This is a genomic window from Streptomyces changchenzhani (assembly GCF_039766235.1).
Taxonomy (GTDB): Bacteria; Actinomycetota; Actinomycetes; order Streptomycetales; family Streptomycetaceae; genus Streptomyces.
This window is the reverse complement of the sequence record NZ_JBDHNH010000009.1, coordinates 229,320-341,298: the sequence shown is the minus strand read 5'-3', so window position 1 is coordinate 341,298 and position 111,979 is coordinate 229,320. Positions and strand designations below refer to the sequence as shown.

General features: G+C 70.3%; 101 protein-coding genes, 6 pseudogenes and 1 riboswitch (1 of these 108 running past the window's edge). Of the genes and pseudogenes, 55 read left to right on the top strand and 52 right to left on the bottom strand.

Annotated elements, in window-relative coordinates:
• Positions 1-251 precede the first annotated feature (251 nt).
• From tuf to ABCR94_RS27860, 3 genes are all read left to right on the top strand, one after another.
• On the top strand, positions 252-1,433 hold the full coding sequence (tuf, locus tag ABCR94_RS27870; protein ID WP_347122843.1) for an elongation factor Tu: 1,182 nt from the start codon (positions 252-254) through the stop codon (positions 1,431-1,433).
• A gap of 77 nt (positions 1,434-1,510) precedes the next feature.
• Complete coding sequence (locus tag ABCR94_RS27865; RefSeq protein WP_347122841.1) at positions 1,511-2,353, top strand: patatin-like phospholipase family protein; 843 nt, start codon at positions 1,511-1,513, stop codon at positions 2,351-2,353.
• Between the two features lie 22 nt (positions 2,354-2,375).
• Complete coding sequence (locus ABCR94_RS27860) at positions 2,376-3,221, top strand: spermidine synthase (protein ID WP_347122840.1); 846 nt, start codon at positions 2,376-2,378, stop codon at positions 3,219-3,221.
• 220 nt (positions 3,222-3,441) lie between these two features.
• Here the strand turns inward: ABCR94_RS27860 and ABCR94_RS27855 are convergent, their stop codons facing one another.
• Entirely contained in the window at positions 3,442-4,461 is a 1,020-nt protein-coding gene (locus ABCR94_RS27855; protein WP_347122836.1) for a DUF8017 domain-containing protein, read from the bottom strand.
• Positions 4,462-4,616: 155 nt separating this feature from the next.
• On the opposite strand from ABCR94_RS27855, the gene ABCR94_RS27850 reads away from it, so the two are divergent.
• Entirely contained in the window at positions 4,617-5,054 is a 438-nt protein-coding gene (locus tag ABCR94_RS27850; RefSeq protein WP_347123114.1) for a DUF4442 domain-containing protein, read from the top strand.
• Between the two features lie 108 nt (positions 5,055-5,162).
• On the top strand, positions 5,163-5,855 hold the full coding sequence (locus tag ABCR94_RS27845) for a DedA family protein (RefSeq protein WP_347122834.1): 693 nt from the start codon (positions 5,163-5,165) through the stop codon (positions 5,853-5,855).
• Between the two features lie 5 nt (positions 5,856-5,860).
• Here the strand turns inward: ABCR94_RS27845 and ABCR94_RS27840 are convergent, their stop codons facing one another.
• Entirely contained in the window at positions 5,861-6,391 is a 531-nt protein-coding gene (locus tag ABCR94_RS27840) for a gamma carbonic anhydrase family protein (protein ID WP_347122832.1), read from the bottom strand.
• Positions 6,392-6,525: 134 nt separating this feature from the next.
• Here ABCR94_RS27840 and ABCR94_RS27835 point away from each other — a divergent pair, with 134 nt between their 5' ends.
• Positions 6,526-7,272: an acyltransferase gene (locus tag ABCR94_RS27835; protein ID WP_347122830.1), complete on the top strand. Its 747-nt coding sequence runs from the start codon at positions 6,526-6,528 to the stop codon at positions 7,270-7,272.
• Between the two features lie 146 nt (positions 7,273-7,418).
• On the opposite strand, the pseudogene ABCR94_RS27830 reads toward ABCR94_RS27835, so the two are convergent.
• From ABCR94_RS27830 to ABCR94_RS27820, 3 genes and pseudogenes are all read right to left on the bottom strand, one after another.
• Positions 7,419-7,967: pseudogene (locus ABCR94_RS27830) on the bottom strand (EamA family transporter); the annotation flags it as partial.
• Between the two features lie 57 nt (positions 7,968-8,024).
• Positions 8,025-9,617: an IS1182 family transposase gene (locus ABCR94_RS27825; protein ID WP_347118091.1), complete on the bottom strand. Its 1,593-nt coding sequence runs from the start codon at positions 9,615-9,617 to the stop codon at positions 8,025-8,027.
• A gap of 66 nt (positions 9,618-9,683) precedes the next feature.
• Positions 9,684-10,007 (bottom strand): annotated as a pseudogene (locus ABCR94_RS27820) (EamA family transporter); the annotation flags it as partial.
• A 93-nt stretch (positions 10,008-10,100) separates the two neighbouring features.
• On the opposite strand from ABCR94_RS27820, the gene ABCR94_RS27815 reads away from it, so the two are divergent.
• Both ABCR94_RS27815 and ABCR94_RS27810 read left to right on the top strand, forming a co-directional pair.
• Positions 10,101-10,673 (top strand): helix-turn-helix domain-containing protein, encoded by a 573-nt coding sequence (locus ABCR94_RS27815; protein ID WP_347122828.1) that lies wholly within the window; start codon positions 10,101-10,103, stop codon positions 10,671-10,673.
• Positions 10,674-10,748: 75 nt separating this feature from the next.
• Positions 10,749-11,303 carry a YbaK/EbsC family protein gene (locus tag ABCR94_RS27810; RefSeq protein WP_347122826.1) on the top strand — a complete coding sequence of 185 codons (555 nt, stop codon included), beginning with the start codon at positions 10,749-10,751 and terminating at the stop codon, positions 11,301-11,303.
• Between the two features lie 27 nt (positions 11,304-11,330).
• Here the strand turns inward: ABCR94_RS27810 and ABCR94_RS27805 are convergent, their stop codons facing one another.
• From ABCR94_RS27805 to ABCR94_RS27780, 6 genes are all read right to left on the bottom strand, one after another.
• Positions 11,331-11,738: a CoA-binding protein gene (locus tag ABCR94_RS27805; RefSeq protein WP_347122824.1), complete on the bottom strand. Its 408-nt coding sequence runs from the start codon at positions 11,736-11,738 to the stop codon at positions 11,331-11,333.
• A gap of 87 nt (positions 11,739-11,825) precedes the next feature.
• Positions 11,826-12,215 (bottom strand): D-ribose pyranase, encoded by a 390-nt coding sequence (rbsD, locus tag ABCR94_RS27800; protein WP_347122823.1) that lies wholly within the window; start codon positions 12,213-12,215, stop codon positions 11,826-11,828.
• Positions 12,212-13,117 (bottom strand): ribokinase, encoded by a 906-nt coding sequence (locus ABCR94_RS27795; protein WP_347122822.1) that lies wholly within the window; start codon positions 13,115-13,117, stop codon positions 12,212-12,214. The genes rbsD and ABCR94_RS27795 overlap by 4 nt, the downstream gene beginning before the upstream one ends.
• Before the next feature lie 46 nt (positions 13,118-13,163).
• Positions 13,164-15,122: an ABC transporter permease/substrate-binding protein gene (locus ABCR94_RS27790; protein ID WP_347122820.1), complete on the bottom strand. Its 1,959-nt coding sequence runs from the start codon at positions 15,120-15,122 to the stop codon at positions 13,164-13,166.
• Entirely contained in the window at positions 15,112-16,650 is a 1,539-nt protein-coding gene (locus tag ABCR94_RS27785; RefSeq protein ID WP_347122818.1) for a sugar ABC transporter ATP-binding protein, read from the bottom strand. The genes ABCR94_RS27790 and ABCR94_RS27785 overlap by 11 nt, the downstream gene beginning before the upstream one ends.
• The gene (locus tag ABCR94_RS27780; protein WP_347122817.1) at positions 16,647-17,663 is read right to left on the bottom strand and encodes a LacI family DNA-binding transcriptional regulator; all 1,017 of its coding nucleotides are present in this window, start codon (positions 17,661-17,663) and stop codon (positions 16,647-16,649) included. Before ABCR94_RS27780 ends, ABCR94_RS27785 begins: the two co-directional genes overlap by 4 nt.
• A gap of 370 nt (positions 17,664-18,033) precedes the next feature.
• On the opposite strand from ABCR94_RS27780, the gene ABCR94_RS27775 reads away from it, so the two are divergent.
• The 4 genes from ABCR94_RS27775 (at position 18,034) to ABCR94_RS27760 (ending at position 23,683) form a co-directional block, all read left to right on the top strand.
• Positions 18,034-18,582, top strand: coding sequence for a DoxX family protein (locus ABCR94_RS27775; protein ID WP_347122815.1), 549 nt, complete (start codon positions 18,034-18,036; stop codon positions 18,580-18,582).
• Positions 18,583-18,661: 79 nt separating this feature from the next.
• Entirely contained in the window at positions 18,662-19,288 is a 627-nt protein-coding gene (locus ABCR94_RS27770) for a YigZ family protein (RefSeq protein ID WP_347122814.1), read from the top strand.
• 199 nt (positions 19,289-19,487) lie between these two features.
• Positions 19,488-20,669 (top strand): exonuclease SbcCD subunit D, encoded by a 1,182-nt coding sequence (locus ABCR94_RS27765; protein ID WP_347122813.1) that lies wholly within the window; start codon positions 19,488-19,490, stop codon positions 20,667-20,669.
• On the top strand, positions 20,666-23,683 hold the full coding sequence (locus ABCR94_RS27760; RefSeq protein WP_347122811.1) for an AAA family ATPase: 3,018 nt from the start codon (positions 20,666-20,668) through the stop codon (positions 23,681-23,683). The genes ABCR94_RS27765 and ABCR94_RS27760 overlap by 4 nt, the downstream gene beginning before the upstream one ends.
• Here ABCR94_RS27760 and ABCR94_RS27755 read toward each other — a convergent pair.
• Complete coding sequence (locus ABCR94_RS27755) at positions 23,673-24,119, bottom strand: Lrp/AsnC family transcriptional regulator (RefSeq protein ID WP_347122809.1); 447 nt, start codon at positions 24,117-24,119, stop codon at positions 23,673-23,675. The two genes, ABCR94_RS27760 and ABCR94_RS27755, sit on opposite strands and share 11 nt — an antisense overlap.
• 94 nt (positions 24,120-24,213) lie before the next feature.
• Between ABCR94_RS27755 and ABCR94_RS27750 the strand changes: the two genes are divergently transcribed.
• Entirely contained in the window at positions 24,214-24,717 is a 504-nt protein-coding gene (locus tag ABCR94_RS27750; protein ID WP_347122807.1) for a rhodanese-like domain-containing protein, read from the top strand.
• 124 nt (positions 24,718-24,841) lie between these two features.
• Here ABCR94_RS27750 and ABCR94_RS27740 read toward each other — a convergent pair.
• A pseudogene (locus ABCR94_RS27740) lies at positions 24,842-25,495 on the bottom strand (ATP-grasp domain-containing protein); the annotation flags it as partial.
• A gap of 121 nt (positions 25,496-25,616) precedes the next feature.
• Here ABCR94_RS27740 and ABCR94_RS27735 point away from each other — a divergent pair.
• Both ABCR94_RS27735 and ABCR94_RS27730 read left to right on the top strand, forming a co-directional pair.
• Positions 25,617-26,735, top strand: a complete 1,119-nt coding sequence (locus ABCR94_RS27735; protein WP_347116969.1) for an IS630 family transposase — start codon at positions 25,617-25,619, stop codon at positions 26,733-26,735.
• 78 nt (positions 26,736-26,813) lie between these two features.
• Positions 26,814-27,688 (top strand): IS5 family transposase gene (locus ABCR94_RS27730; protein WP_521977949.1). Its coding sequence is split into 2 segments (ribosomal slippage): positions 26,814-27,204 and positions 27,204-27,688, totalling 876 coding nucleotides; the frame shifts between segments, so codons are not numbered across the junction.
• 351 nt (positions 27,689-28,039) lie between these two features.
• Here ABCR94_RS27730 and ABCR94_RS27725 read toward each other — a convergent pair.
• Positions 28,040-29,722 carry a DUF885 domain-containing protein gene (locus tag ABCR94_RS27725; RefSeq protein WP_347122806.1) on the bottom strand — a complete coding sequence of 561 codons (1,683 nt, stop codon included), beginning with the start codon at positions 29,720-29,722 and terminating at the stop codon, positions 28,040-28,042.
• 91 nt (positions 29,723-29,813) lie between these two features.
• Positions 29,814-30,287 (bottom strand): Lrp/AsnC family transcriptional regulator, encoded by a 474-nt coding sequence (locus tag ABCR94_RS27720; RefSeq protein WP_347122804.1) that lies wholly within the window; start codon positions 30,285-30,287, stop codon positions 29,814-29,816.
• 59 nt (positions 30,288-30,346) lie between these two features.
• Between ABCR94_RS27720 and ABCR94_RS27715 the strand changes: the two genes are divergently transcribed.
• Positions 30,347-31,591 carry a trans-sulfuration enzyme family protein gene (locus ABCR94_RS27715; RefSeq protein ID WP_347122802.1) on the top strand — a complete coding sequence of 415 codons (1,245 nt, stop codon included), beginning with the start codon at positions 30,347-30,349 and terminating at the stop codon, positions 31,589-31,591.
• On the opposite strand, the gene ABCR94_RS27710 is transcribed toward ABCR94_RS27715, so the two are convergent.
• Positions 31,476-32,927: a GNAT family N-acetyltransferase gene (locus tag ABCR94_RS27710; protein WP_347123110.1), complete on the bottom strand. Its 1,452-nt coding sequence runs from the start codon at positions 32,925-32,927 to the stop codon at positions 31,476-31,478. The two genes, ABCR94_RS27715 and ABCR94_RS27710, sit on opposite strands and share 116 nt — an antisense overlap.
• A 150-nt stretch (positions 32,928-33,077) precedes the next feature.
• Here ABCR94_RS27710 and ABCR94_RS27705 point away from each other — a divergent pair.
• Positions 33,078-33,952 (top strand): IS5 family transposase gene (locus ABCR94_RS27705; protein ID WP_347119540.1). Its coding sequence is split into 2 segments (ribosomal slippage): positions 33,078-33,413 and positions 33,416-33,952, totalling 873 coding nucleotides; the frame shifts between segments, so codons are not numbered across the junction.
• A gap of 100 nt (positions 33,953-34,052) precedes the next feature.
• Here the strand turns inward: ABCR94_RS27705 and ABCR94_RS27700 are convergent.
• Both ABCR94_RS27700 and ABCR94_RS27695 read right to left on the bottom strand, forming a co-directional pair.
• A complete protein-coding gene (locus ABCR94_RS27700; RefSeq protein ID WP_347122801.1) occupies positions 34,053-35,636 on the bottom strand; it encodes an alkaline phosphatase D family protein in 1,584 nt (527 codons plus the stop codon).
• Between the two features lie 237 nt (positions 35,637-35,873).
• Positions 35,874-36,719: an alpha/beta fold hydrolase gene (locus ABCR94_RS27695; protein ID WP_347122799.1), complete on the bottom strand. Its 846-nt coding sequence runs from the start codon at positions 36,717-36,719 to the stop codon at positions 35,874-35,876.
• A gap of 237 nt (positions 36,720-36,956) precedes the next feature.
• Here ABCR94_RS27695 and sigJ point away from each other — a divergent pair, with 237 nt between their 5' ends.
• Both sigJ and ABCR94_RS27685 read left to right on the top strand, forming a co-directional pair.
• A complete protein-coding gene (sigJ, locus tag ABCR94_RS27690) occupies positions 36,957-37,829 on the top strand; it encodes an RNA polymerase sigma factor SigJ (RefSeq protein ID WP_347122797.1) in 873 nt (290 codons plus the stop codon).
• Between the two features lie 147 nt (positions 37,830-37,976).
• Positions 37,977-38,741, top strand: coding sequence for a GntR family transcriptional regulator (locus tag ABCR94_RS27685; RefSeq protein ID WP_347122795.1), 765 nt, complete (start codon positions 37,977-37,979; stop codon positions 38,739-38,741).
• Positions 38,742-38,781: 40 nt separating this feature from the next.
• Here the strand turns inward: ABCR94_RS27685 and ABCR94_RS27680 are convergent, their stop codons facing one another.
• Complete coding sequence (locus ABCR94_RS27680; protein WP_347122794.1) at positions 38,782-39,939, bottom strand: ROK family transcriptional regulator; 1,158 nt, start codon at positions 39,937-39,939, stop codon at positions 38,782-38,784.
• A gap of 271 nt (positions 39,940-40,210) precedes the next feature.
• Between ABCR94_RS27680 and ABCR94_RS27675 the strand changes: the two genes are divergently transcribed.
• Positions 40,211-40,534 (top strand): ANTAR domain-containing protein, encoded by a 324-nt coding sequence (locus ABCR94_RS27675; RefSeq protein ID WP_347122792.1) that lies wholly within the window; start codon positions 40,211-40,213, stop codon positions 40,532-40,534.
• Positions 40,535-40,603: 69 nt separating this feature from the next.
• Here ABCR94_RS27675 and ABCR94_RS27670 read toward each other — a convergent pair whose 3' ends face one another.
• The 3 genes and pseudogenes from ABCR94_RS27670 to ABCR94_RS27665 form a co-directional block, all read right to left on the bottom strand.
• A complete protein-coding gene (locus tag ABCR94_RS27670) occupies positions 40,604-40,885 on the bottom strand; it encodes an SGNH/GDSL hydrolase family protein (protein ID WP_347122791.1) in 282 nt (93 codons plus the stop codon).
• 19 nt (positions 40,886-40,904) lie between these two features.
• Positions 40,905-41,030 (bottom strand): annotated as a pseudogene (locus ABCR94_RS39215) (glycosyl hydrolase family 95 catalytic domain-containing protein); the annotation flags it as partial.
• A 50-nt stretch (positions 41,031-41,080) separates the two neighbouring features.
• Positions 41,081-42,256: an ROK family transcriptional regulator gene (locus tag ABCR94_RS27665; protein WP_347122790.1), complete on the bottom strand. Its 1,176-nt coding sequence runs from the start codon at positions 42,254-42,256 to the stop codon at positions 41,081-41,083.
• A 181-nt stretch (positions 42,257-42,437) separates the two neighbouring features.
• Here ABCR94_RS27665 and ABCR94_RS27660 point away from each other — a divergent pair, with 181 nt between their 5' ends.
• The gene (locus ABCR94_RS27660) at positions 42,438-44,564 is read left to right on the top strand and encodes an alpha-galactosidase (protein WP_347122789.1); all 2,127 of its coding nucleotides are present in this window, start codon (positions 42,438-42,440) and stop codon (positions 44,562-44,564) included.
• 88 nt (positions 44,565-44,652) lie between these two features.
• On the opposite strand, the gene ABCR94_RS27655 is transcribed toward ABCR94_RS27660, so the two are convergent.
• On the bottom strand, positions 44,653-46,725 hold the full coding sequence (locus ABCR94_RS27655) for a neutral/alkaline ceramidase (protein WP_347122787.1): 2,073 nt from the start codon (positions 46,723-46,725) through the stop codon (positions 44,653-44,655).
• Positions 46,726-47,139: 414 nt separating this feature from the next.
• Here ABCR94_RS27655 and ABCR94_RS27650 point away from each other — a divergent pair, with 414 nt between their 5' ends.
• Positions 47,140-48,024: an AraC family transcriptional regulator gene (locus tag ABCR94_RS27650; protein WP_347122785.1), complete on the top strand. Its 885-nt coding sequence runs from the start codon at positions 47,140-47,142 to the stop codon at positions 48,022-48,024.
• A gap of 8 nt (positions 48,025-48,032) precedes the next feature.
• On the opposite strand, the gene mug is transcribed toward ABCR94_RS27650, so the two are convergent.
• From mug to ABCR94_RS27635, 3 genes are all read right to left on the bottom strand, one after another.
• Positions 48,033-48,569, bottom strand: coding sequence for a G/U mismatch-specific DNA glycosylase (mug, locus tag ABCR94_RS27645; RefSeq protein ID WP_347122783.1), 537 nt, complete (start codon positions 48,567-48,569; stop codon positions 48,033-48,035).
• Positions 48,570-48,599: 30 nt separating this feature from the next.
• Entirely contained in the window at positions 48,600-50,042 is a 1,443-nt protein-coding gene (gene purB / locus ABCR94_RS27640) for an adenylosuccinate lyase (RefSeq protein WP_347122781.1), read from the bottom strand.
• Positions 50,043-50,121: 79 nt separating this feature from the next.
• On the bottom strand, positions 50,122-50,904 hold the full coding sequence (locus tag ABCR94_RS27635; protein WP_347122780.1) for an SGNH/GDSL hydrolase family protein: 783 nt from the start codon (positions 50,902-50,904) through the stop codon (positions 50,122-50,124).
• A 111-nt stretch (positions 50,905-51,015) separates the two neighbouring features.
• Between ABCR94_RS27635 and ABCR94_RS27630 the strand changes: the two genes are divergently transcribed.
• Positions 51,016-51,264, top strand: a complete 249-nt coding sequence (locus ABCR94_RS27630) for a holin (RefSeq protein WP_347122779.1) — start codon at positions 51,016-51,018, stop codon at positions 51,262-51,264.
• Here ABCR94_RS27630 and ABCR94_RS27625 read toward each other — a convergent pair.
• From ABCR94_RS27625 to ABCR94_RS27600, 6 genes and pseudogenes are all read right to left on the bottom strand, one after another.
• Positions 51,261-52,295, bottom strand: a complete 1,035-nt coding sequence (locus ABCR94_RS27625) for a hemolysin family protein (protein ID WP_347122778.1) — start codon at positions 52,293-52,295, stop codon at positions 51,261-51,263. The genes ABCR94_RS27630 and ABCR94_RS27625 overlap by 4 nt on opposite strands.
• Positions 52,292-53,632 (bottom strand): hemolysin family protein, encoded by a 1,341-nt coding sequence (locus tag ABCR94_RS27620; RefSeq protein WP_347122776.1) that lies wholly within the window; start codon positions 53,630-53,632, stop codon positions 52,292-52,294. The genes ABCR94_RS27625 and ABCR94_RS27620 overlap by 4 nt, the downstream gene beginning before the upstream one ends.
• 165 nt (positions 53,633-53,797) lie before the next feature.
• Positions 53,798-53,922, bottom strand: a pseudogene (locus ABCR94_RS27615) (GNAT family N-acetyltransferase); the annotation flags it as partial.
• A gap of 72 nt (positions 53,923-53,994) precedes the next feature.
• Positions 53,995-54,459 carry a Crp/Fnr family transcriptional regulator gene (locus ABCR94_RS27610; RefSeq protein ID WP_347122774.1) on the bottom strand — a complete coding sequence of 155 codons (465 nt, stop codon included), beginning with the start codon at positions 54,457-54,459 and terminating at the stop codon, positions 53,995-53,997.
• Between the two features lie 114 nt (positions 54,460-54,573).
• Positions 54,574-54,786, bottom strand: a complete 213-nt coding sequence (locus tag ABCR94_RS27605; RefSeq protein WP_347122772.1) for a hypothetical protein — start codon at positions 54,784-54,786, stop codon at positions 54,574-54,576.
• A gap of 27 nt (positions 54,787-54,813) precedes the next feature.
• Positions 54,814-55,734 carry a universal stress protein gene (locus tag ABCR94_RS27600; RefSeq protein ID WP_347122770.1) on the bottom strand — a complete coding sequence of 307 codons (921 nt, stop codon included), beginning with the start codon at positions 55,732-55,734 and terminating at the stop codon, positions 54,814-54,816.
• A 437-nt stretch (positions 55,735-56,171) separates the two neighbouring features.
• Here ABCR94_RS27600 and pflB point away from each other — a divergent pair, with 437 nt between their 5' ends.
• Together pflB and pflA are read left to right on the top strand one after the other, a co-directional pair.
• A complete protein-coding gene (pflB, locus tag ABCR94_RS27595; protein WP_347122768.1) occupies positions 56,172-58,433 on the top strand; it encodes a formate C-acetyltransferase in 2,262 nt (753 codons plus the stop codon).
• A gap of 77 nt (positions 58,434-58,510) precedes the next feature.
• Positions 58,511-59,266 (top strand): pyruvate formate-lyase-activating protein, encoded by a 756-nt coding sequence (gene pflA / locus ABCR94_RS27590; protein ID WP_347123107.1) that lies wholly within the window; start codon positions 58,511-58,513, stop codon positions 59,264-59,266.
• 267 nt (positions 59,267-59,533) lie between these two features.
• Here the strand turns inward: pflA and ABCR94_RS27585 are convergent, their stop codons facing one another.
• Together ABCR94_RS27585 and ppdK are read right to left on the bottom strand one after the other, a co-directional pair.
• Positions 59,534-60,214 carry a CBS domain-containing protein gene (locus ABCR94_RS27585; protein WP_347122766.1) on the bottom strand — a complete coding sequence of 227 codons (681 nt, stop codon included), beginning with the start codon at positions 60,212-60,214 and terminating at the stop codon, positions 59,534-59,536.
• 223 nt (positions 60,215-60,437) lie between these two features.
• Entirely contained in the window at positions 60,438-63,137 is a 2,700-nt protein-coding gene (ppdK, locus tag ABCR94_RS27580; protein WP_347122764.1) for a pyruvate, phosphate dikinase, read from the bottom strand.
• A 407-nt stretch (positions 63,138-63,544) separates the two neighbouring features.
• Here ppdK and gap point away from each other — a divergent pair, with 407 nt between their 5' ends.
• From gap to ABCR94_RS27560, 4 genes and pseudogenes are all read left to right on the top strand, one after another.
• The gene (gene gap, locus ABCR94_RS27575) at positions 63,545-64,573 is read left to right on the top strand and encodes a type I glyceraldehyde-3-phosphate dehydrogenase (protein WP_347122762.1); all 1,029 of its coding nucleotides are present in this window, start codon (positions 63,545-63,547) and stop codon (positions 64,571-64,573) included.
• Positions 64,574-64,941: 368 nt separating this feature from the next.
• Positions 64,942-67,593 (top strand): bifunctional acetaldehyde-CoA/alcohol dehydrogenase, encoded by a 2,652-nt coding sequence (gene adhE, locus ABCR94_RS27570; RefSeq protein WP_347122760.1) that lies wholly within the window; start codon positions 64,942-64,944, stop codon positions 67,591-67,593.
• A 196-nt stretch (positions 67,594-67,789) separates the two neighbouring features.
• Positions 67,790-69,485, top strand: a pseudogene (locus tag ABCR94_RS27565) (sensor histidine kinase).
• Between the two features lie 246 nt (positions 69,486-69,731).
• Positions 69,732-70,457 (top strand): response regulator, encoded by a 726-nt coding sequence (locus tag ABCR94_RS27560; RefSeq protein ID WP_347122759.1) that lies wholly within the window; start codon positions 69,732-69,734, stop codon positions 70,455-70,457.
• A gap of 90 nt (positions 70,458-70,547) precedes the next feature.
• Here ABCR94_RS27560 and ABCR94_RS27555 read toward each other — a convergent pair whose 3' ends face one another.
• The 4 genes from ABCR94_RS27555 to ABCR94_RS27540 form a co-directional block, all read right to left on the bottom strand.
• Entirely contained in the window at positions 70,548-71,546 is a 999-nt protein-coding gene (locus ABCR94_RS27555; RefSeq protein ID WP_347122757.1) for an Acg family FMN-binding oxidoreductase, read from the bottom strand.
• A 64-nt stretch (positions 71,547-71,610) separates the two neighbouring features.
• Positions 71,611-72,477: an IS3 family transposase gene (locus tag ABCR94_RS27550; protein ID WP_347118397.1), complete on the bottom strand. Its 867-nt coding sequence runs from the start codon at positions 72,475-72,477 to the stop codon at positions 71,611-71,613.
• Between the two features lie 50 nt (positions 72,478-72,527).
• Complete coding sequence (locus ABCR94_RS27545; protein WP_347116874.1) at positions 72,528-72,857, bottom strand: transposase; 330 nt, start codon at positions 72,855-72,857, stop codon at positions 72,528-72,530.
• A 236-nt stretch (positions 72,858-73,093) separates the two neighbouring features.
• Entirely contained in the window at positions 73,094-75,778 is a 2,685-nt protein-coding gene (locus ABCR94_RS27540) for a bifunctional acetate--CoA ligase family protein/GNAT family N-acetyltransferase (protein ID WP_347122756.1), read from the bottom strand.
• 292 nt (positions 75,779-76,070) lie between these two features.
• Between ABCR94_RS27540 and ABCR94_RS27535 the strand changes: the two genes are divergently transcribed.
• Complete coding sequence (locus ABCR94_RS27535; protein ID WP_347122755.1) at positions 76,071-76,946, top strand: universal stress protein; 876 nt, start codon at positions 76,071-76,073, stop codon at positions 76,944-76,946.
• A gap of 13 nt (positions 76,947-76,959) precedes the next feature.
• On the opposite strand, the gene ppk2 is transcribed toward ABCR94_RS27535, so the two are convergent.
• Positions 76,960-77,781, bottom strand: a complete 822-nt coding sequence (gene ppk2 / locus ABCR94_RS27530) for a polyphosphate kinase 2 (protein ID WP_347122754.1) — start codon at positions 77,779-77,781, stop codon at positions 76,960-76,962.
• A 23-nt stretch (positions 77,782-77,804) separates the two neighbouring features.
• Here ppk2 and ABCR94_RS27525 point away from each other — a divergent pair, with 23 nt between their 5' ends.
• The 4 genes from ABCR94_RS27525 to ABCR94_RS27510 all read left to right on the top strand — a co-directional run bounded on the left by ABCR94_RS27525 (position 77,805) and on the right by ABCR94_RS27510 (position 81,733).
• Positions 77,805-80,189: a phosphoketolase family protein gene (locus ABCR94_RS27525; protein ID WP_347122752.1), complete on the top strand. Its 2,385-nt coding sequence runs from the start codon at positions 77,805-77,807 to the stop codon at positions 80,187-80,189.
• Positions 80,190-80,212: 23 nt separating this feature from the next.
• Positions 80,213-81,067 (top strand): universal stress protein, encoded by an 855-nt coding sequence (locus ABCR94_RS27520; RefSeq protein ID WP_347122750.1) that lies wholly within the window; start codon positions 80,213-80,215, stop codon positions 81,065-81,067.
• Positions 81,068-81,137: 70 nt separating this feature from the next.
• Positions 81,138-81,365 (top strand): antitoxin, encoded by a 228-nt coding sequence (locus tag ABCR94_RS27515; protein ID WP_347122748.1) that lies wholly within the window; start codon positions 81,138-81,140, stop codon positions 81,363-81,365.
• Positions 81,362-81,733: a fic family toxin-antitoxin system, toxin component gene (locus tag ABCR94_RS27510; protein ID WP_347122746.1), complete on the top strand. Its 372-nt coding sequence runs from the start codon at positions 81,362-81,364 to the stop codon at positions 81,731-81,733. The genes ABCR94_RS27515 and ABCR94_RS27510 overlap by 4 nt, the downstream gene beginning before the upstream one ends.
• Here the strand turns inward: ABCR94_RS27510 and ABCR94_RS27505 are convergent.
• The 5 genes from ABCR94_RS27505 to bioB are packed head-to-tail and all read right to left on the bottom strand — an operon-like array spanning position 81,730 to position 85,983.
• Positions 81,730-82,404 carry a class I SAM-dependent methyltransferase gene (locus ABCR94_RS27505; protein WP_347122745.1) on the bottom strand — a complete coding sequence of 225 codons (675 nt, stop codon included), beginning with the start codon at positions 82,402-82,404 and terminating at the stop codon, positions 81,730-81,732. The genes ABCR94_RS27510 and ABCR94_RS27505 overlap by 4 nt on opposite strands.
• Before the next feature lie 58 nt (positions 82,405-82,462).
• Positions 82,463-82,807, bottom strand: a complete 345-nt coding sequence (locus ABCR94_RS27500) for a VOC family protein (protein WP_347122744.1) — start codon at positions 82,805-82,807, stop codon at positions 82,463-82,465.
• A 10-nt stretch (positions 82,808-82,817) separates the two neighbouring features.
• Positions 82,818-83,510, bottom strand: coding sequence for a dethiobiotin synthase (bioD, locus tag ABCR94_RS27495; RefSeq protein ID WP_347122743.1), 693 nt, complete (start codon positions 83,508-83,510; stop codon positions 82,818-82,820).
• Between the two features lie 39 nt (positions 83,511-83,549).
• The gene (locus ABCR94_RS27490) at positions 83,550-84,842 is read right to left on the bottom strand and encodes an adenosylmethionine--8-amino-7-oxononanoate transaminase (RefSeq protein ID WP_347122741.1); all 1,293 of its coding nucleotides are present in this window, start codon (positions 84,840-84,842) and stop codon (positions 83,550-83,552) included.
• Positions 84,835-85,983 carry a biotin synthase BioB gene (bioB, locus tag ABCR94_RS27485; protein WP_347122740.1) on the bottom strand — a complete coding sequence of 383 codons (1,149 nt, stop codon included), beginning with the start codon at positions 85,981-85,983 and terminating at the stop codon, positions 84,835-84,837. Before bioB ends, ABCR94_RS27490 begins: the two co-directional genes overlap by 8 nt.
• 143 nt (positions 85,984-86,126) lie before the next feature.
• On the opposite strand from bioB, the gene ABCR94_RS27480 reads away from it, so the two are divergent.
• Positions 86,127-87,278, top strand: coding sequence for an 8-amino-7-oxononanoate synthase (locus tag ABCR94_RS27480; RefSeq protein ID WP_347122738.1), 1,152 nt, complete (start codon positions 86,127-86,129; stop codon positions 87,276-87,278).
• 3 nt (positions 87,279-87,281) lie between these two features.
• On the opposite strand, the gene ABCR94_RS27475 is transcribed toward ABCR94_RS27480, so the two are convergent.
• Positions 87,282-87,518, bottom strand: a complete 237-nt coding sequence (locus ABCR94_RS27475; protein WP_347122737.1) for a DUF397 domain-containing protein — start codon at positions 87,516-87,518, stop codon at positions 87,282-87,284.
• A 9-nt stretch (positions 87,519-87,527) separates the two neighbouring features.
• Positions 87,528-88,385, bottom strand: coding sequence for a helix-turn-helix domain-containing protein (locus ABCR94_RS27470; protein ID WP_347122736.1), 858 nt, complete (start codon positions 88,383-88,385; stop codon positions 87,528-87,530).
• A 228-nt stretch (positions 88,386-88,613) separates the two neighbouring features.
• On the opposite strand from ABCR94_RS27470, the gene ABCR94_RS27465 reads away from it, so the two are divergent.
• Positions 88,614-89,069 (top strand): ATP-binding protein, encoded by a 456-nt coding sequence (locus tag ABCR94_RS27465; RefSeq protein ID WP_347122734.1) that lies wholly within the window; start codon positions 88,614-88,616, stop codon positions 89,067-89,069.
• Positions 89,070-89,183: 114 nt separating this feature from the next.
• Here ABCR94_RS27465 and ABCR94_RS27460 read toward each other — a convergent pair whose 3' ends face one another.
• Complete coding sequence (locus tag ABCR94_RS27460; protein ID WP_347122732.1) at positions 89,184-90,116, bottom strand: LysR family transcriptional regulator; 933 nt, start codon at positions 90,114-90,116, stop codon at positions 89,184-89,186.
• A gap of 102 nt (positions 90,117-90,218) precedes the next feature.
• On the opposite strand from ABCR94_RS27460, the gene ABCR94_RS27455 reads away from it, so the two are divergent.
• Positions 90,219-90,896 carry a LysE family translocator gene (locus ABCR94_RS27455; RefSeq protein WP_347122730.1) on the top strand — a complete coding sequence of 226 codons (678 nt, stop codon included), beginning with the start codon at positions 90,219-90,221 and terminating at the stop codon, positions 90,894-90,896.
• Between the two features lie 113 nt (positions 90,897-91,009).
• Here the strand turns inward: ABCR94_RS27455 and ABCR94_RS27450 are convergent, their stop codons facing one another.
• From ABCR94_RS27450 to ABCR94_RS27440, 3 genes are all read right to left on the bottom strand, one after another.
• Positions 91,010-91,486, bottom strand: coding sequence for a C40 family peptidase (locus ABCR94_RS27450; protein ID WP_347122729.1), 477 nt, complete (start codon positions 91,484-91,486; stop codon positions 91,010-91,012).
• Between the two features lie 3 nt (positions 91,487-91,489).
• A riboswitch (cyclic di-AMP (ydaO/yuaA leader) is annotated at positions 91,490-91,662 on the bottom strand.
• Positions 91,663-91,989: 327 nt separating this feature from the next.
• Positions 91,990-92,298: a hypothetical protein gene (locus tag ABCR94_RS27445; protein WP_347122727.1), complete on the bottom strand. Its 309-nt coding sequence runs from the start codon at positions 92,296-92,298 to the stop codon at positions 91,990-91,992.
• Positions 92,299-92,304: 6 nt separating this feature from the next.
• Positions 92,305-92,940, bottom strand: coding sequence for an ATP-dependent Clp protease proteolytic subunit (locus tag ABCR94_RS27440; RefSeq protein ID WP_347123106.1), 636 nt, complete (start codon positions 92,938-92,940; stop codon positions 92,305-92,307).
• Positions 92,941-93,034: 94 nt separating this feature from the next.
• Here ABCR94_RS27440 and ABCR94_RS27435 point away from each other — a divergent pair, with 94 nt between their 5' ends.
• From ABCR94_RS27435 to ABCR94_RS27395, 9 genes are all read left to right on the top strand, one after another.
• Entirely contained in the window at positions 93,035-93,364 is a 330-nt protein-coding gene (locus ABCR94_RS27435; RefSeq protein WP_347122725.1) for a type II toxin-antitoxin system Phd/YefM family antitoxin, read from the top strand.
• A gap of 33 nt (positions 93,365-93,397) precedes the next feature.
• Positions 93,398-93,898 carry a TetR family transcriptional regulator C-terminal domain-containing protein gene (locus tag ABCR94_RS27430; RefSeq protein WP_347122724.1) on the top strand — a complete coding sequence of 167 codons (501 nt, stop codon included), beginning with the start codon at positions 93,398-93,400 and terminating at the stop codon, positions 93,896-93,898.
• A 137-nt stretch (positions 93,899-94,035) separates the two neighbouring features.
• Positions 94,036-94,338, top strand: a complete 303-nt coding sequence (locus tag ABCR94_RS27425; RefSeq protein ID WP_347122722.1) for an urease subunit gamma — start codon at positions 94,036-94,038, stop codon at positions 94,336-94,338.
• 13 nt (positions 94,339-94,351) lie between these two features.
• A complete protein-coding gene (locus ABCR94_RS27420; protein ID WP_347122720.1) occupies positions 94,352-94,663 on the top strand; it encodes an urease subunit beta in 312 nt (103 codons plus the stop codon).
• Entirely contained in the window at positions 94,656-96,377 is a 1,722-nt protein-coding gene (locus ABCR94_RS27415; RefSeq protein ID WP_347122719.1) for an urease subunit alpha, read from the top strand. The genes ABCR94_RS27420 and ABCR94_RS27415 overlap by 8 nt, the downstream gene beginning before the upstream one ends.
• A gap of 38 nt (positions 96,378-96,415) precedes the next feature.
• Positions 96,416-97,090, top strand: coding sequence for an urease accessory protein UreF (locus tag ABCR94_RS27410; RefSeq protein ID WP_347122718.1), 675 nt, complete (start codon positions 96,416-96,418; stop codon positions 97,088-97,090).
• Between the two features lie 22 nt (positions 97,091-97,112).
• A complete protein-coding gene (ureG, locus tag ABCR94_RS27405) occupies positions 97,113-97,790 on the top strand; it encodes an urease accessory protein UreG (RefSeq protein WP_347122716.1) in 678 nt (225 codons plus the stop codon).
• A 5-nt stretch (positions 97,791-97,795) separates the two neighbouring features.
• Positions 97,796-98,638, top strand: coding sequence for an urease accessory protein UreD (locus tag ABCR94_RS27400; RefSeq protein ID WP_521978011.1), 843 nt, complete (start codon positions 97,796-97,798; stop codon positions 98,636-98,638).
• Between the two features lie 224 nt (positions 98,639-98,862).
• Positions 98,863-100,386 carry an alpha/beta hydrolase gene (locus ABCR94_RS27395; RefSeq protein ID WP_347122713.1) on the top strand — a complete coding sequence of 508 codons (1,524 nt, stop codon included), beginning with the start codon at positions 98,863-98,865 and terminating at the stop codon, positions 100,384-100,386.
• Between the two features lie 107 nt (positions 100,387-100,493).
• Here ABCR94_RS27395 and ABCR94_RS27390 read toward each other — a convergent pair whose 3' ends face one another.
• Positions 100,494-101,525, bottom strand: a complete 1,032-nt coding sequence (locus tag ABCR94_RS27390) for an NAD-dependent epimerase/dehydratase family protein (RefSeq protein ID WP_347122712.1) — start codon at positions 101,523-101,525, stop codon at positions 100,494-100,496.
• 64 nt (positions 101,526-101,589) lie between these two features.
• Positions 101,590-102,315, bottom strand: a complete 726-nt coding sequence (locus ABCR94_RS27385; protein ID WP_347122710.1) for a lysophospholipid acyltransferase family protein — start codon at positions 102,313-102,315, stop codon at positions 101,590-101,592.
• 510 nt (positions 102,316-102,825) lie between these two features.
• On the opposite strand from ABCR94_RS27385, the gene ABCR94_RS27380 reads away from it, so the two are divergent.
• The 9 genes from ABCR94_RS27380 to ABCR94_RS27340 all read left to right on the top strand — a co-directional run.
• Positions 102,826-104,013, top strand: a complete 1,188-nt coding sequence (locus ABCR94_RS27380; protein ID WP_347122708.1) for an ATP-binding protein — start codon at positions 102,826-102,828, stop codon at positions 104,011-104,013.
• Entirely contained in the window at positions 104,010-104,420 is a 411-nt protein-coding gene (locus ABCR94_RS27375; RefSeq protein ID WP_347122707.1) for a roadblock/LC7 domain-containing protein, read from the top strand. The genes ABCR94_RS27380 and ABCR94_RS27375 overlap by 4 nt, the downstream gene beginning before the upstream one ends.
• Positions 104,417-104,797: a DUF742 domain-containing protein gene (locus ABCR94_RS27370; protein ID WP_347122705.1), complete on the top strand. Its 381-nt coding sequence runs from the start codon at positions 104,417-104,419 to the stop codon at positions 104,795-104,797. Before ABCR94_RS27375 ends, ABCR94_RS27370 begins: the two co-directional genes overlap by 4 nt.
• Complete coding sequence (locus ABCR94_RS27365; RefSeq protein ID WP_347122703.1) at positions 104,772-105,362, top strand: GTP-binding protein; 591 nt, start codon at positions 104,772-104,774, stop codon at positions 105,360-105,362. Before ABCR94_RS27370 ends, ABCR94_RS27365 begins: the two co-directional genes overlap by 26 nt.
• A gap of 9 nt (positions 105,363-105,371) precedes the next feature.
• On the top strand, positions 105,372-106,748 hold the full coding sequence (locus ABCR94_RS27360) for a cytochrome P450 (protein ID WP_347122702.1): 1,377 nt from the start codon (positions 105,372-105,374) through the stop codon (positions 106,746-106,748).
• A gap of 462 nt (positions 106,749-107,210) precedes the next feature.
• On the top strand, positions 107,211-107,420 hold the full coding sequence (locus ABCR94_RS27355; protein WP_347122701.1) for a type A2 lantipeptide: 210 nt from the start codon (positions 107,211-107,213) through the stop codon (positions 107,418-107,420).
• A 197-nt stretch (positions 107,421-107,617) separates the two neighbouring features.
• Positions 107,618-108,424 carry an HlyD family efflux transporter periplasmic adaptor subunit gene (locus ABCR94_RS27350; protein ID WP_347122700.1) on the top strand — a complete coding sequence of 269 codons (807 nt, stop codon included), beginning with the start codon at positions 107,618-107,620 and terminating at the stop codon, positions 108,422-108,424.
• Entirely contained in the window at positions 108,421-110,706 is a 2,286-nt protein-coding gene (locus ABCR94_RS27345; RefSeq protein ID WP_347122699.1) for an NHLP family bacteriocin export ABC transporter peptidase/permease/ATPase subunit, read from the top strand. Before ABCR94_RS27350 ends, ABCR94_RS27345 begins: the two co-directional genes overlap by 4 nt.
• 1 nt (position 110,707) lies before the next feature.
• Positions 110,708-111,979 carry the 5' portion of an NHLP bacteriocin export ABC transporter permease/ATPase subunit gene (locus ABCR94_RS27340; RefSeq protein ID WP_347122698.1) on the top strand. Its footprint extends 1,635 nt past the window's final position, so only the first 1,272 of its 2,907 coding nucleotides appear in the window; the start codon lies at positions 110,708-110,710; its stop codon lies beyond the right edge, outside the window.

The following is a 111,979-nucleotide window of genomic DNA, read 5'->3' as shown; positions in this document are numbered from 1 at the left end:
TCGACGCGCCCCCTCCCGTACGCCATGATCGGCGCTATGAACAGGTACGCCTTCCTCGCAGCGAGGTCCGCAGTCGCGGACGCGCCGAAGGCTGCCGCATTCCCCGCAGCGGCCGCAGTCGCCGCTGCCGCAGCGCCGCTCGACGGCGCCCGAAGCTGACCCTTCCCGGATCGTCCGGCGGACCCCACAGGGGGAGGGTCGGCAAGGCCCAGGGGTCCCCATCACGCTTCGACCTTCCGAGGAAGATCACCATGCCCAAGACGGCATACGTGCGCACCAAGCCGCACCTGAACATCGGCACCATGGGCCACGTCGACCACGGCAAGACCACCCTGACCGCCGCCATCACCAAGGTCCTGAGCGAGCGCGGGGGCGGCACGTTCGTGCCCTTCGACCGTATCGACCGGGCCCCCGAGGAGGCGCTGCGCGGCATCACCATCAACATCGCGCACGTCGAGTACGAGACTGACACCCGCCACTACGCGCACGTCGACATGCCGGGGCACGCCGACTACGTCAAGAACATGGTCACCGGCGCCGCGCAGCTCGACGGGGCGATCCTCGTCGTGTCCGCGATCGACGGGATCATGCCGCAGACCGCCGAGCACGTCCTGCTCGCCCGGCAGGTCGGTGTGAACCACATCGTCGTCGCCCTCAACAAGGCCGACGCGGGTGACGACGAGCTGATCGACCTGATCGAGCTTGAGGTCCGCGAGCTGCTCTCGGCGCACGGCTACGGAGGCGACTCCGTGCCCGTCGTCAGGGTCTCCGGGCTCAGGGCGCTGGAGGGCGACCCGCGCTGGAGCGCCGCGATCGAGGCGTTGCTGGACGCGGTGGACACGTACGTACCGATGCCGGTGCGCTACGTCGACGCGCCGTTCCTCATGCCCGTCGAGAACGTTCTCACCATCACCGGGCGCGGCACCGTCGTCACCGGCGCCGTGGAGCGCGGCGCCGTACGCGTCGGCGACCGGGTGGAGGTGCTGGGCGCGGACACAGGTCCGCAGACCAGCACGGTGACCGGCCTGGAGACCTTCGGCAAGCCGATGGACTCCGCCGAGGCCGGTGACAACGTCGCCCTGCTGCTGCGCGGCATCCCGCGCGACGCGGTCCGCCGCGGGCAGGTGGTGGCCGAGCCGGGCAGCGTCACGCCCAGCCGGCGTTTCACCGCGCAGGTGTACGTCCTGTCGACGCGGGAGGGCGGTCGTACGACGCCCGTCGTGACCGGCTACCGGCCGCAGTTCTACATCCGCACCGCGGACGTCGTCGGGGACATCGACCTCGGTGACACGGCCGTCGCGCGACCCGGCGACACGGTCACCCTGACCGTCGAGCTGGGCCGCGACACGCCACTGGAGGCGGGGCTCGGCTTCGCGATCCGCGAAGGCGGACGCACGGTCGGGGCCGGCACGGTGACGGCGCTGCTCGACTGATCGCCGCGAGACCCGGCGTCCGCCTCCCCAACTACCCCTGGGGAGGCGGGCGCAGGGCCGTGCGCCAGACTGCTCGTATGACGGACACGGCACTGGTACTCGGCGGCGGCGGGCTCACCGGCATCGGCTGGGAGGCGGGCATCGTGCACGGTCTTGCCGAGGCGGGCGTGGACCTGTCCAACGCCGACGTGGTGGTGGGTTCGTCCGCCGGCTCGATCGTCGGCGCCCAGCTCACCTCGGGGCGGCTGACCCTCCCCGAGCTGTACGAGCGCCAGCTCGCCGACCCGACGGGTGAGACACCCGGACACATCGGGCCCGGTGTCTTCCTGCGTTTCGCGCGGGCGATGCTGTCTGCGCGCACCGCCGAGGCCTGCGGCGAGAAGCTGGGGCGGTTCGCGCTCGACGCCGACACCCCGGGCGAGGCGGAGCGCCGCGCGGTGATCGCCCGCAGGCTGGTCTCCCACGACTGGCCCGAGCGGTGCCTGCGCATCACCGCCGTGGACGCGCTCACCGGCGCGCTGCGGATCTTCGACAAGGACAGTGGTGTTCCGATCGTGGACGCGGTGGCCGCGAGCTGCGCGGTCCCCGGCGTCTGGCCGCCCGTCACCATCGGAGGGCGCAAGTGGATCGACGGCGCGGTGCACTCCCCGGCCAATGCCCACCTCGCCGCCGGATACGGGCGCGTAGTCGTCATCGCCCCGACCGCGTCGGGCGTCAGGGCCATCGCCTCCCCGCGCGCCCAGGCCGCGCTGCTCGCGGCGGACGGGGTGCGCGTCGAGGTCATATCGCCGGACGCCGCCGCGAGAAAGGCCTTCGGCCACAACGTGCTGGACCCCGCGCGCCGGGCGGCAGCCGCCCGCGCCGGCCTCGCCCAGGCCGCCGCGCACGCCGAAGCCGTGGCCGCGGTCTGGGGCGCGTGACCCGGCGGCGCACAATGGTCGGGTGGACGAGCCGATACCCGTGATCCGGGACGTGGACTGGGGCACCGCCAAGCTGATGCCGGACGTGGACCGGGCGAGGGCCTGGCTGCTCACCGTCGACGGGGCGCCGCAGTCGTACGTCGACCTGGACAAGCCGACCCATCTGGAGTTCGAGTACGCGCGCCGGCTCGCCCACGTCGTCGACTGTGCGGCGCCCGACGGCGAGCCCCTCGACGTGACTCATCTCGGCGGCGGCGGACTCTCGCTGCCCCGCTACACGGCCGTGACCAGGCCCGGATCCGGCCAGGACGTGGTGGAGGCCGACAGGGGGCTGCTCGCGCTCGTCGCCGAACACCTGCCGGTGCCGGACGGATCCGGGATCCGGGTGCACGGCGCCGACGCGCGCCAGTGGCTCGCCAGCGCCCCGGCCGACTCGGCGGACGTACTGATCGCGGACGTCTTCGGCGGCTCCAGGGTGCCCGCGCACCTCACCTCCGTCGAGTACGCGCGGCTGGCCGAGCGCGTCCTGCGCCCCGCCGGGATCTACGCCGCCAACCTGGCCGACGGTGCGCCCTTCGCCTTCCTCCGCTCCCAACTGGCCACCTTCGCGGCGGTGTTCGCGCAGAGCGCGCTGATCGCCGAGCCGGGCGTGCTGCGCGGCAGGCGCTTCGGCAATGTGGTGCTGCTCGCCTCGCACGAACCGCTCGACCTGGCGGGCCTGGCCCGCCGCACCGCCGCCGACGTCTTCCCCGCGCGAGTGGAGCACGGCCCCGCGCTGCGGCGTCTTGTCGGTGACGCGCGGGTGGTGCGGGACGAGGGCGCGGTGGAGTCACCCGAGCCGCCCGACGGCGCCTTCAGCATCGGCTGAGCCTGGCAGGTCAGCAGGCGGCCCGCCGGCCTTGGCCACCTCGTGGGTGCGGCGGGTCACACTCCGTACGTCACGACGGCGGAGGCGGTCGGCAGCGTGCAGTTGCGGCCTGCCCGGGCGGGGCGGCGAACGCGTCGGGGGCGGCGGCAGCGGATGTCACGTGCGGACTGTCGCTGCCGCCGCCCCCCCCGTTGCCGAACCGGTTGAGCGACCAGGTCGCTCAGGCGCCGGGCACCCGGACGGTCGCGAGGATCTTCTGGATCGTCGCGTCCGGCAGCTCGTCGGGTACGCCCTTGGCGGTGTACAGGTTCCACACGGTGAAGTCGCCTTCGGCGTTCTTGAAGGCGAAGGCGATCGACTTCCCGTCGCTGCTGCACTTGGTCTTCTTGGCGACACCCGTGACGGTGGCGGTGGAGTAGCTGCCCTTGAGCCCGGACGTGGTGGTGAAGGGCTTGGCCTTCTCGATCTTCACCTTGCCGGTCTTCTTCTGGTCGTAGGGGCTGAAAACCCACCAGCCGGCCACGTTCTGAGCCTCGACACCGGCGTTCGACGCGCCGTTCGCGCCCCGGGTGCCGGCCGCGGCGAGCCTGTTGTCCTCAGAGTCGCCGTCCTTGTCCGAATCCTCCGTGCACCACTTGCTCTTGTAGTACGCGGGCGCCGACATCGAGATCAGCGGCTTGTCCATCGGGTCCTTGTCGTCCGTGAAGCCGATGGTCATGCCGGGCTTGTCCACCTCCCAGTCCGGCGGTACGTCGAAGAGGGTTCCGTACTTGGGGTTGGTCACGGCCTTCCAACCGGGAATCGACGGCTTGGCCTCCTTGGCCGAACCGCCGCGCGGATTCTCCGCGGGGGTGGAGGGCGCGGCGGGCTGCTCGGACGGGTTGGTCGACGGGGACGCCTTCTTCTTGTCCTTGTCGTCCGACGCCTGAGTGCTCTTCTTGCCACCCTCGTCGTCCTTGCCCATCACCACGACGCCGGTGATCACGGCCGCGGCGACGACCGCGGTGGCCGCGACGATCGCGATGACCGTGGTCTTCTTCCGGTTGCCTTCGGGCGGCTGAGGGCCGCCGGGCGGCATGGGGCCGCCGTACTGGGCGGGCTGCTGCTGGTACGGATTGGGCTGCTGATAGCCCGGCTGCTGATAGGGATTCGGCTGCTGGTAACCCGGCTGCTGGTACGGGTTCTGGTTCTGGTCCTGCGGGTTCTGCTCGCCCCCGGGCGGCTGCTGTCCTGGCCACATGGCGAGTAACGATAGAGGGGTCGCGTAACAGTCGCCACGTGCGCCCCCTCATAGGGCCGTGCGCCGGGGCGGGCGCGGGGGGCGGCGGGGGCGGGCAGAGGGATGGCCAAGTTGCCTACTCGTGGGTAACATCGCGTTTCATGAGCGCAGATCAGATGTCCGTCGGCGAGATGCTCGTCGCGACCGTCCCCATGGCCCGCACCCTCAACCTCGACTTCCTGGAGACCACCCCGGAGCGCGCCGTCGTACGGCTGCCGGACCAGGCCGACTACCACAACCACGTCGGCGGCCCGCATGCCGGAGCGATGTTCACGCTGGCCGAGTCGGCGAGCGGCGCGATCGTCATCGCGGCCTTCGGGGACCAGCTGTCACGTGCCGTGCCGCTCGCCGTCACGGCGGAGATCGGCTACAAGAAGCTTGCCATGGGTGTGGTGACGGCCACCGCGACGCTGGGCCGCCCGGTGGCCGACGTGGTCGCGGAGCTCGACGCCGGACAACGTCCCGAGTTCCCCGTGCACATCTCCATCCAGCGCGAGGACGGCGCCGTGACGGGCGAGATGACCGTGGTCTGGACCCTGCGCCCCAACGCCTGACGTCGCGTCACGGCCCGGTCGTGCCCGGTCCGGGGGAGCGGGTAGGCTGCCCGCCGTGCGCCACGGGGGCGCACCGCGGGCAGTTCTACTCGACGTTAGGAACCGGCGTTGCACATCCAGGAGTGGCTAGAGACCGTTCCCGCGGTCAGCATTTACCTCCTGGTGGGGGTGGTGATCGGGCTGGAGAGTCTGGGCATTCCGCTGCCGGGTGAGATCGTCCTTGTCAGCTCGGCGCTGCTCGCCTCCCAGCACGGCGACATCGATCCGTACGTCCTCGGCGCGTGCGCGTCGGCGGGCGCCATCATCGGTGACTCGATCGGCTACGCGATCGGGCGCAGGGGCGGCCGACCTCTGCTCGCGTGGCTGGACCGGAAGTTCCCCAAGCATTTCGGCGAGCAGAACATCGCCATTGCGGAGCGGTCGTTCGAGAAGTGGGGCATGTGGGCGGTCTTCTTCGGCCGCTTCGTCGCGCTGCTGCGGATCTTCGCGGGTCCGCTGGCCGGCGTCCTGCACATGCCGTACTGGAAGTTCCTCATCGCCAATGTCTTCGGCGGCATCCTGTGGGCGGGCGGCACCACGGCCGTCATCTACTCGGTCGGCGTCGTCGCGGAGGCGTGGCTGAAGCGCTTCTCGTGGCTGGGGCTGCTGTTCGCGGTGCTGTTCGGTGTCGGGTCGATGCTCGTCCTCAAGAACCGCGCGAAGAAGGCCGCCGCGCAGGCGGAGGCGGAGCGGGCGGCCGCCGTACCGGACGGGGCGGATGCCTCGCCCGGTTCCGAGAAGGTCCCTGCGGCCGCCGAATAGGGGCCCTACCCGGCGTGCGCCTCGCGGTGGGCCTTGGCCAGGTCCAGGTACACCGCGGCGTTCAGCTTGATGCCCTCGCGCTCCTCCTCGGTCAGCTCCCGCCGCACCTTCGCGGGCACGCCGGCCACCAGGGAGCCCGGGGGCACTCGCATGCCCTGGGGCACGAGGGCCTGCGCCGCGACCAGTGATCCGGCTCCGATGTGTGCCCCGTTGAGCACCGTGGCGCCCATGCCGATCAGTACGTCGTTCTCGACGGTGCAGCCGTGCAGGACGGCGTTGTGCCCGACGGAGACCCGCTCGCCCACGGTGACCGGGAAGCCGGGGTCGACGTGCACGGTGCAGTTGTCCTGGATGTTGGTGTCGGCGCCGAGGACGATCGGCCCGCAGTCCGCGCGCAGCACGGTCTGGTACCAGATGCCGGCGCCGGCGCGGATCGTGACGTCGCCCATCACGACGGAGGTCGGCGCGACGAAGGCCGTGGGGTCGATCTCCGGCTCCTTGCCGCCCACGCCTGCGATGAGTGCCTGCTGTGTCATAACCGTCTCCCTGTTGCCTTGCCTGCGCGCTCAACGGCACCGTAAGGGGCGGTGCGCAGCCCGGCGCCCGGGTGGGGTGAAGATCACAGGTCGGCTCGCCCGCCCCGATCGGCCCGGCCGACTACCGTGTGCGCGTGCCGAAGAACAGAGACACATTCTCATCGCTGACTGCCTGGCGTCGCCGTCTGGTGACCCGCGCTGTGCACGGCGGGTGGCGGTGGGTGCGGGAGGCCGGAGCGGTCAGCGCGGAGCGCCCCGGCCCGCTGCGCTTCGGGGCGATCGGCTTCGGCACGAAGCTCGCGTTCCCGCAGGGCACGGTGTTCGGGGAGGAATGGATTCGGCTCGGCGACCACTGCATCATCGGTGAGCAGGTCACCCTGACGGCCGGGATGATGCCGGGTCTCGACCTCGGCCCCGACCCGATCCTGACCCTTGGCAACGGTGTGGTGCTCGGTCGCGGCAGCCACGTCATCGCCGATACGCGGGTCACGATCGGCGACGACGTGTACTTCGGCCCCCACACGTACGTCACCTCCACCAATCACAGTTACGACGACCCCGGCGTCCCCGTCGGCAAGCAGTGGCCGCGCATGGACCCGGTGGAGATCGGTCCCGGCTGCTGGATCGGCACGGGCGCGGTGATCCTGCCGGGCGCGCGGCTCGGCCGCAACGTGGTGGTCGCGGCGGGCGCGGTCGTCAGGGGCGAGGTGCCCGACCACTCGGTGGTGGCGGGGGCGCCCGCGCGGGTGGTGCGGAGCTGGGACGAGGAGAAGGGGTGGCAACCGCCGCTGCGGACGCCTGCGCCGGTGCCGATCCCGGAGGGCGTCACCCCGCAGCAGCTGCTGGCGCTGGGGGCGCTGGATGCGGAGACGGTGGAGTAGGCGGGGGGTGGGTGCGGGTGTGGGTTGCCTGCGGCGCTGTTCCCCTACCCGCCCCTACCCGCCCCTTCCCGTAGCTGGGGGCAAGCCCCCAGACCCCCGGACGCCCTTCGGGCGTGTCCTCAAACGCCGGACGGGCTGGGTGTGTCTCACCCCGCCGCCAGCAGCACCGAGCCCGCCAGGGCGATCCCGGCCCCCGCCGCCTGCACCCCGCGCAGCCGTTCCTTGAGGATCACGACCGCCGCCACCGCCGTGACCACCGGGTAGAGGTTGGCGAGGACCGCGGCCACGGTCACCGGCCCGATCTGCGCGGCGATGGAATACGTACCGTTCGCCGCCACATCGGCCAGGCCGATGAAGGCCAGCGCCGGCAGCGTGGACCAGAGCACCCTTATCCCGTGGCCCTCGGGCAGCGCCGGGTTGCCGCGCTTCACCGACACGTAGAGCGCCGCGCCGCCCACGGCCACATTGGTCACACGCTGCACGAACAGCGCGAGGAAGAGCCCGACGAGCGTCGTGGACGCCTCGGCGATCAGTGCCAGCACCGCACCGAAGCCGACCGCGGCGATCAGCGTCAGCACGATCGCCTGCCGCTGCACCGGCGCCCCGCGCAGCTGCGGCCCGCTCGCCAGCACCACGCCGGCCACCGCCACCGCGATCCCGGCGAACTGCAGCAGGCCGGGGCGCTCGCCTAGAAGGCTGCTGAAAATCTTGTTGAGGGGGCTGTCCGGCCGTGGGCCGGGTGGCCCTCTTTGTTATGGGGTGGCCGGGATGAGGGTCCAAGTGCCGTTGACTCGGGTGAGTCCGAGTTTGATCAGTCGGCGGAGGTTGAGTGCGGCGGCGCGGTGGTGGAGGGCGATGTTGTTGGCGATGACGCCTCGGTGGCGGACGCGGCGGTGGCCGTGGGCGACGAGCCAGGCGATGGCGCGTTCGACCGGGGGCCGCCAGCGGCGGTACTCCTCCTGCCAGGTGGTGTCGGTGGCGGCCTGGTGCCGGGCGGCGGCGAGGAGTGCGTGCTGGGCGTGGACGTTGAGGGCGCGTCCGGTCTTGGAGGTCGTGCAGCGTTCCCGCAGCGGGCAGCCGGCGCACTGGCGCTTGAACTGGGCCGTCCGGTTGCCGTCGGCTTTGACGCGGCCCAGGTTCGCGGTGTTGCCGGCCGGGCAGGTCACCGTGCCGGCCTCGGTGTCGACGTGGAAGTCGTCGATGGTGAAGCCGCCGGGGACGGTCTGCCGCAGCGGTGGCGGTTTGATCACCGCTGTGTGGCCGGCCTCGGTGAGTTGTTCGCGCAGGGCGCCGGTGCCGTAGGCGGCGTCCCCGAGCACGGTCAGTGTCTGGCCGTCGGCAGTGTCCTCGTCGGCCAGCAGGTCGAGCGCGACGGCGGCTTCGTGGTTGCCGGGGCCGTGGCCGCTGGTCAGGGCGACGGCGGTGAACAGTCCGGCCTCGGGCTCGAAGGAGACGTGTCCCCGGAAGCCCTCCTGGTGGCGGGTGCGGTTCTTGTGGATGTGCCGGGCGTCGGGGTCGACAGTGGACACGGTGCGGTCGGGCACGGTGCCCCGGGTGATGCGCCAGCGTCCGTCGGATCCGTCGGAGTCCTCGGCGGGCTCCACGTCCTGCCCGGCGACCAGGGCGAGCAGGCCCATCGCGTTCGCCGCTCTCTCGCCCAGCTCGCGTTCGGGCAGACGGCCCAGGAGGTTGAGGGCGTCGGTGACCAAGGCGTCCACCAGCGCGGCCCGGGCCGCCCCGTCGTTCCAGGCGATCTTCGGTTTGCCCGGGTCGGTGTAGTCGTGGGCGGTGCACCACTGTCCGGCGACCGTGACGGCGCCGGGGACCTCGCGGATCACCCGGCGGATCGCCGAGACGATCTGGGTGACGGTGTCCTGGGTGGCCACAGCGTCGTCCAGGACGGTGGAGTCCAGCGCCCGCCGCGTCCTGCCCTTCAGCACCCCGGTCGCGGCCACGACCTCTTTGACCTTGGTAAAGATCCGCGTCGGGTCGCCGGAGCGGGCAAGCCGACGCCGGAAGTAGGTCAGCAACGACGGATCGAAGGCCATGTCGTGCAGGCCCAGCCCGCAAGCCGCCTTCCACCGCAGATCACAGCGGAGTTCCTGGACCGACTCGAAGTCCGACAGCCCGGTCAGGGACTGCAGCACCACCGTCGAGGCCAGCACCTGCGGCGGCAGCGACGGCCGCCCGTTGGCCGACGGGTACATGTCCGCGAAGAACTCCGCAGGGAACAACGCCTCCCGGTACTCGGCCAGGAACGCGTACACGCTCCCTGCCGGGATCAACTCCCGGCAGGTCTCCCACACATCCGGCCCGACCGGCTCCCCGGCCCATTCCCCCTGCATGCCTACAAGGCTGGCCCCGGACCTGCCGGCCCGGGGCCAGAACGCAAAAGATTTTCAGCAGCCTTCTAGAACGAGCCCGACCGTCACCGGCACCGCGACACCCAGCGAGCCGATGGGGGAGACCACGCCCATCGGGCCCAGCGCGAGGGCCTTGTAGAAGCTGAGCATCGCGACCGGCCCGACCGCACCCGCCGCGACCGCGAACCACAGCTGCGGTCCCGCCTCGCTCCACGCCCCGGTGGCCACGACGGTCGCACCGAGCACCACCACGGCGATCGCCTGGGACACGACGACCACCGTCAGGGCGGGCATACGCCGGGTGAGCAGCCCGCCGCCGAAGTCGGCCAGCCCCCACAACAAGCTGGTGGCCAGGGCGAACAGTGCAGTCATCACAGGCCTCGCAGTACAGTGTGGTGAACGATCCAGTACACCGGACCATAGTTCACTGTGATGCACCCTGTCATCCAAAATATTGGACGGAATGTGTCGGACCTCGACCAGCTCACACAGTCGCTCGCCCGCAACCTCAAGCGCTGGCGCGGTGAGCGGGGTTTCACCCTCGACGCGCTGGCCGCCCGCGCGGGAGTCAGCCGCGGCATGATCATCCAGATCGAGCAAGCCCGTACGAACCCCAGCGTGGGCACCACGGTGAAGCTCGCCGACGCGCTGGGCATCAGCATCACCACGCTGCTCGACTTCGAGCAGGGGCCGCAGGTCAGGCTCGTACCTCAGGACCAGGCGGTACGCATGTGGTCCACGGAAGCGGGCAGTTACACCAAGCTGCTCGTCGGCACCGAGGCCCGCGGCCCGCTCGAACTGTGGTCCTGGCGGCTGATGCCCGGCGACGCCAGCGCCTCCGACCCGCACCCGGAAGGCACCATCGAACTGCTCCACGTCACCGCGGGCGACCTGACCCTCCTGGTGGACGGCGAGCCGCACATCGTCGCGGCCGGGGCGTCCGCGACTTTCGAGGCCAATGCCCCGCACGCCTACCGCAACGACGGCTCCGAGACGGTCGAGATGGTAATGGCCGTGTCCATTCCGCCCGCCCGCTGAGATCCGCCTGCTGAGATCCGCGCGCCCGCTGAGACGGCCAACACGGCCGACCGGGGCGGCTGTTAGCGTGCCCGTATGCGCGCTCCCATCGGTGACTTCGACGACGCCCGACCCGCCCCCGACTGCCTGGAGCTGCTCATCGCGCCCGTGGCCGACGCCGTGCGCGCCTGGAGCGGTGACGTACCGGCCGAGCAGCTCATCTACGTCGACACCGACCCGGAGATCGCCGACACCGCGGCTTTCGTCGAGCACTACGGCGCGGAGCTGCTCGACGCCTCGGCCAACTGTGTGGTCGTCGTCGGCAAGCGGGGCGGCGAGAGCACTCTGGCCGCCTGTGTGGTCCTCGCCGGTACCCGCGTCGACGTGAACGGTGTGGTCCGGGGGCAGTTGGGCGCGCGCAAGGCGTCGTTCGCCCCGATGGACACCGCTGTCGGCGAGTCGGGCATGGAGTACGGCGGCATCACCCCGATCGGCCTGCCCGCCGGCTGGCCGCTGCTCGTGGACGCCGCCGTCGTCGACGCCGACTGGGTCCTGATCGGCAGCGGCAGCCGCCGGGGCAAGCTCATCGTGCCCGGCAAGGCCTTCGCGGGCCTGCCGGGCGCCGTGGTGCTGGACGGCCTCGGGGTCTGACGCAGCCAGGACTGTCCGTCGACCGGATCAGCCGAGCCGCGGGATCTCGATCGCCGGGCAGCGGTCCATGACCATGTCGAGGCCTGCCGCACGGGTGCGTTCGTACGCCGCCCCGTCGATCACGCCGAGCTGGAACCAGACGGCCTTCGCGCCGATCGCCGCCGCCTCGTCGGCGACACCGCCCGCGAGCTCGCTGTTGACGAAGACGTCCACCACGTCGACGTCGAAGGGGATGTCCGCCAGCGAGGCGTAGCCCCGCTCCCCTTGGACCGTCTCGGCCTTGGGGTGCACGGGCACGACGCGCTTGCCGAAACGCTGCAGCACATCGGCGACGCCGTACGCCGCCCGTGACTGGTTGGCGGACAGGCCCACCACCGCCCAGGTGTCGCCGAGTTCCGTCAGGATCCTGCGGATCGTCGCCGGGTCGCCATACATGTGCTGCCTCCAGCAGGTCGGGGTGTTCGCGGAGTCCAACGTACGGCCGTCGTCGTCGATTCCCGCGCCTGTCGCCGTCGGTGCCCGCTAGAAGAACACCCCGCAGTGCAGCAGGACGTTCGCGTAGGGCCTGGCCTCGCCGGTCCGCACCACGAGCCTGGCACCGGCGGACAGCGCCTTGAGTTCTTCGTGCGGGACCAGCTCCAGGCCCGGGAGGCGTACGTCGAGCAGCCGCGCCGTCGTCGGATTCGCCCCCCGCACCTCGCGCGCGGCCGTCGCGCCTTCCACCACCAGCTCGGCCAGCAGCCCGTCGAGCACCTCGGCGAACGACGGGATTCCCGCCCGGAAGGCCAGATCGACGACCCGCGGCCCCACCGGGATGGGCATGCCCACGTCGCAGATCAGGACCCCGTCGCCATGGCCCAACTCGGCCAGTGCTCCGGCCAGATGCCGATTGAGAATGCCTGCCTTCTTCACGGGGCGCCGACCTCCTCGGCCGTCGGGAAGGACTGCTGCGCGCCTTCCCGGGTGACGGCGGCGGCGCCCACCCTGACCGCGAAAGCGGCAGCCTTCACCAGGTCGTCGCCGAGGCTGAGCCGCCAGCCCAGAGCGGCGGTGAAGGCGTCACCCGCTCCCGTGGTGTCCACGGCGTCGACCCGCGGGCTCGGGACTCGTTCACAGGTGTCCGTGCGGCCGTCGGCGACGAGCGCGCCCGCCGCGCCCAGCGTGATCACCACTGACCGTGGGCCGAGACGGAGCAGCCCGCGCGCCCAGTCCTCCGGATCCTGTCCCGCCGACTCGCCCAGGACGAACCGGGCCTCGTGCTCGTTGACGACGAGCGGATCGCAGGCGGCGAACACCTGCGGGGAGAGCGGCGCGGGCGGTGAGGGATTGAGCACGAGCCGGGTGCCCGACGGCAGCGTACGCACCACCTCGGCCACGGTCTCCAGCGGAATCTCCAACTGCACCGACACCACCCGGGCCGCGCCGAGCAGATCCTTCGCGGCCCGGATGTCCTCGGGGGTCAGCCTGGCGTTCGCGCCGGGGGAGACCACGATGCTGTTGTCGCCCGAGGGGTCCACCGTGATCAGCGCGACCCCGGTGGGCGCACCGCCGACGAGGACACCACCGGTGTCCACCCCGGCCGCGCGCTGGGACTCAAGGAGCAGCCGCCCGTGTGCGTCGTCGCCGACCCTGGCCAGCAGGGCCGTACGGGCGCCGAGGCGGGCGGCTGCGACCGCCTGGTTGGCTCCCTTGCCGCCCGGGTGGACGGCGAGGTCGGAGCCGAGCACGGTCTCACCGGGCGCGGGGCGGCGCTCGACGCCGATCACCAGGTCGGCGTTGGCCGACCCTACGACCAGCAGGTCGTAGTGCTGCATGAGCGGTCTTCTTTCACTGGGGGGTGGGGGGTGAGGGCTGTGCGGATCAGGAGAAATCGGCGACGTTCTTCTTGGTGACGATCTTGACCGGTACCTTCACCATGCTGTCGACCTTCTTGCCCTGCGCGGCCTTGACCGCGTTCTGGACGGCGATCCTGCCGAGTTCCTTCGGCTGCTGGGCCACGGACGCGTAGAGGGTGCCCGCTGCGACCGCCTTCAGACCGTCGGGAGTTCCATCGAAACCGACCACGGACACCGAGCCGCCCGCCTTCTTGCCCAGCGCCTTGACCGCGCCGAGTGCCATCTCGTCGTTCTCGGCGAAGACGCCGGTGATGTCGGGATTGGTCTGCAGCAGATTGGTCATGACGTCCAGGCCCTTGGTGCGGTCGAAGTCCGCGGGCTGGGTGGCGACGACCTTGATACCCGGGTACGCCTTCAGACCGTCGGCGAAGCCCTTGCCGCGCTCGCGGCTCGCGGAGGTGCCCGCGGTGCCCTGCAGGGTGACGATCTCGCCCTTGCCGCCGAGCTTCTCGGCCAGTGTCTTCGCGGCGAGCCTGCCGCCGGCGACATTGTCGGACGCGACGAGGGTCGCGGTGTCGGCCTTGTTGACGCCGCGGTCGGCGGCGATCACCGGGATGTTCGACTTGTTGGCGGCCCGTACCGAGGGCCCCACCGCGTCCGAGTCCACCGGGTTGACGATGATCGACTTCATTCCTTCGCCGGTGAAGTTCTGCAGCTGGTTGGCCTGCTGGGACGCGTCGTTCTGCGCGTCGGTGACGGTGAGGTCGACCCCCGCGGCATCCGCCTCGGCCTGTGCGCCCTCCTTCATCTGTACGAAGAAGGGGTTATTGAGCGTGGAGAGCGACATGCCCACCTTGGTGCTCGTACCGGAGGAGCCGGAGTTGAAGTAGGACACGCCTCCCACGACGACCGCCACACACACTGCGGCGATCGCGAGTTTCGCCGCGTTCCCGCGCCCGGATCCGGAGCCGGGTCCCGATCCGCCGGTGGCTGCGGGCGCCGCTCCGCCGCCCGCGCGGCGGCGCAGGGTGTCGAGCAGGACGGCGAGCGCGATGACCACACCGATGACGACCTGCTGCCAGAAGGCGGACACGGACAGCAGGTTGAGGCCGTTGCGCAGCACGGCGAGGATCAGCGCGCCGATGAGGGTGCCGGACGCCTTGCCGACGCCACCCGCCAGGCTGGCGCCGCCGATGACGACCGCCGCGATCGCGTCCAGCTCGTACCCCTGCGCGGCCTGCGGCTGCGCGGAGGTCAGACGCGACGCGAGCACGATGCCCGCGACGGCGGCGAAGAGGCCGGACAGTGCGTAGATGACGAGCTTCTGCCGCTTCACGCGCAGGCCGGAGAGCCTCGCCGCTTCCTCGTTGCCGCCGATCGCGTACATCGAACGGCCGATGTAGGTACGGGCCAGGATCAGGGCTGTGATCAGCCCCATCGCGATCATCACCAGGACGGGGACCGGCAGCCAGCCGCCGAGAGTGTCACCCAGCACGGAGACCGAGTCGGGGAAGGCGATCGGGCTGCCCTGCGAGATCACCAACGACAGGCCGCGGGCGATCGAGAGCATGGCGAGGGTGGCGATGAACGGCGGCAGCTTGCCGTAGCTGACGAGCGCGCCGTTGACGAAGCCGCAGGCGATGCCGGTGGCGACGGCGAGAATGACCGCCAGCCACACCGGCACCCCCTCGGACGTCGCCGACCAGGCCAGGACGGTCGCGGAAAGCGCGGCCACCGAGCCGACCGACAGGTCGATGCCCGCGGAGACGATGACGAAGGTGACGCCGAACGCGAGGATCGCGGTGACGGCCGCCTGCACGCCCACATTGAGCAGGTTCTGGGTGGTCAGGAAGTCGCCGGAGAGCAGCGACATCGCCACCACCAGGACCGCGAGTGCGCTCAGCGCACCGTTTTCGAGCAGGAAGCGGCGGACCGCCGAGGCGCCACCGGCGCCCGTGTTCTTCAGATGCGTGTCAGTGGCCACGGGGGCCCTCCACTTCGTTCACTGCGGGAGTTGTTACGGGGGCCGTGCCGACGGCGAGTGCCATCACCGCGTCCTGGGTCGCGCTCTCGGCGGGGAGTTCGCCCGCGATGCGGCCCTGCGCCATGACCAGCACGCGGTCGCTCATGCCCAGCACTTCGGGCAGATCGCTGGAGATCATCAGGACGGCGTGTCCGGAGGCCGTCAGCTCATTGATGAGCTGGTAGATCTCGACCTTGGCGCCGACATCGATGCCCCGGGTCGGCTCGTCGAGGATCAGCACCTTCGTGTCGGCAAGCAGCCACTTGCCGATGACGACCTTCTGCTGGTTGCCGCCGGACAGGGTGCGGACATGCTGGCTGAGGCCGGCCATCCGTACCCCCAGCTGCTCGGCGATCCGGGCGGTGGCGGTGCGTTGACCCTTGAGGTCCACGAGTCCGCCTCGGCTCGCCGAGCGCAGCGTGACCAGGCCGAGGTTCTCCTGCACGGAGGCGTCGAGCAGCAGGCCCTGGCCCTTGCGGTCCTCGGGCACCAGGCCGATTCCGGCGCCCATCGCCGCGTTCACGTCGTGTCCTGCGAGCGGCTCGCCCTGGACCTCGATGCTGCCGGTGTCGTAGCGGTCGGCGCCGAACACGGCGCGGGCCACCTCGGTGCGCCCGGCGCCGATGAGCCCGGCGAGGCCGACGACCTCCCCGGCGCGCAGCTCGAAGCTGACGTCGTGGAAGACGCCGCCCCTGGTCAGCCCGCGCACCGAGAGCAACGGCTGCCCTGCATCCGGGCGTTCGCGTGGATACTGCTGCTCGATGCTGCGCCCCACCATCAGCCGTACCAGCTCGTCCTCGGGTGTCGAGGCGGGGACCTGGCCGATGCTGCGCCCGTCGCGCAGCACGGTGACCCGGTCGCCGAGCGCGGCGATCTCTTCGAGGTGGTGGGTGATGAAGACAACGCCGACGCCGTCGTCGCGCAGCGTCCGTACGATCCCGAAGAGCTTGTCCACCTCCTCGGAGGTGAGGACGGCCGTCGGCTCGTCCATGATCAGGACCCGCGCGTCCAGGCTGAGCGCCTTGGCGATCTCCACCATCTGGAGCCGGGCGATGCCCAGTTCGCGCACCTTGGTCCGCGGCGAGACCCGCACGCCGACCCGGCGCAGCAGTTCCTCGGCGTCCGACTCCATCCGCCCGCGGTCGATCAGCCCGAAGCGGCGCGGCTGGCGGCCGAGGAAGATGTTCTCGGCGACCGTCAGGTCGGGCACCAGGTTGAACTCCTGGTAGATGGTGGCGATGCCCAGCCGCTCGGCGTCCTGGGCGCCGTGGATGCGTACCTCGCGACCCTCGGCGAGGATGCGGCCGCTGTCCGGGCGGTAGGCGCCGGAGAGCATTTTGATGAGGGTGCTCTTGCCCGCGCCGTTCTCGCCGAGGAGTACGTGCACCTCGCCGCGGCGCAGGTCGAAGTCGACGGAGTCGAGCGCGACGACGCCGGGGAAGGTTTTACGGATGCCTTCGATACGCAGCAACTCGTCCGGGCTGCTCACAGGGTGCTCCTCTGGTCCGAAGCGGGCTCGCCGCAGGAGCGGCGTACGACAAGGCGGGCGGGGAGGGTGACCGACTCCGGAGGGCGGCCCTCGATGAGGTCGATCAGCGCCTGTACGGCCGCCCGGCCCAGGTCGCCGGTCGGCTGGGCGATCGCGGTGATCGGCGGATCGGTGTGCACGAACCACGGAATGTCGTCGAAGGCGGCGAGCCCGATGTCGTGCGGGACGCGCAGGCCGTGTGCGCGGATCGCGTCCAGCGCGCCGAGCGCCATCAGGTTGTCCGCGGCGAAGATGACCTCGGGCGGCTCGTCGAGGGCGAGGAACCGCTCGGTGGCGCGACGGCCGCTGTCGGCCTGGAAGTCGCCCTGGCCGACGTAGGCGTCGGGCAGCGGCAGCCCGTGCGCGAGCAGCGCGTCGCGGAAGGCCTCGACGCGCTCGCTGCCGGTGGTGGTCGCTGCCGGGCCCGCGATGATGGCGAGCCGGCGGTGGCCAAGGCCGTACAGGTGGGCGACCAGGTCACGTACCGCGAGGCAGCCGTCGGCGCGAACGACGGGGACGTCGACGCCGGGGATCCAGCGGTCCACGAAGACCATCGGGGTGGCGCCGCGTGTGGCGTCCAGCATCAGCGGGGACGCCCCGTCGGTGGGGGAGACGAGCAGCCCGTCGATGCGGCGGTCGAGCAGCGTACGCACATGGTGGTCCTGCAGCTCGGGCCGCTCGTCGGCGTTGCCGATGATGACGCTGTAGCCGAGCGCGCGGGCCGCCTCCTCGACGGAGCGGGCCAGTTCGGTGAAGTACGGGTTGAGTACGTCGCTGATGACCAGGCCGAGAGTGCGCGTCCGGTCGGTGCGCAGCGACCGGGCGACCGCGTTGGGGCGGTAGCCGAGGACTTCGACCGCGGCGAGGACACGAGAGCGTGCCTCGGGGCTGACGGAGGGATGGCTGTTGAGGACGCGCGAAACCGTGGCGACGGATACTCCCGCCTCGGCCGCGACATCCTTGATGCTCGCCATCGCCGGACCACCTCCTTGTGGAATCCGTGCGGCTCGAAACCAGGGCCAATGAGGTCATGGAATCGATTACATCGATGATTGGAATCGATTACACGGATGCGGGCAAGCCCCTGACCGCAGAGCGAGACCGGATCGTGATCAAGTGGCGCTCAGGTGAGCGCGCCGGGGAGTGTGTCGGGGGAGAGTGCCAGGAGTGCGTCAGGGAGCGCATCGCGGGGCGCCGGAAATCCGGATGTAACGGGGATCTTGTTGTTCAAGGTTGTACCGCTGTGTATCGTCGTCGTGTGTGGCTTGAAGTTTCAAGTAACCGGTCACGAGCAACCCCGGGCGGCCCCGCGCCCGGGTCCCGACACAGGAGAGAGCCCCTCACATGACTCCCCCCACCACGATGCTCAGCCCGGTCACCACCGGCACGCCCCGTCAGGCCCCCTCACCGCACGCCTACGACGTCGGTCTGCTCGTGCTGCGCCTGGCCCTCGGCCTGACCATGGCCGCCCACGGTTCGCAGAAGCTCTTCGGCTGGTTCGGCGGCGGCGGACTCGACGGCACCGCCCAGTTCTTCACCGCGAGCGGCTACCCCGCGGGCAAGGCGATGGCCGTCGTGGCCGGTCTCACCGAGACGTTCGGCGGGCTCGGACTCGCCGTCGGCCTGCTCACCCCGCTGGCCGGCGCGGCCGTCGTCGGCACCATGCTCAACGCGCTCGCCGTGAAGTGGAGCGGTGCGTTCTTCGCCCCCGAGGGAGTGGAGTACGAGGTCGTGCTCATCGCGGCCGCTGCCGCACTCACCCTGACCGGCGCCGGCGGACTCGCCGTCGACCGCCTCGTGCCGGGTCTGCGCGCCCAGCGGTTCCCGTACGGCGTCGCGGCCCTGGTCATCGCGCTGGTGCTCGCGGGTGTGACCCTGCTGCTGCGGAAGTAGCAGGAGCCTGGCCCGGTGCGGCCCGGCGGGACATGCCCGGACCTGGGGCGTTTCCGCCGGGCCGCATAGGGTGGGCCGAATGCAGGAGCAGTACCGGACCGTCGCCCACCCAGGCATGCACGAAGCCGAGATCAACAGATCGCGCTTCCTATGCTCACTCGCCCCCGCCGCGACCGAGCGCGCGGCGCAGGACTTCGTCGCCCGCGTCCGCAAGCAACACCCGACGGCCTCGCACAACTGCTTCGCGTACGTCATCGGCGCGGACGCCTCCGTGCAGAAGGCTAGCGACGACGGCGAGCCGGGCGGCACCGCAGGCGTGCCGATGCTCCAGATGCTCATGCGCCGCGAGGTCCGCTACACCGTTGCCGTCGTCACCCGCTACTTCGGCGGCGTGAAACTCGGCGCGGGCGGGCTGATCAGGGCGTACGGCGGAGTGGTCGGCGAGGCCCTCGACACGCTCGGCACCATCACCAGGCAGCGTTTCCGGCTGGCCACCGTCACCGTCGACCACCAGCGCGCGGGCAGGCTGGAGAACGATCTGCGGACGACCGGGCGGGCGGTGCGCGATGTGCGCTACGGAGCCGCCGTCACGATCGAGGTCGGCCTGCCGGAAGCGGACGTGGCCCCCTTCCGGGCCTGGCTCGCCGACGCCACGGCGGGCACCGCTGTGTTCGAGCTGGGCGGCGAGGCGTACGGCGACGCGTGAGTCGCGTACGGCGCCCGGCGCGGTAGGGCGCGGTGCAGCCTCTCGTGCCCGGCACGCCTGCCCGGCGAAGATTGAGGTCTGTGGTGGATGAGGTGCCGAGCGGCGATAGCGTGGTCCGTGGTGACAGCCGGGACCCGCGCCGATGTGCTGCGGTCCCCAGGGGGTGGAGAAGGGGAAACATGCAGGTCGGAGCCGTATCTTGAGGATTTTGCACACATCCGACTGGCACCTGGGACGGTCCTTCCACCGGGTGGGTCTGCTGGAGGCCCAGTCCGCGTTCCTCGACCACCTGGTGACGACGGTGCGTGAGCAGGACGTGGACGCGGTGCTTGTGTCGGGGGACGTGTACGACCGGGCCGTGCCGCCGCTCTCCGCCGTGGCCCTCTTCGACCGGGCGCTGCACCGGCTCGCCGACGCGGGTGTACCGACCGTCATGATCTCCGGGAACCACGACTCGGCGCGCAGGCTCGGTGTCGGCGCCGGCCTCATCCAACGGGCCGGAATCCACCTCCGTACCGACCCGGCCAACTGCGCCACGCCCGTCATGCTCGCCGACGCGCACGGCGAGGTGGCGTTCTACGGGCTGCCCTACCTGGAACCGGCCCTGGTACGTGAGGAATTCAAGGCGGCCAGGGCGGGGCACGAAGCCGTGATCGGGGCGGCCATGGACCGGGTGCGGGCCGACCTCGCCGGGCGGCCCGAGGGCACCAGGTCCGTTGTCCTCGCCCATGCCTTCGTCGCCGGAGGCGAGCCGAGCGACAGCGAGCGCGACATCACCATCGGCGGCGTCGCGTCCGTCCCGGCCGGAGTGTTCGACGGCGTCGACTATGTCGCCCTCGGCCATCTGCACGGCGCACAGGCCGTCACCGACCGGGTGCGCTACTCGGGCTCACCGCTCGCCTACTCCTTCTCCGAAGCCACCCACCGCAAGACGATGTGGCTGATCGACCTCGGGCCCGCCGGGGAGATCGAGGCGGAGCGCCTCGACTGTCCGGTGCCCAGGGCTGTCGCCCGGATCCGCGGCCGTTTCGAGGAGTTGCTGGCCGACCCGGCGCTGGAGCGGCACGAGGACTCCTGGATCGAGGCGACCCTGACCGATCCCACCCGCCCCGCCGAGCCCATGGCCCGGCTCTGCGCCCGCTTCCCGCACACCATCAGCCTCGTCTTCGACCCCGAGCGGGCCGCCGACGACCCCTCCGCCTCGTACGCCCAGCGCCTCAAGGGGCGCAGCGACCAGCAGATCGCGGACGACTTCGTGGCCCATGTACGCGGTGGCGCCGGCCCCGACGAGCGGGAGCGCACCGTCCTGCACGATGCCTTCGACGATGTACGGGTGGACACCGCGCTCACTCAGGACCTGGCGCACGAGGTGGCCCGGTGAGACTGCACCAGCTGCGCATCACGGCCTTCGGGCCCTTCGGCGCCGCCCAGGAAATCGACTTCGACGCGCTCAGCGCCGCCGGCCTCTTCCTGCTGCACGGCCCGACCGGCGCCGGGAAGACCTCCGTCCTCGACGCGGTCTGCTACGCGCTGTACAACGCCGTCCCCGGTGCGCGCCAGAGCCCGGGGGCCTCGCTGCGCAGCGATCACGCCGCGCCGGGCTCGGTCACCGAGGTCTGCCTTGAACTGACGGTCGGCGGACGGCGGTTGGAGATCACCCGGCGTCCCGCCCAGGACCGTCCCAAGAAGGGCGGACGCGCGGGCACCACGACCGACAAGGCGCAGAGCTGGCTGCGCGAGTACGGCCCCGACCACGGCTGGCAGGCACTGAGCCGCTCCCACCAGGAGATCGGCGAGGAGATCGAGCAGCTCGTCGGCATGAGCAGGGAGCAGTTCTGCCAGGTCGTGCTGTTGCCCCAGGGGGACTTCGCCCGCTTCCTGCGGGCCGACGCGGAGGCCCGCGGCAAGCTCCTCGGCCGGCTCTTCGACACCCGCCGCTTCGCTGCCGTCGAGGACCGCCTGGCCGAACTGCGGCGCTCCGCCGAACAGCTGGTGCGCGCCGGCGACGAGCGGCTGCTCGCCCTCGCCCAGCGCATGGCGCAGGCCGCGGGCGACAGCGCCGACGCGCGCGACAAACCGCTGCCCGCGCCGCGGCCCGGCGCCCCCGGGCTCGCCGCAGCCGTGCGGGAATGGGCCGCCGTCGCACGCTGCGGTGCGCGCGAACGCCTCGACATCGCGGAATCTGCGGTGGCCGCCGCCGAGAGCCGCCGGGCCGCAGCGCGCCGGGCCCTGGAGGACGAGCGCGAACTGGCCGCCCTCCAGCAGCGGTACGCCGACGCGCACCGGCGCCACGACGCCCTCGAAGCCGGGCGCCCCGACCATGAGCGGCTGCGCGCCCGCCAGGACCGGGCGGGCAAGGCCGACAGGGTCGCCCCCGCCCTGGCGCTGCGTGACGACTCCGAGCGCGAGCATCACGCGGCGACCGCGACCCGCGAGCGCTCCCGCAACGGGCTGCCGCAGGACCTCGCCGACGCCGGGGCCGAGCAGCTCGCCGCACTTGAGCGCAAGCTGCGCCAGGACCTCGGCGGCCTCGAAGCCGCCCGCAGGGCCGAGCGGCGCAGCGAGGAGATCGGCCGGGAGCGCGCGGACCTGGAGCGGCACGCCCGCGCCGACGAGGACCTCCTCAGGGACGCCGCCGACTGGCTGGCGGGCTGGGCCGCGACCCGGCAGCGCGGCCAGGAGCGCATCGAGGCGGCCCAGGACGCCGTGACCCGCGCCGAGCATCTCGCGGGCCGCCTCGAACCGGCCCGCCACCGGCTCGACGCCGCCCGCAAGCGTGACGCCCTCGACGAGAAGGTGGCCACCGCCGAGGACCGGCTGCGCACGGCCCGCGAGCGGGCGGCCGGCGCGCGCGAGACCTGGCTCGACCTCAAGGAGCGCCGACTGCTCGGCATCGCCGCCGAGTTGGCGGCCGGGCTGCGCGACGGCGAACCCTGCGCGGTCTGCGGCGCGGCCGAACACCCCGCACCGGCCAGGGCCGGGGCCGGGCATGTGGACCGTACGGCGGAAGAAGCGGCGTACGCCGAGCACACCCGCTCCGAGGGCTCGCGGGCCGATGCGGAGCGCGCGCTCGCGGTGGTCCGGGAGGAGTGCGCGGCAGCCAGGGCCGAGGCCGGCGGCTCCAGTGTGGCCGAACTGCGCGCCCTGGCAGATGAGTTGACGCGGGAGCATGGTGCGGCCCACGCGCTGGCCGCGGACACGCACGCGGCGCGTGAGGCGCTGGTGCGCGCCGAGCGTGAGCACACGGGCCGGGTCGACGCCCAGCAGCAGGCCGAGCGGCGCTCCGCGGCCCGCACCTCGCAGCGCGAAGCGCTCGACCGCGAACAGGCAGCGCTGGAAGCCGAGTTGACTCGGGCCCGCGGCGGTGCGGGCAGCGTCGCCGAGCATGCCGGGCTACTGGAGCGCCGGGTCCGGCTGCTCGGCGAAGCGGCCGATGCCGTACGAGCGGTCGAAGCCACCGCGCGGCGCCTCAAGGAGGCCGACGACCGGCTCGCCGACGCGGCGTTCAAGGCCGGGTTCGACACCCCGCGCGCCGCCGCCGAGGCGCTGCTCGACGACGCCGCTCAGCGTGACCTCCAGCACCGGATCGATGCCTGGCGATACGAACAGGCAGCGGTGGCCGACCGGTTGGCCGAGCCGCGGACCGCCGCCGCGGCCGAGCGGCCCGATGCCGCGCCGCAGCAGGCCCAGGTGGTCTTCGACGCCGCCGAGCGCGGACTGCTCGACGCCACGTCGGCCCTCGACGCCGCCCGGGAGCGCAGCACGGCACTCACCTCGCTCTCCCGGCAGGCGGCCGACGAGAACCGCAGGATCGGCCCGCTGCGCGAGCGGTACGAGCGGGTTGCCCGCCTCGCCTCGCTCACCGCGGGCACCTCGACGGACAACGAACGCCGGATGCGACTGGAGTCGTACGTACTGGCGGCCCGTCTGGAGCAGGTCGCGGCAGCCGCCACCGAGCGTCTCCAGCGGATGTCATCGGGCCGCTACACCCTGGTCCACTCCGACGCCAGAGTGGGCGGGCGCGGCCGCTCCGGGCTCGGCCTGCATGTGGTCGACGCGTGGACGGGCAGCGAGCGCGACACCGCCACGCTCTCCGGCGGCGAGACCTTCTTCGCCTCCCTCGCCCTGGCGCTCGGCCTCGCCGACGTGGTCACCGACGAGGCCGGCGGCGTACGGCTGGACACGCTCTTCATCGACGAGGGCTTCGGCAGCCTCGACGAGCAGACCCTGGACGAGGTGCTCGATGTACTGGATTCACTGCGGGAGCGGGACCGCGCCGTCGGCATCGTCAGCCATGTCGCCGACCTGCGGCGCCGCGTCACCACGCAGCTGGAGGTCGTCAAGGACCGGCACGGATCCGTGGTGCTGCATCACACCGCGGGGGTCAGCGGCTGAGCGCGCGCCGTGGCAGCGGCGAAGAGTACACCACGCTCGTGGTGACCGAGCCGAGCGCGCCGAACCGGCCGGACACCTGCTCCAGGTGCTGCATCGAGCGGGTCGCGACCTTGACGACGAAGCAGTCGTCGCCCGTGACGTGATGCGCTTCGAGGACCTCGGGCGTCGACTCCAGGAGGTCGTGGAACGGCTTGTAATTGCCGTGCGGATAGCGCAGCCGTACGAACGCCAGGATGGGCAGCCCGATCCGGTCATGGTCGACAATGGCCGTATATCCCGATATCACCCCGACTTCCTCCAGTCGCCGCACGCGCTCGGTCACGGCGCTCGCGGACATGGAGACGGCGCGCGCCAGCTCGGCGAAGCTGGCCCTGCCTTCGCGTTGCAGGGCTTCCAGGATGCGCCAGTCGGTGGCGTCCGGTGAATATCCGGTCATGACTGAAGACAACAGGGATTTCAACGGCAGATCAAGAGAAGGTCCGGGAGATCTCACTTCACCGAGATGATCACCGGGACGTAGATTTTGAGCCATGACGACGACACAGCCGACCGACTCCGTGGCCCCGCCCGCCGCCAACGCCGCGCTCCGCGTACCGCCCGCCTCCCCGGCCGCGGCCGCCGCGTACTTCGGCGCCTGCCTCGCCTTCCACGCCGATGTGTCGGACGTCGCCGCGGTCCTCGCCGGCGGTGAGCCCCCCGGCTTCGTATTGATCGACTCCCGCTCCATCGAGTCCTGGGACCAGGGACACCTGCCCGGCGCCCTCCACCTGCCGACGGCGCTGATCCCCGAGCAGGCGGAGAAGCTCCTGGACAAGTCGGTCCCGGTCGTCACGTACTGCTGGGGCCCCGGCTGTAACGGCGGCACCCGCGCGGCGCTCGCCCTCGCCGAACTCGGCTATCAGGTCAAGGAGATGCTCGGCGGCATCGAATACTGGATCCGCGAGGGCTTCGAGGTCGAGACCCGGGAGGGCCACGAACGCCGCGCCGCCGATCCGCTGACGGCGCCCGTCGGCGCGGACAACTGCGGGTGCTGATGCGGTGGTTGGCGTACGAGGCCGGGTGTGGTCGGTCGTACGCCGCCGGGGCATGCCGGACGACCGGCCCGGTTCATCGCGTGGCCCGCGACGGACGAAGCCGAATCGTTCAGCGGGCAGGTGATCAACTCGGAAGGCGGCTTCCGGCGCGCGTGAGTGCGTCGAAGAGCGGGGTGGCGTCCGCGCCGGCGGGAAGGCCGCTGACCTGGCCGTCCCCGACCTCCACCACCCGCCACTTTCCGTCCTCGCGCAGCGCGAGGTCCGTCGTCACCCAGCGGCAGCCGAGCGCCCGCACGGCCGGGTGTACCGCCGTGAGGTCCGGGGTGGGCACCCGGCCGGGGGTGTCGGGGTGGGCAGTGGTCAGGACGGGATCGCCGTCGACCCACCAGACGCGGGCCTCGCCGCCCGGCACGAACGACTCGTACGCCCGGATCACCAGGCCGCCCGCGAGCGAGTCCTCCTGCAACTCGAAGAAGCGCCGGACCACTGCCCCGGTCCGGTCCGCGTCGCCGAGCGCGGGAACGAAGCACGCCTCGTCCCACTCGTGCTTACGGGACTTGACGAAGTCCTTGACCACGGCGGGACCCGCGCCCAGCGGGGCGGTGATCCGGGCGAGCTCCACGGCGGACGGCGGCGCGCCGGGCGGCAGTGCGCGCCAGACGCTGAGCGGGGTGAGCTCGGTGAAGGCCGGGTACCAGCCGGGGAGTTCATGGGCGCGGCCGAACAGCTCCGGTGTGGTGAACAGTTCGCAGCCGCGCTCACGCAGCCCGCGCGCTAGTGCGTTGGCCACGAACGTTCGCCGGGTCTGGCGACACGCTGATCGATGTTTAGGGTGCTGGGGTCGGTCGGCTTCACTCTGGATGCAACGTAGTTGTTGTTGAGGATGAGTGAGGTCGCAGATGGCAGAGCCGGTCAGGGCGCGACGGTTGACTGATCAAGAGGGGCAGAGGCTGCAGCAGATCGTTCGGCGGGGCCGCCACGAGTCCGTGCGGGTGCGTCGGGCACTGATCATCATGGCGTCGGCGTCGGGGACCACCGTGACGGCGATCGCGCAGTTGGTCGCCGCGCACGAGGACACAGTCCGGGACGTGATCCACGCGTTCAACGAGGAGGGCCTGGCCGCGCTGGACCCTCGGTGGGCGGGAGGCCGTCCCCGCCTGATCAGCGATGACGAACGCGAGTTCATCATCGCGACGGCCCGGACCCGCCCGGTCACGCTGGGACGTCCCTTCACGCACTGGAGCCTTCGCAAGCTCACCGACTACCTGGCCCGCAACCGGGTGAGGACGGTGAAGATCGGCCGGGAACGGCTGCGGCAGATCTTGCGCGAGAACGGGATCTCCTTCCAGCGGACCCGCACCTGGAAGGAGTCCAAGGATCCCGACAAGGACACCAAACTCGACCGCATCGAGCACGTGACCAGTCGTTTCCCGGACCGGTGTTTCGCCTTCGACCAGTTCGGCCCGCTGTCGATCCGCCCCTGCCACGGCTCCGGCTGGGCCCAGGAGAAGAAACCGGACCGGCTGCCGGCCACCTATCACCGCACCCACGGCATCCGGTACTTCCACGGCTGCTATTCCCTGGGCGACGACCAGCTGTGGGGAGTGACCCGCCGCCGCAAGGGCGGTGACCACAGCCTCTCGGCGCTGAAGTCGATCCGGGCCGCTCGCCCCGACGGCGCCCCTGTCTACGTGATCATGGACAACCTGTCGGCGAACAAGACCCCGACCATCCGGACCTGGGCGAAGAAGAACAAGGTCGAGTTGTGCCTGACGCCGACGAGCGCGTCGTGGGCCAACCCGATCGAGGCGCAGTTCGGGCCCCTGCGCAACTTCGTCATGGCCAACTCGAACCACCCCAACCACACCGTCCTCGCCCGCAAGCTCCAGGACTACCTGCGGTGGCGCAACGCCAACGCGCGGCACCCCGACGTCCTGGCCGCCCAGCGCCGCGAACGCGCCAAGGTCCGCAGCGAACGCCAGCAACGCTGGGGCCACCCACGCCCCAAGGCCGCATGACCAGACCCGGCACACGTTCGTGGCCAACGCACTAGGGCCTGTTGCGAAAGTGGATCTTGACTGTGAAACGATCACGGTGTGGCGCGTGGAGATCTGACAGACGAACAGTGGGTACGGCTGGGACCGCTCTTGCCGAAGGGCAGTAAGTCCGGCCGGCCGCCGATATGGCCCAGGCGGCAGCTGATCAACGGCATACGGTGGCGGACCCGGGCCGGCACGCCGTGGCGGGATGTGCCCGAGCGGTACGGGCCGTGGGACCGGGTCTACGATCTGTTCCGGCGCTGGCAGCGGGACGGCACCTGGAAGCGGATCTTCACCGAACTGCAGGCCCAGGCCGACGCGAAGGACCTGATCACCTGGGATGTGAGTGTCGACTCAACGGTGTGCCGAGCCCATCAGCACGCCGCCGGTGCGGTGAAAAGGGGGATCTCCAGAAGGAGCCGCCCGGAGGTGTCGAGACCGAGCCGGACGACCACGGGCTCGGGCGCTCACGCGGTGGGCTGACCACCAAGATTCACCTCGCGGTCGAGCAGGGGCAAAAACCCATGTCCATCGTGATCACGGCCGGGCAGCGCGGCGATTCCCCGCAGTTCGAACCGGTACTTGAGCGCATCCGGGTACCCCGCAAGGGGCTGGGGCGTCCCCGCAAACGGCCCGCCAAAGTCCGCGCCGACAAGGCGTACGGCTCCCGGAAGAATCGCGCCTACCTGCGCAGACGCGGGATCCGCTGCACGATCCCGGAGAAGAAGGACCAGATCCGCAACCGCAGGAAGCTTGGTTCCCGTGGCGGCCGACCGCCGAAGTTCGACAAGGCCGACTACCGCGAACGCCACGCAGTCGAGTGCGGGATCAACCGCCTCAAACGTCACCGGGCCGTCGCCACGAGATACGACAAACTCGCCGTCCGCTACGAAGCCACCATCCTCGTCGCAGCCATCAATGAGTGGCTGTGACCAGCACTTTCGCAACAGGCCCTAGGGCCTCGTACCCGTGTACCGGGACCATCCAGCCCCGGTACCAGTACGGGCCTGAGCCGCGTGGCACCCGGCCGTCATGGTCGATCAGCGCGACGTCCCCACCCGAATGTCTCGCGCCCGCCACCTCCTCGGCGAAAGCCGGGTCGGGCCGGCTCGCCCTGAGCGGATCGGAGCAGAAGAGATAGCCGGTAGCCATGCGTGGTGCCCCCGTAGAACCGCAGAACCGCAGAACCGCAGAAAAGGTCGTGGCCGTGCAGCGCGCGGTGGCCGGGCCAATACCGCGTGGGCCCCGTGGGCAGGGCCCGGCCACCACGCGCGCCGCGTGAATCAGAGCTTCGACAGCTCGTCCACCAGGTCGTCGAGGCCCAGTGAGCCCTGCGACAGTGCCGCCATGTGCCAGGCCTTCGCGTCGAAGGCGTCGCCGTGCGCCTTGCGGGCGTTCTCGCGGCCCAGGAGCCAGGCCCGTTCGCCGAGCTTGTAGCCGATGGCCTGGCCCGGCATCGACAGATAGCGGGTCAGCTCGCTCTCCACGAAGTCGGCGGGGCGACCGCTGTGCAGGCCGAAGAACTCCTGCGCCAGCTCCGGTGTCCAGCGCTCGCCCGGATGGAACGGCGAGTCCGCCGGGATCTCCAGCTCCAGATGCATGCCGATGTCGACGATGACGCGGGTGGAGCGCATCATCTGCGCGTCCAGGTAGCCGAGCCTGCGCTCCGCGTCGGGCAGGAAGCCCAGCTCGTCCATCAGCCGCTCCGCGTACAGCGCCCAGCCCTCGGCGTTGGCGCTGACTCCGCCGATGGTCGCCTGGTAGCGGGACAGCTGGTCCGCGACGTGCGTCCACTGCGCGAGCTGGAGGTGATGGCCGGGAACGCCCTCGTGGTACCAGGTCGACACCAGGTCGTACACCGGGAAGCGCGTCTCGCCCATGGTGGGCAGCCAGGTGATGCCGGGGCGCGAGAAGTCCTCGGAGGGCTGGCTGTAGTAGGGGGCCGCGGCGCCGCCGGGCGGGGCGATGCGGGACTCCACCTTGCGTACCCGCTCGGCGAGCTCGAAGTGGGTGCCGTCCAGTGCCTCGATCGCCTCGTCCATCAGGCTCTGCAGCCAGACCCGGACCTCCTCGACCCCCTCGATGTGGGTGCCGTGGATGTCGAGGTGTGCGAGGACCTCCCAGGGCCCGGCGTCCGGCAGGATCTTCGCCGCCTCGCTCCTCATCTCGCCCAGCAGCCGGTGGTATTCGGACCAGCCGTACGCGTACGCCTCGTCGAGGTCGAGATCGGCGCCGTTGAAGTGCTGCGACCACAGTGCGTACCGCTCGCGCCCCACGGTGTCGGGCGCGCCCTTCACCGAGGGTGCGTACACCTCGCGCATCCAGTCGCGCAGCACGGTCAGTGACTCGGTGGCGGCGCGCGCCGCCGCGTCCAGCTCGGTGCGCAGCGAGTCGGGGCCGTCCGCCGCGAACTCCTCGAACCAGCCGCGGTCGGTGCCGATCCAGTCCGTCAGCTGTTCGATGAACGTCGCCGTGGGGCGCGGGCCACCGAGGAGCCCCCGTTCGAGGCCCAGTTCGAGGGAGAGCCGGTAGCCCGCCAGGGCGGCGGGCACGGCGCGCAGCCGCTGCGCGACGGCGGTCCAGTCCTCGTCCGTCCCGGTCGGCGTCAGCGCGAATGCCTCGCGGACACTGTGCGCGGGGGAGTGGATATTGCTGACGGCGCGCAGGCCCTCACCTGCCTCGTGGACGGCGAGTTCGGCCAGGAGCCGCTCGCGCAGCAGCCGGCCGCAGCGCCGCTCGATGTCGCTGTCCGCGCCGGGCAGCCGCTCCGCCTCGTCGAGTCGGCCGAGCGTGCCGCGGATCAGCTCGGCGCGCGCCTCCTGACCTGCCGGGGAGAAGTCCGGCAGGCTGCCGGAACTCTCCTTGATTCCCAGGTAGGTGCCGGTGATCGGGTCGAGGGCGATGAGGTCGTCGACGTAGGTGTCGGCGACCTGGCGGGGGAGCTGGCTGTTAGCAGTGTCTGACATACGGACATCCTCATATGAAGACGGCACCTGCGTCATCACCATTGCGCCGCGGCGGCCTTACCCGGGCGCCCGCACTACCCAAGCGTCGGTCCTACTCGGGTGGCAGCAGTGGTCCGCAGTCCCAGGCCTGGAAGATCAACCGGGTTTCCACCCGGGCGATTTCGCGCTGCGAGGTGAACTCGTCCAGCACCAGTCGTTGCAGGTCCGCCGCATCCGTCACCGCGACATGGACCAGATAGTCGTCGGGCCCGGTGAGATGGAAGAGCGACCGGGACTCCGGCAGCGCCGTGATGCGCTCCACGAAGGGGCCGATCAGCTCGCGGCGGTGCGGTCGCACCTGGACCGACAGCAGCGCTTCGAGACCACGGCCCAGTTTGGCCGGATCGAGCCGGAGCTGATGCCCCAGGATCACACCGGTGCGGCGCAGTCGGGTCACCCGGTCCAGGCAGGTCGACGGCGCCACGCCGACCTCCGCCGCCAGGTCACGGTAAGTGGTCCGGGAATCGTTCTGCAGGAGACGCAAAATGTGCAGATCGACCGGGTCGAGTACGACAGATCCAGCCATTGGCCGAACGTAGCACGGGCCATGGCCACTACCGCCCGGTAGATGTTCAGAGTGCTGTCATGAACACCGACGCCTTGACCACACCCAGGGCCCTGGCCACCGAAGCAGTGCACGCCGGCCGCGACGACCTCGCGGGGCTGGGCCTGCACGCCGCGCCGATCGACCTGTCGACGACCTACCCCTCGTACGACAGCAGGGCGGAGGCCGACAGGATCGACGCATTCGCCACCACCGGCGCCCAGCTCCAGGGCCCGCCCGTCTACGGCCGGCTCGACAACCCGACCACCGCACGCTTCGAGACGGCCCTCGCCCGACTCGAAGGGACCGAGAGCGCGATCGCCTTCGCCAGTGGCATGGCGGCGCTCACCGCGGTCCTTCTCGTACGGTCGAGCATGGGCCTGCGCCATGTGGTGGCTGTGCGCCCGCTGTACGGATGCAGTGACCATCTGCTGAACGCCGGCCTGCTGGGCACCGAGGTGACCTGGGTCCAACCGGCGGACATCGCCGCGGCGATCCGGCCGGACACCGGCCTGGTGATGCTGGAGACCCCCGCCAATCCGACGCTCGCCGAGGCCGACATTCAGGCGATCGCGGACATCTGCGGGTCGGTTCCGCTGCTCGTCGACAACACTTTCGCCACACCGGTGCTCCAGCGGCCGGTGGAGCACGGGGCCCGGCTCGTGCTCCACAGCGCGACCAAGTATCTGGGCGGGCACGGCGATGTCATGGGCGGAGTGGTCGCGTGCGACGAGGAGTTCGCGCGGTCGCTGCGCCAGGTGCGGTTCGCCACCGGCGGCGTACTGCATCCGCTGGCCGGCTATCTGCTGCTGCGCGGGCTCGCCACGCTGCCCGTGCGGGTCAGGGCGGCGTCGGCGACCGCCGCCGAGCTGGTCAGGCGGCTGACCGCCGATCCGCGGGTGGCGCGGGTGCACTACCCGAAGCTGGGTGGCGCGATGGTGGCCTTCGAGGTGTACGGCGACCCGCACGAGGTGATCGCGGGCGTACGGCTCATCACGCCGGCCGTCAGCCTGGGCAGTGTGGACTCGCTCATCCAGCACCCCGCCTCCATCAGCCACCGCATTGTGGCGGAAGGAGACCGGCGGTCCTCGGGGGTGAGCGATCGGCTGTTGCGGATGTCCGTGGGCCTTGAGGACGTGGAGGATCTGTGGCGCGACCTGTGCGAGGCGCTCAGTGCCGGTCGGCCTGCCCGTACGGCTCGGTCCGCCGGCCGGGCAGTGCGGACGGTTCACCCAGGTCGAGCGGAGAGCGAGGCCGTTCGGACGGGGCATCGAGCCGCGCGGTGACGACCAGGGTGCCCTCCTCGATCTGGTAGTCGAGGGGCAGGCCGAGGCCGCGCATGGCCGCGACCATGCCGGTGTTGGACGACTGGGTGACGGCGTAGACGCTTTCGCACCGCGCCTCGACGGCCAGTGCCACCAGGCGGCCAAGCAGCTCGGAGCCGATGCCGCGGCGCTGCCAGGCATCCTCGACGAGCAGCGCGACCTCGGTCTCGTCGCCGTCCCACAGGAGATGGCCGAGTGCGACGAGGCGGCCGGACGCGGTCTGGACGGCGAGGGTGCGGCCGAAGCGGGGGCTCAGCAGGTGGCTGAGGTAGCGGCCCGCGTCGCCCACCGGGCCGTGATAGCGCAGGCTCAGGGTGCGGTCGGTGCAGCGCTCGTGCATGGCGCGGGCGGCTTCGAGGTCCGCGGGGCCGGCCCTGCGGACGGTGATCTCGTTGCCCTCGGGGAGGGTGAGGACGTCCTGGCTGCGGGGGATGCGGGGGCCGAGGCGGGCGTCCAGCTCGACGAGGGCGCGGGCTCGGGCAAACTCGGTCGGGGTGAAGGGGAGATAGGGGCGCTCGATGGTGATCGTCCCGCCGGACGGGTCGCGCAGCTTCATCATCGGTCCTTCGAGCACACCTTCCACCGGGGCGCTCTCGGCGGATGGCCGGCCGGTGAGGGTGGTCGCGGGCCGCGAGTGGATGGTGCAGCGGCCGAGCAACTGACGCAGGGCCAGCGGCAGTTCCGCGGCATCCAACGCGGTGCGGGTGGCCAGGCCGAGTACCCGGGTGGGGCCGTCCACCAGGTCGTGGGCGTCGGCGCGCTCCAGCCAGGTGTCGCGGCCGCCCGCGGCCGACACCTCCCGGGAGAGCTGCTTGGCCTGGAGCGCGGTGGGGGCGCGCAGCAGGAACTCGTCGACGGTGCCCTCGGGCAGTGGGTGGGTCTGCAGGGTGAGGATGTCCACCCGGTGCCGGGTCAGCGCGCCGCAGAGCGCCGCCAGGCTGCCGGGCCGGTCCTGGACGGTGGTGCGCATCCGCCACAGCGCCGTGTCCGAGCCGGGCGCGGTGACGTCGGTGCCGGTGTCCGAACCGACGCCGGTATCGGTGCTGCCGGGGGTCGGCGGCGGCGGTGCGTGGCTGTGGCGTCGTGCCCACCAGGTGTGGAACGCGACCGTGGCGCTCAGGGCCACCGCCGAGGCCACCAGCAGGTATCGCCCGTCGGGGCCGTGCGCGATGGTGTTCGCGATGGCGTCGGCGACGGCCACGGCGGTGAACAGGGCGGCCAGTTCGACGAGGTCCCGCCGCCAGTGGTGCGGGCGGCGGGCGCTCTTCGCGGATTTCGTATGAGTCACATCAGTCATGTCGGTCATGGCATCACTGTGACCCAGTGGTGTTGCGTGATCACGAACGTTCTGTGACTGACGGGTTAAGTGTGCTTACGGATGCTTAGCGACCGGTTTTCAACTAGGGCCTGTTGCGAAAGTGGATCTTGACTGTGAAACGATCACGGTGTGGCGCGTGGAGATCTGACAGACGAACAGTGGGTACGGCTGGGACCGCTCTTGCCGAAGGGCAGTAAGTCCGGCCGGCCGCCGATATGGCCCAGGCGGCAGCTGATCAACGGCATCCGGTGGCGGACCCGGGCCGGCACGCCGTGGCGGGATGTGCCCGAGCGGTACGGGCCGTGGGACCGGGTCTACGATCTGTTCCGGCGCTGGCAGCGGGACGGCACCTGGAAGCGGATCTTCACCGAACTGCAGGCCCAGGCCGACGCGAAGGACCTGATCACCTGGGATGTGAGTGTCGACTCAACGGTGTGCCGAGCCCATCAGCACGCCGCCGGTGCGGTGAAAAGGGGGATCTCCAGAAGGAGCCGCCCGGAGGTGTCGAGACCGAGCCGGACGACCACGGGCTCGGGCGCTCACGCGGTGGGCTGACCACCAAGATTCACCTCGCGGTCGAGCAGGGGCAAAAACCCATGTCCATCGTGATCACGGCCGGGCAGCGCGGCGATTCCCCGCAGTTCGAACCGGTACTTGAGCGCATCCGGGTACCCCGCAAGGGGCTGGGGCGTCCCCGCAAACGGCCCGCCAAAGTCCGCGCCGACAAGGCGTACGGCTCCCGGAAGAATCGCGCCTACCTGCGCAGACGCGGGATCCGCTGCACGATCCCGGAGAAGAAGGACCAGATCCGCAACCGCAGGAAGCTTGGTTCCCGTGGCGGCCGACCGCCGAAGTTCGACAAGGCCGACTACCGCGAACGCCACGCAGTCGAGTGCGGGATCAACCGCCTCAAACGTCACCGGGCCGTCGCCACGAGATACGACAAACTCGCCGTCCGCTACGAAGCCACCATCCTCGTCGCAGCCATCAATGAGTGGCTGTGACCAGCACTTTCGCAACAGGCCCTAGGGCCCTTGCGTCCGGGCCCCTGTTTTGGCCGGTATCGGGGACCACGATGGTGTGCGACGGGTCCCCGAGCTGCCGCTACTGTCCGACGCGCCCCGGCTGCAGCGCCTTGCTGAACAGCACCGCTCCGCCCTCGGCCCGCAGCCGCACTGTGAGTTCCCCGCTCGCGCCGTCGATCTCGACTTCGCCGAAGTGCTGGGGCGACTCCATCGGCGACACATTGGCCCGCGTCGGCGCCTTCAGGAAGACCTGGTCGGGGCCGAAGGTCGCGTCGAGCCCGGTCGCCGGGAAGCCTCCTGCGGCCAGCGGCCCCGAGACGAACTCCCAGAAGGGCGCGAAGTCCTTGAAGGCCGCGCGGGACGGGTCGTAGTGCTGGGCCGAGGTGTAGTGCACATCGGCGGTGAGCCACAGCGTGCCGGTGATCCGCGCGTGCTTGATGAACCGCAGCAGCTCGGCGATCTGGAGCTCCCGGCCCAGCGGTGCGCCCGGATCCCCCTGCGCGACCGCCTCGAAGTTGGTCGCGCCGTCCGGTACGACGATCCCCAGCGGCATGTCGGAGGCGATCACCTTCCACACCGCGCGTGAACGCGCCAATTCCCGCTTGAGCCAGGCGAGTTGCTCGGCGCCGAGGATGCCGGTCGCGTCGACGGGCTGCCGGCCGGGGGAGTTGGCGTTGCGGTACGTGCGCATGTCGAGGACGAAGACATCGAGCAGCGGACCCTGCCGGACCACCCGGTGGATACGGCCGTCGCCCTGCCCGCGCGGGGAGAGGGTCGGAATCGGGAAGTACTCACCGAACGCCCGCATCGAGCGTGCCGCCAGCACATCGACGTTCTTCTCGGTGTAGCGGACGTCGTCGAGGATCTGCCCCGGGTACCAGTTGTTGCGTACCTCGTGGTCGTCCCATTGGACGATGGACGGCACCTGCGCGTTGAACCTGCGCAGATTCGTATCGAGCAGGTTGTAGCGGAAGTTGCCCCGGAAATCCGCCAGCGTCTGGGCGACGTGCGACTTCTCGGGTGTGGTGACGTTCCGCCAGACCCGCCCGTCCGGCAGTGTCACGCTCGGGTTGATCACCCCGTCCGCGTAGATGGTGTCGCCGCTGCACAGGAAGAAGTCCGGGTCCAGGCGGCGCATCTCCTCGTACACGCGGTAGCCGCCGAGATCCGGGTTGATGCCCCAGCCCTGCCCCGCGATGTCCCCCGACCACAGGAAGCGCACGCCGTCGCGTCGTTTCGCGGAAGCCGTACGGAACGTGCCGTACACCGGCTCACCGGTACGGCGGGGGTCGTCGGGGTCGGAGAGGGTGACCCGGTAGTGCACCTGCTCGCCCGCGGGCAGGCCCCGCAGCGCGGTCGTCCCGGTGAAGTCCGTACCGGGGCCGAGCAGTGGCCCGTGCCATCTGCGGGAGCGGCGGAAGGACTCGGTCGCGGACGTCTCCACCGTCATCCGGGCCGGGCGGTCCGACCGTACCCACACCAGCCCCGACGACGCGGTGACATCGCCGGTCTGTACGCCCCAGGGCGCGCCCGGCCGTCCCGAGAGCGCCTGGGCGGGCGCGGCGGCGCCGACGACGGGCAGGGCCAGTGCGGCCGATGCGGCGAGAGAGCCGCGCAGGAGGGTACGGCGGTCGGGGGACGGGCCGTGCGTGCGGTGCGACATCGATGCGCCTCCAGGGGCGGGTCGGTCGGTCCGGGGTGCGGCAGGGCGCCGGGGCGTGAAGGCGCGCCTGATGCGCCCGTCGCGTCTGCTGCTGCTGAGTCTGCTGAATCTGCTTGCGACGCCATGCCTAGTGCCCGGCCACGGCGAGCACACGAACCCCAAGTGAACAGCCGACCCGGGTAGCGGGGAACCGGTCCGGAGCCGTCCGCATCCGGGCGCCGAACCGCCTGCCCGGCCTCAGCCCCCGACCGCCCTGCGACCCGTGTCGAGAATGACGCGGGCCACCAGTGCGGGGTCGTCGTTCATCGGGACATGTCCGCAGCCGGGCAGCCTGATCAGCCGGGCGCTGGGGATGGTGTGCTTGGCCCGGACGCCCTGGCGGCGCAGCAGCAGCCGGTCCCGGCTGCCCCAGGCGACGGTGACCGGGATGCCGGGCACGTCGTCCGTGAACCGGAGCCCGAGGCCGGCGGCGAGGGTCGGGGCGAAGCCGGGCGCGTCACGCAGCGCGAGGGTCTCCGCGACGACGGCCTCCGGTGAACGTCTGCCGGGCTTGGCGTAGATGCTGCTGGTGAGCGCCGCCCGCCCGGCCGCCGTGTGCGACATGCGCTCGATGACCGGCAGGGGCAGCGACTTCGCGCCCAGCCGCATCCCGCGCAGTGCCCCGAAGGCGTAGCGACGCTCACCCTGCGTCCAGAAGCCCGCGGGGGAGAGCGCCGTGACCGACCGTACGAGCCGCGTGCGTCCCAACTCCAGGGCGAGCAGGCCCCCGAGGGAGTTGCCCGCGACATGCGGGCGCTCGATGCCGAGGGCCTCGCACAGCGAGCCGAGCACCGGGGCCACCGTCGCCAGGTCGTACGGCGAACCTTCGGGCAGCGCGGGCGACTCGCCGAAGCCGGGCAGATCCACCGCGATCACATCGCGCTCGGCGGCCAGCGCCGATATCACCGGGTCCCAGGCCTGCCGGTGGTGGCCCACCCCGTGCAGCAGCAGGAGCGGTTCGCCGGCGCCCGTCCGCTCGTACGCGACGGAGACCGTGCGGTTCCCCCGGACGGACTCGATCGTGAAGGAGACCTTTTCGGCCATGCTGCTGCTCCCTGTGCTCGGGGGTGCTCGGGGGTTGTCGGGGGTTGTTGGGGGTTGTCGGAGGGGCTGGTCGAGGGAAGAGTGCTCAGACATGCTTAGACACCGCGTCAGTAACAATTACCGCTGAGTAGCTTCGAGTTCAAGAGGCTGTGCCGCAGCGGGTCCGCCCGGCGGATGTGCCGCGTGACGCACCGATGCCGCCTGGACAGGGCGGAGGTCGTCGGCTGGGATGGAGAGGTGACTGCCGACACCGTGACCGACGACTTCGAAGCCCACCGCCCCGTCCTGACCGGGGTGGCCTACCGGATGCTCGGCCGAGTGGCCGACGCGGAGGACGTCGTACAGGACGCGTGGCTGCGCTGGTCGGCCCAGGAGCGCGCTGACGTGCGCGAACCGCGCGCCTATCTGGTGCGCGTCACCACCCGGCTCGCCATCGACCGGCTGCGCCACGCGCAGTCGCGGCGGGAGTCGTACGTCGGTCCGTGGCTGCCCGAGCCGATCGTGACCGACTTCGGACCGGCGGTTCCCGACACCGCCGAACGCGCCGTACTCGCCGATTCCGTCTCGCTCGCGGTCCTCGTCGTCCTTGAATCGCTCTCTCCGCTGGAGCGTGCGGTGTTCGTGCTGCGGGAGGCCTTCGGGTTCCCGTTCGCGGAGATCGCCACCACCCTCGACCGCTCGGAATCAGCCGTGCGGCAGCTGGCGGGACGCGCCCGCCGGCACGTCGATGAGCGCAAGCCGCGCTACGACGTGGACCCGGCCGAGCAGCGTGACCTCGCCGAGCGCTTCCTCGCCGCTGCGTCGGGCGGCGACATCGACGCCCTGCTCGCGCCCGACGCCCGGCTCATCGGCGACAGCGGCGGCAAGGCCAAGGCGCCGCTGCGGGTCATGGAGAGCGCGGACAAGGTGGGCCGTTTCCTGTTCGCCGTGGCCAAGCAGCCCGTCCCCGACAGCGAGTTCCGCTTCGTGGAGGTCAATGGCGGCCCCGCCCTGCTCATCCTGTCCGGCGGGAAGCTCGACACCGTCGTTCAGGTGGATGTGGTGGACGGACTCATTCAATGCGTCTATGTCATGCGAAACCCCGACAAGCTGGCCGCACTCGCTCCGTGAACACCTCGTAACAGGAGTGTTCGTTCTCCGGGCATTGGTCTTGACCAAGGGGAGGGCCGGACTTACTCTCGCAGAGTTAGTGCAGGAACCTTTAATAAACAAGGGCGCAGAAATCCGCCGGACACACGGCGATTGCGGAGGATCAGGGTGGGGACCACGCAGCTCGACTCGGTGCCGGAGCCCAAGTACTGGCACCTCAAGACCGTGCTCAGCGAGGCACTCGACTCCGACTTCGTGGTCGGTGAGATCCTGCCCAACGAGCGGGACCTCGCCGCGCGCTTCGGTGTTGCCCGTGCCACGCTCCGCCAGGCACTCGAACAGCTTGAGCTGGAAGGCCGGCTGCAGCGCCGCCGCGGCGTGGGCACCACTGTCGCCCCGCCCCGCGTGGGTGTGGACGTCGGCGCGTCGCAGCACGGCTGGCCGGGCGCGGTCGGCGACGCCTGGCAGCCCGTCGACTGTGTGACGTCGGTTCCCCCGGCGTCCGCCGCCCGGTTGCTCGACGCGGAGACCGATGACGAGGTCCACACGGTGCGCCGGACCCGGATGTCGCACGGCCAGTCGGTCGCGGCCGAGCTGCTGTACGTACCGGTCGGGTCCGTGCCGGATCTCCCCGGCATCGAGGCTCCGTCCGGCCCGGCGCGCGCCCGTAGCGTGCTGCGCGAGCTGCAGCGCCTCGGCATGGACGGCCAGGACCGTGCGGTCGAGCTCGGTTCGGCCCGCGCCGACGACGCGAAGGAACTGGACCGGCTGCCCGGTGCGCCCGTCCTCGTCGTCACCACCCGCTACTTCGCCGCGGGCAGGACCGCCGCAGTGTCGGTGGCCACCTACCGGGCCGACACCTGCCGGCTCACCTTCGGCGACCAGGGCGACATGCGGATCAGCCACCACGCGCAGGAGCGCAAGGCGTCCTGACCTGTACCCCGTATTGCTTTCTCCGCGGCCCGTCACTCACTCAGTGGCGGGCCGTCACCGTTCCCTCGACGGCGAAGAGTTGCTCCTCGACATGGTCAAGGGCCAGGCGCAGCGCACCGGTTGCCACGGCCGCCTCGCCGAGCAGTGACAGCGCCACCCGGGGCGGACGCAGGCAGTAGCGTGCCAACTCGCCGCGCAGCGGTTCCAGTACGCCGTCGAGACCGGCGGCCCAGCCGCCGACGACCACCAGCTCGGGGTCGAGCGCCAGTACCAGCGCCGCGACGTCGTGCACCAGCCGCTGGATGAACCGCTCAACGGCCTCCCCGGCCCGTACGTCACCCTGCTTGGCCTGGCGGAACACCGCGGCCACCGCCTGCTCGTCGAGCGCGTGCAGCGGTTCGTCCGTCGTGGAGAGCAGGGTCTCCGGGGTGACCTCACGGCCCAGCAGGTGCAGTGCGCCGATCTCGCCGGCCGCCCCGCCGTAGCCCCGGTGCAGCCGCCCGCCGATCAGCGAGCCCGCACCCGGGCTCAGCCCGGCCATGACGAACACGATGTCGTCGGAGTCGGTGGCGGCGCCCTTCCAGTGCTCGGCGACCGCCGCGGCGTTGGCGTCGTTCTCCACCAGGACGGGACATCGGAAGGACCGGCGCAGCCGCTCGCCGAGCGCAAGACCGGTCCAGCCGGGCAGCGCGGTGCCCAGCCGCACGGTCCCGTCGGCCTCCACGATGCCGGGGCTGCCGACGCCGACGGCACGCAGGGAGCTGCGCGCGACCCCGGACCGGCGCAGCACGTCGGCGACCACGGTGCGTACCCGCTCCAGCCGCTCGTCCGCGCACGCGGTCTCGGACACCTCGCGCGATCCCGCGCCCATGACGCGGCCGTCGAGGCCGGAGAGCAGGGCGGCGATCCGGTGCGGGCCGATCTCGACCCCCAGGAGATGCCCGGCCTCCACCCGGAAGCGGAACCTGCGCGCGGGGCGGCCCTGGCGCCGCGTCTCGATGTCCTCGGGCGGGGCCTCGACGACGAGCCCGGTCTCCATGAGCCCTTCGATCACACCCTCGACCGTCGGCCGGGACAGCCCGGTGACGCGGGTCAGATCGGTCAGCGTGGGGGAGTCCGCCGCACGCAGCGCGTGCAGCACCACGGCGGAGTTGATCCGCCGCAACAGAGAGGGGTCTCCGCCGGTCAGCCTCCCCAACGTGTGTCCTCCCAGCTCGTACGCGTGTCTGGCCGGATCGTACTCGCTGGGCCGGGGCGCGGCGAGCGTGGCCCGTGCTGTGCGGCGACGGCCGGGTGCGGGTCGTGGCCCCGGGCAGCCCCGGCCGGGGCTCGGCTCGTAGCCCCGTGGCTCGGCGACCGTGAACCTTCACTCTGTGATCATCGGTAGAATGGCGTGTGAAAATCGCGGAGTTTTGGCATCGTAGATATGAACGAAAATTCGATTGAGCCGTGGCAGACCAGGGAGAGCGATGCCGACACGTGACCAGAGCGCCGCGACGACCGCCACCGCCGAGCTGCGCTCCCTTCGGGAGGAAGTGGCGCAGCTCAAGCAGGCCGTGGCCTCGCACGCCGACGTCGATCAGGCGATCGGCGTCATCTGCGCAGTCGGACAGCTGACCCCGGACCAGGCCTGGGAGGTCCTCGTCGAGGTCTCGCAGCACACGAACACCAAGGTCAGAAGCGTCGCCGACCGACTGGTCGAGTGGACCTGCGAGGGCAGCCTGCCTCCGGACATCGAGGTGGCCCTGAAGGCGAGCATGGCCCGGCAGTCCCCCTGCGGCGAACCGGGCTGAGCCCCACCACGGACCGCCTCCGGGTGGACGCGCCGCTCGCACAGCGGCATGTCCACCCGGCGCGGAGCCTCAGCGGATCGTGCGGTCGCAGTTCAGCGCCTTGAGATCGAGCGAGTCGGCCATGGCCTGCATGCCCTTGTCGTTGGGATGCAGATGGTCACCGCCGTCGAAGGTGGGCAGCATCCGCTGCGGGTCGTAGGGACTCCTGATGACCTTGTCGAAGTCCGCGACGGCGTCGACCGCCCCACCGGTGCGGATGAACGCGTTCACCTCCGTACGCACGGCCTCCTCCTCCGCCGTCCACTCGTACCAGCCCTTGTAGGGCAGCACCGTGGCGCTGACCACACACATGCCCGCCGCGTGCGCCCGGTCGATCCTGGGTGTATTCGTAGTGCTCCCACAGCGAGTTGCACAGCCAGGCGTTGCCGGTCGGGTGCCACCACCAGCCGAGTCCGCCGTGGATATTGGTGGAGTAGGTCACGGTCCACCCGGCGACCTAGGATCCGCCGGGCACGGATATGCGGCTCTGCTGCGTCATCGCTGCTCCTAAAAGGTGTCGGACCCGATGAAGGTCTGTATCGCGGTGGCCGCGGCCCCGCGCGCCCACTCCTCGAACGGCAGCGGACGCGTGATCAGGTCGCACTGCACGGCTGTGCTGAAGGCGGTCGAAGTGAACGCGTCCCGGATCTGTTCGGCGAACAGGTCGTACGCCGCAAGCCCTTCGCCGGAGATGATCACGCGCTCGGGGCCGAGCAGGTTGACCACGGCCCCGATGCCCCGGCCGATGGCCTCACCGGCCCGTGCGTAGGCCTCGCGGGCCTCGGGGTTCCCGCCCCGGGCGAGCTCCAGAGCCTGCGCAGGGCCGGCCACCGGCTGCCCGGTCGCCTCCCGGATCCGCCGGACGATCGCCGAGTCGGAGGCGATCGCCTCGACGCAGCCGCGGTTGCCGCAGTGGCACAGCGGCCCCTCGGGGTCGATGGACAGATGGCCGATCTCGCCGGCCACGCCGTGCGCCCCGGCCACCACGCGGCCGTGCACAACAAGACCGCAGCCGATGCCCGCGCCCACGGTGACCAGCGCGAAGTCCGAACGTCCGACGCCCGCGCCGAACCACTGCTCGGCCACCGTCAGCGCCCGGACGTCGTTGTCGACGGTGGTGGGCAGCCCGGTCGCGGCCGAGACCAGTTCCGCCAGCGCGATGTCGCGCCAGTTGAGGAACGGCGAGTACCGGACGACCCCGGCGGCCCGGTCCACGTCGCCGGACACGGCGACGGCCAGACCGTGCACCCGTACGCCGTACCCCTGCGCCTCCACGAGCAGTTCGTCGGCCAGCCCCGCGATGGTGGCGATCACCGCAGTGGGGTCGCGGACGGTCAGCGGCACATGGCGGGCCACCCGGATCTTGCAGCACAGGTCCGCCAGGACCGCGATCACCTCGTCCGCGGTCACCTTGATACCGATGAACAGGGCCCGACCGCCGTCGACCCGGACCGGGTTCGCCGGCCGGCCCACAGCGGGCGGTGCGCTGTCCTCGACGGCTTCGACGAAGTAGCCCGCGTCCATCAGGGGGCGTACCGCCTTGGTGACGGCGGCGGAGGAAAGACCGGTCCGGCGGGCCAGCTCGACCCGGGAGAGCGGGCCCTGGGAGAGGACGGTGGTGAACACCATGGAAGCGGCGGGCGTGGCTGCCGGGAGCACTTCCACCTGGTGGGTCGATGACATGGCCGGAAACGTAGGGGACTTAATTTCCTCTGTCAATAAAAAAAGCAGAACCCTTTGGAAAGCCTTGCTGATCTAGGTTGCAAGCCGGGAAACACTTTCACGGCAGGGGACTTGACAGCTGATCAAAGGCTGGGTTGGCTACCTGCCGTCACAGAGTTGTCAGCCGAACGTGAGGATCCCCATGCCCCAGATCTCCTACGATCCGGATGCGGGCCTGTGGCTGCTCGATACGCCACGCACGTCGTACGCGCTGCGCGTCGACGACAGTGGAGCGCCCTGCCATGTGGCCTGGGGTGGACGGCTGAGCCTCGCGGAGGCGCGGGAAGTCGCCGCACGGCCGCGCGACACGGAGGGCAGCAGCAGCTTCGAGGGGCGCCCGCCCGTCGGTGAGGAACTGCCCGTCGACGGCGGCGCCCGCTACGGCGTGCCGTCCCTCCAGGTCCGGTTCGCCGACGGCACCCGCGCACTCGAATGGGCCCCGGCCGGACACCACATCACCGAAACCCCGGACGGCGCGGCCCAGTTGGACCTGAGCTTCCACGACCGGCACTACCCGCTGGACATCACCCTGCACTACCGCGTGCACGCCGACACCGATGTGATCGAACGCTGGACGTCGCTGCGCAACACCGGCGCCGAGGCGATCACCCTGCTGCGCGGCGACTCCGCGGCCTGGACCGTGCCGCCCCGCGACGACTACCGGCTCAGCCATGTCACAGGACAGTGGTCCGCCGAGTCCCAACTGCGGCGCGAGACACTGCCGTTCGGCGAGACCGTACTCACCAGCAGGCGAGGTATCACCAGCCACCACGCCAACCCCTGGGTGATGCTGGACGACGGGAACGCCACCGAGGAACACGGCCAGGTGTGGAGCGCCGCACTGGCCTGGAGCGGCAGCTGGCGCATCACCGCGCAGCGCACCCCCGACGGCCGCGCGGGCTTCACCGGCGGCGCGGGCCACGACTCCACGACGCTGCTCCTGGCGCCCGGCGAGACCCACACCACCCCGTGCTTCGCGGGCCTCTGCTCCGAGGGCGGTTTCGCAGCCGCGAGCCGCGCCTGGCACGCGTACACCCTCGACCACGTCCTGCCGCACCCCCGGGAGATCCGCCCCGTCCTCTACAACTCCTGGGAAGCCACCGGCTTCGACGTCGACGAACAGGGGCAGATGGCGCTCGCCGCCAAGGCCGCCGCGCTCGGCACCGAGCTGTATGTGATGGACGACGGCTGGTTCGGCGCCCGCCGCGACGACCGGGCCGGCCTCGGTGACTGGACCCCGTCCCCCGAGCGCTTCCCCCAGGGCCTGTCACCGCTCATCGACGAGGTCCACCGGCTCGGCATGCGCTTCGGCCTGTGGGTCGAACCCGAGATGGTCAACGCCGACAGCGACCTCTACCGGGCACACCCCGACTGGGTGCTGCACTTCCCGCACCGCACCCGCACCGAGATGCGCAACCAGCTCGTGCTGAACTTCGCCCGCGGCGACGTCGCCGAGTGGGCGTACAAGTGGCTCAGCGCACTGGTCGCCGACCACGGGATCGACTTCCTGAAGTGGGACATGAACCGGCCCTTCAGCGAAGCGGGCCACCCCGCACACCCGGACGGCGACGACCGGCTGTGGACCACCTATGTGCACCATCTGTACGATGTCATCGACCGGCTCCGCGCCGACCACCCCCACCTGCGCATCGAGGCGTGCAGCGGCGGCGGCGGACGCGTCGACCTCGGTATCCTCGCGCGCACCGACCAGGTATGGACCTCCGACAACACGGACGCGGCGGACCGCATCGGCATCCAGCACGGCTACAGCCAGCTCTACCCGGCGCGCACCATGGCCGCCTGGGTCACCGACGTCCCCAACCAGCTCACCGCCCGCTCGGTCCCGCTGCGCTTCCGCTTCCATGTGGCCATGGCCGGCGTCCTGGCCATCGGCGGCGACCTCACCCGCTGGTCCGACGACGAACTCGCCGAGGCGGCCGGGTTCGTGGCGACGTACAAGCAGGTCCGCCACCTCGTCCAGCACGGTGTCCAGCACCGGCTCCGCGGTCCCGTCGACGACGGCCCCACCGTCGTGCAGTACACCGCCGAAGACCGCAGCGAGACCCTGGTGCTCGCCTGGCAGCGGGCCCCGCACGGCGGGCGGCCCCGGCTGCCGGTGCGCCTCGCCGGTCTTGAGCCGGGCGCCGTGTACCGCGACGCGGGAAGCGGCACGGTCCACCACGCGACGGTACTGACGGACCACGGGCTGCCGCTCGGACTGCCACCGGGCGACTGGGCGAGCACGGCGATCCACCTGGTACGACGCTGACGGGGGCTGGGCCGGCGTCGTACCAGGTGAAGTCCGAACGGGTCGTGCCGGGTTGGTCGCCCGGTTGGTCGCCCGGTCGGTCCCCGGGTCAGCTCACCGTGAAGGTCCTGCTGGTCCCGGTGAACGGACTGATCTTGCCGAGGAAGGTCTTGGAGTCCCCGTGATGGACGATCCGGTAGGTGCCCGCCGGGGTCCCCGCGGCGACCTTCCAGGTGATGACCGCCTTCGAGGTGCCCGTCACCCCGTTGATCCGGACCCACCGGTACTTGGTGTCCCAGTCACCGTCGTCCTGCTGGCGCACCCACTGGCCGTCCACCAGCCGCTGCACCTCAAGGAACGTGCCGCCCCGGCGCAGGTTGTTCTTCGGATGCCCCGTCACGAACTCCACCGTGGCGGTGGCATTCGGCGCGTAGGACGGCGCAGGCTCGGTCAGTACGTCGCCGAACGACTTGCCGGCCGGGGGATTGTCCATCACCACGCCGGTCTGCAAGGAGACCTGACGGCCCGACTGGTCGGGCGGCGTCGGGCCCCGGCCGATCGCCGTACCGGCCTTCAGGGAGGCGGCGAGCGCGCCGAACTCCTGCTGGTACGCGGGGAGGGTGTGCCTGCCGTAGAGCGTCGAGCCGCCCTCGTACTGCTGCTGGTCGTACTCCTCGGGCGTCGTCACATACTGGCTGTACGCGTTGGCGTAGCCCTGCATCAGGACGTTCCCGATCGGCACACCGAGCTCGGCGGCGACCGTACGGCGAATGCGCAGACCGGAGACGATGGTGAACTCGCCGGGCCCGGCCACCAGGTAGAACTGGCCGATCTTGACGATCTGCACGGGCAGGATCTTCGGGGTGGCGGGCACCGCCTCGGAGATCAGGCCGGTCGGCACCAGATTGGCCTTCGGGTACTGGCAGCCGACCAGCCACTCGGGCGGATCGATGTGGAACGGCTCCAGGAGCTTCGCCACGGGACTGTTCATACCCTCGGTGAACCCGGGGATGGCGGGCCCGTCCTCCACACTGCCGGCCAGCGTGGACGCACCGACCATTGCCGGGCAGGTGCGGTGCTCCTTGCCGTCGGGGGTGTACTTCCCCGCGACGGTGACCTCCTCCATATTCACGAACCGCATCCGGGAGTCCACGCTGCCGCTCACCGGGGTGCCCGGCGCGTTGTAGATCTCCTGGGCCTTCTTGAACTGGCGGTCGCCGATGATCCTGGTGTTCTCGAACTCGTCCTCGGTCGGCCCCGAGCCGGGCTTCAGATTGAGGTTCGGCGACATGTCACTGGCGTTGGTGTTGGGGAACGCCGCGACAAAGCCCTTCTTGCCGTCCAGATAGTGCACCCCTTTCGCGCCGTGCTCCCACTCGTACGACGCGTAGCCCTTGTTGTCCGGGCTGAGCAGCGTGTTCTTGTTCGTCAGCGAGGTGTTGTGGGTCGCGAACCAGTTGATCGCGCCGATCTCTTCGGAGCCCTGGCGGAACCGCAGCACGGTCATCGCCGGGTCGATGGCGCCGGGGAAGGCGGCCTTGTCGCTCGCCGGGTTCTTGTCGAACGCCACCTTGGACCGGTTGACGCTCGCATTGGTCAGCTCGCCGCTGCCGAGCGTGATGGTGCCCGGCTTGAGATCCTCGTGGGCCTCGACGACCGACTCGACGATGCCGTCGACGATCGCGTTGTACGTGGCCTTCTGGAAGCCGAGAGAGGCCAGGTTGTACGCGAGATGGTGGGAGTGGCCGCCCGAGCCCGCGTGCGTATGAGTGGCGGAAAGCAGCACGTTCTGCTCGCTGTAGAGCGCCCCGTACCGCTGCTTGAGCTTGCCGATCACGCCCTGCTGCACGGACTGGAAGATCATGCCGAGGTCGGCGTTGACGTACGCGACGCGGCTGCCGCTGTCCCGGTCGGCCACCACGAACGCACGGGAGCGCTGGCGCTGATGGATCCCGGTCGCCTTCTGGTCGAAGCTCGAATAGCCCATCATGCCGACTTCGGCGGCCTTCCCGGTGACGTCGGAGATGCCACGGCCGACCAGATACGTCGTGGCCTCGGCCGCCGACGCGGCGGCGGCGGTTGGTTCGGTGCCGGGCGCGGCCACGGCTGCGGTGGACAGCGCGGCGAGCACTCCGGCGAGCGACAGGGAGAGCGCTCTGCTCTTCGTACCGGCGAACCTCATGCCTTCTCCCTCGTGTTGATGAACTGCGTGGGGGTGACCTGCATGTTGAGCACCTGCGTGTTGATGACCTGCACCACACCTGGGGCGGGTGTGTCGACGGTACGGCGCCAGGGGCGCGGTGGAGAGGACCCAACCGGCCAGTAACGGGACTTCAGCGGCCACGCGCACTGTCCGGCCGCTGCCCGGGTACATAAAGTGGCGGCCCGGAGGTGACGTCCAAGGTGCCGCGCATTCCGTTGCGTCCACAGCCGTCAGTCGGTCAGCACGACGACCCGCGGTTCGGATCGGCGACGATCACACCGCACCTGCTGCGCTACCTCACGCTCGTAGCCGCCGAACGGGGTCACGACCTCGGCCCGGCCCCTCCAGCGGGCCGGACTCAGCGTCGCGGCCCTCAGCTCAGTGGAGCAGCGGGTGTCCTACCGGCAGGGCAGCCGGGTGATCGGCGAAGCCATGAGAGAACTGGGCGATCCCGCCCTGGGCCTGGCGGTGGGGCGCAGACAGCGCGTGACCGCCTGGGGTCTGGTGGGGCTCGGGCTGCTGGCCAGCCCCATGCTGTACGACGCCCTGCGCCTGGGCGTGCGCTACCACGGCATCACCGGGTCCATGCTCGACTACCGCATGGAGCCGGTGCCCGACGGAGCCGCGACCCTGGCAACGGCCCGCTACGCAGGATCCGAGCTCCAGACCTTCCTCCTCGAAGAGTCGTTCAGCAGCATCGTGGCCCTGATCAGGGACGCCCTGCACGACGGCTTCGCCCCGCACGCGGTGCTCCTGCGCCACGCGCGTCCGCCGTACGGCGACGAGTACGAGCGCTACTTCCGCTGCCCGGTGGTCTTCGGCGCCCCCGACGACCGGCTCGTCTTCAACGCATCGTGGCTGGAACACGCCCTGCCGGGCGCGGACGCGTACACCCTCACGCAGGTCGTGGAGCTGCTCAACTCGGCCCGCACAGTGGGCCGCGAGCGCCAGGACCTGGTGGAGGGCCTGGAGGTGTCCATCGCCCGCCGACTGCCCCAGGTGCCCCCGCTCACCCAGCAGGCACGCGCGCGGGGGATGAGCGAACGCACCCTGCGCAGACGCCTCGCCGAGTGCGGGACCACGTACGAGGCGCTCGTCGACTACGTACGCCTGGTCCGCGCCGAGGAGTTGCTGACCACCAGGGACCTGCCCCTGCACACCATCGCCGCGCTGCTCGGCTTCAGCGACGCCCGCACCCTGCGCCGCGCGGTGGCGCGCTGGTTCGGCAAGAACCCGTCGGAGATGCGTAGATCGGCGCCGCCGCCGCACACTTCGTAACGCGGGCGTCAGCCCTCTGCCGTGATCCGCAGCCGGGCGTACTCCTCGGCCATGGTCTGCGCGGTCCAATGGGCGTTGAGGCCACTGGGGTTGGGCAGTGCCCAGATCCGGGTCGCGCCGATCGTCCGCTCCTGCGGCCCGATCGCGGCCTTCTTCTCGCCGAAGGCCGTGCGGTACGCGGTGATCCCCACGACCGCGAGCCACCGGGGCCGCAGCAGCTCGACCCTGGCGGTCAGCAGCCGGCCGCCCTCGCGGAATTCCTCGTCGCCGATCTCGTCGGCCCGCGCGCTGGCCCGCGCCACCACATTGGTGATGCCGAGGCCGTATGACGTCAACTCGCCCTGCTCCGAGGGCTTCAGCTGCCGCGGGGTGAAGCCCGAGAGGTGCAGCACCGGCCAGAAGCGGTTGCCGGGGCGGGCGAAGTGGTGGCCCGTCGCGGCGGACATCAGCCCCGGGTTGATCCCGCAGAACAGCACCCGCAGCCCGTCCGCGACCACATCGGGAATGAGGCGGTCGCGGGCGGCCTGGAGTTCTTCCGGCGTCATACCGACATCAACCTGTCCGGTCCGTGCGCGTCAGAGGATCGAACCGGGGGTGTACCCGGCGGCCTCGGGATGCTGCTTGGTGATCTCCTCGATGCGCGAGATCACGGTGGCGACCTGCTGCTCCGCGGCGCCGGTGAACGACAGCTTGTCCGCCATCAGTTCGTCCAGCTGCGCGCGGTCCAGCGGGATCCGCCCGTCGGCCGCCAGCTTGTCGAGCAGCTCGTTGCGCTCGGTGGCCTGCTCGCGCATGGCCAGCGCCGATGCGACCGCGTTCTCCTTGATGGCCTCGTGCGCGACCTCGCGGCCGACTCCGGCCCGTACCGACGCCATCAGCACCTTGGTGGTGGCCAGGAACGGCAGGTAGCGGTCCAGCTCGCGGGCGACGACCGCGGGGAACGCACCGAACTCGTCGAGAACGGTCAGGAAGGTCTCCAGCAGACCGTCGAAGGCGAAGAACGCGTCCGGCAGCGCGACCCTGCGCACCACCGAGCAGGACACGTCGCCCTCGTTCCACTGGTCGCCCGCCAGCTCGCCCGTCATCGAGGCGTAGCCGCGCAGGATCACCATCAGGCCATTCACGCGCTCGCAGGAGCGGGTGTTCATCTTGTGCGGCATCGCGGACGAGCCGACCTGGCCGGGCTTGAAGCCCTCCGTCACCAGCTCGTGCCCGGCCATCAGCCGGATGGTCTTCGCCAGCGACGACGGTCCGCCCGCCAGCTGCACCAGCGCGGTGACGACCTCGTAGTCCAGCGAGCGCGGGTAGACCTGGCCCACCGAGGTGAAGGCCTGCGAGAAGCCGAGGTGTACGGCGATCCGCTGCTCCAGGTCGGCGAGCTTCCGAGCATCGCCGCCGAGCAGGTCCAGCATGTCCTGCGCGGTGCCGACCGGGCCCTTGATGCCGCGCAGCGGGTAGCGGGCGAGCAGCTCCTCCAGGCGTCCGTACGCCACAAGCAGCTCGTCGGCCACCGTCGCGAAACGCTTGCCGAGGGTCGTCGCCTGGGCCGCGACATTGTGCGAGCGGCCGGCCATGACCAGCTCTGCGTACTCACCGGAGAGCCTGCCGAGCCGCGCGAGCACGGCGACCGTGCGATCACGCATCAGCTCAAGCGACAGCCGGATCTGCAGCTGCTCGACGTTCTCGGTGAGGTCACGGGAGGTCATGCCCTTGTGGACCTGCTCATGGCCCGCGAGCGCGTTGAACTCCTCGATCCGCGCCTTCACGTCATGGCGCGTGACCTTCTCGCGCTCCGCGATCGACGCCAGGTCGACCTGGTCGAGCACCCGCTCGTAGTCGGCGATGGCGCCCTCGGGCACCTCGATGCCGAGGTCCTTCTGAGCCTGGAGCACGGCGAGCCACAGCCGGCGCTCCAGCTTCACCTTCTGCTCGGGGGACCACAGGACGGCAAGCTGCGCGGAGGCGTAGCGGCCGGCCAGGACATTGGGGATACGGGGCTTCGCAGGAGCAGCAGTCACGTGGAGAGATTCTACTGGCGCTTCACGCAGGCCGACGCCCCGGTCCCGTTTGTGGCTTGCTACGAGCGCCTGATGAGAGCTACGGAGTGTGCGGGTCCTCGTACGGCAGCAGCTCGGGCCGCTTGGCCGGCCGGCCGTCGCCCGACGAGCGCCCGGTGACCCGCCGCCCGATCCACGGCACCAGGTGCTCGCGCGCGAACCGCAGATCGCTGCCGCGCCGCGCCGCCCAGCCCGGCAGCGCGCCCGGGGCCAGCGGCGTCCGCCAGTCGTCCTCGGCCGCCCGGCCCAGCACCTGCCACACGGCCTCGGCGACCCGGCGGTGCCCCTCGTCGGTCAGGTGCAGCCGGTCGACGTGCCACATCCGGGGATCGCCGAGCGCGGGCGCCCCGTACAGATCGACGACCAGGGCACCGTGCTTCGCCGCCAGTGTGTCGATGAAGTCGAACAGCTCCTCCATGCGCGGCCGGAAGCGCTGCATCACCGGGCCGTCGCGCCCGGGGCTGTGCATCAGCACCAGTCGCTCGCAGGACGGCGCGAGCCGCTCCACGGCCTCTTCCAGGTGTCCGCGCACCCTGCCCATGTCGCACTTGGGCCGCAGGGTGTCGTTGAGGCCGCCGACCAGCGTCACGACGTCCGCCCGCATGGCGGTCGCCACGCCCACCTGTTCCTCGACGATCTGGCCGATGAGCTTTCCGCGTACGGCGAGATTCGCGTACCGAAAGCCCGGCGTACCCGCCGCGAGCCGTGCGGCGAGCAGATCGGCCCAGCCGCGGTACGTGCCGTCGGGCAGCGCGTCCGACATGCCCTCGGTGAACGAGTCGCCGACCGCGACAAGACTGGTGTAGTTGGCATTCATCTCCATGGCGGAGCGATCGTATCCCGGCCGCGCGAGACATGCGCCCGGGGTCTGTCCAGTTGCGCCCGATCGCGGTATCCCGAGTAGAGGAGTCCGCGAGGAGAGAGCGAGCGAGCCATGTTCACTGCCGCATTCTGGAAGGCCACCGGGGAGCGGGCGCTCCGCACCTTCGCGCAGGCGCTCGTCGCGGTCCTCACCGCCGGGGCGACGAACCTCATCGACGTCAACTGGCTCGCCGCCGTCTCGACCGCGGGCCTCGCGACGCTTCTCGCCGTCTTCACGGCGATCGGCGCGTCCGGGGTGGGCGGCGGGCACGGCCCGGGTCTCACAGAGACCACGGACCGTGCCCCCACACCCGCGGCCTAGGCCTCCTGCTGGTCCCGCTGCTGGTCCGGGCGGCCCACCAGCTCGCGCAGCACGTCCTCCATCGTGACGAGCCCCGCGGGGTCGCCGTCCTCGCCGAGCACCGCCGCCAGGTGGGTACGGCTGCGCCGCATCGCCGTCAGTACGTCGTCGAGCGGTGCGTCCGCCCGTACCCGGGCGATCGGCCGCAGCGCGGACACCGGGAACGGGACGTCGCGGGGAGTGGCGTCCAGGGCGTCCTTCACATGCAGGTAGCCCAGGATCCGCAGCCCCTCCAGGACGGGGAAGCGGGAGAAGCCCGACTCGGCCGCCAACTGCTCCAGCCCCTCGGGGGTGGTCCCGGCCTGGGCGAACACCACCCGTTCCACCGGCATCACCACGTCACGCACCGGGCGGCGGCCCAGCTCCAGGGCGTCGTGCAGCCGCTCGGCGGCCCGGCCGTCGAGCAGACCGGCGAGGCCCGCGTCCGTGACCAGCCGCGCCAGCTCGTCGTCCGAGAATGTCGCCGACACCTCGTCCTTGGTCTCCACCCGCATCAGCTTCAGCAGGGTGTTGGCGAAGGCGTTGATCGTGAAGATCACCGGGCGCAGGCCACGGGCCAGCGCCACCAGCGGCGGACCGAGCAGCAGCGCGGTTCGTACCGGCTCGGCCAGCGCGATGTTCTTCGGCACCATCTCGCCGAAGAGCATGTGCAGATACGTCGCCGCGGCGAGCGCGATGACGAAGGAGATCGGGTGGGTCAGCCCGTCCGGCACACCCACGGCGTGGAAGACCGGCTCCAGCAGATGCGCGATGGCGGGCTCGGCGACCACACCGAGCACCAGGGTGCACAGCGTGATGCCCAGCTGCGCGGCTGCCAGCAGCGCCGAGACGTGCTCAAGGCCCCACAGGACGCTGCGCGCCCGCCGGTTGCCCCCTTCGGCCTCCGGCTCGATCTGGCTGCGGCGCACCGAGATCAGGGCGAACTCCGCGCCGACGAAGAATGCGTTGACGACCAGCGTGAGCAGGCCGATGAGCAATTGGATCGCGGTCATCGCCGGGCCTCCTCGTCCTTGGTGGAGTCACCGGGCAGCGGTGCGTGCAGCAGCACGCGCGCGGCGCGGCGGCCTGTCGCGTCCACCACGTTCAGTTGCCAGCCGGCCAGCTCGATGTGGTCGCCCACCACCGGGATGCGTCCCAGCTCGTTGGCGAGCAGGCCGGCGAGCGTCTCGTAGGGGCCCTCGGGCACCCGCAGTCCGACCCGCTCCAGCTGGTCGGTCCTGGCCGCGCCGTCGGCGGACCACAGGGTGTGTCCGTCGGCGTCCTCGCCCGCGGGGGCGAGGTCCGGCGTCTCGTGCGGGTCGTGCTCGTCGCGAACTTCGCCGACGACCTCCTCGACGATGTCCTCCAGCGTCACGACGCCCGCCGTGCCGCCGTACTCGTCGATCACGACGGCCATGGTGTGCTTGCCCGACAGCCGGTCGAGCAGCCGGTCGACGGTGAGTGTCTCCGGGACCAGCAGCGGCTCGCGCAGCAGCCCCGAGACGGCGTACGTCGGCCTGCGGTCCGCCGGCACGGTCAGCACGTCCTTGATGTGCGCGATGCCCACGACCGAGTCGAGGTTGCCCCGGTAGACGGGGAAGCGGGACAGGCCGGTCGCGCGGGTGGCGTTCGCGACGTCCTCCGCGGTCGCCTGCAGATCGAGGGCGGTGACCTGGACACGCGGGGTCATCACGTTCTCCGCGGTCAGCTCCGCCAGATTGAGGGTACGTACGAACAGCTCGGCGGTGTCCGCCTCCAGCGCGCCCTCCTTCGCGGAGTGGCGCGCCAGGGCGACCAGCTCCTGGGGGCTGCGGGCGGAGGCCAGCTCCTCGGCGGGCTCCATGCCGAAGCGCCGCACGATGCGGTTGGCCGTGTTGTTGAGGTGGCTGATGAGCGGGCGGAAGGCCGCGCTGAACATCCGCTGCGGGGTGGCGACAACCTTCGCCACGGCCAGCGGCGATGAGATCGCCCAGTTCTTGGGGACCAGCTCACCGATCACCATCAGGACGATGGTGGACAGGCCCGTGCCGATGACCAGGGCCACCGTCGAGGCCGTCGCGGGGGACAGGCCGAGGCCCTCCATCGGTCCGCGGATCAGCTTGCCGATGGATGGCTCGGCGAGCATGCCGACGAGGAGGTTGGTGACGGTGATGCCGAGCTGGGCGCCCGAGAGCTGGAAAGTGAGGCTGCGTACGGCCTTGAGGGCGCTTGCCGCGCCCCGGTCGCCGCGCTCCACGGCCCGCTCCAGGTCGCCGCGCTCGATGGTCGTCAGCGAGAATTCCGCCGCGACGAAGGCTCCACAGGCGAGCGAGAGCAGCACGGCCACGGCGAGCAGAAGCACTTCGGTCATCGGTTCACCTCCGTCCCATGATCGGGCAGGGCGGGGAGGAACGCGCGATGTCGACTACTGGGAGGCTCGCCCATGGACGGACGCTCACACCTTTCGGAAGTGGGTGATCAATGTCCGCCCATGGTAAAGGATGGGCAAAGCGCGGTGGGAATCAGTAGGCCGGCGTCAGTGCGCCAGCGGCTTGACCCACCGGGACCACTGCGGCTCCGGAGCGTATCCCGCGGCGCGCCACGCTTGGCGCGCGCCTGTTGTAGTCCAAGGACCATGGCGTCGGTCCGTCGCCCGCCCAAGGTGCGTCGATGCCAGTTCTCAGGGACGAGGGCGTCGCGAACTCTTCGTTTGTTCCCGTCGCGTGGCACGGGTCATACGCCGCTGCCGCTGCCTCGGGCGGCGTACAGGTCGAGCAGCCGGATTCTGGCGGAGACGAGCCGGTGGGCGAGGACCTGCCCGACCCAGTGCCCCATGGCGGAGCCGAAGGCGGGATCGGCGTCCATCATGATCCGCACGGTCGCGGCGTCGAACTCATGGGTACGTACGGGAGTCATCGCCTCGGCACCGAAATGCCAGATATACGGCCGGAACAGCCAGGACCAGCCGACCAGTTCGCCGGAACCGAGCGTCTCGATCACCGCCGCCTGTCTGCCGGGCACGTGGAAATCCATCCCGACGCTGCCCGACCGCATGATCCAGAACCGGTCGGCGTGGCCGCCCTCGTTGAAGAGACGGGCTCCGGCGGGGAAGTTGACCTCACGGCCCAGGGCTGTCAGGCGGGCACGGTACTCCAAGGGCAGCGCGGCGCGGAACCGCGTCGGGGAAGGGGTACTCATGGGGGCCTCCGTTCGGGTTCGTTCCCAGTGTCCGACGTTGGTGGCGGTCCGGGGAGGGCCGATCGGTACCTCCCCCCGACCCGGACGGCCCCGGCGCCGCAGCTCCGCGCGTGGTCAGTACGGACGGCACCAGTCCGCGACCTTCGGCAGATCGGTGCCGTGGGCGGGGACCCAGTCGTGATGGCGGATCCGCCGTTCGGACGTGTCCTGGCGCAGCTCCGCAGCCCGGCAGGCCAGGGCGGTCCGCCTGGTCCTCTTCGAGGGGGACGGCACGACTGTTCCGTCGCTCCGCCCGGGCTGGTCGGGCGTCGCGACTTCCTGGGGCACGGGACGATCCTCCCTGCGCGGAACCGATCAGTCGTGGGCGACGACGGCGACCGGCGCGGTGGCGTGATGCAGCACCGCGTGGGCGATCGGGCCGATGTGGGCGCCGAAGGCCGAACTGCGGACACGGCGGCCGACGATGACGAGAGCGGCGTCGGCGGAGGCGTCCAGCAACTGAAGGGCGGCCTGACCGATGATCGCCTGCGGCTCGACGTTCACTGAAGGGAACTTGTCGCGCCACGGCCTGAGCATTTCCTCCAGCGCCAGGGCGACCTCCTGGGCCATCTCCTGCTGTACGCCGGGGACGAGCGTCGGCGCGTAGCTCAGGGCCGCAGGCGGAGTCCAGCTGTGCACCACGCGGAGTGCGCACCGGTGGTGGGATGCCTCCTCGAAGGCGAAGCCGAGGAGCTTGTCGCAGGGCCGGCGGATGTCCACACCGGCCACGATGGCGCCCCGGGTGCGGATGCCGTCGGCGGGAGCCACCGCGTTGCCGGAGGAGCGGACGAGCACCACCGGCCGTTCGGTGGCGGCGATGGTTGCCGAGGCGACGGAGCCTACGAGAAATCCGGCGATGCTGCCGAGTCCCCGCGAGCCGATGACGAGCATCGCCGAGGACTTCGCCGCGGCGGCGAGGGCATGGGCGGGCTGCCCGCCCACCCGTCGGGTGGTGATCTTCAGGAGCGGGTGCCGGCGCCGTAGCTCGGCGGACGTCTCGCGCAGGAGGTTCTCGGCCTGGCGCTGGAGTGTCTCGGCGCTCGCTACAGGATGTGGCGGGTGTTCCTGCCATTCCTCGGCGTGGACCAGCTCCAGGGCTGCGTCCCGAAGCTCGGCCTCGCGCGCCGCCCAGTGAGCGGCTGCGGTGCTCTCGCCGGAGCCGTCCAGGCCGACGGTCACGTGGTTCGCCATGATGGCCATCTCCTCGATGTGCTGGGCTGCGTTTTCCAGGGTCATGTGCGTGCCTCCGGTGGCAGAGGGGCCGAGAGGGTCCTTGTGGGACCGACCCGGCCCTGGTGGTGGGTGCGGAACCCCGACCAGTGGTCCGTGCGGACACACTTGCCCGGAGCGTTTGCATCACTCACGATGCGCGTTGTCCCACCCCGCGGTGGAGGGCCGAATGGGCCGGTGCCTGGACCGACCGGCCCCGCGGGCGGCACGCGGCAGAAGCAGAACTGCTGGTGCTCGCCCCTACCGCGTCGGCGTGGTGGTAACACCACAAACCAATGGCCCCGGCCGAGTCGGGACCATCGGCCCTGCGCAGCCGCCGGGGAGAGGCCGGACGGCGTGGCGCCGGGCCCCGATGGCCCTGTGCCACCCTGTGGCCGACGGCGAGTATCGAAGGCGAGGGCGGGCCCAACTGTGGGCGCCGCGCCGACGATACGGAGGCAGTGATGACCGTGGTGGCACAGACCGACATGGACCGGCCCACCGGGGCGTGGCACGGTTTCGCCGGGCAGCGATGGCGTGAGCGGATCGACGTACGCGACTTCATCCAGGCCAACTACACCCCGTACGAGGGCGGTTCGGATTTCCTCACCGGGCCGACCGAGCGCACCCTGGCAGTGTGGGGGAAGGTCACCGCCCTCTTTCCGGAGGAGCGCCGCAAGGGAATCCTCGATGTCGACACCGCCACCCCCTCCACCATCACTTCGCACGCCCCCGGCTTCATCGACCGTGACCGTGAACTGATCGTGGGTCTGCAGACCGAGGCCCCGCTCAAACGCGCGATCATGCCCAACGGCGGCCTGCGCATGGTGGAAAACGGTCTGCGTGCCTACGGATACGAGCCGGACCCGTTCGTCACCCGAGTCTTCGGCACCTACCGCAGGACCCACAACGAAGGCGTCTTCGACGCCTACACGCCGCAGATGCGTGCGGCCCGCAAGGCGGGTGTCATTACCGGCCTGCCTGATTCCTACGGCCGTGGTCGGATCATCGGCGACTACCGCAGGGTCGCGCTGTACGGGGTGGACCGCCTGATCGAGGTGAAGCGGACGGAGAAGGCCGGCCTGGACGCCCTTGCCTCCACCGAGCCGGTGATCCGTGACCGCGAGGAGATCGCCGAACAGATCCGGGCGCTGGACGAGCTCAAGAAGATGGCCGCCGGGTACGGCTGCGACGTCTCCCGGCCCGCCGCCACTGCCCACGAGGCCGTCCAGTGGCTCTACCTCGGTTACCTGGCCGCGGTGAAGGAGCAGAACGGCGCCGCCATGTCACTGGGCCGCACCTCGACATTCCTGGATGTCTACCTCGACCGTGACCAGGAACTGGGCCTCATCGACGAGATCCGCGCCCAGGAGCTGATCGACGACTTCGTCATCAAGCTGCGGATCGTGCGGTTCCTGCGCACCCCCGAGTACGACGAGCTGTTCTCCGGCGACCCGACCTGGGTGACCGAGTCCATCGGCGGCATCGGTGCCGACGGCAGGCCGCTGGTCACCCGCACGTCCTTCCGTTTTCTGCAGACCCTGTACAACCTCGGGCCCGCCCCCGAACCCAACCTGACGGTGCTGTGGTCGCCCCGGCTACCACAGGGCTTCAAGCGCTTCTGCGCCCATGTCTCCATCGACACCAGCTCCATCCAGTACGAGTCGGACGACCTGATGCGCCCGCGCACCGGCGACGACACCGCCATCGCCTGCTGCGTCTCGGCCATGGCGGTCGGCAAGCAGATGCAGTTCTTCGGTGCACGGGTCAATCTGGCCAAGGCGATGCTGTACGCCATCAACGGCGGTCGGGACGAGATGACCGGTGATCAGGTCGCCCCGGCGGCGACGCCGCTCACCGGCGAATATCTCGACCACAAGGAACTGGTCACCGCCTATGACCACATGCTGGACTGGCTGGCCGACACATACGTGAACGCCCTCAACGTCATCCATTTCATGCATGACAAGTATGCCTACGAGCGCCTGGAAATGGCTCTGCACGATCACCCTGTGGAGCGGACCATGGCCTGCGGAATCGCCGGCCTGTCGGTGGCGGCCGACAGCCTCTCGGCTGTCCTGCACGCCCGGGTGAAGGTAATCCGGGACACCACCGGCCTGGCCGTCGACTATGTGGTCGAGGGCGACTACCCGGCCTACGGCAACAACGACGACCGCGCCGATGACATCGCAGTCGGCCTGGTCCGCTCCTTCATGGCCAAGGTGCGGCGCCACCCCACCTACCGGGGTGCCGAGCACACCCAGTCGGTCCTGACCATCACCTCCAACGTGGTCTACGGCAAGCACACCGGCAACACCCCCGACGGCCGGCGCGCCGGGCAGCCCTTCGCTCCGGGCGCCAACCCGATGAACGGCCGGGACCGCCACGGCATGGCGGCGTCCGCTCTGTCGGTCGCGAAGATCCCCTACGACGAGGCCCGCGACGGCATCTCCCTGACGTCTACGGTCACCCCCGACGGCCTGGGCCGCAGCGCAGCGGAAAGGGCGGCCAACCTCGCCGGACTGCTGGACGCCTACATCGCCTCCGGCGGCTTCCACCTGAACGTCAATGTGTTGGACCGGGCCACCTTGGAGGACGCCATGGAACACCCGGACAGGTACCCGGACTTGACGATCCGCGTGTCCGGCTATGCCGTCAACTTCGTACGTCTCACCCGTGAACAACAGCGCGACGTCATCAGCCGCACCTTCCACGGTGCGATGTGAACGCCCTCCACGAGATTCCGGCGGATCGGGCGGACCGGGCGGACCGGGCGGACCGGGCGGACCGGGCGGACCGGGCAGTGTCCGGCCCGCCGGCCGACTCCGGCGGTTGCGCCGGCCGGATTCATTCCTGGGACCTGTCCACCGGCGTCGACGGTCCAGGCACCTGTTTTGTGCTCTTCACCAGCGGATGCCCGCTGCGCTGCCTGTACTGCCAGAATCCGGACACCTGGCACATGCGGGACGGCCGGCCGGCCTCCGTCGACGATGTGATGACGGAGATCGACAAATACCGTTCCTTCATCGAGGCCGCTGGTGGGGGAGTGACCCTCAGCGGCGGCGAACCGCTTCTCCAGCCGCGCTTCACCGCCGGGATATTCCGCCGTTGCAAGGAACTCGGACTGCACACCGCCCTGGACACTTCGGGCCTCCTCGGCGCCCACGCCGACGACGCCCTGCTCGCCGACACCGATCTGGTGCTGCTCGACATCAAGTCCTTCGATGTCGGCACTTACCGCAGGCTCACTGGCGGGAAGCTCGCGCCGACCCTTTCCTTCGCCACTCGTCTGAACCGGCTCGGTGTCCCCGTCTGGATCCGTTACGTCCTTGTCCCCGGCTGGACCGACGACGAAGAAGCCATTGACGGTCTGGCCGCTTTCCTCGCCGGGCTGGACAACGTCGAACGCGTGGACGTCCTGCCGTTCCACAAGCTGGGCGCCGCCAAGTACGACGCTCTGGGGATCCCCTTTCCCCTGCGTGACACCCCGGTGCCGGACGCCGCACTGGTGGCGCGGGTGCGAGGACAGTTCCGCGCCCGTGGTCTGCGCGCGGACTGACTCCGAGCGGGCCGGCTGCCGACTGGACTCGCTTGTATGACGCGGGAGTTGGGTGGGGACGCCAGGAGGGTGGTGGTCCACACCCCGGTGGTCGCACGCCCGAATCCTGCGCACACGGAGGGGCATCGCGAGCGGTGGAGCAACCGTAAGGCTGCTCCACCGCTCGGAGCGCCCTCACCCGCCGACGTCACCACCCGCCCACGTCACCACACGCTGGACGGGGCCCGCTCTCAGCCGGCACCGGTTCGCGAGGGCAGCCGCAGCCCGTCAGTTCCGTTGCGGGGCAGGGTTTTCCGCAGGATGAGAGCCGTCTTCCGCGGAGGAGATCAGACGATTCACCACTCCCACGACTCCGTCGACCCGCCAGGCCGACCTCACCGCCGACGGTATGTCGCTGCCGTGTCCCAGACGCCCCTCCAGTGTCACCAGCCCGTCCCGCACCGAGACGTTCACGCTGCCAGGCGTGAGAGTCACGGCTCGGGCCAGCGCCTCGTCGGCCACCTCCCTACGGATCTCCTCGTCCGTCCGCAGGAAGACCCGCAGCAGGTCCCGCCGAGTGGCGATGCCGATCAGGCGGTCCTCCTCGTCCACTACGGGAAGCCGGCCTATGCGGCGGCGCTCCATGACACGGGCGGCATCCGCGATGCGCTGCTCCGGGTGCACAGTGACCGCGGGCGTCGACATCAGCTCTTCTGCGGGCGGGCCGGCCATGCCCGGTGTTCCGGGTGCGCCGGGCGCCCAGCCCCCGGCGCGGGCGTCCTCAGCCGCCTGATACCTGGTCAGATCGGTCTGCGAGACCACTCCCACGACCTTGTCGTCGCCGTCCACCACCGGCAGTCCGCTGATCCGGTGCTCGTCCAGCAGCCGGGCCACTTCGACGAAGGAGATGGCCCGGTGCGCCTGGACGACCTCGGAGGTCATCACCTCACCCACTGTGCGGGTCTTCATGAGGGTCCCTCGTCTCCAGTCGTTGCCCGCGAGGGCCAAGCGGTCGGTCCGTGGTTCGCGGCCCTGTCCCTCCAGCTTCCCGACCGGGCAGTCCGGAAGACAGGGCCGACCTTCCTTCGGCCGAGGGCCAATGGCCCCGGACTTCTTTCTGTACGGCCCGTCCGCCTCGCACCGCCCGAAATCGGTGGAGCGGCCACCGAAGACGGCCGAAGGGGAGGCAGGGTCACTTGTCGTCGCTCGCTGCGGCTTCCAGCAGGGCTGCCCGGCCCGCTTCCAGGCGGGCGACCGGAACCCGGAAGGGGGAGCAGGAGACGTAGTCGAGACCGGCGTCGTGGAAGAAGTGCACCGAGTCGGGATCACCGCCGTGCTCGCCACAGACTCCGATCTTCAGGTCCGGGCGGGCGGCACGGCCTTCGGCGACAGCCATCTTCACCAGCCGGCCGACACCCTCGCGGTCGATCGTCTCGAAGGGGGAGACCTGGAAGATGCCCTTGTCGAGATAGGCGGAGAAGAACGCCGCTTCGACGTCGTCGCGGGAGAAGCCCCAGGTGGTCTGGGTCAGGTCATTGGTGCCGAAGGAGAAGAACTGCGCGTCCTGCGCGATCCGCCCGGCCGTCAGCGCCGCCCTCGGCAGTTCGATCATCGTGCCGATGGGGCATTCGACCGCGATGCCGGAGGCATCGGACACCTCGGCCAGCACCCGCTCGACCTCCGTCCTCACCAGGCGCAGCTCCTCCACCGCATCAACGAGGGGAACCATGATCTCCGCCCGCGGATCTCCGCCGATCCGCTTGCGTTCCACTACGGCCTCGGCGACGGCACGTACCTGCATGGCGACCAGTCCCGGTACGACCAGGCCCAGGCGGACACCGCGCAGGCCGAGCATCGGATTCTCCTCGTGCATGCGGTTGACCGCCGCCAGCAGGGTGACGTCGCGCGCCTCCGGCTGTTTACCGAGTGCCTCGTACTCCGCGACGCGTACGGCGAGTTCGGTGCGGTCGGGGAGGAACTCGTGCAGCGGTGGGTCGAGCAGCCGGATGGTTACCGGGAGACCGTCCATCGCCGCGAGGATGCCGATGAAGTCCTCGCGCTGAAGCGGCAGCAGGGCCGCCAGCGCCTTCTCGCGCTCGGCGTCGCTGCCAGCCAGGATCATTGCTTCGACGAGACCGCGGCGGTCGCCGAGGAACATGTGCTCGGTCCGGCACAGGCCGATGCCCTGCGCGCCGAACCGGCGGGCGCGAGCGGCGTCCTCGGGTGTGTCGGCGTTCGCCCGCACCTCCAGCCGTCGTCCCGTGTCTGCCTGCTCCAAGAGGCGGTGCACATCGCGTACGACCGGCTGCGCGCCCGGACCCGGCAGCCCGCCGCCGGTCTCGAAGTACCGCATGACCGCGGAGTCGACCAGCGGAGCCGCGCCGAGATGCACAGCTCCTAGCGAGCCGTCGACAGAGATGAGCGTGCCCTCGCGCACAATGACGCCCTGTGCGGTGAACTGCCGTTCGCGCACATCGACGGTGAGCCCATCGGCGCCGCACACACAGACCTTCCCCATGCCACGGGCGACCACGGCCGCGTGGCTGGTCTTCCCGCCTCGGCTGGTGAGGACCGCCTGCGCGGCCACCATGCCCGGCAGGTCGTCGGGGGTGGTCTCCTGACGTACCAGAATCACCTTTTCGCCGGTGGCGGCACGGCGTACCGCTTCGGCGGAGTCGAACACCACCGCGCCCACCGCGGCACCGGGGGACGCGGGGATTCCGTGGGCGATCGGCTCTCCGACGGCCGTGGTGTCGAACCGGGGGAACATCAGCCGGGCGAGCCCGTCTCCGGTCACTCGTCCCAGCGCCTCGGCCGGTGTGATGAGGGCTTCGTCGGCCAGCTGCGAGGCGATGCTGAAGGCGGCCTGGGCGGACCGCTTGCCCACCCGGGTCTGCAGCATCCACAGCTTGCCGCGTTCGATGGTGAACTCGATGTCGCACAGGTCGCGGTAGTGCGACTCCAGCTGCTGGAGATATCCGCGCAGCTTGTTGTACGACACCGGGTCCAGCTGCTCCAACTCCTGAAGAGGGACGGTGTTGCGGATGCCGGCGACGACGTCCTCGCCCTGGGCATTGGGCAGGTAGTCCCCGTAGACGCCGGGGGAGCCGGTGGCCGGGTCGCGGGTGAAGGCGACACCACTGCCCGAGTCGGAACCGTAGTTGCCGAAGACCATGGCCTGGATGTTGACCGCGGTGCCGAGGTCATCGGGGATGTGCTCCCGCCTGCGGTAGATCCTGGCCCGCTCCCCGTTCCAGGAGGAGGAGACGGCGAGGACGGCCCGCTCCAGTTGCTCGACCGGGTCCTGCGGGAACTCCTCCCCCGTGTGCTCAAGGACCAGGTCCTTGAAGACGTCGACCAGCCTGATGAGGTCACAGGTGTCCAGCCGAGTGTCGTCAGCAGCTCCGCGCTCACGCTTGAGCAGGGCGAGCGCGTCCTCGAAGAGTGCGCCGTCGACCCCCATCACCGTGCTGCCGAACATCTGCACCAGGCGGCGGTAGGAGTCCCAGGCGAACCGCTCCCGGCCGGGGGTCCGGGCGAGCCCGAGCACCGAAAGATCGTTGAGGCCGATGTCGAGAATCGTCTCCATCATGCCCGGCATGGAGAACCGTGCACCGGAGCGGACGGAGAGCAGCAGGGGATCGTCCACCTGCCCCAGCCGCCGGCCGGCCTCCCGCTCCAGAGCCGCGAGGTGTTCGGCCACCTGGTGAGCGAGATCCTCGGGGGGTTCGCCGGTGGCGAGATAGACCTGACAGGCCTGCGTGGTGACGGTGAAGCCAGGGGGCACCGGCAGGCCCATCCGGACCATCTCCGCCAGGTTGGCGCCCTTGCCGCCCAGCAGGTCGGTCATCTCGCGGCCGCCCTCCGTGAAGTCGTACACATATCGGACCATGACGGTTCTCTTCCTTCCGGAGGGCGGCTGCCCAGAGGCGCTGGGGGAGGGACGAACTCAGTCGAGCGTCCAGGTCTCGTAGATCACCCGGGAACGGCCGGCGGCGTGCGGCTGGAACACTCGGCCGGGTCCTGGGGGCTGCCGACGATCGAGCCGATGACGGACGTGCCGGACGCCCTGCTCACAGCCTCCTGCGGCTCCGGGCCGGACGGCAGGTCCAGTAGGGGCCATCCATGGGGACCTTCGGCCCACACCGATGCGGGCCGTTCAGTGGGTGGGGCCGCCGTGCCCGCTCCGTGCCCTGGGCCGAAGGTCCCCGGCAGTCGCCCCCACCCGGCCCCTGCCCCACCCGGTCCGCAGCGCGCAGGCTGACGTCACATCAGCCGACGGAGCAGAAGGACGACGAGATGAACGTACGGGTGGGCATCAACGGATTCGGACGCATCGGACGCAACTACTTGCGCTGCGTGCTGGAACGGGCGCAGACGGAACACGGCACACCCGTCGAGGTGGTGGCGGTCAACGACCTCACCTCCCCGGCAGTGCTGGCCCATCTGCTTGAGTACGACTCGACGTACGGAAGGCTGCGCCGCACGGTCGAGCACGACGCGGACTCGCTCACGGTGGACGGGCACCGCATCGCGGTGACCGCCGAGCGCGACCCCGCCGCGCTGACCTGGGGTGAACAGGGGGTCGACGTGGTCATTGAGGCCACCGGCCGCTTCCGTACGCGGGACGAGGCCGGCCTGCATCTGAAGGCCGGGGCACGCAAGGTGCTGCTGTCCGTGCCCGGCAAGGGTGTCGACGCCACCATCGTCATGGGCGTCAACGAGGGGACCTACGCACCGGACCGGGACCACGTCATCTCCAACGCCTCCTGCACCACCAACTGTGTGGCCCCGATGGTGAAGGTGCTGAACGAACGCTTCGGGATCGTCAAGGGTCTGATGACCACCATCCACGGCTACACCAACGACCAGGTCGTCCTCGACGGGCCGCACAAGGACCTGCGCCGCGGCCGTACCGCCGCCGTGAACATCATCCCGACCAGCACCGGAGCGGCCCGCGCCGTCGGCCTGGTGCTTCCGGAGCTCGCGGGCACGCTGGACGGCATCGCGGTGCGCGTCCCCGTCGAGGACGGCTCCCTCACCGACCTGACCCTGGTCCTGAACCGGCCGGTGGAGGCGGATGAGGTGAACGACGCCTTCAGGGAGGCCGCTGCCGGCTCACTGCGGGGCATCCTGCGGGTCAACGACGCCCCGATCGTCTCCCGTGACGTGGTCGGCGACCCTGCCTCCTGCGTCCTGGATGCCCCGCTGACACAGGCCCACGGAGACCTGGTCAAGGTCTTCGGGTGGTACGACAACGAGTGGGGCTACACCAACCGGCTTCTCGACCTCACCGAGTACGTCGCCGCCCGGCTCGACACCGACTGACACGGCCCGCAGGCGGCGTGAGGCCCACCCGCCCCCGTCACGTCACACCGTTTGACGATCCTGTGCCGGGCAAGCGGCGCAGGTGGGGCGCTTGGGCCGCTCGCGGAATCTGGCACAGCTCGGTGAATCCGGCACGGATCGGTCCGCAGCGGGAACGCGGGAGTGCGTGAGGTGGCGCCGGTACGTCAGGACCCACGCCGGAGCCGCGCAACGCGGACCATCGGGCCCTCTGCCGGGACCTTCGGTACCTGGGTGGGAGAGGGACGACGCGCAAGGCTGGGGGTGAGGGACGGCCCGCACCCAGGTACCGGACCCGCATGCTCACGCCGGGTGTCCGGCCGTGTTATTCGACGATGGAGGCACTCCTCATGACGCTGCTGGACGCCGGACCCCCGACCGAGACCGACGGGCCCTCCGACATCGAGATCTCGGTGAACCGACTGGTCGTCAACGGTACGAAGGCCCTGGCCGACTTCGAGTCCTTCACCCAGGAGCAGATCGACCACATCGTCGCCAAGGCGTCGGTCGCCGCCCTGGACCGGCATACCGACCTGGCTCTGCTGGCCGTCGAGGAGACCGGACGCGGCGTGTTCGAGGACAAGGCCGCCAAGAATATGTTCGCCTGCGAACATGTCACCCACAGCATGGCCCGGACGAAGACCGTCGGGATCATCGCCCGCGACGACATCGACGGCGTGATCCAGATCGCCGAACCCGTCGGCGTCGTGTGTGCGGTCACCCCGGTCACCAACCCCACGTCCACCACCATCTTCAAGGCGCTGCTGGCGCTGAAGACCCGTAACCCGGTCGTGTTCGCCTTCCACCCCTCGGCCCAGCGCTGCAGCGCCGAGGCCGCCCTGATCGTGCGGGACGCGGCAATCGCCGCGGGCGCGCCCGCCCACTGCGTCCAGTGGATAGAAGAGCCCTCGATCGAGGCCACCGGCCTTCTCATGCGCCACCCCGGTGTTGCCCTGATTCTCGCGACCGGGGGGAACGCCATGGTCAAGGCCGCCTACTCGGCCGGCAAGCCGGCTGTCGGCGTCGGCGCCGGCAACGTACCCGCCTATGTGCACCGCAGCGCGGACCTGCGCCGTGCGGTCAACGACCTGGTCCTGTCGAAGTCGTTCGACAACGGAATGATCTGTGCGTCCGAGCAGGCCGTCATCCTGGACACCGACATCTACGACGAGGCCCTGGCAGAGTTCCGCACCCTGCACGCGTACCTCGCGACGCCCCAGGAGAAGCGCCAACTGGAGGCGTACCTCTTCCCCGTCCCCGCGTCCGGCGGCGAGCCTAAGGTCAATGCCGCGGCCGTCGGGCAGAGCCCGGTGTGGATCGCCGGGCAGGCCGGCTTCACCGTACCCGCCGGCACCTCGCTCATCCTGGCCGAGGCGAGCCGGGTCGGGGCGGACGAGCCGCTGACCCGCGAGAAGCTCTGCCCCGTCCTGACGGTGCTGCGTGCCGCATCCACCCAGCAGGGTTTCGACCTGGCCGCCGACATGGTCGCCTTCCACGGGCAGGGGCACAGCGCCGTCATCCACACGGGCGATCCGGCGCTCGCCGAGGACTACGGCCGCCGGATGAAGACCGTGCGCATCATCGTCAACGCCCCGTCCTCGCAGGGCGCCATCGGGGGGATCTACAACAGCCTGCTGCCGTCCCTGACCCTGGGGTGCGGCTCATGGGGCAGCACCTCGGTCTCCGACAATGTCTCCGCCGCCCACCTGCTCAACATCAAGCGGGTCACCACCCGCCAGAACAATCTGCAGTGGTTCAAGGTTCCGCCGAAGATCTACTTCGAGCCGCAGGCCATCCGCTACCTGACCTCCATGCCCGACATACACCGCGTCACCGTGGTCACCGACGCGACCATGACCCGGCTGGGTTATGTGGACCGGGTCAACCGTGTACTGCGACGCCGGCGGGAGCCGGTGACCATACAGGTCATCGACAACGTCGAGCCCGAGCCGAGCATCGACTCCGTGCAGCGCGGCGCCGCCCTCATGCGCGACTTCCGCCCCGACACCATCATCGCGGTGGGTGGCGGATCGCCGATGGACGCGGCGAAGGTGATGTGGCTCCTGTACGAGCAGCCGGACATCGACTTCTCCGATATGCGGCAGAAGTTCTCCGACATCCGCAAGCGCGCCTTCCGCTTCCCGGTCCTGGGTGACCGGGCCCGCCTGGTCTGCATCCCGACCACATCGGGCACCGGCGCGGAGGTCACCCCCTTCGCGGTCATCTCCGACCCGGCCACCGGCAAGAAGTACCCGCTCGCCGACTATGCCCTCACCCCGAGTGTGGCCATCATCGACCCGCTGCTGACAGCCGACCTGCCCGCTGCCCTGGCCGCGGACAGCGGCTTCGACGCCCTCACGCACGCCACCGAGGCGTATGTGTCGGTCTACGCCAACGACTTCACCGACGGACTGGCCCTCCAGGCCATCAAAATGATCTTCGAAAACCTCGAAGCGGCCGTGAACGAACGCGCCACCCGTCCCGATGCCCGGGAAAAGATGCACAACGCCGGCACCATCGCGGGCATGGCCTTCGGCAACGCCTTCCTCGGCATCGTCCACGCCATGGCACACACCCTCGGCGCGACCTTCCACGTCGCCCACGGACGGACCAACGCGATACTGCTGCCGCACGTCATCCGGTACAACGGCACGGTCCCGTCCAAGCTGACCTGCTGGCCCAAGTACGAGAGTTACCGGGCCCCCGAACGCTTCCAGGACATCGCCCGCGCCCTGGGCCTGCCCGCGGCGACCCCCGCTGAAGGCGTGGAGTCCTACGCCGCCGCCGTGGGAAGCCTGCGCGACGCCGTCGGCATCGAACGCTCCTTCCAGGAAGCCGGGATTGACGAAGCGGTCTTCCTCGCGGCCCTTCCGCAGCAGGCCCTCGCCGCCTACGAGGACCAGTGCGCCCCCGCCAACCCCCGTATGCCGATGCTCGACGACATGGAGGAGATCATGCGCGCCGCCTACTACGCGGTGCCGATTCCCGCCACGTCCGCATAGCCGGACCCGCGCCGCCGGACGGTGGCGCCAGTCCGCCGCGCACGGTGTGGGCGAGGTGGCCCGCACCGTGCGCAGCTGTCCTTCTTCTGTCCGGCTCAGGGCCGTCGGTACGTTCGTGTGTACGGTTACGCTGTCGACACGGGCCGTAACCGACGAAGGAGGCCCCGGGGTGGGTTTAGGGGAGCCGCTGTCGCGGATGCCGCAGATGCGTCTGGACGAGCTGCTGGAGGAACTGCAGGCACGTATCAACGCGGCTCGCGGCACCCGGGACCGAGTGCACAACCTGCTGGAGGCCGTGGTCTCGGTGGGCCGGGAGCTTGACCTTTCGCAGGTGCTGCGGCGCATCGTGGAGGCTGCCGCGCTGCTCGTCGACGCGGAGTACGGGGCGCTGGGTGTGATCGGTCCCGACGGTCGCACTCTGTCGCAGTTCCTGACCGTCGGGGTGACGGACGAGCAGATCGCCCGGATCGGCCCCCTGCCGGCCGGACACGGTCTGCTGGGCGAGCTCATCCGCCACCCCGAGCCGCTGCGGCTCGGCGATCTCGGTGTCCATTCCTCCTCGTACGGTTTTCCCGCCCACCACCCGCCGATGCGGACGTTCCTCGGTGTGCCGATCCGGGTACGGGGCGAAGTCTTCGGCAATCTCTATCTGACCGACAAGCGGGGCGGACAGGACTTCGACGGCGAGGACGAGGCAGTGATCGCCACCTTGTCGGTGGCAGCGGGCGTGGCGATCGACAACGCGCGGCTCTACGAGGCATCACAGCGTCAGCGCCGGTGGCTGCAGACGAACACCGAGATCATCAGCAGCCTATTGTCCGGCAGTGCCCGCGTGGAGGTCCTGGAACTGATCGCCCGCCGGGCGCGGGAGATCACCGGTTCACAGCTTGCGGACATGTCCGTCCCCGTCCCCGATACCGACGATCTCGTCGTTGAGCTGGCGTTCGGAGGGGAGCGCGACGCCCGCCTGGGCATGGTCGTGCCGGTCGAGGGCACCCTCTCGGGAGCGGCCTACCGGGCAGGCACGCCGGTGTCGACGGCCGAGCTCGCGGACGATGCGCGGTTCGCCTTCGGACGGGCTCGGTTCCGACGGACTGGGGCCTGCGGTGGCGGTCCCGCTGGGAACCAATGCCAAGGCGGTCCGAGGTGTCCTGCTGCTGGCACGTGCCGAGGGAGAGCCCGTCTTCACCGAGGCCGAGCTCGACCCGTTGCTCGGCTTCGCCGGGCAGGCCGCTCTCGCCCTGGAGCTGGCCGAGCGTCGGCGCGACGCCGATCAGCTCGTGCTCCTGGAGGACCGTGACCGGATAGCCCGTGACCTACACGACTTGGCCATTCAGCGGCTGTTCGCCACCGGTATGACCCTGCAGAGCGCGACCCGTTTCATCGATCACGCAGGAGCCGCCGAACGCGTTGCCCGGGCGGTGGGTGACCTGGACGAGACGATCAAGATCATCCGGTCGACGATTTTCGGGCTGCGGACCAGGATCGACGATGAAACGGCGCCGAGCCTGCGAGCCCGCGTGGCCAGGAGTGTCGGGGAGGCCGCGACGACGCTGGGATACCCGCCCCGGCTGAGCATGGAGGGGCTGCTGGACACGGATGTGCCACCGCAGATCGCCGACCATGTCATGGCGGCGCTCGGCGAGACGCTGAGCAACGCGGCACGGCACGCGCAGGCGACCCGCGTGGAAGTCGGCGTTCAGGTCACCGGCAACGAGGTGGTACTCACCGTGACGGACAACGGTGTGGGCACACCGGCCGACGGCCGGCGCAGCGGCCTGAACAATCTCGCTGAACGCGCGCAGAGCGTGGGCGGCACGCTGGACATACTGGCACCGCCCGACGGCGGCAGCCGCCTCATCTGGCGAGCCCCGCTGACCGAACACCTGTGACCGGGGTGCCCCGAGGGATGGCCGGCCGGCCTGTTGGGTGAACACGATCCGTCCCGGCGCGACAGCGCCCAGTAGTCGCAGTGCCTCACTGCGGACCACAGCCGGGTCATCCTCCGGAGCGCCACGGGCTGCCCGGCGCAGAGAGGGACCATAGGGCCATCCGGCCCTGGCCGTTCGGCCTCCGAAGAGGCAGGATCATAATCTCCAGCCCAAGGTGGGCTGCCCCAAGAACTACGGAGTGCCGCGATGACGGACAGCCCTGTCGGCGACCACGTGAAGGAGCCGGTCACCGTCTTTCTCCTCGACGACCACGAAGTGGTGCGGCGAGGAGTGCGCGACCTGCTGGAGGCCGAACCCGATCTGACAGTGGTGGGGGAGGCGGGCACCGCCGAACAGGCACTGGCGCGCGTACCCGCCCTGCGCCCGCAGGTGGCGGTACTGGACGTTCGGCTCCCCGACGGCGACGGCGTGAGCGTGTGCCGAGAGCTGCGCTCGCGGATGCCGGATCTCGCCTGTCTGATGCTGACCTCCTTCGACGACGAGGAGGCGTTGCTGGACGCGATCATGGCGGGTGCTTCCGGTTACGTGCTCAAGCAGATCACCGGCACCGACCTGGTCACTGCTGTGCGCACGGTGGCTTCGGGGCAGTCCATGCTCGACCCCGGTGCGACCACCCGGCTGATGGCCCGGCTGCGCGCCGGGTCCGAGCCGGAGGAGAAGCAAGGATTGCCCGGGCTGACCGATCGGGAGCGGGGCATTCTCGCCCTGGTGGGGGAGGGCCTGACCAACCGGGAGATCGGCAAGCAGCTCTATCTCGCGGAGAAGACGGTCAAGAACAACATCTCCCGGCTGCTGGCGAAGCTGGGCGTGGAACGCAGGGTCCAGGCCGCGGTCATTGCCACCCAGGCGCTCGCCGCGCAGGAGCAGCAGGCCGACTCACGATCCACGCCGCGTGGGGGCTTCTCACACTGAGCCGTCCTGCGGGCGGGGCCTGATCCTGTAGCGGTCTTCGGCATCGCCCGCTCGCCGCGGGGCAGGCGCGCATCGCGTGAGTGGCACCGGTCAGTCCCGGGCGCTTCCGGCCGGGATATCGAGTACCTGCGAGGGCGGACGCCGGGATGTGGTGGGGCCCTGCGGACCGTAACCGAAACGGATCAGCATCTGGACGTGTGTGCCGTGCAGGACCGGCGTGCGGAGTGACCGTCGTAGATCGGGCCATTCCATGGCCTGGTGGAGCAGCGAGGCCTGCAGGCCGTGCGCCGTTGCGGCGAGCAGCACGTGCTCCAGTGCCTGCCCGGCGCGCAGCCAGTCCGTCCGCCCGTCGTGCTCGGTGGTGAGTACGGCGATTGCCGGGGAACGCTCGAAGTCCCGGGGCGGCGGCTGTTCGCGGTGTCGCCGCGCGGTGAATTCACGCATGGGGAGCCGGCCCCGGGAGTCCTGTGGACCGGGGGCCAGGGATGGCAGAGCCCCCATCGCACCTTCGACGTCACGCACCCAGCGGCGGCTTTCGGCACTGCGGTCGGGGTCGGCGGTATTTCGGCGTTCCGCGTCAAAGGTGAGGCGTAGAAGCCGTTCTGTTTCGCTTCGGGCGGGGAAGCTCAGGGCGGAGCCTTCTACGTGGGCGGCCTCGACAAGTTCGGTGCGTACGGCGGGTGGTGGGCGCCTGTCCGAGAACGGGAACCGGCTGCTGTGCCTGCGCCAGATCGCCTCGTGCAGGTCGGCTCGATGGCTCGTGCCGGACCGTACGGCGGCGGACATGCGCACCGTGGCCAGCAAGTCGGGCTCATCGGGGCGGGGCAGCAGGCGTACGGCGGGTTCCCAGCCGAAGTGGGCCACCGCGACCCGCAGGTTGAAAAGGGACGTACCGACTGAGATATGGAGTGCCCGGCCTGTGGGGTCCGCATGTCGCAGACCCCGTTCCGGTACGGCGCGAACCTCCAGGGTCACGGAGTCGGGATCCAGCCGATAGCGCCACGGCTGGGTGTTGTGCATCGACGGCGCGGCCGTCGCGGCGGAAATCAGCGTTTCGAGCGTCGATGCGTCAAGGGCCGTGGCGGGCATGTCGACCACCTCCATGGAGACACTCAGGCTGACTGAGGTTCCCCCGGTGTGCGGGAGGTGCTGATCAGCTGGTCAGGATGGGTTGACGTGGTTTCAGGTTCGCTTGTTCGGTCGTCGCCTGGTTGGCGTAGTGCTTCTCCTCGAACTCGATGGGACTGAGGTAGCCGAGGCGTTTCTGGATGCGTCGGCTGTTGTAGAAGCCGTCGATGTACTCGAACAGCGCGAGGTTGGCCTCGGCCCGGGTGACGAAGACGCGTCCGCGCACGCACTCGGTCTTGATCAGCATCCACAGATTCTCCGCGAGGGCGTTGTCGTAGCTGTCGCCCACGGACCCCATCGACCCCTCAATACCCGCACGTACCAGCCGTGTTGTGAGCTTGATGGACGTGTATTGACAGCCGTGGTCGGCGTGATGGATCAAGGTGCCGGGCACGGGCTCGCGGCTGGCCAGGGCGTACTCGAGGCAGGACAGGACCAGGTCGGCGTCCGCGCGGGCGGAGGTCTCCCAGGCCACCACCCGGCGGGAGAAGGCGTCGCGGATCGCGGAGAGCCACAGCGGTCCCTCACCCGTGGGGATCATGGTGAGGTCGGTGACCCACAGCCGGTTCGGCACGGGAGCGGTGAAGTCCCGCTGCACCAGGTCCGGGGCGAGCGTGGCCGTCGGGTCGCGGCGGGTGAAGCCCTTGCCCGTGCGGCGTGGGCTGAGGCCCGCCAGATCGGCCTCGCGCATCAATCGCTCGACCCGCTTGCGGCCGATGGCCACGCCCTCGCGCTTGAGCACGGCATGCACGCGGGGCGAGCCGTAGATCCCGCCGGAGTCGGCATGGATCTCCTCGATCTTGGTCGTCAACTCCGCGTCACGGCGGCGGCGTTCACACGGCTCCTTCTCCTGCCGGCGCCAGCGGTAGTAGGTGGACGAGGGGACGTGCAGTTCCCGGAGTACGGGCTCGACACCGAGGTCACTGCGTTCGCTGAGGAACGTCAGTACCTGCGCCGGGTCGTGTCGAGTTCCTGGGCGAAAAAAGCCGAGGCCGTGCGCAGGATCTCGTTCGCCCGGCGCAGTTCCTTCACCTCCCGCCGCAGCTGGCCCAGCTCGTCCTTCTCCTCGGTGGTCAGCCGGTCGTCGCGCTCGCCGCGGTCGGCCTCGGCCTGGCGGATCCAGCCGCGCAGTGCCTCCGGGTGGACCCCCAGCTCAATGGCCAGGCGCTTGATCTGGGGCTTCGGCTCGGCGGTGCGATACATCCGCACCGCACGCTCACGCAACTCCAGCGGATATTTCCTCGGAGCGGCCATGGTCAGAGTTCCTCTCATGAGAACCATCTGACCCGCTGTCATCGCCCTCCGCATCTCGGGGGAACCTCAGTCGCGTTTTCGCCGGGCGGAGCAGGCGCCACCCGGCCCTTGCCAGGGCCGACCGGGTACCGAGTCAGCCCGGTGGCCGTTCGAGCTGTGCGGCGATGACGGCGGCCCGGATGCGCTGCTGGACACCCACCTCGGCCGGCCGTCACGTTTCCGATCTTCGTGTGCTTCATGTCGCTCTTTCCTTCTCAGCGCAGCCGGCGCAGATACGGGTCGTGGGCGTGGCGTGGAAGCAGCCGGACGCGGGCGTCGAGAGCTGTGATGCCGCCGGGTCGGGCCAGCACGGGGTTGAGGTCGGCGTCGGCGAGCTGGGGCAGGTCGCAGGCCATCCTGGACAGCCGCAGCAGCAGTTGTTCCAGTCCCTCAAGGTCCACCGGGCCGTTGCCGCCCTGCCCGAAGAGCAGCGGGGCGCAGCGGGGTGCGGTGATGAGGTCGTGGACATCGAGGTCGGTGAGCGGGGCGAGCCGGGCGGCGTGGTCGGCCAGTACTTCGGTCGCCGTACCGCCGAGGCCGAACAGCACCAGCGGGCCGAAGACTTCGTCCTGGACGACGCCGGCGAAAAGCTCTGTGCCGCGTTCGGCGAGTGGCTGGACGACCACTCCGGTCAGGAGTCCGGCGAATCGGGTCTCGAAGTCCCGGTAGGCGGCGCGTACTTGCGCATCACCACGCAGATCGAAGTGGATGGCGTGCTGTTCGCTCTTGTGCAGCAGGCCGGGCCAGTGGGCCTTGAGGACGGTCAGGCCGAGCGGGCCCTTGAGCCGCTCGGCGGCGAGGACGGCGTCGTCCTCGGTCTCCGCCCAGGCCCAGGGCAGTTGGGGGATGCCGTAGCAGGCGAGGAGTTCGGCGCAGGTGCGCGGGTCCAGCCAGCCGCCGTCCGGATGCGCGGCGAGATAGGCCTCGGCAACAGCCTGTGCGCGGGGTGTGTCTACCTCCGTCAGGTCGGGAACGGTGCCGGACGGCCGGGCCAGCCACTGGGCCCGCCGGGCTGCGTGGGCCAGGGCGCGGGCGGCTGCCTGCGGGTCGGCGTAGGCCGGGACGGCACCGTTGTCCGCCGTGTGGAGCAGCTTGACGGGCAGATCCTGGTCGAGGCGGACCGCGGCGACGGGTCGGGTGCGATGCCCGGGGGCGCGGGTCAGGACCTTGGTGAGATCGTCGCCGGTCGCCGCGGCGACCGCGGTGGGGACCAGTACCACCAGGACGGCGTCGATACCGCCGTGCCGGGTGAGCCGGTCCACACACTCGCTGAGTTGCTCCTCGGTGACGGCAGCGGTGGTGTCGACCGGATTGCCTGCCGTCGCCCCGTCAGGCAGTACGGCGATGAGGTCATCGATGATCTCGGTACCGAGTTGCGGCAGGGTCAGCCCGGCCTCGGCGCAGGCATCTGCCGCCAGCACGCCCGCGCCGCCCGCGTTGGTCACGACGGCGACCCGGGTCCCGGCGGGCAAGGGCTGGGAGTGCAACAGAGCTGCGGTTTCCAGGAGTTCGCCGATGGTCCGGGTGGCAGTGATGCCAGCCTGGGTGAACAGGGCCTGACGGGTCATGGCCTGTGTGGCGGCCGCCGCGGTGTGCGACGCGGCGGCATGGCGGCCCGCGTCGGTGCGGCCCGCGTCAACGGTGAGTACCGGCATCCGGCGGGTCACGCGGCGCGCGGTGCGCGAGAACGCGCGCGGGTTGCCGAAGGACTCCAGGTGCAGCAGCGCCAGATCGGTCCGCCCGTCGCTCTCCCACCACTGGAGCATGTCGTTGCCGCTGACGTCGTACTTGTCGCCGAGCGAAACGAAGCTGGAGACACCGATGCCCAGCCGGGCCAGCCCGTCGAGCAGAGCGATGCCCACCCCGCCGGACTGCACGGCGACGCCCGCGGTGCCCGGCTGCGGGTGGCGGGCGGCGAAGGTCGCGTCCAGCGAGAGCGCGGTGTCGGTGTTGGAGATCCCGAGGCAGTTGGGGCCGACGAGCCGCATTCCGTACGTACGGCAGGCGGCGAGCAGCGCGCCCGCCTGGGCGGCATCCAGCCCGGCCGAGACGACCAGCAGGGCCCGTACCCCGGACTTGCCACACTCTTCGGCGGTGGCCGCCACAGCCGCAGCGGGCACGGCGAGGACCGCGAGGTCGGGAATCTTGGGCAGCGAGCCGACCGAGGGGTACGCGGGTACGCCCAGCAAGGAGTCGACGCTCGGATTGACGGCGTAGAGCCGCCGGGTGAAGCCGCCGGTGCGCAGATTGTGGAGGATGGCCCGGCCGACCGAGCCGGGCTTGCGTCCCGCGCCGACCACGGCGATCGAGTCCGGCCGCAGCAGCGGCTCCAGGCTGGCCACATCGGCCGTCCGGCCGCGTGCCTCGACCGCCGACAGATACGTCTCGTCCTGATCGAGCTGGACACTGCAGTGGAGTTCGGGGCCGTCGAAGTGGCGTGCGGTACGCAGTCCGAGGTCGGCGAAGACCTTCAGCATCTCGTGGTTCTCGGCAAGTGCGTCGGCGGCGAACGCGGTGATCCCCGCCTCCCGGGCAGCGGACACCAGATGCTCAAGGAGCAGCGTGCCGACGCCCTGGTGGTGGTGCCCGTCCGCGGTGGTCAGGGCGATCTCTGCGGTGCCCGGTGCCTCCGTGATCTCGTACTCGGCGATCCCCACGACCTGGCCCGCTGTTTCGGCGAGCAGGGCCCGGTGGCCGGGTCGGGCGGGACCGCAGCAGCGCTGCGCGGCCTGCTCCGCCGACCTGCGGCTCATCGAGAAGAACCGCAGCCGCAGATTCTCCGGTGACATGTCCTCGTACAGCCGCAGGACCTGGGCCCGGTCGTCCGGTCCGGCCGGTCGGATATGTACGGTCGTACCGTCCGTCAGCAGTGCGTGCACCTGCCGCTGGTTCTCCGTCATCTCGGTACCTTCCTCGGGGCAGATTGCCCACCAGCGTCCAGCGGTACGGGGCCCTGTCCCAGGGGCTGGCCGGGTCCGGGAGAGGGCCGATCGGCCCTAAAGCGCGGCGTCCGGGATGCTCGGCAGCGGTTCGCCGAGCATGCTGGTACCGCGTCGGACACCCGACAGGCGCACGGGAGGGGGCCAAAGGTCCCTGACCAGAGCCGAACCGCCCCTCCTCACGCCCTGGCTGAGGGTGCGACTGTGCTCACAGGAAGAGTTCACAGCAGTCGGACGAAAGGCGGTGGGGACCATGGAGCTGCCCCTGATCGTGGGTGTCGACGGATCGGAGTCCAGCCTCCGGGCGACCGACTGGGCGGTGGACGAGGCAGCACGCCGCGGCCTCCCGCTGCGGCTGGTGTACGCATCCCTGTGGGAGCGATACGAAGGTGTCGTGCCCGCGTACAGCCTCGGGCGCCCCTCCGAGCAGGTGCTCGCCGAGGTCATCGTCGCATCCGCGGTGGAGCGTGCCCAGCGGCGTAACCCGGACGTGAAGGTGTCCGCCGAGACAGTGCCCGAGGAAGCGGTGTCCGCGCTGCTGCGTGAAGGCCGCAACGCCTCGGTCCTGGTCACCGGCTCGCGGGGCCGCGGCGAACTGAAAGGTCTGCTCCTCGGATCGGTCAGCCTGGCCGTGGCGGCCCGCGCGCACTGCCCGGTGATCGTGGTGCGCGGCGACAAGGCCGGCCTGGAGGGCACGCACGAGCGGATCCTTCTCGGCGTCGGTGAAGGCGCTGCGGGATCGGCGGCGGTGGAGTTCGCTTTCCGCGAGGCCGAGGCCCGGAACTGCACGCTCGACGCCGTACGTGCCTGGCGCTGCCCCGCGCACGAGACGACCGATCATCCGTCGCTCGCCGCGGAACCGGCCCGCCACCACGAAGAGCAGGCATCGATCCAGCTCGACGAGGCACTGCAGGACGCTGTACGAGACCACCCGGGCGTCCGGGTGCGCCGCGCCACGGTCGAAGGCCCGGCCCGCACCGTACTGCTCCACCGCTCGGCCGCCGCGGATCTCCTGATCATCGGAGCCCAGCGGCGCCACGGCCACTTCGGCCTCCAGCTCGGCCGGGTGGGCCACGGGGCACTCCATCACGCCGGGTGCCCCGTCGCCGTCGTACCTCAACGGGCCTGATCGCGTGCCGACTTCACCCGCGGAGCCCCGCCGTGTGGTCGGGAACGTACGACTGCAGCGTCCGTGGTGGCCGCCGGTATCCGGTGGCCGGCGGTCGCGGTGGCAGTTCGAGCGCCGGACTCGGCCCCGCGTGGTAAGGCACGGTCGACAGCAGATGGGCGATCATGTTGAGCCGTGCCCGGCGCTTGTCGTCGCTCTCGACGACGTGCCAGGGTGCCTGCGCGATGTCCGTGTGCACGAACATCTCGTCCTTTGCCCGGGAGTACGCCTCCCAGCGGGTGATCGACTCCAGGTCCATGGGGGAGAGCTTCCAGCGCCGTGTCGGGTCTTCGAGGCGGCGCCTGAATCGCTGCTCCTGCACCGCGTCACTCACCGAGAACCAGTACTTCCGCAGCAGGATCCCGTCCTCCACCAGCATCCGCTCGAAGATCGGGCACTGATGGAGGAAACGTTGGTGTTCGCCTGGGGTGCAGAAGCCCATGACGTGCTCCACACCCGCTCGGTTGTACCAACTCCGGTCGAGCAGGACTATTTCCCCGGCGGCGGGAAGATGCTCGGTGTAGCGCTGGAAGTACCACTGGGTGCGCTCCCGTTCGGTGGGGGCGGGCAGCGCGACGATCCGCGCCACCCGGGGGTTGAGATGTTCCGCGACCCGCTTGATCGTGCTGCCCTTGCCGGCCGCGTCGCGCCCCTCGAAGACCACGACCAGGCGGGCGCCTTCAGCGCGCACCCATTCCTGGAGCTTCACCAGTTCCGTCTGCAGCCGGTACAGCTCGCGCTCATACAGCGGCCGCGGCAGTGTCGCCGCCGGTTTCGTGCCCTTCTTGTCTGCCATACACCGACGTTACGGAGGACCCCATGCGCAAGGTCAAGCGCCAGGACCACACGGATCTGCCTGATGAGGAGCTGAAGGCGCTCGATGCCCACTGGCGGGCCGCCAATTACCTGGCCGTCGGCCAGATCTACCTGATGAGCAACCCGCTTCTGACGGAACCCCTGCGACCCCACCACATCAAGCCGCGCCTGCTCGGCCACTGGGGCACCTCACCCGGCCTGAACTTCGTGCACACCCATCTCAACCGCGTGATCAAGGAACGCGGCATCGACGCGATCTGCATCTGGGGCCCCGGCCACGGTGGGCCGGCCGTCCTCGCCAACTCCTGGCTGGAGGGCACGTACAGCGAGACGTATCCGGACATCAGCCGCGACGCGGCGGGCATGGAGAAACTCTTCCGGCAGTTCTCCTTCCCCGGCGGCGTACCGAGCCATGTCGCCCCCGAGACGCCCGGCTCCATCCACGAGGGCGGCGAGCTCGGCTACTCTCTGGCACACGCCTACGGTGCCGCGCTCGACAACCCCGATCTGCTGGTCACGTGCGTGATCGGCGACGGAGAGGCGGAGACGGGCCCGCTCGCCGCCTCCTGGCACTCCAACAAGTTCCTCGACCCCGTCCACGACGGCGCGGTCCTGCCGGTCCTGCACCTCAACGGCTACAAGATCGCCAACCCGACGGTGCTTTCCCGGCTGCCCGAGGCCGAACTCGACTCCCTGCTGCGGGGGTACGGTCACGAGCCGTTGCACGTCACCGGCGACGACCCGCGCACGGTCCATCAGGCGATGGCACACGCCATGGACCTCGCCACCGAGCGCATCGCGGCCTTCCAGCACGCGGCCCGCGCCGAAGGCGTGACCGCCCGGCCGAACTGGCCGGTCATCGTGCTGCGTACGCCCAAGGGCTGGACCGGACCGGCAGTGGTGGACGGCGTGCCCGTCGAAGGCACCTGGCGTTCCCATCAGGTCCCGCTCGCCGGCGTACGCGAAAACCCGGAGCACCTGGCCCAGTTGGAAGCCTGGATGCGTTCCTACCGGCCCGAAGAGCTCTTCGACACCGAGGGCCGCCCCACGCCCCAGGTGCTCTCCAGCATTCCGGACGGCGAGCGCCGCCTCGGTGCGAACCCGCACGCCAATGGCGGCCTGCTCACCCGGGACCTGCCCATCCCGCCGCTGGAGCACTTCGCGGTCCCCGTCGACAAGCCCGGCTCCACCCTGCACGAGCCCACCCGGGTCCTGGGCGGTCTGCTCGCACAGATCATGGCCGACACCGCCGAACGGCGTGACTTCCGGGTCGTCGGCCCCGACGAGACCGCCTCCAACTGCCTCGACGCGCTATACGACGTCACCGGCAAGGCGTGGCAGGCCGGGACGCTGGACACCGACGAACACCTCGCCCGCGACGGCCGGGTCATGGAGATCCTGTCCGAGCACCTCTGTCAGGGCTGGCTGGAGGGATACAACCTGACCGGCCGGCACGGCCTGTTCTCCTGCTACGAAGCGTTCGTCCACATCGTCGACTCCATGGTCAACCAGCACATCAAGTGGCTCAAGACCGCCCGCGCCCTCCCTTGGCGCCGCCCCATCCCTTCCCTGAACTATCTGCTGACCTCGCACGTCTGGCGGCAGGACGGCAACGGCTTCTCCCACCAGGACCCCGGCTTCGTCGACCACGTACTCAACAAGAGCCCCGAAGTCGTCCGCGTCTACCTCCCGCCGGACGCCAACACCTTGCTCTCCGTCGCCGACCACGTCCTGCGCTCCCGCGACTACGTCAATGTCGTCGTCGCCGGCAAACAGCCCTGCTTCGACTGGCTCTCCCTCGACGACGCCCGTACCCACTGTGCGCGCGGCGCCGGCATCTGGCAATGGGCCGGGTCCGAGACCGGCGTCGGTGACCCCGATGTCGTCCTGGCCTGCGCGGGCGACGTCCCCACTCAGGAAACCCTCGCCGCGGCGGACCTGCTGCGCCGTCACCTACCCGATCTCACGGTCCGGGTCGTCAACGTCGTAGACATGACCCGGCTGCTGCCCGGCGAGGAACACCCGCACGGCATGTCCGACTCCGAGTACGACGCACTGTTCACCCCCGACAAGCCGGTGATCTTCGCCTACCACGGCTACCCCTGGCTGGTGCACCGCCTCGCCTACCGCCGCACCGGTCACCCGCACCTGCATGTGCGGGGCTACAAGGAGATGGGCACCACGACCACGCCCTTCGACATGGTCGTACGCAATGACCTGGACCGCTACCGCCTCGTCATGGACGTCATCGACCGTGTCCCCGGCCTGGCAGTCCGCGCGGCCGCCGTCCGCCAGACCATGGCGGACACCCGTACCCGCCACCACGCCTGGATCCGCGAACACGGCACCGACCTGCCCGAGGTCGCCGACTGGAGCTGGACCGGTTGAACGCGCCCGGAGGTGCACCGACCATGCGACACCACATCACCGCAGGTATCGACGGCTCACCCGAAAGCTTGTGCGCCGCCGACTGGGCCGCCCGCGAAGCCCTGCGCCGGGGACTGCCCCTGCACTTGGTACACGCCTTCGACGAACCGTCACCGCGCAGCCACCTGCCGGAGATCGAGGTGCCGCTCCACAGCGAACGTGGCGCGCTCGACCGGTTCGCTCTCCAGCTCTCCTACGCCCATCCCGTCCTCGAAGTCGTCAAGGAGCAGGCGGGGCAACCGCCGGTTGCGGCCCTCCTCGCGGCCGCCCGCACGGCGGACACGCTGGTGGTCGGCTCCCGCGGGTTCAGCGGATTGGCCGGAATCCTGGTCGGCTCGGTCGCGCTGGCCGTCGCCGCCCGCGCCGCGTGCCCGGTCGTTCTCGTACGGGCAGGGGAGCGGCCCGAGGACGAGCGCCCGCACCTGGCAGCCGAGCCGTCCCCGTACCGCCCCGTCGTCCTCGGTATCGACCTGGCCCGCCCGTGCGACGGACTGCTTGAGTACGCCTTCGGCGCGGCGGCGACCCGCCGCACAGCCCTCCATGTCCTGCACGCCTGGGCCGTACCTCTGGTCCCTTCGGCCAATGCCACTGACCCGGCGGAGGGAAAGGAACACCGGCTCGCAGCAGTGCTCGCCTCCTGGCAGCACAAGTTCCCGGACACCCAGGTCACGGGGGAACTCGTCCGCGGTCTGGCCGGCCGGCAGCTACTGAAGGCGGCCACCGGGGCGAGCCTGCTCGTCGTCGGCCGCCGGACCTCGGCCGGGCCGCATCTCGGGTCGACCGCCCACTCGGTGATCCACCACGTCACCTGCCCGGTCGCAGTGGTCCCGCACGACTGAGCCCGCAGGACGCCGAGTCGAGGTCCGGGCCCACTTGCCGGTGCTAGCACTGTCGCGCTAGCGTAGTGGGGTGACGAAGACACAGTTGAACGTTCGGGTGGACGAGACCACCGCCGAGGCCGCGCGACAGCGTGCCCTCCAGCGCGGGATGAGCGTGAACCGCTACATCGAGGAGCTCGTCAAGCAGGATGCCGGGGAGGTGGGGCGCACCTTCGTCGAGGCCGCGTCCGACTTCATGAAGCAGTACGAATCGGTGTTCGCCGAGGAGTTCGGCACGGAGCGCGAAGGCAAGCGTTGACTCTGAAGATCGATCTCGCCTGGCTCCTCATGATCGCCGAGCACAAGACACCCGGTGACCCGCAGGTCATCGACTGGGGTGCGCTGGTCGCCGCAGTCGCCCGGCACGACTCGGAGATATTCGGCATCCCGGTCTACAGCGACCCGCACGCGCGCGCCGCCGCGCTGCTCCAGCTGCTGCTCCACGTCCCGGCCCTGGAGCGCTCCAACGCGATGTTCGCTTCGGCCGTCGCCTACGGCTATCTCGTCGCCTGCGGCCTCAAGGTCGTCACCTCGCCCGAGCAGGTACGGGATCTGGCCAGGCTGGTCAAGGAGGGCAAGGCGGACGTGCACAGCATCGCCGAAGAGCTGCGTCAGTGGAGCCTTTAGGACGGGTGAGGCTTGCGGGCGATCCCCAGCACACACGGGGACGACGGCAGTTTGAGCCCCTTCTCCGGTACGTGCAGCCGCCGGTGCCGCTCGATCTCGAAGCCGGCCGCCGCGATCGCGGCCAGTGGGTCGCGCGCGGTGTGGCAGCCGCCGAAGAGCAACGGCCACACCGTGCGGTCCAGGGCGCGCTGGGTCCCCCTCAGGGACCGGCTCGCGCCGATGCCGTGCTCGAAGAAGCGCAGCTCCCCGCCGGGCCGCAGCACGCGCGCGATCTCGGCGAGGGCGCGCGGCAGGTTCCGTACGGAGCACAGCACCAGTGACACCACGGCCGCGTCGTACGCCTCGGCCTTGACCGGCAGGGCCTCCGCAACGCCCGGCACCACGTCCACCGGGACATCCGCGTCGAGGGCCGCCTGCGCGGCCAGCCGGCGCAGGCTGCGTTCCGGTTCGATCGCCACCACCTCGGAGACGGCCGACGGGTAGTGCGCGAAGTTCAGCCCGTTGCCCGCGCCGATCTCGATGACCCGCCCCGAGAGCCCGGCGAGCAGCTCCTCGCGGTGCGCGGCTACCCCGCCCCTGAGGTCGGCCGCCACGCTGAGCCGGGCGTAGACACGGGCGAAGAGCGGATGGTGGACGGCGTCCCGGGGAATCTTGCTGCGGCGCAGTGCCATCACGTACTCCTGAGGCGGTCGTGGTCGCGTAACGCGATTGTGCACCCGTACCGGCCGGTCAGCCGCTCACGAAGCAGAACTCATTTCCCTCGGGGTCCAGCAGTACCTGGAAGGACCCGTTCTCGTCGGTGACGACGGGGCCCGACAGGGTCGCGCCGAGCCGCACCGCCTCGGCGCCCGCCGCGTCGATGTCGCCCGCCTCCAGGTCAAGATGGAGCCGGTTCTTGACGGCCTTGCCCTCCGGGACGCGCTGGAAGGCGATCCGGGTGAACCCCGGAGGATCGATAGAGGACCAGTCCGCGCCGCGGTCCACCGGATCACCGCCCAGCAGGGCGGCCCAGAACCGCACCAGGGCGGCCGGCGCCGCGCAGTCGAAGACGACTTCGTCTACCCGAGCTCGCATGGGGACCACTTTACGGGTGCCAGGTGCCGCCGAGCGGGGGCGCGAGCCAATCCGTTGCACGCCCCTGGAACACATCGGGCGCCAGGGCCCCCGCACCCTGCGGAACCACGCCGAGCAGTGGGGCGCCCGCGGCCTCCGGCAGGTCCGTCAGATTGCAGCGCTCCGCCAGATCCGGCTGCCGGGGCCAGCTGCCGACCACCACGCCGAGCAGCTCCAACTTCCGTGCCCGTAGGGCCTCGGCGGTCAGGGCTGTCGCGTTCAGCGTGCCGAGGCCGGCGGGGACGACCACCAGGACGGGCGCGCCGAGCAGCCTCGCGACATCGGCGAGTGTGGCCCCCGCGTCGTCGAAGCGCACGAGCAGCCCGCCCGCTCCCTCGATCAGGACCAGGTCGTGTTCGGCAGCCAGCTTCCCGGCCGCCTCCGCCACGTCCTGCGGCAGCACCGGGCGCATGCCGGCGCGCCTGGCGGCGGTCGCGGGGGCCAACGGTTCTGGGTACCGGGCGAGCTCGACGCCCCGCACCCCCTCGCCCGCGAGCCGCACCGCGTCATCGGCGTCACCCGGCTCACCGGGCGCAAGACCGGTCTGCGCGGGCTTGAGCACGGCGACCGTGCGGCCCTGCGCGCGGGCGGCGGCGGCGAGGGCCGCGGTGACGACGGTCTTGCCGATGCCGGTCCCGGTGCCTGTGACGACGATGACGGCCATGCGTGCTCCTAGCGGGGGTATGGGCAGGTGAAGTACGGCTTACGCCGCCGACGCGGCCGCGCACACCGCCCGGGTGATGCGGGCCAGGTCCTCGTCGCCCGTCACATAGGGCGGCATCGTGTAGATGAGATCGCGGAACGGCCGCAGCCACACACCCTCGCGCACCGCGGCCCGCGTCGCCGCCGCCATGTCCACGTCGTGATCCAGCTGTACGACGCCGATCGCGCCCAGCACCCGTACGTCCCGCACTCCAGGCAGCTCCGCCGCCTCCGCCAGACCCTCGCGCAGCCCGGACTCCAGGCGCTTGACCTCCACCTGCCAGTCCTGGCCGAGCAGCAGGTCGATCGAGGCGCAGGCGACCGCGGCGGCCAGCGGATTGCCCATGAACGTCGGGCCGTGCGCCAGCACCGGGACCTCACCGCGCGAGATGCCCTCGGCGACCCGCGAGGTGCACAGCGTCGCCGCCATCGTGAGATAGCCGCCGGTCAGCGCCTTGCCGACACACAGCACATCGGGGGAGACACCCGCGTGCTCCGATGCGAAGAGCGTGCCCGTACGGCCGAAACCGGTCGCGATCTCGTCGAAGACCAGCAGCACGTCGTTCGCGTCGCACGCCTCGCGCAGCACCCGCAGGTACGCGGGGGAGTGGAAGCGCATCCCGCCCGCGCCCTGCACCACCGGCTCCACGATCACCGCGGCCAGCTCGTCCGCGTGGCGGGCGATCAGGTCACCGAGGTGCGCGGCGTACGTCTCGTCGTACTCGGCCGGCGGCGCGTCCGCGAAGACCTGACGCGGCAGCGCCCCCTGCCACAGCTCGTGCATCCCGCCCTCGGGATCGCACACCGACATGGGCTGCCAGGTGTCCCCGTGGTAACCGCCCCGCCAGGTCAGCAGCCGCTGCTTCGCGGGCCGGCCCACCGAGCGCCAGTGCTGGAGGCACATCTTGACGGCGACCTCGACGGAGACCGAACCGGAGTCGGCGAGGAAGACATGCCGCAGCGGCTCCGGAGTGATCTCCACCAGCTTGGCGGCGAGCCGCACGGCGGGCTCATGGGTGAGCCCGCCGAACATGACATGGCTCATCCTGCCGAGCTGGCCGCGCGCCGCCTCGTTGAGTACGGGGTGGTTGTAGCCGTGGATCGCCGACCACCAGGACGACATGCCGTCGATCAGTTCGTCCTGACCGTGTGCGGGCTCCGCGAGGCGCAGCCGAACCCCGGAGGCCGACTCCACGAGCAGCGGCTCCGTACGGCCCGGCATTGGACCGTACGGGTGCCACACGTGCTCGCGGTCAAGACGCAGCAGCTCGGCGGGGGTGAGCGGCTCAGGCATTGGGCGCGAGGTCCGTCCCGGCGCCCCGGCGGCGTACCGACACCAGGTCCGTACGGGCCGCGGGCACCTCGGGAACCGCCGCCGGGGTCTCCGCAGGGGCCTCTGCCGCGTCGCCACAAGCAGAGGCGCAGCCACCGCCGCGGTGCTGCGGCAGCGTCGTGGTGTCCGTGCCCTCCACCTCGAAGCCGGCGTCCGCGATCATCTCCAGGTCCGTCTGGCCGGCCTGGCCCTCACTGGTGAGGTAGTCGCCGAGGAAGATCGAGTTGACCAGGTGCAGCGCGAGCGGCTGCATCGTGCGCAGATGCACCTCGCGCCCGCCCGCGAGCCTGACCTCCACGTCCGGGCAGACGAACCGGACCATCGCCAGGATGCGCAGCGCCCGCTGGGGGGTGAGGTTCCACTCCTTGGCGAGCGGCGTCCCCTCGAAGGGGATCAGAAAGTTCACCGGCACCGAGTCCGGGTCCAGGTCGCGCAGCGCGAAGACCACGTCGATGAGGTCCTCGTCGCTCTCGCCCATGCCCGCGATCAGCCCGGAGCAGGCGGACAGACCCGCGGCCTGGGCCTGCTGGACGGTGTCCACCCGGTCGGCATAGGTATGGGTGCTGGTGATCTTCCCGTACGTCGCCTCGGACGTATTGAGGTTGTGGTTGTACGCGTCCGCGCCGGCTGCCCGGAGCTTCTCCGCCTGCCCGCCGGACAGCAGACCGAGGCAGGCACACACCTCGACGTCCTCGTGTCGGTCCTTGATCGCCTCAATGGTCTTGGAGACCCGGTCGACATCACGGTCCGTCGGCCCGCGCCCGCTCGCGACCAGACACACCCGCTTCGCGCCGCCCGCCACCCCGGCGGCAGCCGCCTTCGACGCCTCGTCGGGCTTCAGCCAGGTGTATTTGAGAATCTCGGCCTTGGAGCCGAGCCGCTGCGAGCAGTACGAGCAGTCCTCGGGGCACAGGCCGGACTTGAGGTTGACGAGGTAGTTGAGTTTCACCCGCCGCCCGAACCACTGGCGGCGTACTTTTCCGGCCGCGGCCACCACATCGAGCAGATCGTCGTCGGAGGTCGCCAGCACCGCGAGAGCTTCTTCGCGGGTCGGCAGCTCGCGCCGCAGTCCCTTGTCCACCAGCGTGTTCAGCAGATCCATGGCGTTGATCCTGGCGCACGGCACCGCCCCCGGCCAAGGTGGAATCACACAAGAGCATGGTCTTGAGGTGTGGGTATTGCCACACCCTGCCCGCACGTGCCCCCGGCTAGTGTCTGTGGGCTGCCTACAAAAGGGACTCACCGATGCCGCAGGGACCGTTCGCACCGTTCGGCTGGATCGACGAGCAGGCGCGGCTGCGCGCGGCGGCCGGACTCGTCAGGACCCTGCGCCCGAGGCCCGCCGAAAGCACGCTGCTCGACCTCGCGAGCAACGACTACCTCGGTCTCACCCACCGCCCCGAGGTCACCTCGGCCGCCGCCGGGGCCGCCCGCCGCTGGGGCGCGGGCGCCACCGGGTCACGGCTGGTCACCGGTAGCACTGAGCTGCATGCCGAGCTGGAGCGCGAACTCGCCGAATTCTGCGGCTTCGAGGCCGCCCTCGTCCTGTCCTCCGGTTACGCCGCCAACCTTGCCGCCCTCACCGCGCTCGGCGGCCACGGCTCGCTGATCGTTTCCGACGCCCTCAACCATGCCTCGATCGTGGACGGCTGCCGCCTCGCGCGCGCCGAGACCGCGGTCGTGCCGCACGCCGACCCCGACGCCGTACGCAAGACGCTCGACGCGCACGACGGCCGTGCGCTGGCCGTCACCGACTCGGTGTTCTCGGTGGACGGTGACGCGGCGCCACTGGCGGAGCTGGCGGAGGCCTGTCGGGCGTACGGCGCGGCGCTCCTCGTCGACGACGCGCACGGCCTCGGGGTGCTGGGCGACGGCGGCCGGGGCGCCCTGGACGAGGCGCGGATCGCGGGCGCGGACGGTGTCGTCGCGACCCTCACCCTGTCGAAGTCCCTGGGCAGCCAGGGCGGGGCGGTCCTCGGCCCGGCCAAGGTCATCGACCACCTGGTCAACACGGCCCGTACATTCATCTTCGACACGGGTCTCGCCCCGGCCGCCGCCGGTGCGGCCCTCGCGAGCCTGCGGCTGCTGCGCCGGGAACCGGAGCTGGCCGCGCGCGCCCGAGCCGTGGCGGTCGCCCTGCATCGCGGGCTGACCGGCGCGGGCCTGACCGCGGTGCGCCCCGACGCCGCCGTGGTGTCGGTCCTGGCACCCTCGCCGGAGGCGGCGGTGCGCTGGGCGGCCGACTGCCGCGCGGCCGGGCTCGTGGTGGGCTGTTTCCGGCCACCGTCGGTGCCCGACGGGATCTCCCGCCTCAGGCTCACGGCGCGGGCCGACCTGACCGATCAGCAGGTCGAAGAAGCGGTGGGCACAATCCGCGGGACCGCACCCACCGCGTGACTCTCAATACGCCTGGCCGAACTCCTGATGGCGTACGGCCGACAGAAAGCACTTCCACGCGTCCGTCGCGAAGAGCAGCGCGGGGCGTGTGACGTTCTTGGAATCGCGCACGGCCAGCAGATCACCGGCCAAACGGGCAGCCTCTACGCAGTTGTTCATACCGGTACTGCGACTGCTGCGACGCCACTGGACTCTGTACGGGAAAGTGCTGGAAGGAACGTTCGCAAGAGGTGCGGACATGGGGCCTCCCTATGCGTTGTTCCTGATCCCCCTGATGAGATGAAACGAGTCCTCAGGTGAAAGGGCCTGGGCCTGGAGTGTGTCGAATGCGGCGCTGTACGCCTTGAGGTCTTCTTTCCGTTCGAGGTAGAGGCTACTCGTCAAGTGGTCGATGACAACCACATCCAGATCAGCAATGTTCGGAAAGGAGAAGATAACGAAAGGACCGGTGAGACCGATGTGCCCACCGGCAGCGAAAGGCACGATCTGCACACGGACATGAGGCAACTGCGCCCTCTCCAGCAACTGCTGCAACTGACGTGTCATGGTCCTCCGGCCCCCCACCTGTCGCCGCAGTACCGCCTCGTCCAGGACCGCGCTCAACTCCAGCGGATCCTCGGCCCGCAGCACCTCCTGGCGGGCGATGCGCACCTCCACCAGCGAGTTCACCCTCTGCGCCGGCGGGGCGCCCAGCGCGGCCCGGGTCACCGCCCGTGCGTAGTCCGGTGTCTGCAGCAGCCCCGGGACCACGGTGTTCTCCAGCGTGCGCGCCGAACTCGCCTGGGACTCCAGGCTGATGAAGTCCCGGTACTGCGGCGGCAACAGCCCGCGATAGGCGTGCCACCAATGGATTCCCGCGTCGTTCGCGGAGCCGGCCAACGCCTCCAGCAACGCCCGAAGCTGCGGATCGCACACTTCGTACACATTCAGCAATAGGGCCACATCGGTCGCCTTCACGGCGCTGCGGCCCGTCTCGATCCTACTCACCTTCGACTGGTGCCACCCGACCAGACAGGCGGCTTCCGGGCTGGTCAGCCCGGCGCGGTCGCGCAGCTTGCGTAACTCTTCCCCCAGCTTGCGTCGCCGCACCGCGGGACCGTTCCGCATATTGACTCCCTCCACCCCGCGCCGATGCGCCATTCTGCCGCCCAAATACGCTCTCGCGTAGCAGAGTTCACCGCTTCGAGCGACAGATATATGCATATCTTGGAGGAACGCCAACTATCACGGCACCATGAGTGTCACTCTGGCGCAGAGCACAATCCGAGGCCGCCCTCGAAGTTGAATCCGCTACGAGTCGGAGTCCGGCCCCGGTGGGAAAGGGACAGCGTCGCCATGGCAGACCATCAGGAATCATCCGTCACTCTGCCGAGCGATCCAGCCTCGGTCTCCACGGCACGGAGATACGTCGCGGAAATTCTCGGGGGCTGGGGCATGCCACCGGATTCCGATGTAGCCGATATGGTCCGGCTGATCGTCTCGGAGCTCGCCACCAACGCGGTGCAGCACACACGCGGCCAGTCGCCCACCTTCACCGTGGACGTACAGCTGGAGCGGGACGAGCAGTTGCGTATCGGTGTCACCGACAGTCACCCTCGGTGGCCGAAGCGGCTGCCCGCCGCGGTCCAGCAGGACAACGGGCGCGGCATGGTGATCATCCGCTGTCTCACCGTGGAGTACGGCGGACGGCTGTCCGTCACACCCACGGCCGAGGGCGGCAAGACCGTCTGGATCGCACTGCCGTGGACTGCGCCCGTCCAACTCCCCGTCCAGACACCCGTCCAGGCGTAGTCCACGCTTAGTCCAGGCGGGTGTTGTGCCTGGTCGGGCAGAGTGTGCAGGGCGTGCCGCTCGACTGTGCGCGGCGGCCGGCGGGCGGCGAGGGGCAGTCCCCGGCGAGCGTGCTCAGCCGGCCCCGCTCCGGCCGGTACCTGCCGCCCGTCCGAACGCGCCGCGCAGCAAGGCCCGCAGGGTGTCCGCGGCCGGGCTCCGTTCGCCGGTCCTGTGCACGACCGAGATGGTGCGCCGCAGCCCGGCGTCCGCCAGCGCCCGCGATCCCACCGGGGTCGTCGCCATCGCGGCGACCATCTCGGGCACCACGGCCACCCCGAGCCCCGCACTGACCAGTGCGCACACCAGCGCGTACCCGGGCGACTCGCACACCACCGCGGGCGTCGCCCCCGCGGCGGCCAGCGCCGCCTCCACACCCTGGCGGGGCGGATGGGTCGGCGCGCTGCTGATCAGCGGCTGGCCGGCCAGGTCCGCCAGGCGCAGTCGGACCGAGCCGCCGGCCAGCGCGTGTCCTGGCGCCGTCACCAGCACCAGCTCCTCGACCAGCAGCCGCTCCGCCGCCACCCCGGCGGGCAGTGGCACGGTCGGCGCCGGTTCGTAACTGTGGGTCAGTGCCAGGTCCACCTCGCCGGCCGCCACCGCGGTGACACCGTCCGGCGGCTCGTAGTCGGCGACCGCCAGCTCCACATCGGGATGCGCACGGCGGAACGCGCTGAGCACCGGCGGCAGCAGATGGATGCCGGCCGTCGTGAACGTGCCGACCCGGAGCCGGCCGCCCGACAGGCCCGCCAGCTGCGCGAGTTCGTGCCGCGCCAGTTCCAGCTCGCCGAGCACCCGCCGAGCCCGCACCGCCAGCAGCTCACCCGCGGCCGTCAGCCTGGCCCCGCGGTGGTGGCGCACCAGCAAGGTGGCGCCCGTCTCGCGCTCCAGCTTGGCGAGCTGCTGCGACAGCGCGGGCGCAGTGTAGCCGAGGCGCGCGGCGGCCCGGGTGATGGAACCGGCCTCGGCGACCGCGACCAGCGCCGCCAGCCGTGTCGGGTCGTACATGGTGAGCTTCCCCGGGGGCGGCCGACCCCCAACAGTTCCTTTAGGCAGACCAAGAAGATTGCAAGTACATGCTAAAGCCCTGGCCGGTCCAGGATGGGGGCCATGGACGCACAACTGGTCGCCTTCACCGGCGTCGCCGCAGGCATGGTCGCCATGCCCGGCGCGGATTTCGCGGTCGTCGTACGCAACGCACTGGCGTCACGCCGTGCGGGGGTCGTGAGCGCGGTCGGCGTCGCGGGCGGACTGCTGGTGCACACCGCGCTGGCCGTCGCGGGGCTGGCTGCCGTGCTGGTCGCCGTACCGGCCCTGTTCCGCGCGATCCAGCTGCTTGGCGGCGCCTACATCCTCTACCTGGGCTGCCGTGCGCTGCTGTCGGTGCTGCGTTCCACACCTGGTTCCACACCTGGTTCCACGACTGCTTCCGCACCGGAGGGCCGGCCGGGCGCGGGGCGCGAGGAGAGGTCCGTGGGCGGTGTCGGCCGCAGCCTTCGGCAGGGCTTCCTCACCAACGCGCTCAACCCGAAGGCGCCGGTTCTCTTCCTCAGCCTGCTGCCCCAGTTCGTGCCCGCGGGTCGGCCGCCGCTCCCCAGGACGCTGTTGCTCGCCTTGATCGTTGTCGTACTGGCCCTGCTCTGGTTCCTCGTGGTCGCGCTCCTGGTGGACCGCCTTGGCCCCTGGCTGCGGCGTCCGCGCGCGGCCCGCGCCGTCGAGGCGGTCAGTGGCGGCGCGCTCGCGGTGCTGGGGCTGATCCTGCTGGCCGGGCCGCTGGGGGCGGTGTGACCACGCCGCCGGGGGATCGGGTCGCCGCGACGGGTGGGTGGTCACGGTGCCGGTGAACACCACCGTCACCGTGACCGTCCCGGCCCGTTACCGGGGTGGGGCCGGGGCCGGGGTCAGCGCACCCTGCCGTACCAGACGCTCTTGGACCAGATCTTCTCCAGTCGCACCACGGACCCGCTCTTGGGGGAGTGCCAGATCTTGCCACTGCCGGCGTAGATGCCCACGTGGTAGACGCTCCGCCCGGAGTGGAAGAAGACCAGGTCGCCGCGGACCCTGCTGGAGGAGGAGACGCGGCGGGTCTTGTTGTACTGGGACTGGGCGGTGCGCGGCAGTCTCTTGCCCGCCTTCTTGAACGAGTAGACCGTCAGTCCCGAGCAGTCGAACCGGTTGGGACCTGCTGCCCCGTACCCGTACGGGGACCCCTTCTTCGACGCGGCCACTTTCAGTGCCTTCGTCGAGTGCGCCGGGGCGGCCTGCGCCTCACTGGCGGCTCCTGGCGCCAGCATCGAGGCGCCCATTACGGCGATGGTGAGGGCCGAAGCTGCTCCGGTTCTTGTCATCAGCGACGGAACATTTATGTGCGCGGTCATGCGCAACCCTTCGTCAGCCGCCTGTGAAGGATGACCTGTCGGGTTCGGACAGGCGAAGATGTCCGGCCGCGTCAAGCGGCTTCACCCCAAGGGACGGCCATGTAGCCAGGCCATCCCGACGCGCTTGGGTCCTCCACTCCTGCCGTTGCACTCTGTCGACCAGGCATCCGGGAGGCGGCAGGACTAAGCGTCCACCCGGACCGCCCCGCCGTGTGGCAGGGGCTTGTCGTCCCAGGGATCTTGACCCATGCCCCGTCTGTTTTCCGAGCTGAAATGACGTTTTGTGAGGCTCCTCACCACTGAACCGTTCGGGTGGACAAGGGTGATTGCGTCCGCCGTCGTCGGTGCGTGGGGACCGCTGTACCAGCACCGGAGTGATTCATTCCGGATGGTGTGTAGGTGCGATGTGCAAGTCGAGCGGTACTCCTGTCCACCCCTCGACTACGCCATTCGAGGGAGCGCGTGTCGTACGACGAGCGGCTCGAAGGCCGAGCCGAGCGCCGTCAACTCGATGAAACCGGTGGCACGGTGACCCGTCCCGAGCGCCGCTCCCCGTCGAGAACGCGCAGTGCCCGCGTCAGAGTGGCGGCGTGCACCCTGGTTTCGCCCCGCTCGTGCATCAGAGTGAGGGCGTCCCGCAGCGCGGGAGCCTTCGAGGCGAGGGCCTGCGCGGCCCGCAGTGCCCCATAGGTGTCCGTTGCGCGCGCCGGGTTGATCCGTCCCAGCAGATCGACCACTTCGAGATAGCGGTCGACGAACTCACCCTCGGCGCGGGTGAGCGCGGGCAGCGGAGGCGGCTCGGGCGGCAGCATCGCGGCTCACCTCGGTGAGGGGGAGGCGTGGGTGTCCTTGCGGCTCTGCACGATGTGGTCCACCAGGCCGTACGCCTCGGCCGCCCCGGCATCGAAGATCTTGTCGCGCTCGATGTCCTCGCCGACGCGCTCCAGGCTCTGCCCGGTGTGGCGCGCCAGCAGCTCGGTGAGCATCTCGCGCATGCGCAGCAGCTCCCGCGCCTCGATCTCCAGATCCGACGGCTGGCCCCGCAGGGGCTGGTCGATGGAGGGCTGGCTGAGGACCACCCGCGCACCCGGCAGGGCGAGCCGCTTTCCGGGGGCGCCGGCCGCGAGGAGCACGGCGGCGGAGGAGGCGGCCTGGCCCAGGCAGATCGTCTCCACGTCGCAGGTGACGAACTGGATCGTGTCGTAGATCGCGGACATGGCGGTGAACGAACCGCCGGGGGAGTTGATGTAGAGCGAGATGTCCCGGTCGGGGGCGGCGTGTTCGAGGTACATGAACTGCGCCATCACGTCGTTGGCGGCCGTGTCGTCGACAGCCGTTCCCAGAAAGACGATGCGCTCCTCCAGCAGCCTGGAGTACGGATCCATGGTTCGGGTCCCGGTGCTGGTGCGCTCCGTGAACTCGGGAAGTACATGGCGCGCGGCGGGGGCAGAGATGCGGTGCATGGCAGTGGCTCTCCTCATGCTGCTCGGGCTCGTGCTCAGTTTCTGTAAAAAATGTACAGGACGTACAAGCCGTAATATGGGGAGCATGGCCTACGAGATTCCGGTGACGCAAGCCCGAGCAGAGCTCGCCGAGCTGATCAACCGTGTGGTGTACGGCGGGGAGCGGGTGGTCGTGACACGTCACGGGAAGCCGCTCGTGGCGCTGGTTTCCGCCGCTGACCTGCAGCGACTCGAAAGCGACGCGGAGGTGGCCGAGGAGCAGGTGATCAGCTCCGTCTCCACCATCGGCTCGCTCGCGTCCGCTCCGGGCGAACGGCGGCGCTTCGGCATCGCCGCCGAGCACCGCATCGAACGCGGTACCGAACACGGCGTGGAGCACCGAACCGAACACGGCGACGGCCACCGCGAGAGCTGAGCGTGCAGATAGGGCGTGTACGCGAAAGGGCGTGTGCCCCCGTCCGCTGCCGCGTGGGTCCCCGGCGGGGGCGGCGGCCACATCCGTGAACCGCACCTGTGTGCCGGGCGGGGCCTGAGCGGTCACTGCCTCGCGCAGCAGCTGGGCCACCACGGGGCTCGCGGCGGAGGCGGTCAGCAGCTCGGGCCCCTTCGGGGTGACGACCACCGCGCCGTATACGACCTGGTCCTCGATGGCGGTGCGGGCCGCCGCCGCGTCCAGGTGTGGACCGAGACCCTGCGCAACGAGCAGCTCGCCGCCACGCTGGACGAGGGGTACGGCGGACTGCGGCTGTCCTGGGCCAAGCTGGTGGAGGCCTACCGCGACAACGGCTTGATGGCCTCGGACGTCCCACCCGACCAGGTGGCCCGCACCCTCATCGCCATCGCCCAGGGCTTCATCGCCCAGCAGGCGCTCTTCGGCGACGTGGAGGTCGACGTGCTGGAGGACAGGCTGCGGGGGCTGATGTCCATGCAACAACCCAAGATCAGTTAACGCGCCGGAAAAACTTCACCCCTAACGTTCAACCTCAGGCCGTGAGGTCCTCAAGCGCAGGTCAACAGAGTGTTGAAGTGGGCTAGGGTCCCGCTGCGCCCCTACGGTTCTGGGCGGGACAACTGTGAGGTGGGCACGTGCAACTGACTCCGCACGAGCAGGAACGACTGCTCATCCATGTGGCCGCCGATGTGGCGGAGAAGCGCAGGGCGCGCGGGGTGAAGCTCAATCACCCCGAGACGGTCGCGCTCATCACCGCGCACATCCTCGAAGGGGCCAGGGACGGCCGCACCGTCGCTGAACTCATGTCGTCCGGCCGCAAGGTGCTCGGCCGCGACGACGTCATGGTGGGCATCCCCGAGATGATCCACGACGTACAGGTGGAGGCGACCTTCCCGGACGGCACCAAGCTCGTCACCGTCCATGAACCGATCGTCTGACGGGGCCTCGGCGATGATCCCTGGGGAAATTCTTTACGGCGACGGTCCTGTGCGCATCAACGAGGGCCGCGCCGTCACCCGCCTCACCGTCCTGAACGCCGCCGACCGGCCCGTCCAGGTCGGCTCCCACTACCACTTCGCCGAGGCCAACCCCGGCCTCGACTTCGACCGCACCGTCGCCCATGGCCTGCGGCTCAACATCGCCGCGGGCACCGCCGTGCGCTTCGAGCCCGGTATCCCCGTCGACGTCGAACTCGTCCCCATCGGCGGTCTGCGCATCGTCGCGGGTCTGCGTGGGGAGACCGGAGGGTCCCTCGATGCCTGAGCTCCATCGCGCGGTGTACGCCGACCTGTTCGGCCCCACCACCGGCGACCGCATCCGGCTCGCCGACACCGACCTGCTGATCGAGATCGAGGAGGACCACTCGGGCGGACCCGGCCGCGCGGGGGACGAGGCGGTGTTCGGCGGCGGCAAAGTGATCCGCGAGTCGATGGGCCAGGCCAGGACCACCCGCGCCGAAGGCGCCCCCGATACCGTCATCACCGGCGTGGTCGTCCTCGACCACTGGGGCATCGTCAAGGCCGACGTCGGCATCAGGGACGGCCGGATCACCGGCATCGGCAAGGCCGGCAACCCCGACACCATGGACGGCGTACACCCCGACCTGATCATCGGGCCCGAGACCGAGATCATCGCGGGCAACGGCAAGATCCTCACCGCCGGGACCATCGACGCCCACGTCCACTTCATCTCGCCCACCGTCGTCGACCAGGCACTCTCCTCGGGCACCACCACCCTCGTCGGCGGCGGCACAGGCCCCGCCGAGGGCACCAAGGCGACCACTGTCACGCCGGGGCCCTGGCACCTGGCCCGGATGTTCGAGGCGCTGGAGCACTACCCGGTCAACATCGGACTGCTCGGCAAGGGCAACACGATGTCCCGCGAGGCGATGTACTCCCAACTGCGGGGCGGGGCGGTCGGGTTCAAGATCCATGAGGACTGGGGAGCCACCCCCGCCGTCATCGACGCCTGCCTGAGCGTCTGCGACGAGACGGGCGCGCAGCTCGCCATCCACACCGACACCCTGAACGAGGCCGGGTTCGTCGGCGACACCCTCGCCGCCATCGCCGGGCGGTCCATCCACGCGTACCACACCGAGGGCGCGGGCGGCGGGCACGCGCCCGACATCATCACGGTCGTCTCCGAGTCCTATGTGCTGCCCAGCTCGACCAATCCGACCCGGCCGCACACCGTCAACACCATCGAGGAACACCTCGACATGCTGATGGTCTGTCACCACCTCAACCCGGCCGTGCCGGAGGACCTGGCCTTTGCCGAGTCCCGGATCAGGCCGAGCACCATCGCGGCCGAGGACATCCTGCACGACATCGGCGCCATCTCGATCATCTCCTCCGACTCCCAGGCGATGGGCCGTATCGGGGAGGTCGCGATGCGCACCTGGCAGACCGCGCACGTGATGAAGAAGCGCCGCGGCCCGCTGCCGGGAGACGGCCGGGCCGACAACCACCGCGCACGTCGCTATGTCGCCAAATACACCATCAACCCGGCGGTCGCCCAAGGCCTGGACCGCGAGATCGGCTCCGTCGAGACCGGCAAGCTCGCCGACCTGGTGCTGTGGGACCCGGTCTTCTTCGGCGTCAAGCCGCAGTTGGTCATCAAGGGCGGACAGATCGCGTACGCGCAGATGGGCGACGCCAACGCCTCCATCCCGACCCCGCAACCGGTGCTGCCCCGGCCGATGTTCGGCGCGCTCGGCAGGGCCCCGGCGGGCAACTCCGTCAACTTCGTCACCGGGGCGGCGATCGAGGACGGCCTGGGGGAGCGGCTCGGCCTCGGCAAGCAGTTCGTGCCGATCACCAGCACCCGTGGGCTCACCAAGGCCGACATGCGGGAGAACGACGCGCTCCCGCGTGTCGAGGTCGACCCCGACACCTTCACCGTGACCATCGACGGCGACCCGGTCGACCCTGCCCCCGCCGCCGAACTCCCGCTCGCCCAGCGTTACTTCCTCTTCTGATGAGCTATTGATGATGAGTTACTGATGGTGAGCCACTGATGAGCCGCGCCGCCCTGCTCGTCCTCGCCGACGGCCGCTTCCCCGCCGGCGGCCACGCCCACTCGGGCGGGGCGGAAGCGGCCGTCAAGGCGGGCCGCATCCGCAGCGCCCCCGACCTCGCGGCCTTCTGCCGGGGACGACTGCACACCACCGGGCTCACCGCGGCGGCGCTCGCCGCTGCCGCCGCAGCCGGAATCGACCCGCTCGACCTCGACGAGGCCGCCGACGCCCGCACGCCCTCACCCGCCCTGCGGGCCACGGCGCGCAAGCTCGGCCGGCAGTTGATGCGCGCCGCCCGCGCCACCTGGCCGTGCGCCGAGCTCGACGCGCTCGCCACGGCGCGCCCACGCGGCGCCCACCAGCCCGTCGTGCTCGGCCTGACCGCCCGCGCGGCGGGGCTCGGCCCCGAGGACGCCGCACACTGCGCCGCGTACGAAAGCGTCAGCGGCCCCACGACCGCGACCGTGCGCCTGCTCGGCCTGGACCCTTTCGAGGCCACCGCCGTCCTCGCCCGCCTCGCACCCGAACTCGACCAGGTCGCGCGGCGGGCCGCCGAAGCCGCCGGGCTCGCGCTCGCCGAAGGCACCGGCGCACTGCCCGCCGCGTCCGCGCCGCTGCTCGACATCACGGCCCAGGCGCACGCGGCCTGGCCCGTACGCCTCTTCGCCTCGTAACACTCCCTAGGAGAGCCGCCCCATGCACCTCGACCACTCGCACACCGGCCCCGCCGCGGTCAGCGCCGACGCCGTACGCCCCGACGGCCGGCGGCGCGCGCTGCGCATCGGGCTCGGCGGCCCGGTCGGCTCCGGGAAGACCGCGACCGTCGCCGCGCTCTGCCGGGCCCTGCGCACGGAGCTGTCCATCGCCGTCGTCACCAACGACATCTACACGCGCGAGGACGCCGAATTCCTGCTGCGCAACGCGGTGCTGCCGCCCGAGCGCATCCAGGCCGTCGAGACGGGGGCCTGTCCGCACACCGCCATCCGGGACGACATCTCGGCCAACCTCGAAGCGGTCGAGGATCTGGAGGACTCGGTGGGGCCGCTCGATCTGATCCTGGTGGAGTCCGGCGGCGACAATCTCACCGCGACCTTCTCCAAGGGGCTGGTCGACGCGCAGGTCTTCGTCATCGATGTGGCGGGCGGTGACGACATCCCGCGCAAGGGCGGGCCCGGCGTCACCACCGCCGACCTGCTGGTCGTCAACAAGACCGACCTCGCGCCCTACGTCGGCTCCGACCTCGGCCGGATGGCCCGCGACGCCAAGGAGCAGCGCGGCGAACTCCCCGTGGTCTTCACCTCGTTGACCTCGGGTGACGGCGTACGGCCGATCACCGACTGGGTCCGCGAGCAGCTTGCCGCCTGGTCCGCGTGACGCTCATGAACGCCGCACCGACGGTCGCGGCCACCCGAGCCGAGGCAACGCCCGCCGTCGAGTCGTCCCGCGTCGGCTCGTCGCCCGCCGCGGCGGGTGTCGCGGCGACAGCCCGTATCACCGCCACCCCCGACGGCCGGGGCGGTACGAGTCTGCCGGTGCTGGAGAGCGACGGGCCGCTCGCCCTGCGCCGTACCCGCACCACCGGACCGTACGCCCGGGTCACCGTCGTCGGTGCGATGAGCGCGCCACTGGGCGGCGACCGGCTGGCCGTCGAGGCGGAGGTGAGAGCCGGCGCCGCGCTGTGCGTGGACTCGGCCGCGGCGACGGTCGCCCTTCCCGGGCGGACCGCGGCCCACGCCTGTTACGACGTACGGCTGACGGTGGGCGACGACGCCCGGCTGGACTGGCTGCCGGAGCAGCTGATCTCCGCGTACGGCAGCGATCTGCGGATGACCACCCGGGTCGAACTCGCCGCCTCCGCGCGCCTGGTGCTGCGCGAGGAGCAGATCCTCGGCCGCCACGGCGAGGACCCCGGCACGCTCACCACCCGGCTGACCGTGCGCCGGGCGGGCCGGCCGCTCCTGGATCAGGAGCTCTCCTACGGTCCTGGGGCGCCCGGCGGCTGGGACGGGGGAGCGGTGCTCGGCGGCGCGCGCGCGACCGGCCAGCTGCTCGTGGTGGACCCGAGGTTCGCGTCCGAACGCCCCGAGGCGCGGCTGCTCGGGGACAGTGCGGTGCTCACTCCGCTCGCTGGACCCGCGGTGCTGGTCACGGCGGTGGCGTCCGACGCGCTGCTGCTGCGCCGGGTCCTGGACGAAGCGGCCCAAATGGTCGTTCCTCGGTAGCTTCCGCCTGCACCGCTCACCGGGACACGGCTCACCGGTTATGGGATTGGCAAAGAAACACCGGTCCGGCCTGTTGCCCGGGGCACTTGAGACGACAGGATTCAGCCGTACACCGACTGACTGACCACTTGCGTCACACATGACACAACTGAAACAGGGGGAGGCACCACTTGAGGCGTACGGCAGTGCTCGGCTCGGCCGGCACTCTGATTGCGGGAACACTGATGGCCGGCGCGATAATCGCGCCGTCGGCCAGCGCCGACGGCCAGCGCCACAGCACGTCGGAGGCACGGGGGACGCAGATCGCCGCGGACCGCGCGGCGAAGGCGGGCATCGACTGGACCGACTGTCCGGCCGACTGGGGATTCGCGAAGCCCATCCAGTGCGGCTACGTCAGCGTCCCGGTCGACTACGCGAAACCGAACGGCCGCAAGATCAAGATCGCGGTCGACCGTATCGGCAACACCGGCTCCAAGAAGGACCGCCAGGGCGCCCTGCTCTACAACCCCGGCGGCCCCGGCGGCTCGGGCCTGCGGTTCCCGACCCGGGTCACCACCAAGAACCCGATCTACACGAAGGCCGCCAAGGCGTACGACTTCGTGGGCTTCGACCCGCGCGGCGTCGGCCACTCCTCGCCGATCTCCTGCATCGACCCGCAGGAGTTCGTCAAGGCGCCGAAGCTCGACCCGGTGCCCGACAGCGAGGCCGACAAGCGCGCCCAGCGCAAGCTCGCCGCCGAGTACGCGGACGGCTGCCAGGAGCGCAGCGGCTGGCTGCTGCCGCACATGACCACGCCGAACACCGCACGCGACCTGGACGTCGTCCGCGCCGCGCTCGGTGAGAAGAAGCTGAACTTCCTCGGCGTCTCTTACGGCACCTACCTCGGCGCGGTCTACGGGACCCTGTTCCCGAACCACGTCCGCCGCATGATCGTCGACAGCGTGGTCAACCCGTCGAAGGAGAAGATCTGGTACCAGGCCAACCTGGACCAGGACGTCGCCTTCCAGATGCGCTGGAACGACTGGAAGAAGTGGGTCGCCGCCAACGACGCCACCTTCCACATCGGCAACACCCCCGAGAAGGTCGAGCAGCAGTGGGTCAAGCTGCGCGCCACCGCCAAGAAGGCGCCGCTCGGCGGCATCGTCGGCCCCGCCGAACTGGTCGGGTTCTTCCAGAGCGCGCCGTACTACGACTCGGCCTGGGTGCCCACTGCTCAGACGTGGAGCAAGTACGTCGCCGGTGACACCCAGGCGCTCATCGACGCCATCGCCCCCGACCTGTCGGACACCAAAGGCAACGCGTCCGCGGAGAACGGCAACGCCGTCTACACGGCCGTCGAGTGCACGGACGCCAAGTGGCCGACCAGCTGGAAGAAGTGGGACCGGGACAACACCCGGCTGCACAAGGACCACCCGTTCATGACGTGGGCCAACGCGTGGATGAACCTGCCCTGCGCCACTTGGTCCAGCAAGCAGCAGACCCCGCTGAACGTGAAGTCCGGCAAGGGACTGCCGCCGGTGCTGATCGTCCAGGCCGAGCGTGACGCCGCCACTCCGTACGAGGGCGCCGTCGAGCTGCACAAGCGGTTCAAGGGCTCGCGCCTGATCACCGAGAAGGGCGCCGGCTCGCACGGCGTCACCGGGATCGCCAACCCGTGCGTCAACGACCGGGTCGACACCTACCTGCTCACTGGGAAGACCGACCGCCGCGACGTGACGTGCGCACCGCACGCCACGCCGAAGCCGTAACGGTTCACGGCAGGCAAGTAGGCAGGCAAGTAGGCAAGTAAGTAGGCAAGAAGGGGCGGCCGGACTTCCGGCCGCCCCTTCTTCATCTCCTTCACACCGCCGTATCGCTACTTTCGCTGTGCCAGCCAGGCGTCCTCCTCGGCGTACTTGAAGAGATCACCGTCGCGCTGCGCCATCTTGGCGAAGGCCTCCGTCCACTCCCTGCCGTCCAGCTCCCGCACCAGCCATGCGACCGTCGCCGGCAGCGACTCCGCGTAGGTGGTGACGGCCCGGTAGCCCAACTCGCGTTCGGCGGCGGTCATGTCGAACACGAGGGGATGCTCGATACCCCATGGGCTCAGCCCGACATCCCCGACCGGCGCCGGGCCGTCCACCAGGACGGTCTCGGTCTCCAGGCCCATGACCCGGTCGATCGCCGTAGCGATCTCGGCGACGGTCGGAGCCGTGGGGTCCCCCGAGTTGAGCGCCCGCGAGCCGGGCCTGCGCGCGGCCAGCCGGATCATCTCGGCGACGTTGGAGACATGCACCGGGTGGAACCGGCTCTTCCCGCCGAACGCCAGCACCCGCACCTTGCGACCGTCCAACCCGCGCTTCACGAAGAACAGTTCGCGCGGAGTCCGGCAGTACGGCCCATGCACCGCGCCCGCCCGCAGCAGCGTCGTCGGCAGCGTGCTCGCCAGCAACTCCTCTTCCAGGGCTGCCTTGCAGGTGCTGTACGTCGTGTCTCCCGGCGCCACCGTCGGTAGGCTCTCCAGGATCGGCACCGGGTAGCGGGGGAAGCCGCCCGGCTCATTCTGGGTGTCGAAGCTGCGGCCCCGGTCGTCCGCGTAGACCGCGCCGCTGGAGATGACCACCGCGGACCCGACCCGGTCCGCGAGGGCGATCAGCTGCCGGGCGTGGTCACGGCCAAAGGCGACCATGTCGACCAGCACGTCGCAGCCGTCGCCGAGCGCGGCGGCCAGCGCCCCCTCCTCGTCCCGGTCGACCCGGACGGTCCTTACATCCTGGGGCCAGGAGTCGTCCCGGCGGCCGCTGCGCGAGGCGGCCCGCACGTCCCAGCCGTCCGCGGCGAGAGCCCGCACGGCGGGCCGCCCGAGCTGTCCTGTCGCCCCGAGTACACACGCGATTCCTCTGCTCATGCCCGGGATGCTACGGGGGGCACGGCCACCGGATCGGGCCCGTTCGCTGTGCGCCGATTCGCGGTCAGCGATGCAGCCTGGGGAACTTCTTCGTCTGCTCGGCCTTCACCTCGGCCTTGACTTCGGCCTTCACTTCGGCCGCGTACCGGTCCACGTACTCCTGCCCGGACAGGTTGAGAATCGCGTACATGATTTCGTCGGTGACCGCACGCAGCGCCGCCTTCTGGTTCTCCATGCCCGCGTAGCGCGTGAAGTCCATCGGCTCACCGAAGCGGACGGTGACGCGCTTGATGCGGGGCACCGTCTGACCGGGCGGCTGGATCTCGAACGTGCCGACCATCGCGCACGGCACCACCGGCACCTGCGCCTTGATCGCCATGGCGGCCACCCCGACCTTGCCTTTGTAGAGGCGGCCGTCGTGCGAGCGCGTGCCCTCCGGGTAGATCCCGAGCAACTCGCCCTTGTGCAGGACACCGAGCCCCTCACGAATGGCGTTCTTCCCTGCCTCCTTGCCCGATCTGTCGACCGGGATCTGCCCGGCGCTGCGGAAGAACGCGGCGGTCAGACGGCCCTTGAGACCGGGGCCGGTGAAGTACTCGGCCTTGGCGAGGAAGGTGATGCGCCGCTTGATGATCGCGGGCATCAGGAAGTGGTCGGAGAACGACAGGTGGTTGCCGGCGACGATCGCGGCGCCGTCCTCGGGGATGTGATCGAGTCCTTCGATGCTGGGCCGGAAGAGCAGCCTCAGCAACGGGCCGAGAAGCACGTACTTGAGCAGGTTGTAGAACATCGGGCTGCTCCTCGTTGTGCCAGGTCAATGGGCATCTCGGGGGAGTCAGTGTAGGCGCAGGGGCCGCCGCGCGTAACTGGGCCCGGCCGGATACCGCTGCACCCCGCGCGGCCTCCTTCGACTCCGGGCCTGACAGGCCACCACGAGAGGTGGCCACATTACTGACATGGCATCAAATGCCGTCAAGTCCCCATACAGCAACCTCTGCTGAATTTCCGTCAGATACCCAGAAGAGAGAGGAAACTACTTGATCACCACCCCATCGAGTGATGGTAAGGTCATCAACGCTTGCCAGGCGGCGGGGGAGCCGCTATGGCGCGAAAACGTACCGCGTCAGCCCAGGATTCGGCCACCCCCGGGGAGAGCTATGCCATCAGCCGGGCCTTTTGAGGCAGTCGGGCAGGAGAGGACGCGCGGCGCCCGATCCGGTGGCCCCGAGAGCATGAGCGCACCCGGACGCATTCCCCGGATATTCTGCGGACGGCGGCCCAGCCACTCAAAGAGAGCCTTATGAATCAATACTTCCAGGACCCAGCGCTGTGGGCATTGATTGCTGGAACTCCTGTTGCCGCGACCGCGTTGGTCCGTGGCAGGAAAACCACCAACGGACTGCGCAAGGAAAAGCTGGAACTCGCCTCACATTACGCCACTCTTGAAGAGCATTACGCGGAGTCGGTGCAAGAGGCGAAGGAGCGCGCCGAGGACGACACCAAGACCGCGCTGAAGTCGGCGATGCGTACGCTTCAGGGACTCGCCAGCGAACAGCAGCTCGCCATCAGCAAGTTGCAGGGCAAGTACGGCGACCAGCAGATTCTCCAGGACCTGCTGGACATCGACCATATGAACTCGCAATTCGCGCGGCGCGCCCAGTCCATCGCCGTGCTGTGCGACGGCTGGCTCGGCCGACAGCGGACGGCCGCGTCGCTGTACGATGTCGTGCGCAGCGCGAAGGGCCGCATCCGGCACTTCGCCCGGGTCGAGATCCGCACGCAGAGCAATTTCGCCATCGTCAGCAAGGCCGTGGAACCGGTCGCGCTCACCCTCGCGGAACTGCTCGACAATGCCACGAGTTACTCGTCGCCAGAAACAATGATCGAGATCAACATCCGCCCGGTGCCGAAGGGCGTCTGCATCATTGTCGACGACGCCGGTGTGGGAATGAACGAGGAGGAGAAGAGCCGGGCGGCGAAGCTCCTTTCGAGTGAGCGCTCGCCAGGAGTCTCGGGGCTCGGGAATCCGCCGCAGTTCGGATTCACCGTGATCGGTGTACTGGCCGCACGGTACGGATTCAGTGTCTCCGTCGACTCGACCTCTCCCTATGGAGGGGTACGCGCCGTGGTGCTGCTGCCCGACGAACTCCTCACCGCCATGCCGGAACCCGAGCACAGGCCCGAGGCGCCCGTACGCAAGCGCGAGGTGCGCGAGGTCAAGGAAAATCCCCCGATGGGCGAATTTTCCGCGCCCGCGGTCGAATCCGAAGAGATTCCGGTGGCTGCGGCGACCACCTTCGGAGGCTTGCCCAAACGTCGGCGCAGGGGCGCGATTTCGATCGTGCCCACGGCCGACACGGCCGACACGGACGCCGCACCGGCACGATCGACAGAACAGATCGCCTCTGTCATGGGGGCATTTCAACGGGGGACGCACTCAGGACGACGTTCAACCAGCGCAAGTAGCGAAGGGCATGAGGCTCAGTGAATTACGACCTGTCGTGGATGCTTGACAGTGCTCTGGAAGTGCCCGAGGCACGCCACGCGATTCTCGTTTCCGCGGACGGCCTGCTCATGGCCCGCTCGAAGGAAGTCGGCAGGGACCACGCCGACACCCTGGCCGCGGCGATGAGCGGCATGCAGTCTCTCTCCCGCACGGTGGCCGACTTCTGTGGCAGACCACCGAGCGACCGCCCGACCTGGCGCCAGACCCTCGTCGAATTCGAGCACGGCTGGGTCTTTCTCATATCCGCGGGCGAAGGTGCCTATCTCGCCGTATCCGCCTCCCCCGAGGTCGACATGGCCGAGATCACCTTCCGTATGCAGCAGCTCGTCGGTCAACTCGGCAAGGCCCTGACCAGCCCCCCTCGCGAGATTGCTGATACCAAGGCATGACGACACCGGACGATCCCGAGCAGGGACCGGAAGCACCCCAATTAGTGCGGCCGTATGTGATCACCAATGGCCGCAGTCTGCTGGACTACGATGAGCTGTCGCTGATCACTTTGATCACTGTGGCCGACGAGGCCCCCAGAACGGATCTCCTCGATCCGGAGAAGCGCCGTCTGGTCGAGCTCTGCTCGGGCGGCTACCTCGCGGTCGCGGAGATCGCCGGACACACACAGTTGCCCGTCGGCATCGTCAGGCTCCTGCTGTCCGACCTCAAGGGCGCGGGATACCTCTTCACGCGCACACCCATCCCACGCGCCGAGCCCGTCGAGCGGCGGATTCTTGAGGAGGTGCTCAATGGCCTCCAAGCCCGCTTTGGATGACCGCACTTACCTGAGTGATTCGGTGCAGACCGCGGCGAAGATCCTCGTGGTCGGGCACTTCGCGGTCGGCAAGACCACTCTGATCGGGACGCTCTCCGAGATCCCGCCGCTGCGCACCGAAGAGGTCATGACGCGGGCCGGCGAGAAGGTCGACGATCTCAAGGGCACCCCCGGCAAGACCACCACCACGGTGGCCATGGACTTCGGACGGCTGACGCTCAGCGAGCACCTCGTCCTCTATCTCTTCGGGACACCCGGACAGCAGCGCTTCGTCCAGGTCTGGGAAGACATGTCCCGAGGCGCCCTCGGGGCGCTGGTCCTCGTCGACCCCGAGCGGCTCGAAGAGTCCTTCCCCGTGATGGATCTGGTCGAGCAGTACGGGATTCCGTACACCATCGCCGTCAACCGGTTCGGCGACACCCCGAGCCACGTGGACGACGAGATACGGGAGGCTCTCGATCTCCTTCCCGAGACGCCACTCGTCAATTGCGACGCGCGCGACGAACGTTCATCGGCGAACGCGCTCATCGCTCTCGTCCGTTACCTCCAGTCGCGCCTTTCCTAGGAGTTCGGCATGCAATACCCCCCGGAGGCCCAGGCCCCGCCGCCCGGCTGCCCGGCCCACAACAGTGGTGCGAGTGTCCCCCTGCACGGGCCCGAATTCGCCGCCGACCCGCAGGGCTTCTACCAGCACCTGCGCGGGTACGGACCGGCCGGTCCCGTCGAGCTCGCCCCCGGAGTGGAGGCCATGCTGGTCACCGACTACACGGCGGCGTTGCATGTGCTGCAGAACCCCGACGTCTTCGCCCGGCACTCGCGCCATTGGCGCGCCCTGAGCGAGGGGCGGGTGCAGCTGGACAGCCCCGTTCTCCCCATGATGGCGTACCGCCCGAACTGTCTGTTCACCGACGGCGCCCAGCACTTGAGGCTGCGTCAGGCGGTGACCGACTCGCTGGCCCGGATCGACACACACCGGATGAGCCGGCATGTCGACCGCGTCGCCGCCTACCTCATCGACCAGTTCGACGGCCATGGTGAGGCCGACCTGATCGCGGACTACGCGCAGCTGCTGCCGCTGCTGGTCTTCAACGATCTCTTCGGGTGTCCCGCCGAGATCGGCGACCGGCTGCTCCACGGTTTCTCCGGCATCTTCGACGGCGTGGACGTGGAGCGGGCCAACGAGATGCTCACCACGTCCCTCTTCGAGCTGGTGACGCTCAAGCGGACACAGCCCGGCGAGGACATCACCTCGTGGCTGATGCAGCACGAGGCGGGGCTCAGCGACGAGGAGATGATCCATCAGCTCGTGATGCTCATCGGGGCGGGCACCGAACCCACCCAGAACCTCATCGCCAACGCGCTGCGGCTGCTGCTCTCCGACGACAAGTACTCCGGTGGCCAGCACACGGCCGGTCTGCTGGTCGAGGACGCGATCAACGACGTGCTGTGGAACAGCCCGCCGATCGCCAACTACGCCTCGCACTACCCGGTGTACGACGTCGACCTCGGTGGAGTCGAGGTGGCCGCGGGTACTCCCGTGGTCATCAGCTTCGCCGCGGCCAATTCCGACCCCGCACTGTCCTCGAATTCCGCGAGCGGCCAGATGCTCAGCAAGCGGGCCCACCTCGCCTGGGGCGCGGGAACGCACGCCTGCCCGGCGAAGGACCCGGCCCTGCTGATCGCCGTACTGGCGATCGAGAAGCTTCTCAACAGCCTGCCGGACATCGACCTGGCCGTCCCCGTGGACACGCTCGCGTGGCGGCCGGGGCCCTTCCACCGCGCGCTGAAGTCTCTTCCCGCCCGCTTCACCCCGGAACGCAAGGAGCGAAAGGCGCCCGCGCCCTACGGGGCCGGCGGCCCCAGGCCCGGAAACAACAATGCGCAGGCCACGCAGGGCGCTCCGCAGCGGGGCAAGTGGTGGAGCGGATTCCTGACCTGGTGGAAAGTGTGAGCTCCGCGACCTGAAGTTCCACTCTTTGGCGCCCGTTCGGTCCTGCGTTGAGCAGGTACCCGAGCGGGCGCTTCTGTGAGCGGCTGCCTCCTGTGATCGGCCGCCTTCAGCGAATCTGCACACTGAATACGCAGGCAGCGCACTCCCTGGTACGGACCTGGCGCGCGTCCTCCCCGACCCCGCCGGGCCCGAAGATCTTTGGTGCGGGAATGTCCAGTTCGGCGTCGATAACGCACCGGACGTGCGGAAGCCACACCTCCGGTTGTGTGAAGGAGCTGGCACCAATTCATGGACGCATGTGCACGTCAGGTAATTCGATGAAGGCATTCGAAGCATCCGGGCAGTTGTCCGATTGGCCGCGCAACATGCCTACGTGCTTTGATCGTTCACATCGCAACCGGTGCTCTTGACGGGGCCGGTCGCGATTATTTCGAGATATCCATGTGTGAAGGGAAGCTCATCATGAACTCCACTCCCCAGGTTGCGACCCAGGAAATCTCCGACGCCGACCTGGACAACGTGTCCGGCGGCCTGCTCGGCGGTGTGGTCGGCACTGCCACCAACACCGTCGACACCACCGTCGGCACGGTCACCGGCCTCGCCGACTCGGCCACCGGCCTCAACACCACTGGTGTCACGGGCCTGGCCACAGGCCTGGCCGCCGGTATCTGAGCCGCTCATGTGCCGCTGAGCGGCACATGAACGAACGGTGACACCGGCCGGTCGGCGCCCCCCTCTTGCCGACCGGCCGCGTGTGCCCCGGATCCTCCCCCCGGTTCCGGGGCACACGGCCGTCCCATTGCCCTTGATATCCCTGCCCCCTGACACTTTCGCCTCCGGCAGACCATTGCGGTTGAGGGAAGAATGCCGTGCAATTCCGTCAACAGGCCCTTTCCAAGCTGCAATCGCCCGAAGAAATTGATTTGCCGGTGCGTTTTGCCCGGCCCCAGGGCCTCCTTGTCCTGACAGTCACCGTATTCGTCATGATTGCCGCCGCTGTATGGGCGGTGACCGGTGTGGTGTCCTCCACAATCGCGGCGCCTGGAATTCTCACCCACGCCCAGGGCAGTTATGTCCTGCAGAGCCCCGTCGCGGGACAGGTCACCGGCGTACTCGCCAAGGAAGGCGACCGGGTCGCCGCCAACGCCCCTCTGGTGAAGGTCCGTACCGCACAGGGCACCACCCTTGTCCGGACGATCGCCGCGGGCCGGCTGACCGCCCTGGTCGCCACGATCGGCTCCGTGGTCACCACCGGAGCGGATGTGGCGGCCGTCGAGCAGGTGAAGAGTGCCTCCGACCCGCTGATGGCGATGGTGTACGTACCCGCGGCCGATGGAGCGACGGTGCCCGTGGGCGCGCCCGTGGACCTCACCGTCCAGTCCGTGCCGACCCAGCAGTACGGCGTCCTGCGCGGTCGGGTGAAGGCGGTCGGCCGGACCGCGCAGACCCGGCAGCGGATCACCGCGTTCCTCGGCAGCAGCCAGCTCGGCGAACAGTTCTCCAAGCAGGGGCAGCCCGTGGCGGTCCTGGTGCGACTCGACCGGTCCTCGCACACCCCCTCCGGCTACGCCTGGTCCTCCTCGGACGGGCCGCCGTTCGCGGTCGACTCCCTGACCCTGGCCACCGGCTCCATCCAGCTGGCCGAGCAGCATCCGATCGATTGGCTGCTTCCATGACCGCACAGCAGCAGCTGCCGTCGGCGGGCCGCGGCCGGCATCGCCCCGGCAACTCCCCGGCCCCGGCTCCGGCCCCGCGCCGCGGCACGCGCCGCGCCCCGGCGGGCAAGGCGCCCGGGGTCAAGAAGCGCAGGGCCGTCCGCACCCCGACCGTCCTCCAGATGGAGGCCCTGGAGTGCGGCGCCGCCTCGCTGGCCATGGTGCTCGCCCACTACGGGCGCCATGTGCCGCTGGAGGAGCTGCGGATCGCGTGCGGCGTCTCCCGCGACGGCTCGCGGGCCAGCAACCTGCTGAAGGCGGCGCGGAGTTACGGGCTGCAGGCCAAGGGCATGCAGATGGAGGCGGCGGCACTCGCCGAGGTGCGGGCGCCGGCCATCCTGTTCTGGGAGTTCAACCACTACGTCGTCTACGACGGCACCGGACGCCGGCTCGGCCGCCGCGGCGTGCACATCAACGACCCCGACAAGGGCCGCCGCTTCGTCACGACCGAGGACTTCGACACCAGCTTCACCGGAGTCGCCCTGGTCTTCGAGCCCACCGACTCCTTTCGCCGGGGCGGCCGCAAACCGGGGATCATGGGCGCCGTGCCCGCCCGGCTGCGGGGTACGACGGGCACCCTGCTGGCGGCCCTGCTCGCCAGCCTCCTGCTGGTCGCGGTCGGCGCGACCGGGCCCGCGCTGAGCCGTACGTACATCGACATGTTCCTGATCGGCAATCAGACCTCCCTGCTCGGCCCGCTCTTCGCCTCCATGGCCGTGCTGGTGGTGCTCACCGCCGCACTGACCGCACTGCAGCAGGCGAACCTGCTGCGCGGGCGCATCATCTCCTCCACCCTCAGCAGTGCCCGTTTCCTGCGGCACCTGCTGCGGCTGCCGGTCACCTTCTACGCCCAGCGCAGCCCCGCCGACCTGGTGCAGCGCCTGCAGTCCAACGACGCGGTGGCCGAAACCCTGGCACGGGACCTCGCCGCCGCGGGCGTCGACGGCATCGTGGTGATCCTCTACGCCCTGCTGCTGTGGACGTACGACCCTCAGCTCACCGTCATCGGAGTGCTGATCGCCCTGCTCAACGTGGTGGCGATGCGGATCGTGATCCGGCTGCGCGCCACCCACACGCAGAAGCTGCGGGCGGACAGTGCCCGGCTGACCAACACCTCGTACACCGGTCTCCAGCTGATCGAGACCATGAAGGCCACCGGCGGCGAGAACGGGTACTTCCGCCGCTGGGCCGGCCAGCATGCGACCACCCTGGAGGACCAGCAGCGACTCGGTGTGCCGAGCGCCGCACTGGCCGTCGTCGCGCCCACCCTCGCGACGCTCAACAGTGCGCTGATCCTGTGGATCGGCGGCCTGCGGGCCGTGGAGGGCGCCATCTCCATCGGGCTGCTCGTCGCCTTCCAGGCACTGGTGGTGCGCTTCACCGCGCCCATCACCCGGCTCATCGGTGTCGCGGGCCGGATCCAGGACTTCGCCGCGGACATGGCCCGGCTCAAGGATGTGGAGAGCTTCCCCGTCGACACGCTGTACTCGCGCCGGGAGCCGGCCGCGAGCACCCGCAGGCTCAAGGGCCAAGTGACGCTGGAGAACGTCACGTTTGGTTACAGCCCGCTCGACAAGCCGCTGCTCACCGGCTTCTCGCTGGAGGTCGGCCCCGGCCGGCAGGTCGCGCTCGTCGGGGGCTCAGGCAGTGGCAAGTCCACGGTCTCCCGGCTGATCTCCGGCCTCTACAGCCCATGGGAGGGGACGATCCGGATCGACGGACAGCGCCTGGAGGACATCTCGCGCAGCGCACTGGCCGCGTCGGTGTCCTTCGTGGACCAGGACGTCTTCCTCTTCGAAGGCACGGTCCGGGACAACGTGGCGCTGTGGGACCCGTCCATCACGGACGAGGCCGTCGTCACCGCCCTGCGGGACGCCGCGATCTACGACGACGTGATCGTGCGGCGGCCCGGCGGGATCCACGGCCGGGTCGAGCAGGACGGCCGCAACTTTTCCGGCGGGCAGCGGCAGCGTCTGGAGATCGCCCGTGCGCTGGTCCGGCGGCCGAGCGTGCTGGTACTCGACGAGGTGACGAGCGCACTGGACGCCCAGACCGAGCAGATCATCATCGAGAATCTTCGACGGCGCGGCTGCGCGTGCGTCGTGATCGCCCACCGGCTGAGCACCGTGCGCGACAGCGACGAGATCGTGGTCCTCGACCATGGCACGGTCGTCGAACGCGGTCGGCACGAGGACCTGGTCATCGCCGGGGGCCCGTACGCCGAGCTGGTCAAGGAGCACTGACATGACCACGGCCCCGACCACCGCCGGCGACCACGACGCGGTGACGCACGCGCTCGGCGGCCTGGGCACGCCCGTCGACTGCACCGGCCTGCGCAGCCTGCCGCTTGAGGGGCCGCACGTGCTGTGGCTCGTGGTGGGCGGCGCCCTTGACCTGTTCGCGGTCGACGCCGCGCAGCAGGGCCACTGGCACTTCCTCGGCCGCATCGAGACGGGAACACTGCTCCTCGGACCGGTCGAAGGCCCGCTCCACACCCTGCTCGGCAGACCTTCCCAGGGCTGTCTGCTGCGCCGGATACCGCTGCGGGAACTGCACCGGCCGGAGTACGGCGAGCAGGGGGCGTACGACGCCCATCCCAACCCCAGCGACCCGCATCCGCACCACGCGCCCCCGCCGTACCACGCGCCCCCGTACGAGACCGGCGCAGCCGCCCCGACACCGCTGGAGCACGCCTTCGCGCTCGGAGTCGGCCGCAGCCTGGGTGTCCTGTTCGAGGCCCCGCTGGACGGCCGTCCCTCCATCGACGAGGCCGTGGCCGACGACGACATCCTGTGGATGCCGGTCGCCCCGGGAAGCGTGCAGTACGGCGCCGAGTACAGCGCCGAGGCGGCCGACGCGCTGCTGATCGAGGGCGCCATGTGGCAGCAGATGATCAACCAGCAGTACCGGCTGCTGTCCGCGGTGGACCGCAGGATCGAACGGCTGGAGCGCGCGCACGAGGACCGGGCTGCGGCCGGTATCAAGGCGGGGGAGGCCGTCCGCGCCCGCGCCGACCAGGCGCTGCTGGCCTCCATGGGACGGCCGGAGCGGTCCGGACGGGCAGGCGGTGCGGTCGGCCGGGCGGGCAACGACGACGCCACGTTCGCCGTCTGCCGCCGGGTCGCGGAGGCGGCGGGGATCACCCTCACCGAGCCGTCCAAGGCCCGCTCGGCCGGCGACAGCGACCGCGTCACCCCGGTCGAGCGCATAGCGATCGGCTCACAGATCCGCACCCGCCCGGTCAGGCTCGACGGACGCTGGTGGCGTACCAACTCCGGGCCCCTGGTGGGGCATTGGGCCAAGTCCGGAGCTCCGGTCGCCCTGCTGTGGCGCCGCGGCCGCTACGAGGCGGTGAACCCGGCATCGGGACTGCGCAGACGCCTCGGCGCGGACAGCGCACCGGAACTCGAAGCGCGCGCCGTGATGTTCTACCGCCCGTTGCCCGAGCGCCCCATGACCACCTGGCGGCTGCTGTGCTTCGGCCTGCGCGGCGCGGGCATGGATCTGCGCACTCTG

Bases quoted from the DNA above. Each gene is read 5' to 3' on its own strand.
- tuf (WP_347122843.1), top strand. From the start codon at position 252: ATGCCCAAGACGGCATACGTGCGCACCAAGCCGCACCTGAACATCGGC.
- ABCR94_RS27865 (WP_347122841.1), top strand. From the start codon at position 1,511: ATGACGGACACGGCACTGGTACTCGGCGGCGGCGGGCTCACCGGCATC.
- ABCR94_RS27855 (WP_347122836.1), bottom strand. From the start codon at position 4,461: ATGTGGCCAGGACAGCAGCCGCCCGGGGGCGAGCAGAACCCGCAGGAC.
- ABCR94_RS27850 (WP_347123114.1), top strand. From the start codon at position 4,617: ATGTCCGTCGGCGAGATGCTCGTCGCGACCGTCCCCATGGCCCGCACC.
- ABCR94_RS27840 (WP_347122832.1), bottom strand. From the start codon at position 6,391: ATGACACAGCAGGCACTCATCGCAGGCGTGGGCGGCAAGGAGCCGGAG.
- ABCR94_RS27825 (WP_347118091.1), bottom strand. From the start codon at position 9,617: ATGCAGGGGGAATGGGCCGGGGAGCCGGTCGGGCCGGATGTGTGGGAG.
- ABCR94_RS27810 (WP_347122826.1), top strand. From the start codon at position 10,749: ATGCGCGCTCCCATCGGTGACTTCGACGACGCCCGACCCGCCCCCGAC.
- ABCR94_RS27805 (WP_347122824.1), bottom strand. From the start codon at position 11,738: ATGTATGGCGACCCGGCGACGATCCGCAGGATCCTGACGGAACTCGGC.
- ABCR94_RS27795 (WP_347122822.1), bottom strand. From the start codon at position 13,117: ATGCAGCACTACGACCTGCTGGTCGTAGGGTCGGCCAACGCCGACCTG.
- ABCR94_RS27780 (WP_347122817.1), bottom strand. From the start codon at position 17,663: ATGGCGAGCATCAAGGATGTCGCGGCCGAGGCGGGAGTATCCGTCGCC.
- ABCR94_RS27775 (WP_347122815.1), top strand. From the start codon at position 18,034: ATGACTCCCCCCACCACGATGCTCAGCCCGGTCACCACCGGCACGCCC.
- ABCR94_RS27770 (WP_347122814.1), top strand. From the start codon at position 18,662: ATGCAGGAGCAGTACCGGACCGTCGCCCACCCAGGCATGCACGAAGCC.
- ABCR94_RS27755 (WP_347122809.1), bottom strand. From the start codon at position 24,119: ATGACCGGATATTCACCGGACGCCACCGACTGGCGCATCCTGGAAGCC.
- ABCR94_RS27750 (WP_347122807.1), top strand. From the start codon at position 24,214: ATGACGACGACACAGCCGACCGACTCCGTGGCCCCGCCCGCCGCCAAC.
- ABCR94_RS27735 (WP_347116969.1), top strand. From the start codon at position 25,617: ATGGCAGAGCCGGTCAGGGCGCGACGGTTGACTGATCAAGAGGGGCAG.
- ABCR94_RS27725 (WP_347122806.1), bottom strand. From the start codon at position 29,722: ATGTCAGACACTGCTAACAGCCAGCTCCCCCGCCAGGTCGCCGACACC.
- ABCR94_RS27720 (WP_347122804.1), bottom strand. From the start codon at position 30,287: ATGGCTGGATCTGTCGTACTCGACCCGGTCGATCTGCACATTTTGCGT.
- ABCR94_RS27715 (WP_347122802.1), top strand. From the start codon at position 30,347: ATGAACACCGACGCCTTGACCACACCCAGGGCCCTGGCCACCGAAGCA.
- ABCR94_RS27710 (WP_347123110.1), bottom strand. From the start codon at position 32,927: ATGACTGATGTGACTCATACGAAATCCGCGAAGAGCGCCCGCCGCCCG.
- ABCR94_RS27700 (WP_347122801.1), bottom strand. From the start codon at position 35,636: ATGTCGCACCGCACGCACGGCCCGTCCCCCGACCGCCGTACCCTCCTG.
- ABCR94_RS27695 (WP_347122799.1), bottom strand. From the start codon at position 36,719: ATGGCCGAAAAGGTCTCCTTCACGATCGAGTCCGTCCGGGGGAACCGC.
- ABCR94_RS27675 (WP_347122792.1), top strand. From the start codon at position 40,211: ATGCCGACACGTGACCAGAGCGCCGCGACGACCGCCACCGCCGAGCTG.
- ABCR94_RS27670 (WP_347122791.1), bottom strand. From the start codon at position 40,885: ATGTGTGTGGTCAGCGCCACGGTGCTGCCCTACAAGGGCTGGTACGAG.
- ABCR94_RS27665 (WP_347122790.1), bottom strand. From the start codon at position 42,256: ATGTCATCGACCCACCAGGTGGAAGTGCTCCCGGCAGCCACGCCCGCC.
- ABCR94_RS27660 (WP_347122789.1), top strand. From the start codon at position 42,438: ATGCCCCAGATCTCCTACGATCCGGATGCGGGCCTGTGGCTGCTCGAT.
- ABCR94_RS27655 (WP_347122787.1), bottom strand. From the start codon at position 46,725: ATGAGGTTCGCCGGTACGAAGAGCAGAGCGCTCTCCCTGTCGCTCGCC.
- mug (WP_347122783.1), bottom strand. From the start codon at position 48,569: ATGACGCCGGAAGAACTCCAGGCCGCCCGCGACCGCCTCATTCCCGAT.
- ABCR94_RS27635 (WP_347122780.1), bottom strand. From the start codon at position 50,904: ATGGAGATGAATGCCAACTACACCAGTCTTGTCGCGGTCGGCGACTCG.
- ABCR94_RS27630 (WP_347122779.1), top strand. From the start codon at position 51,016: ATGTTCACTGCCGCATTCTGGAAGGCCACCGGGGAGCGGGCGCTCCGC.
- ABCR94_RS27625 (WP_347122778.1), bottom strand. From the start codon at position 52,295: ATGACCGCGATCCAATTGCTCATCGGCCTGCTCACGCTGGTCGTCAAC.
- ABCR94_RS27620 (WP_347122776.1), bottom strand. From the start codon at position 53,632: ATGACCGAAGTGCTTCTGCTCGCCGTGGCCGTGCTGCTCTCGCTCGCC.
- ABCR94_RS27610 (WP_347122774.1), bottom strand. From the start codon at position 54,459: ATGAGTACCCCTTCCCCGACGCGGTTCCGCGCCGCGCTGCCCTTGGAG.
- ABCR94_RS27600 (WP_347122770.1), bottom strand. From the start codon at position 55,734: ATGACCCTGGAAAACGCAGCCCAGCACATCGAGGAGATGGCCATCATG.
- pflB (WP_347122768.1), top strand. From the start codon at position 56,172: ATGACCGTGGTGGCACAGACCGACATGGACCGGCCCACCGGGGCGTGG.
- ABCR94_RS27585 (WP_347122766.1), bottom strand. From the start codon at position 60,214: ATGAAGACCCGCACAGTGGGTGAGGTGATGACCTCCGAGGTCGTCCAG.
- ppdK (WP_347122764.1), bottom strand. From the start codon at position 63,137: ATGGTCCGATATGTGTACGACTTCACGGAGGGCGGCCGCGAGATGACC.
- gap (WP_347122762.1), top strand. From the start codon at position 63,545: ATGAACGTACGGGTGGGCATCAACGGATTCGGACGCATCGGACGCAAC.
- adhE (WP_347122760.1), top strand. From the start codon at position 64,942: ATGACGCTGCTGGACGCCGGACCCCCGACCGAGACCGACGGGCCCTCC.
- ABCR94_RS27560 (WP_347122759.1), top strand. From the start codon at position 69,732: ATGACGGACAGCCCTGTCGGCGACCACGTGAAGGAGCCGGTCACCGTC.
- ABCR94_RS27555 (WP_347122757.1), bottom strand. From the start codon at position 71,546: ATGCCCGCCACGGCCCTTGACGCATCGACGCTCGAAACGCTGATTTCC.
- ABCR94_RS27545 (WP_347116874.1), bottom strand. From the start codon at position 72,857: ATGAGAGGAACTCTGACCATGGCCGCTCCGAGGAAATATCCGCTGGAG.
- ABCR94_RS27540 (WP_347122756.1), bottom strand. From the start codon at position 75,778: ATGACGGAGAACCAGCGGCAGGTGCACGCACTGCTGACGGACGGTACG.
- ABCR94_RS27535 (WP_347122755.1), top strand. From the start codon at position 76,071: ATGGAGCTGCCCCTGATCGTGGGTGTCGACGGATCGGAGTCCAGCCTC.
- ppk2 (WP_347122754.1), bottom strand. From the start codon at position 77,781: ATGGCAGACAAGAAGGGCACGAAACCGGCGGCGACACTGCCGCGGCCG.
- ABCR94_RS27525 (WP_347122752.1), top strand. From the start codon at position 77,805: ATGCGCAAGGTCAAGCGCCAGGACCACACGGATCTGCCTGATGAGGAG.
- ABCR94_RS27520 (WP_347122750.1), top strand. From the start codon at position 80,213: ATGCGACACCACATCACCGCAGGTATCGACGGCTCACCCGAAAGCTTG.
- ABCR94_RS27505 (WP_347122745.1), bottom strand. From the start codon at position 82,404: ATGGCACTGCGCCGCAGCAAGATTCCCCGGGACGCCGTCCACCATCCG.
- ABCR94_RS27500 (WP_347122744.1), bottom strand. From the start codon at position 82,807: ATGCGAGCTCGGGTAGACGAAGTCGTCTTCGACTGCGCGGCGCCGGCC.
- bioD (WP_347122743.1), bottom strand. From the start codon at position 83,510: ATGGCCGTCATCGTCGTCACAGGCACCGGGACCGGCATCGGCAAGACC.
- ABCR94_RS27490 (WP_347122741.1), bottom strand. From the start codon at position 84,842: ATGCCTGAGCCGCTCACCCCCGCCGAGCTGCTGCGTCTTGACCGCGAG.
- bioB (WP_347122740.1), bottom strand. From the start codon at position 85,983: ATGGATCTGCTGAACACGCTGGTGGACAAGGGACTGCGGCGCGAGCTG.
- ABCR94_RS27480 (WP_347122738.1), top strand. From the start codon at position 86,127: ATGCCGCAGGGACCGTTCGCACCGTTCGGCTGGATCGACGAGCAGGCG.
- ABCR94_RS27475 (WP_347122737.1), bottom strand. From the start codon at position 87,518: ATGTCCGCACCTCTTGCGAACGTTCCTTCCAGCACTTTCCCGTACAGA.
- ABCR94_RS27470 (WP_347122736.1), bottom strand. From the start codon at position 88,385: ATGCGGAACGGTCCCGCGGTGCGGCGACGCAAGCTGGGGGAAGAGTTA.
- ABCR94_RS27465 (WP_347122734.1), top strand. From the start codon at position 88,614: ATGGCAGACCATCAGGAATCATCCGTCACTCTGCCGAGCGATCCAGCC.
- ABCR94_RS27460 (WP_347122732.1), bottom strand. From the start codon at position 90,116: ATGTACGACCCGACACGGCTGGCGGCGCTGGTCGCGGTCGCCGAGGCC.
- ABCR94_RS27455 (WP_347122730.1), top strand. From the start codon at position 90,219: ATGGACGCACAACTGGTCGCCTTCACCGGCGTCGCCGCAGGCATGGTC.
- ABCR94_RS27450 (WP_347122729.1), bottom strand. From the start codon at position 91,486: ATGACCGCGCACATAAATGTTCCGTCGCTGATGACAAGAACCGGAGCA.
- ABCR94_RS27445 (WP_347122727.1), bottom strand. From the start codon at position 92,298: ATGCTGCCGCCCGAGCCGCCTCCGCTGCCCGCGCTCACCCGCGCCGAG.
- ABCR94_RS27435 (WP_347122725.1), top strand. From the start codon at position 93,035: ATGGCCTACGAGATTCCGGTGACGCAAGCCCGAGCAGAGCTCGCCGAG.
- ABCR94_RS27420 (WP_347122720.1), top strand. From the start codon at position 94,352: ATGATCCCTGGGGAAATTCTTTACGGCGACGGTCCTGTGCGCATCAAC.
- ABCR94_RS27415 (WP_347122719.1), top strand. From the start codon at position 94,656: ATGCCTGAGCTCCATCGCGCGGTGTACGCCGACCTGTTCGGCCCCACC.
- ABCR94_RS27410 (WP_347122718.1), top strand. From the start codon at position 96,416: ATGAGCCGCGCCGCCCTGCTCGTCCTCGCCGACGGCCGCTTCCCCGCC.
- ureG (WP_347122716.1), top strand. From the start codon at position 97,113: ATGCACCTCGACCACTCGCACACCGGCCCCGCCGCGGTCAGCGCCGAC.
- ABCR94_RS27400 (WP_521978011.1), top strand. From the start codon at position 97,796: ATGAACGCCGCACCGACGGTCGCGGCCACCCGAGCCGAGGCAACGCCC.
- ABCR94_RS27395 (WP_347122713.1), top strand. From the start codon at position 98,863: ATGGCCGGCGCGATAATCGCGCCGTCGGCCAGCGCCGACGGCCAGCGC.
- ABCR94_RS27390 (WP_347122712.1), bottom strand. From the start codon at position 101,525: ATGAGCAGAGGAATCGCGTGTGTACTCGGGGCGACAGGACAGCTCGGG.
- ABCR94_RS27385 (WP_347122710.1), bottom strand. From the start codon at position 102,315: ATGTTCTACAACCTGCTCAAGTACGTGCTTCTCGGCCCGTTGCTGAGG.
- ABCR94_RS27380 (WP_347122708.1), top strand. From the start codon at position 102,826: ATGAATCAATACTTCCAGGACCCAGCGCTGTGGGCATTGATTGCTGGA.
- ABCR94_RS27370 (WP_347122705.1), top strand. From the start codon at position 104,417: ATGACGACACCGGACGATCCCGAGCAGGGACCGGAAGCACCCCAATTA.
- ABCR94_RS27365 (WP_347122703.1), top strand. From the start codon at position 104,772: ATGGCCTCCAAGCCCGCTTTGGATGACCGCACTTACCTGAGTGATTCG.
- ABCR94_RS27360 (WP_347122702.1), top strand. From the start codon at position 105,372: ATGCAATACCCCCCGGAGGCCCAGGCCCCGCCGCCCGGCTGCCCGGCC.
- ABCR94_RS27355 (WP_347122701.1), top strand. From the start codon at position 107,211: ATGAACTCCACTCCCCAGGTTGCGACCCAGGAAATCTCCGACGCCGAC.
- ABCR94_RS27345 (WP_347122699.1), top strand. From the start codon at position 108,421: ATGACCGCACAGCAGCAGCTGCCGTCGGCGGGCCGCGGCCGGCATCGC.